Here is a 111,349-nt window from a genome sequence, read left to right as displayed (position 1 = left end):
GGGGATCCATATGTTCAGGTCGCGGCGGGTACGCAAGAGCGAAGCATGGGAAGGCGTTGTCAGCGGCAAATCCAGAAGAATGCCGGACGGATCGAATCTCTACCACTATCTCGACGTCACTTTCACCGACGGCACGTCCAAGAAGATCCGGGTCAACGGTTCCTTCTGGGACTCACTTCGCCCCGGCGATCAGATCATCAAGCAGGCCGGATCCGATCCGGTCAAGAAATAGACCGGGTCGAAACGTCTGCGCAAAGCCGTGCCCTGCGGAACGGATGGAGGTACTCGCTCGATGGCTACAGCAGCGACGCGAGAGAGGGACGCCTAGCTCGGTGCGGGGTCGGTGACCTCTGGGGCTCCCGTCGGGTAACCGGCCCTTGCATCGCATGAGTGATGCATGCCACAGTGTTGGCACGTAGTGGCACTAACAGGGCGCGATTATGACACTGAGTGCCACTCTCGAAGGAGTCGGTGCCCATGTCCGCCATGCCGTCCAGGGCCGTCATTAGCCAGCCGGCCGGGCGTCGTCGCACGACGTCGTCTCTACTCCGTTCGGTCGTCCGCATCGTTCTCGTCACTGCGGTCCTGACCGTTGCGCCGCTCACCTCTGCGTCCGCCGGCGCCGTCCATCCCGGGAATGGAGCGCGGAAACCGACCCTCGTCCGAACGACGCTGGGTCCGATCATCGGCCGGAACGAGGGCCGGTCGAGTGGGACGTACTCGTGGCTGGGCATCCCCTACGCCGAGCCGCCGGTGGGCGATCTCCGATGGCGGCCACCGAAGGCCCACCGGTCCTGGGAGGCACTCCGCCCCGCCGAGCAGTACGGGTCGGGGTGTACGCAGCCGGGGCGCTTCTTCAGTCCGTCCCCGAACGGGCCGTTCTACGACCTGGCAGTGCGCGATGGGCTGCAAAAGCCCGTCGGCGAGGAAGACTGCCTGACGCTGAACGTCTTCCGTCCGTCGACGTCGAAGCGCAACCTGCCCGTCGTGTTCTTCATCCACGGCGGGAGCAATGTCGTCGGCTATTCGGCGGATCCGATGTACGACGGGCGAGAGCTGGCCAAGCGTGCCCAGGCCGTGGTCGTCACCGTGAACTATCGGGTGGGAGTCTTCGGCTGGCTGAACGCCGGAGGCCTGGGGGACAGCGACGCGCTGTCGACGTCCGGTAACTTCGGCACTCTTGACCTCATCGAAGCGCTCCGGTTCGTGGACCGGAATGCCCGGCAGTTCGGTGGCGACTCCGACAACATCAGCGTGATGGGCCAGTCGGCGGGTGCGGTGAACGTCTGGTCCCTGCTCGTCTCCCCATTGGCACGCGGAATGGTCGACAAGGCAATCCCGCTCAGCGGCGGTCTCAGCACCGCAAGTGTGGCCAACGCCAGGGCCTACGCTGACCGCGTCATCCAGGCTGCGGAGAGCGACTACCCCTCTTCGGGCATGAGCGGTGTCGATTTGCTTCGTTCGCTCTCCGCCGACGACCTGGTGCGCGTGCTCGTCAAGCACCAACTCGACGCGACGCCGGCGGTCATCGCCGACGGCACGGTGATCCCATCGGACCCGTACGCCGTGCTGGAGTCCGGGGTCGATCGCGAGGTGGCCGTTCTCGCCGGGAACACCCGCGAGGAGGGGAAACTGTTCGGCAGTGCGATCGGGGCGCACAAGCCGAGCGACTACGACCGGTTCACACTGCAGTACTTGTTCAATCCCGACAGGCCCGGCACGCTGACCCCTTCCGATCTGCTCAAGGACCAATATCTCCCGGTGGACAAGCCCGGTGGCTGGAACGATGCTGCTGCGGCTCTGACCGAGTCGGTCTTCACGGGCATCAACCGGAATTCACTGAATGCACTGGCCCGCAGCGGGAACCGATCGCTTTATCACTACAGGTTCGACTGGAACCAGGAGCCCGCACCGTTCGACCAGGTGTACGGCGCCGTACATGCGATCGATCTGCCCTTCGTGTTCCACAACTTCGGGCACAACGTGTTCTCGTACGCCTTCAGCCGGCAGAACCAGCCCGGACGCCTCAGGTTGTCAGACCTGATGACCGCCAGCATCCGGAACTTCATCAACACCGGATCGCCGCGGCACCACGGACTCGGTCGCGCCTGGAACCAGTGGCCGGCGAGTCTGGTGATCGACGCGGACGATCGGCACGTCCACCTGGGGTCAATGGACGACGGGTGAAGGCGGCCGGCCCTTAACCTCAACGGCCCGGCGTCGACCGTGATCCGAAGCCGTTGATCGTGCAGGGGGCGGTCATGCCGGCAACGCGCCGTTCTCCTTTGGCAGAGACGCGTGGCCGGCAGCGGTGACCATTCCCAGGGCGAGTTCAGCGTAGAAGTGCCCGAGCTGCTCGGGCGTGTCCGGTCCGTCAAGCCGGTACCAGCGAACGAGGTCGACACCCAGGGAAAGGATGGCGCGCACGACACGGTGGGCGTCGACCACGCCGAAGGCCTCTCCGTCCCGCATGCCCCAGCGGATGGCCTCGTGGAACACCGCGGTGGTCTGCTGTCGCAGCCCGACGATCACTTCGTAATGCTCTGCCGTCAGGGCTGACAGCTCGTACTGGCTGACTCGGCCGACCACGTGGTGACGGGCGTGCCAGGTGACGAACCTCGCGACGAGTGCCTTCAGATATGCCGTCGGATCACTTGTGGCTTCCGTCTCGCGCACGACCTCGAGTGAGCTCTCGTGCCCGGTGCGGATGATCTCGAAGAGCACTTCCTCCTTCGAGGCGAAATGTACGTACAGAGCGGCGGGGGACAGGCCCGCGGTCTTGGTGATGTCCCTGGTCGTCGTCGCATGAAAGCCGTTCGAGGCGAAGCATCGCACGCCCGCCGTCAACAGCCGCCGGGTGACCTCCGCGTACCCGGTGTCCCACAGTTCCGGCGCCTCATCCACCAGCTCTGGGAGCGGGGAGTGCTTGGTTCCCATCAACATGTCCTTCCGTCCAACCCTCTGAGGCGGTAACGCTCTCATGAATCCGCGCAGGCCTTGATCGACGAGGTTGGCGTGTGTACCGTGCCACACATATACGAGAGGTGACTAAGCGCTTAGTCATCTTAGCTGGTCGACAGGCATGTCGAGCGATCAGGCGCTCCGATCAGAGGAGGGCACATGGATGTGTCTTGCGCTTTTCCCACCGCCCTGGACTCGCCGGACAACATCGCACTGGCCGAACGGCTCGGCTATCACCGCGCATGGGTCTACGACACGCCCCAGCAGAGCCCTGACGTATGGATGACCTTGGCGCTCGCCGCGGAACGCACGGAGCGCATCGGCCTCGGCCCGGGAGTCCTCGTGCCCAGCCTGCGTCACCCGATGGTCAATGCGGCGGCGACCGCCACGCTCGCCGCCCTCGCGCCAGGGCGGGTGGCGGTCGCCTTCGGGACCGGATTCTCGGGACGTCGGGCCATGGGTTATGGCGCGGTCCGCTGGTCGTTCATGGAGTCCTACATTCGCGCGTACCGGGGACTGCTACGTGGTGAGGTCATCGAGTGGGAAGGCGCCGAGATGCGGATGCTGCATCCGGGCGGTCACGCTCCCGATCGCCCCATCGACGTACCGATTCTGATCGGTGCTCTCGGGCCGAAGGGAAACAAGGTCGCGCGGGAACTCGGTGACGGGCTCTTCGCCACACTGCAGCAGCCGGAGTTCATGACCGAGCATCCCTGGGTCGCCTACCTCGAGTGGGGCACCGTGCTGGACGAAGACGAGAAAAACGATTCAGAGCACGCCCGTTTGGCCGGAGGCCCAGGCTGGGCCTTGTCATTTCACGGCGCCTACGAATTCGGTGGGCCCGAGGCCGTACGCGCGCTGCCCGGTGGTGAGAACTGGCTCGCGACCGTTGAACAGTCACCGCAGGAACGTCGTCACCTCGCCGTCCACTCCGGGCACTGCGTCGCGTTGAACGCCGCGGATCGAGCGGCCTGGGACGCCGGCGGCAGCAGCACGCTCCAGGACGTCACGTTGAGCGGGACCCGTGAACAGATCCGGCGCAGACTCGATGACTATCGGTCCCGCGGTATCACGGAAATCGTCTTCCAGCCCTGCGGGCCGAATGTTCAACGTGAACTGGAACGCTTTCTGGACGCTTGTGTCGGTTAAGCGAACGGCGCCTGACCTCGCTCTCCGGGAGAACCCGAATCACGAAACAACCCGATGTGGGTGACCGCATACCTAGGGGGAGACCATGAGTCGTGAGATAAACACTGCTGTCGAAGGACTCGCTTACCTTGAGTGTCCTCGCTGGCACGATCAACGGATATGGTTCGTCGACTTTTACACCTATCGCGTCTATTCGGCGGCTGAAGACGGCAGCGATCTCCGGGTCGAGGCCGAAGTCCCCCAGCAGCCCTCCGGGCTGGGATGGCTGCCGGACGGCCGGCTCCTGGTGGTCTCGATGCGTGACGCCCGTGTGCTGCGTCGCGAGCCCGACGGTGCGCTGGTGACCCATGCCGACCTTTCCGCCCACGTCAAGGGTTATCCCAACGATATGGTCGTCGACGCCCGGGGTAGGGCATTCGTCGGCGAGTTCGGCTTTGACTTGATGGACGGACAGCCGCTGGAGACCGCTGTCCTGCTACGCGTGGACCCTGACGGCACCGTCGCCACGGTCGCGGAAGACCTGTGGTTCCCCAACGGCAGCGTGATCACCGACGACGGCGTGCTCCTGGTCGGGGAGACGTTCGGCAACCGCGTCACCGCGTTCGACATCGCCGACGACGGCGCCCTCGTCAACCGCCGTACCTGGGCGAAGTTCGGCGAGTTGCCCACCGACAAGAACCTCGAAGGCCTGTTCGCCCAGGTCGTCGTCGCTCCGGACGGGTGCTGCCTCGACGCTGACAGGGCTCTGTGGGTCGCCGACGCCGTGGGCAGCCGGGTCCTGCACGTCCACGAGGGTGGTGAGATCAGCGAGGAGGTATCCGTCGGAACCGGTGTTTTCGCCTGCATGCTCGGCGGTACCGACAACCGCACGCTGTTCATGTGCGCCGCACCGGACTTCCAGGAGGAAGCCCGCAAGAACGCGCGCGAAGGAATGCTGCTGACGGCCCGTGTCGATGTCCCCCACGCCGGCCGGCCCTGACGGCTGTCCCGGCCACCTACGCACTGAACAAGGAGCTCAACGATGTTGAGCACAATGCAAGAAGGTGAGCTGTCAGTAGCCCGGCTGCTGCGTTACGGCAGCACCGTGCACGGCGACAGGACCGTGATGACCTGGGGAGGGTCTCAGTCCCGTACCGCGACCTATTGCGCATTGGGAAAGCGTGCCGCTCAGCTCGCACACGCCCTGCGGGCTCTGGGAGTGACCGGTGACGAGCGTGTCGGCACATTCATGTGGAACAACAGTGAGCACATCGAGGCGTACCTGGCGGTGCCCGCCATGGGTGCGGTGCTTCACACACTGAACATCCGGCTGTCTCCCGAACAACTGGCCTACATCGCCAATCATGCCGCCGACCGGGTGGTCATCGTCGATGGTCACCTGATGCCGGAGTTCAGCCGGGTGCTCCCGCTACTGGAGACGGTACGGCACGTGGTCGTCGCCAACGGTGACGTGGCGACGCTCGAGGCGCCTCCCGGGGTGGAGGTGCATTCCTACGATCAGTTGCTCGGCGCTCAACCCGAGGACTTCGGCTGGCCTGTCGTCGACGAGCGCTGTGCGGCCGCGATGTGCTACACGTCAGGTACGACGGGCGCCCCCAAAGGCGTGGTGTACTCACACCGCTCGATCTGGTTGCATTCCATGCAACTGTGCATGACCGACGGCATACGGCTGGCCCAGCAGGACTCCGCCCTGACGATCGTGCCGATGTTCCACGCCATGGCCTGGGGCCTTCCGTATGCGGCGATGATGGTCGGTGCATCGCTGGTCATGCCGGACCGCTTTTTGCAGCCCGCATCGATCGCGGCGATTCTCGCTGCGGAAAAGCCGACCTTCGCGGCGGCGGTGCCGACGATCTGGCAAGGCCTGCTCCAGCAACTGGAGACCACGCCGCAGGACATATCGCACCTGAGAGAGGTTGTGGTCGGAGGGGCGGCGTGCCCGCCATCGCTGATGCGAATCTTCTCCGAGCGGTACGGAGTCCAGCTCCTGCACACGTGGGGCATGACCGAGATGTCCCCGCTCGGTTCTGTGGCGCGCCCACCCGCGTCGGCAACCGGTGACGAGGCAATGGCGTATCGGATCACGCAGGGCCGGTTCCCGGCCTCCGTGATGGCCCGGGTGGTGGACGCGGCCGGCGTCGAGGTGCCGTGGGATGGCAAGGGCGTCGGCGAGGTCGAGGTATCCGGCCCATGGATTACGGCGTCGTACTACACACCGGAAGGCCCGGCCGCGGAGCCGGGCAGTTTCCGCCATGGCTGGCTGAGGACCGGCGACGTCGGCCGCATCTCGTCCGACGGTTTTCTCACTCTCACCGATCGGACAAAGGACGTCATCAAGTCAGGTGGCGAATGGATTTCCTCGGTCGAGCTGGAGAATGCCATCATGGGGCATCCGGCGGTCACCGAGGCAGCCGTCATCGCGGTGCCCGACAAAAAATGGCAAGAGCGCCCGCTGGCCGCAGTGGTGGTCAAGGAAGGAGCGAAAGTCACCGCCGGGCAGCTGCGTGAATTCCTCGTTGGTAAAGTCGCTAGCTGGCAGCTGCCTGAGAACTGGTCGTTTGTCGACGAAATCCCGAAAACCAGCGTCGGGAAATTCGACAAGAAACGGCTACGAGCCCGTTATCATGAGCACGAGCTTGACGTTTTGCGAGTCGACGGGCGTTAGCCGACTGAGTTGGTTGAGTGCTCAGCTAAGGCCGAGTGTGGCGCTGGTCCAGCCGAGTGTCTCTTGTGTGAGCCATCGGGGCCGACTTCGGATCCCATCCTCGGCGAGCCGGCGTCCCTCGTCGAAGGCTGCTCGCTGTTCCGGCTCAATCGCCATCACCTGGTCGATGAGCAGCCGGGCCTGCTCAGGCTCATTGTGGACGATCAGGAACTCGACCAAATCCGTCGCGTACGCGAACGGCCCTAGCAATGCCTCCGGGACGGTTTGTACCAGCGGCCCGGATGACAGCGACGGCAGCCACCACCGGTAACCGTAGACACGCGTGGACCACCGTCTGACCTAGGTACGGGGACGGCGGACGCGGAAGGTCGGCGGTTCGGCCCCGCCCCTGCCCACTCCCTGAAACTAGTGAAAACGGCGTCCGACCTGCATGAACGAGGTTGGACGCTGGCTGCTTTCTGTCCTGCTGTGTTGGGCCGTCAACGGGCGGCGGGTGGCTGTGCCAAATATGTCGCGCGGCGCGTAGGACGCAGCCCAAAGCGCCACGTACTCATGACGGACCCGGCGACGCCTCCGCGACTACTTGCCTATCTGGAAACCAGTTAGTAGTTTCCAGATAGGCAAGTAGTCAAAGGAGACGGTGATGGACGAGCATGACGAGCGGCGACAGGCGGCGGACGCGCTGGCGATGATCGACGCACACCAGGAGCGGACTCGACGGGCGGCGCGCCTCCCATGGTGGGTCTACGCGGCGATGTTCGTGCTGACCGTCGGGTTTACGGCGGCCAACGACTTCGTCGGCCTCAGCGGTGCCAAGCTGATCGCCACTCTGGTGCTGGTCGCGCTGGTCGTCGTGCTCATAACCACCTTCACCAGCCGGTCGGCGCCGCTGAGTAGGCTGCGTGGAGTGCAGCGTCAGCAGTCGTTCGTGCCCTCGGTCTTCTTCGTCGTGGCGATCGTCGCCGGCCTCGGCGCATGGTTGCTCCCCCGCTACGGCACCGGTTTCGCGGATGACGTCGCCGATGCGGTCGGCCTGCGTGACTACCCCAACACTGTGACCGGGGTACTCCTCGGTGGCGCGGTCACTGCGCTGTTCGCCCTGACCCAGCTGCTACTTGGGGTCTCGCAGAGGCGAACGAACCAATGACATCCCCGTCGGGCCGGACACCAGAATTGGACCGCCTGCTGTCGGATCCGACGCGGTTGGTCATCATGTCGGTGCTGTGCGTGACGGAATGGTGCGGCTTCGCTTTTTTGCGGGACGCGGTGTCGCTGTCGGACTCCGCCCTGTCCAAGCAGTTGGCCACGCTGAGGAGGGACGGGTACGTCGAGCAGCAACGGACGTACATCGGCCGGGTGCCCAAGACCACGGTACGAGCCACCGTCGAAGGACGACAGCGGTTTATCGGGCACGTCGAGGCACTACAGATGATCGTCGAGCGCACCTCCCGCCCGCAGCCCGAGGCATCTCCTCACCCACGTCCGGCAAGCGACCCCCCGTCCGACAACGCCCATCGACGGGGTGTGAATCTGAAGCCAGGCCTGTCGGAGGGGTGACTCCGGCGGGCTTGGTGCAGGCGTCTGCGGCCCTGTGCCGCGGCTCAACCTGGATCCGGTCGCCGAGGAACAGATCAAGGCGGTCCCCGAGCGAGCTCTACGCCCGCCCGAGTCTTAACCCCTGCCCGGCGGTTCAGCGCCCTTGACCGACTGAGGGGTCGGCAGTCTCCCTGGTGTGAAGACGCCACGCATACCAACTGAACTGTGCTCCAGTCACCGCGAACGTGGCCCACAAACAGTACGGAGCCGCCCCCAAGAAGATGAGCGCGACTGCTATCAGATAGGGGGAGAGGATCGTCGCAAAGATGAGGCCCGCGATCTTCACCAGTGGCAGGTGGGCCGGGGCTTTCTTGTAAGCGAAGTACCAGGTCACCCCCGAGCCATAGGCGATCGCGAAGAAAACCAGCGCAGTCGCCCACCACTGCGGGTGTACGTCTCCTCGCGCCTCAACGCACGTGGACGTCAGAGACAGCAGCACCACCCACATCACGAGCGATCCCGTGTTCGGGTGGCGAATTACTAGCGCCCACATATCTAGAAGATGCTTCAACCTCCCATGCGGTTTACTGCTCCGGCCATCGATCCCGTACGCCGGATCAGTGCGCCAGTCTGCGCACGTCGATGGCTTCCGGATGTCACTTCTGAAAAGGGAAGGTCGGCGGTTCGACCCCGTCCCTGCCCGCTGGCCCCTGAACAGCCAAAAAGACCCCGAGCGCATCGCGCCGGGGTCTTTTTACGGCGACGTCCTCGGCCGGGCGGGTTCAAGCAATCCCGTCTGGAACGCTATGCGTTGTCGACGGGCACGAGCAGCCCGAAGATCCGCACCGCGACCCTCCCGTCGGGCAGCGGTGCCTGGCTGTCCGCGACCACCGCCTCGCCGCCGGACCACTGCTCGCCGTCCAGCAGCACCTCGTTGGTCTGCAGCTGGCCGTCGTGGTACGCGATGAACAGGCGTAGCCCGTGCACTTTCCGGGTGAGCGGCTCCGCCCGCAGCGCCTCCATCAGCCGGTCGAGCAGGGGCCCGGCAGATGGCACCGACCGGTCGGTGAACAAGTTGATCTGGGCGCCCAGCACCAGTTCGAACGCGCCGCTCGGGTGCTCGTAGCGCTCCCGCTCGACCTGGTCGGGGGCGGCGCCGGGGTGCAGGAGGCCCTCGACGATCGGGTGCAGCGCGCCGAGCTTGAACCTGTTCACCGCCCCGCCGATCGCGTCGCGCCAGGTGGCGCCATGCGCGGCGAAGCTCTCCACCAGCCATGGCGTGGCCAGCGCGGGGTGCGACACGGCGAAGTCGACCTGGGCCATCACCACGCCGGCCGGGGCGGGGTGGACGAGCAGCTTCGCGTCGACCCTCGTCTCGCCGTCGAGCCGCACGCCGTGCCCGCGAAGGAAGTCCTCGAACACGGCGCGCGGCGAGGGTATGCCGCCGTCGCCTTGCTCGACCGGTTCCAGGTCTTTCGCCAGCGCGGTCTCGCTGAGCATCAGGTCCGACAGCTCCGAACCGGCGTTCAGCGCGTTATTGATCGCATTGAACTCGCTGCTGCGCACCGCGATTCGCCCCACCTCGCCGCGGTCGGCGCTCTGCGCGCGGCCCAACGCGGCCACGAACACCGGTTCGGCTGAGAGGTTCACCCGCCCGCTGGGAACCACCAGTCCGTCCGGGTACTGGACGTCCGGCAACAATCGGCGCGTGTACGCCATCGGCAGGAAGATCAGCAGCCGCTCGGCCAGCCACGGCTCGACGCCGGCCCCGGTCAGCCGGCCCCATACCTCCTCGTCACTCGGTGGCTCCTCACCGGCGCAGAACGCGGCGATCCCCACCTCGACGGCGGCGTCAAATCCCATTGATTCGATCACCGCGCAACCCTACTTCCGGCATCAGGTCTTCGATGCCGCTGTGGCCGACGATGTACGGCGGGACGCCGAGGTCGCGACCGAGCACCGTTACTGCTCCGGAGTGCCCGAACCACCCCCTGGCGTGCATTGAAGGTGCAAGGCGTAGCGTCGACCGTACAAGCAGATTTCGTTTCGAAAGCAAGACCGGTCGGCGGCGTTGCCCCGTGGCAGACGCCGAGAGCGGAGCGCCCAACGGACGCTCCTGTCGATCCCGGTCCCGCCCATGGAGCGGGGGCGCCGGACCCGGCCCCGCACTGGTGAAGGGGGGATCACCATGACGGCCTGCGAGTCGCCGCGGAGAACGCGCCCCACGGGTTCACTTTCTCCTTCGACCAGCGGAGTGCGGGATACCAGAACGAGGTCTAGCTGAAGCCTGTGCCCTTCGCCGCCGGAGCCCGACGAACCCGCATGGATGCTTGTTCAGATGGAAGCAGAACATGAAGCAGACCCACACGACTCCGGAGAAGTTCGTCGGCGTCGGTTACACAAGGGACCGAGCTGGGCTGCCGCTTGAGGCCGTACGAATTCCCGTCCCACAGCCGACGGCCAATCAGGTTTTGATCCGCGTCGCCTCTTCGTCGCTCAACCCGCTGGAGTACAAGCTGGCCGAGCTCAATTTCATGGGACGGACGCCCCCCGTCGTTCTCGGGTTCGACCTCGCCGGCGTAGTGGTCGACGTGGGCCATGACGTCTCTCACGTGGCCGTCGGCGATGCGGTGGTCGCCATGGCCGACCTGAACGGTGACGGGGGCTGGTCGGCAACGGGCGGTAGCGGCGGCGCGTACGCCGTCGCGCGTCAATTCCTCACCGTCCGCAAGCCGCCATCTCTGAGCTTCCGTGATGCGGCAGCGCTCCCCATGTGCTTTCTCTCTGCTTTCGCGGGCCTAAACGGGGCCATCCAGGCCGGTGACACGATCTACATCCCTGGAGGCGGGGGCGGTGTGGGACATCTGGCCGTGCAGATGGCGGCACGCGCCTTCGAGGCCCGAACGGTCATCAGCAGTGGCAGCCGGCCCCAGTCGATCGCGCTGGCTCAGCAGTCCGGCGCCCATTTCGTCTTCGACTACAAACGTGACGACATTGCCACTGAGATCGCGGAGCTGACGAACGGCCGGGGCGTCGACCTCGTTTTCGACGCCACCTACAGCGAGCAGGGCTTTGCCGAGACCGCGAAGACCGTCCGGCGGGGTGGCAGTTGGATCGTGCTCGGTGTCGGCCCCGGCAAGACATCACGTTTGGCCGAATCGCCCAGCCCGGTGGATGCGATCTTGGCCGAACGCGGAGCCAGGCATGTCAACATCAACCTGCTGCGTTACTTCGCCGAGCCCGCCACGTTGGACAGCCAGGCGCGTGGCTTTTTCGAGCGAGGAATGGACCTGGCGATGGAGTGGGCGACGCGGGGACTCGTGATCCCGTACGTCAGCCAGACCGTCGACAGCACCGTTGAGGCGATCAACACAGGACTGCGGTCGCTGAAGGCGGGCAGTGGCGTACTGGGCAAGGTGGTGGTGACCGTGGACCGCAACCTGGCTGCGGGAAGTGAGGGGAACCGTCCCATCGCTCGTACGTGACGATGGTGCGTGTCGGTATCCGGTGATTGGAGTGACGCCCAAGGTGTCTGAAATGAGCTTTCGAGAACCTGAATCTCTGATTCAGAGTGTGGCTCAAGCGGGCGCGGTGCGATCGACCATTTACCCGTTGAAGCCCAACAGGCGCGGCTGGGCGGGAATCGCGGCGTTCTGGCTTGTTCTGCCTGTCACGGTCCTCGTGATCTCGCTCGCCGCATCGGTGCACGGGGCGCTGGACCCCTTCTTCATCATGCTGGGTATCGCGACTCTGGGCGTGCTCTATCCCGTGCTCGCTCTGGTGCGGACGCGGATCCGGATATGCGAGCACGGCCTGATCGTCGATTCGGTGCCTGGGCGGTCGCGCCGCTTCCTCATCCCTTACTTGACCATCGACAGCGGCAGCGTAATGGTGCATCCGACCCCGAGCCGGGGAGGTGCCTACCGGTACAAGCCGCTGACCGCGGCCACGAAGCGATATCCCTGGCCCGGGTTGGACCGCTTCGTACTCGCCGCCTGTCCGCTGCGGCCGAAGATCTCTCTTGGCCCACCGTATGGCCAGCCGCTCAACATCTGGGGCGCTCCGTACAGCCGTCATGGAATATCGTTCCGTGCACTGCACCCGGTTTTCGCGAGCCCATGGTGGCGTGCGCGGCCGGCCGTTCGGGATCACCCACCGCGCGCGCAGTGGGTGCTGGGGACTCTGCGGATGCTGCTCGACCGGCCTGAACTGCGACCGGTACTCGTGTTCAACGACCAGCCGGTGATGCGCTGGATGTTCGGCACGGACCGGCCGGAGGATCTGTTGCGGGAGATCGAAACGGCGATGGTCGCGAGTGGCGTCGCCGAGGCCGCCGGATTCGCCGCCCACGCCATGGCCAATCCCTACGACCGCCCACCCAGGGATATCCCGGACGACCCGCAGTTGTGGTGAGATCCGCGCCTGATAGAAGAGGAGCGTCAGCCCTGGGTCAGCCCGGCGCGCCGGGCGATGTCGAGTGCGGCGGTGAGGTCGATGGAGGCGTGCAGTTCGGTGGTCAGCCGCTCGACGTCCAGCGCGTCGAACAGGCGACCGAGTGCGGCTTCGTCCACTGTGTGTGAACGGGCGGCGCTGAGCAGGGCGTCGTAGGCCGCGCCGGCCTCGTCGGTGTCCGATGCGCAGTCCAGGAGGTCGTTCGCCGCCGCCGTTGGAGGTATCGAGTCGGGCCCGCGGTCCACCCGACGAGCCGACATCACCGTGCCCGGATGCCGTCGAGGATGAGTGAGATGACATCCGCGGACTCCGCTTCGACCTCGGGGGTGTGCCACTCCGCGGCGTGCGCCGGATCGTGGAAGCGGCTGGTCGCGTTGAGGATGGCTCGCGCGACCACCTCTGGCTCACAGGCCGCGAAGTCGCCGTCGGCGATGCCGTCGGCGACGATCGCCCGAATCTGGGTGAGCAAGAAGGCGACATGGGCGGAGGACACGGTGCTGTGCTCCGCCGCCAGCACCCGGAAGGTGGCGAACAACTCCGGGTCCTCCGCCACCTTCGCCCGTTTCACGGCGAACATGGTGGTGAGCAGGCCACGTAGCCGGTCGGACGGGGTCGCTTCGCGATCCTGGACCGTCGCCGCGAGATCCTCTTGCACCCGGTCGAGCCAGCGCCGTATGACGGCCTCGCGCAGCGCTGCCTTGGACGGAAAATGCCGGTACACGCTCCCGTGGCTCACGCCCAGCAGCCGTGCGACGTCGAGCACCGTGGTTTTCTCTGGGCCGTGGCGGCGCAGCACTTCCTCAGTGGCCGACACGATCGTCTCCGCGTCGAGTGGCTCCCCGCGCAATCAGGTCTCCTTGTCGAGCCGGTACGAGGCCGCGGGTTCGAGGCTGTTGTGCCAGCCCATCAGGCCTCCGCAGCGGAGAACGTACGTCAGCGGCTGACGGACGTCAAAGTCTGTCAGTCCATCTGCCGTCGTGAGTTGGAGTGACAGATATTGACATCTGTCATCTTATATTCGTACGGTGTCGGCCCGACCGTTGCACGCCGATGTGATCGCTGACCGAGGAGACATCATCAGCACCCCCACTGCTTCGTTCGCCGACCGCACCGTGTTCCGGGTGGGCTACGGTGCGGCCCAGCTCGACCGCCTCCGTGACCGCCGCCGCGAGGCCGTCGCCCTGTTGCGCCGCGCCGTCGAGCTGGGCGTTGATCACGTGGACACCGCCGAGTTCTACGGATTCGGCTTCGCCAACTCCGTGATACGTGAAGCCCTGGGCTCAGAAGACGGCGTTCTGGTCGTCACCAAGGTCGGCGCCGACCCCAACCCAGGCGGGCGTCTGCCGCTGCGGATCGCGCAGCGGCCCGAACAACTGCGGGCCAGCGTCGAGGACAACCTGCGCGGCCTCGGCGTCGACCGGCTCCCCGTGGTCAACCTCCGGCGCCTCGATTCCGGCCCCGGTCTGCGTCCCGAGGGTGACCAGGTGGTCGATCTCGACGATCAGCTCGCGGTCATGACCGCCCTCCGCGACGAGGGCAAGATCGGCGCGATCGGCCTGAGCAGCGTCACCCTCGAAGGCCTGCGTCGCGCCCTGCCGGTCGGCATCGTCTGCGTGCAGAACGCGTACAGCCTCGTTTCCCGTGCCGACGAGGACATGCTGCGGCTGTGCGCGGCCGAGGGCATCGCGTGGGTGCCGTTCTTCCCACTCGGCGGGGCCTTTCCGGGCCTGCCCAAGGTCACCGAGGAGCCCGCCGTCCATGCCGTGGCCGAGTCGCTGGGTGTCACGCCCTCCCAAGTCGGTCTCGCCTGGCTGCTGCACCACGCGCCGAACGCGCTGCTCATACCCGGCACCGCCGACCCCGCCCATCTGGAGGCCAACATGGCGGTCAGCGAGCTCACCCTCGACGAGGCCGGCCGCGCCGCCCTCGACGCCGTCGAGTCTCGCTCCAACGAAGTCCCGATCGGCTAGGAGGGGGAGGGACACGGGGATGAACGCCCGTTTTCGCCGCGGCACGAAAATCAAGGAACGTAAGGACGGATCATGAAGGCGATCATCTATCGCGACAACGGCGGCCCCGACGTTCTTCAGCTCGTCGACCGTGACCCACCCGTGCCCGGCCCCGGCGAGGTTCGCGTCCGGGTCGCCGTGTCCGGCGTCAACCCGACCGACGGGCAGGCCCGCTCCGGCTCCACCAGTCCCATGGGGTTCCCCGAGGTCACTCCGCACCTGGACGGGGCCGGCGTGATCGACACCATCGGTGAGGGGGGCGACCAGAGCCGGATCGGTCAACGGGTCTGGCTTTTCATGGCCACCGCCGGGCGGCCCACCGGTACCGCCGCCGAGTTCACCGTCGTGCCCGCCGAGCAGGCCGTGCCACTGCCCGACGAGGTCGGGTTCGACGTCGGCGCCGCACTCGGCGTACCCGCGCTCACCGCGCATCGCGCGCTCACCGTTGCCGAGGACGGGCCTCGCCGCCTGCGGCCCGGCGCGCTCGCCGGCAGGGTGGTGCTCGCCGCGGGTGGGGCTGGGGCGGTCGGGCACGCGGTGATCCAGCTCGCCCGATGGGCCGGCGCCACCGTGATCAGCACGGTCAGCGGTCCGGAGAAGGCCCGGCTGGCCACCGCGGCCGGCGCCCACCACGTGATCAACTATCGCGAGGGCGAGCCGGCCGCCGCGATCCGCGAGATCGCCCCGGACGGCGTCGACATCGTCGCCGAGGTGGCGCTCGGCGCGAACCTCGCACTGGACCTGGCCGTACTGCGGACACGCGGCACGATCTCCACCTACGCCAACGACGGCGGCAGGCCGGTCGAACTGAACGTGCTGCGGAACATGGTGCTGAACACACGCCTGCAGTTCCTGGTGCTCTACACCGCCGGTTCCGAGGCGCGCGCCGCGGCCGCCGAGGACGTCGCCGCCGCGGTCGGCGACGGCGCCCTGCCGGTCGGCGAGGAGCACGGCCTTCCGCTGGTCCGCTTTCCGCTCGACGGCACCGTCGACGCACACCGGGCGGTGGAGAGTGGCGCGGTCGGCAAGGTCCTGGTGGACGTCACGGGGACGGATCCAGCTACGTAGCGCTGGGGTGTTACCGATCCGCTGATGCTCGCACTTTGCGGGTACGCCTGGCGGCCAGGCCGAACATGGCGAGGAGCCCGGTGGCGGTACCGACGACGGTGGCGGTCATGAGATCAGGGTGGGCGAGTTCGAAGCCGATGTTGCGGATCGCGGACAGCTCCACGGTCGCGAGGTAGACGGCGGTGGCCAGCGCCCAGCGCAGGTCGCCGGTGACCTTGGTCGCCCAGATCGTGAGCAGGAACATCGCGGCCTGGATGACCAGGATGATCCCCCGCATTGGGGAGCTCATGGTGGTGATCTGAGGCCACCACAACGTCTGGATCGGGCTGTTGTCGGCCCACCAGTGAAAGACCGGCTGGCCGAGCACCACGAGTAGCACCGGTGACCACCAGAGCCAGGATCGGTGGCGGAGCGGCCGTCTGCCCCGTGCCGCCAGGACCAGCAGCCCGGCGACGATCAGCAGTGGTGGAAGCGCGTCAGTGCCGTTGAAGAGGTCCGGGCCGTAGTCGGGGAGCGAGGGCAACAGCGATCGGCCGTGGAAGTACCGTCCATATTGAACGGCCATCACCACCGCAGGCGGCAACGCGACCCACACCCAGCCGCGCATCAGCGCCACCGAGATCACCAGCGGGAGCAGCGGGAACCAGGCGGCAGGGTAGAAGGGGGCCGTTGCACCTGGAAGGTTCTCGTTGAAGGAGTGGAGGAGTTGCACGGTGTTGGGGGCAAAGGCCAGAAGCGCGAGCACGAACACGCCCAGGTGGATTCCGTCGGCCCACCACGACACCGCCCCGTCCGCCGTGGCGCGTACCCGGGCCAGTGCCCCGGCCGACAGCAGTCCGCCGATCTCGCGCAATGGCGGTACCCGGCGGTCGGGGCCGGTGGCCTCCGCGAGGGTGGCCAGGATCTCCTGGCCGTGCTCGGCCCGATAGGAGCGCGGGTAGAGCGCCAGCACCCACCCGTACCGGAGGTTCGCGGTGCCGGTCATGCGGGCGCCGCCCCGGTCCGGCGCATCCCACGTGCGATCACGATCTGTGCGGCCTGTTGCATGCGTTCAGCCTCCTGGGTCACAGCCCTGGTCCCGTCCTGAGTGATACGGAAGTAGCGGCGAGGCCGGCCGTCGACGACCTCCTCGCGGTCCACCACGATCAGACCGTCCGACGCCAGCCGGTCCAGCGCGCCGTACAGCGTCCCGACAGCCAGCCGGACCCGCCCGCCGGACTGTTCCCCGGCCCGCTTGATGATCCCGTAGCCGTGCGACGGGCCGTCCAGCAACGCCGCGAGGGTGAAGTACGTCGGCTCGGTCATGACCTGCTGCCGTCTCGCCACGATCGGAACCATATATATCGGCACTCGAAGTATGCAAGGGTGTGCTGACAGATCGAGGAATGCTCGCCTCGCCCAAAGTGCTTGCAAACCACTACCGCTTGGCGCTAGCGTCGCGTCAAGCGATTGCAAACCGCAAGCAGAAGGAGTGTCGCCGGTGCTGAGGCAGGTCACGGAGGGCGTGCTCGTCCACGAGAGCGAGTTCTGCCAAAGCAACGCCGTTGTCGTGCAGGGCAGCGCGGGCGTGTTGCTGATCGACGCCGGGGTGCAGGACCACGAAATGGTCTGCCTCGCGAACGACCTGTCCGAATCGGGCCGGCCCGTTGTGGCCGGGTTCTCCACGCATCCTCATTGGGATCACCTGCTCTGGCACGCCATGCTCGGCACGGCGCCCCGGTACGGCACGGCCCGCGCCGCGGCCACTGTTCGAGATCGGCTGTCGGGCGCGGATGCGAAGGCTCGCGTCGCCGCGCTGCTACCGCCGGACATCGCCGAGGAGATACCGCTGGACCTGCTCGGCCTCATCACCGGCCTGCCCGCCGGGACGACGCACATTCCCTGGGACGGCCCTCAGGTCCGGATCATCGAGCATCAGGCACATGCCCCGGGCCACGCGTCGCTGTTGGTCGAGGAAAGCGGCGTTCTCGTCGCCGGCGACATGCTTTCCGACGTCCTGATTCCGATACTCGACCTGAACGGCACCACGGACGCGATCGAGGACTACCTCGCCGCGCTGCGGCTGCTCGAGAGCGTGGCGGGTGATGTCGACGTCCTCGTCCCCGGCCACGGGTCCATCGGCGGAGCTGATCAGGTACACGCACGGATCGACCAGGACCGCGCGTACGTACACGCCTTGCGTGACGCCCAAGTTCCCGACGACCCGCGGGTCGGCCCATCGGCCAAGGACGGCTGGGACTGGGTGGCCGGCGTGCACGAGCGGCAACTACAGCACCTGGCCCGAAAAAGATAACGCGACGGCAGGCCCGGCCAGCGACTCGCGGGACTGCGAGGCAACGTCCCGTCCTATCGCGGGTGGTCGGGTGACGTCCGCTTTGTAGGGTTGGTGCCCCGGTGACCGAACGCCTATCGGCTGATCACCTCTACTCTTCGTGATCATGACCACAGGGCCCCAGCCACCCGTGGAGCAGTACCAGCAAACCGCTGGCAGTTCGCGACGCCGCAATCGGCTAGCGATCACAGCGGCGGTCTTTGGGGTGCTCGCTCTTTTCTTTACCCTCTCCTCGCTCAGGTACAAGCCAGGTGCAGATGTCGACACCAGCTATGCCGCCGGTCGCTTCGGTACGCCGCTGATTTTCGCGGTCATCGCCCTGGCGTGCGGCATTCCCGCTCTGCTCAGAATCAGGAGGCCGCCCGACCAGTACGGCCGCTCATGGGATGGCAAGGAGCCCGCGACCTTTTCCGTCGTGGCGGGGTATTTCGCCGCCGCCGTTGCGATCGTTCGAATCGCCCTGCTCGTCGCCTCACGGTAGCGGCGAATCCCACGAGTCGGGTCACGTGGCACTGGCCGGGTGAACAGCGCGCCGGCTCGCCACCGTCACGCGGACTGTGCTCGCTCCTCCAAGATGGGGTTCATGCTTCCACGGGACAGATGGGGCCAGATGTGGCCGGTGATGTCGTGGTGAGTCCTGGTCTGCCTACGGTCTTGGGTGTGGACGGTTGCGCGGGCAGGGAGCGAGACCTACGTCGGGCGGCCGGGCGATGGCCGACCGAGCGGGTACTCGCGGTCCTGAAGTCGTTCGTGACCGTGGTGACCTGGCCCGGTCGGTGATGAGCGACCGCGAACGGCGTGCCGCCGGGGCTGGAGGCGTACGGGAGCAGCGCGACGACCGGAAGCGGGTGTTCGACCGGAGGTTCGCCAGGGCGGTCGGGCGGCTCGGACACGCCGAGGCCGCGGTACGGCTGGCCGGGGTGTACGCGATGGCGGGCCTGGCCGACGAGTGGCGGGACGGCCGGCAGAGCTGCATCGACGAGCTGTGCGCCTACCTACGGACGCCCTACCAACCTTCCCCGCAGGGGGGACCGGCGGCCGAACAGTTGACATTCGGCGGCAGGCAAGAGGTCCACCACACCATCATCTCGATCATCACCGCACATCTGCGCGACAACGCCCGTGTCTCCTGGCGAGGCCATGACTTCGACTTCAGCGGCGTTCGCTTCGACGGAGGCGACTTCAGCGGCGCGATGTTCTCCGGCGGCACGGTCGACTTCCAGAACGCGACGTTCTCCGGTGCTGCCGTCGACTTCAGCGGCGCGACGTTCGCCGGCGCCGCCGTCGACTTCACCCGCGCGGAGTTCTCCGGCGCTGTCATCGACTTCACCGGGGCCACCTTCTCCGGCGGCACCCTCCTTTTCGTCGCAGCGGTGTTCTCCGGCGGCGCCGTCCTCTTCACCGGCGCGGAGTTCTCCGGCGCCACCGTCCACGTCGTCGCCGCGGTGTTCTCCGGCGCCGCCGTCGACTTGAGCGACGCGACCTTCTCCGCCGGCACCGTCGACTTCGCGGGCGCGGAGTTCTCCGGCGGCACCGTCCATTTCGCGGGCGCGGAGTTCGCCGGTGCCACCATCGACTTCCGTGGCGCGGAGTTCTCCGGCGCCATGTTCCACTTCACCGGCGCGGCGCTCTCGGGCGGCACCATCGACTTCGCCGGCGCGGAGTTCTCCGGCGGCACCGTCCACTTCACCGACGCGACGTTCTCCGGCGCGGCGGTCCACTTCACCCACGCGACGTTCTCCGGGGCCACCATCGACTTCACCGACGCGACGTTCTCCGGTGGCCGCGCCGCCCTCGCCGCGGGCATCGCCGCGAACCCGCCCGCAGGACTACTGCTGCCTCCCGCGTAGCCCCGCGAACTCAACGACCAGACCGTCCAGGGTCGTGACGCTGCGGGTACAGGGCGCTGGGGTCAAGGGCGAGAGCGGCCTTGACCTGCCGGCTGGCGTCGTCCACCAGGATCTCCAGCGCTCCCGCCTGGACGCCGTCGAGGGCGGCTCGTACGACGTCGGCGGGGTCCAGCTTGTCCACGTCGTAGGCGGCCATCATGTCGGTGTCGACCGAACCCATGTGCAAGCCGGTGACCAAGGTGCGCTGACGGGCCAGTTCCAGGCGTACGCCGTTGGTCAGCGCCCATTGTGCGGCCTTGGCCGACGAGTACGAGTTCGCGCCGTCGTAGGAGAACCACGACATGGCCGACAGTACGTTGAGGATCGCGCCGCCGCCGTTCCGTTCCAGCACGGGGGCGAACGCCCGGATGGTGCTCAACGACCCCCAGAAGAGCGTCTCCATTTCCAGCCGGAGCCTGTCCAGGTCCCCGTCGAGGTAATTCTGGTGTGCCGAGAAACCGGCGTTGTTGACCAGCAGCGTGACGTCTGTGGCGGTGCTCGCGGCGGCCGCGACGGACGCCGGGTCGGTGACGTCCAGCGACAGAACCTGCGCGCCGGCCACGTCGACGCGTTCCGGGTCGCGGGCCGTGGCGTACACCTTGGTGGCGCCGCGCTCGAGCAGCTGCTGCGCGAAGTGGCGGCCGATGCCACGGTTGGCGCCGGTCACCAGCGCGATCGCACCCTTGATGTCCATGGGTTCTTCCCCTGTTCCTTGCCGTTGGGTGAACGGCGCCCACGGTAGGAGCTGACGCTAGTGTCAAGGGCAAGCGACAATCGGCGTGGATCAGAGGGAAGGACCGAAGTCGTGCGTATCGGTGACGTGGCGACGGCGGCCGGCGTGAGCACGCGGGCGTTGCGCTACTACGAGGAGCAAGGGCTGTTGACCTCGGAGCGAAGCCCCAGCGGGCAACGGCACTACGGCGACGACGCCGTGGAACGGGTCCGGTGGATCCAGACCCTGTATTCCGCCGGTCTCAGCAGCAAGGTCATCACCGGCCTGCTGCCCTGCGTGCACACGGGCGTCGCCACTGAGGACATGCTCGCTCGCCTTGCCGCCGAACGCGACCACCTCGACGCGCAGATCCGGGACCTCACCGGCACCCGGGAGCGCCTCGACGGCATCATCACCGCGGCGGGCGACCCGGAAGAGGAATGCGTCCTTTCCGAGAACGGCGCAAGGTGACCTGACGCCCTTCTACGAAGACCGGTACGACTTTCTCATTGCGCGTCAGCGCGACTGCCGTAAAGCGTCGGAAGCGTCACCTAACTGATCGGTACTTCCGCCGGCGGCCGGGTGCGCACAAGGCTTACGGCACCGTGACGTCGGAATCCCAGGGATTCGTACAGCTGTACGGCGTTCGTGTTGGACGCGAGCACATGCAGAAATGGTGTCTCGCCACGCTCCAGGATGCCGGCCGCGACAGCCAGCACCAGCCGGGTCCCCAATCCCCGTCCGCGCCAGTCTGCGTCGGTGCAGACTCCGCTGATCTCCGTCCAACCCGGAAGGTGCAGTCGTTCACCGGCCATCGCGATCAGACGCCCGCCAATGCGGATGCCCAGATAGGTACCCATCTCGATCGTGCGTGGCAGGAACGGGCCGGGCTTGGCGCTCTCGGCCAGAGCGAGCATCTCCGGAACATCGGCCTGGGTGAGCCGAACGGCCTCCTCGTCCGGCGCGGCGGCGATCCGGTCGCCGATGAGCCGGAGCACGATGCCTCGCGTCACGATCTCCCAGCCATCCGGCGGCTCGACCGCAGGGCCGGTCAGCGTGACCTCCCTGCCCTGGCCGGCGAGTGCCGCGATGTCCCTCCAGTCGGCGTCACCGGGGGAGTCCGGCAGCGCCATGAAGGGTGACACGTCCAACGGGTAGCGCAATGCGTTCCCACGTCGCTTCGCGAAGTGCGCGTGCGGCCCGGTCAGCGCCGAGTGGACGCAATTGTCCAGTGGATGTGACTGTCCCATTGGAAACCAATCGAAATCGAGTTGTCAGCGGCGGGTTCGCGTCGGGCGGGCCGGTGCAGGGCCCCGTAGCCAGCCCAGTTCACTGACCGAACTGCTCCGGGTGGATAACGTAACACGCCCCAGTTCACTGAGTGAACTGGGGCGGTACGGTGGAGACATGACACTCCCCAGTACCTACGCGGACCGCAACTGCTCGCTGGCGCGAGCGTTGGAGGTCGTCGGAGAGCGGTGGACGCTCCTCATAGTCCGCGATGCGTTCTTCGGGGTTCGTCGGTTCGGAGACTTCGTCGCTCAGCTGAAGATCCCTCGCGCCGTCCTGACCAGCCGGCTGAAGCTCCTCGTGCGAGAGGGCGTGCTCGTACGTGACGGTGACGCGGCCGGAGGTGTCGAGTACCGGCTGACGGCCAAGGGCGTCGCACTGTGGCCGGTCGTGCGGACTCTCATGAACTGGGGGGACGCCTTCTACTCTCCGTCCGGTGTGAGGCGCGCCGTCCGCCACGATCAGGACGGAGGTCTCCTTGACCGTGACGGACGCTGCCCAGCGTGCGGTTCGGTCGTCCCGGTCCCAGAGATCCGGATCGAGCCCGGACCTGGGTTCGATCCGACGGACACCGATCGCGACCCGGTGTCCAACGCGATCAACACACCACGACGGCTCCTCGAGCCGATCCTGCCACCACGCACACTCCCGGCCGGCGAAGGCGAACTCAACACCACGTACGGAGCCGCGGGCTCATCCGCCTCGAAGTCCGCCTAAGGGCCTGCCGCCGCCACGCATCCCTCCGTACACGACACGGTGGCATCACCGAAGTGCTCTGACCGGCCGGAAGGCTCAGCAGTCGGTCTCGGGGGCCAGGGCCTCGCGTTGGGCGGTTCGGGCGACGCGCGTCAGGAGAAGGCGTAGTTGCCGGCTGTCGGCTTCGTCGAGGTCGGCGAGCAGGTGCCTTTCGGCGATGGCGAGGCGGTGCTGGGCGCGTTCTAGGTGGGCGCGGCCCTCTTCGGTGATCAGGACCTGGCGTGCCCGGCGGTCGCGGGGGTCGGGTCTGCGGGTGATCAGCTGACGCGCCTCGAGGTCGTCGAGCAGGTACGTCGTTACGGTGCGGTCGAGGTTCACCCGCTGGGCGAGGGCAAGCTGGGAGGGCGGCTCGCCGGAGGCCAGGGCGACCAGGACCAGGTAGCCCCGTGGCCCACCGGGCAGGTCCTCCACGGAACTCGTGGCCACTCGGCCGAAGGCCGAGGAGACCATGCGGATGGCCCACCCCAGATCCAGCTCGAGTCCGGTTTCGCCGGTGGTGACCCGCGCGTCGGCGCCGTCGGCAGCGGAAGGTGAAGCGCTCACGCCGTCAATGTAGCGCATCTATGCGGTACGACAGATGCTCTTGCGAGCAGAACATCTGCCGGGCATAGTTCCTTTACGGGGGCCGGCAGGCCGGCAGCAGAGGTGCCCGGCCGTGCGCAAGCCCTCTGGCCACGTCGACTGGAAGTGAGGTCGTTATGAGTGCCACCCCGCTGGAGGGCAGTACCGCCCTGGTGACCGGAGCAACCTCGGGTATCGGCCGTGCCGTGGCCCGGCGTCTGGCCGAACAGGGTGCGGAGGTCGTCCTGCACGGCAGGGACCGCGCCCGCGGCGAGGCCCTCGTCAAGGAGATCGCGGAGGCGGGCGGATCCGCGCGGTTCGTCGCCGCGGACCTTGCCGACGCCGAGGACACGCTGCGGCTGGCCTCGGAGGCGGGGGAGGTGGACATCCTGGTGAACGCCGCGGGGGTCTACGTCTTCACGCCCACCGCGCAGACCGACGCCGCCGGCTTCGATCGGCACATCGCGGTCAACACCCGAGCCCCGTTCCTGCTTGTCGGCGCTCTCGCCCCGGCCATGGCCGGGCGAGGACATGGCATGGTCATCACGATCGGATCCAGCGCTGCCAGGACACCCGCGGCGATCGGCGCCGCCCACGGAGCCTCCAAGGCCGGCGTCGAGATCCTCACCCGCTACTGGGCCACCGAGTTCGGCGGCAGTGGGGTGCGGGTCAACACCGTCTCACCCGGTCCGGTGAGGACCGAAGGGACCGTCGCCATGCTCGGAGATCACATCGCCGCACTGGACCAGGTCAACGCACGGGGCCGGGCGGGCGAGCCCCGCGAGATCGCCGAGATCGTGGCCTTCCTCGCCGGTCCCGCGAGCAGCTACATCAACGGCGCGATCCTCTTCGCCGACGGCGGCGAGGTCAGCACGCTGCCCGGCTGAAGGAGATCCTCATGAACGCGCGTCCGTGCCTGCCTCCGTGGGGAATTCCTCGATGCCGAGGACCCGCAGCAGTTCCACCCGTTCTCGGGTCTCGGGGTCCGCCGGGGTGAGCACGACCAGTTGCTGTCCCTGGTCGGGAGTGACCAGGGTCTCGCAGTCCATCACCAGGCGGCCCACCCGCGGGTGCAGCATGGTCTTGCGGTCGGCGCGCCGGACCGCCACCTCGTGTTCGCTCCAGAGCCGGAGGAAGTCGGCACTCTCGGCCTGCAGGCGTTCGATGAGTCCGGCGACGGTGGGGTCGCCGGACCGGCGGCCGGCGGTCGCGCGCAGGTCGGCCACGAGCCGGCGGGTGTGGTGCTCCTGCTCCTCGGGCGGGTTGACGTCGCGGGTGGCCGGGTCGGTGAACCAGCGGTATACGGCGTAGCGCCGGTCGCCGGAGAAACCGGTGTGGTCGCCCGTCAGCAGGACGGCCGCCCGGTTCTGGGCGAGGACCTCTCCCAGGTCGGACAGCACCATGGCCGGGGTGTCGCCGAGCAGGTCGAGCATGCGTATCAGGCCCGCGCGGGCCAGGCGTGCCACCCCCTCGGCGGGCGTGGGCTGGTGGCCGGCCAGGTGGAACAGGTGGTCGCGCTCGTCGTCGGAGAGGCGCAACGCCCGGGCCAGCGCGCCGAGCAGCTGGGTCGAGGGCTGACTGCTGCGGCCTTGTTCGAGGCGTACGACGTAGTCCACCGACATGCCGGCGAGCATGGCCACCTCTTCGCGGCGCAGGCCGGTGGTGCGGCGCCGGGGGCCGTCGGCGAGGCCGACCTCGGCCGGCCGGATCGCCTCGCGCCGGCGGCGCAGGAAGTCGGCGAGCTCGTCACGTCGCATGAACCCATGGTCCCTCACGGCGGGCGAACCATCCAGGGAGCGGCGCTCCCATGATGAACGCTCCGCTTTCGCGAGTCCCGGCCCGGCCGCAAGGTGGGGGCGACACCGACGACGAGGGAGAACACCATGCGGCTACGAACCCTGGGCAGGACCGGCCCGGCCGTCTCCACGCTGGGTCTGGGTGCGATGGGCATGTCGGGCGCCTACGGCGAGGCCGACCGCCCGGAGAGTATCGCCACCGTGCACGCCGCGCTGGAGGCCGGCGTCACACTGTTCGACACCGCCGACTTCTACGCCATGGGCCACAACGAGTTGCTGCTCGCCGAGGCCCTGCGCGGCCAGGACCGGGACGGCTACCAGCTGAGCGTCAAGTTCGGCATGCTGCGGGAGCCGGGCCCGGGGTTCGGCGGGTTCGACGGCCGTCCCCAGGCGGTGAAGAACTTCCTGGCCTACTCGCTGAGCCGGCTGGGCACCGACCACATCGACATCTACCGGCCCGGCCGGCTGGACCCGGCGGTACCGATCGAGGAGACGGTCGGCGCGATCAAGGAAATGATCGACGCCGGGTACGTACGCCACCTCGGCCTCTCCGAGGTCGACGCGGCGACGATCCGCCGGGCGCACGCCGTGCATCCGGTCTCGGACCTGCAGATCGAGTACTCGCTGATCTCTCGTGCGGTGGAGGCGGAGGTTCTGCCCACGCTGCGGGAGCTCGGCATCGGCCTGACCGCGTACGGCGTCCTCAGCCGCGGTCTCATCTCCGGGCACTGGTCCGCCGGCCGTACTCCCGCTCCCGGCGACAGCCGCGGCTTCAACCCGCGATTCTCCGGGGAGAACGTGGAACACAACCTGTCCCTCGTGGAAGCCCTGCGCCGGATCGCCGAGACCAAGGGATGCACCGTCGCCCAGCTGGCCATCGCCTGGGTCGCCGCACAGGGCCAGGACATCGTGCCGCTGGTCGGCGCCCGCACCCGTCAGCGACTGGCCGAGGCACTGCCCGCGACGGAACTGGACCTCACCACCGCCGACCTCGCCGAGATCGAAAAAGCAGTGCCGCCGGGTGCGGCGCGGGGCGACCGGTACCCCTCTGCGTTCATGTCCGGCCTCGGCGTGGGGAACTGAGCCGCAGGCCCGAGGCTCGGCGAGCCGGCGTCAGGACTGCTCCGGCGTATCGGGGGTGAGCAGTCCGCGGTTGAACGCCTCGGCGACCGCCGCGGCGCGGTCGCTGACCCCGAGCTTGGCGTAGATGTTCAGCAGGTGGGTCTTGACGGTGGCCTCGCTGATGAGCAGCTTGGCCGCCGCGTCCCGGTTGATGGTCCCGGCCGCGACCAGTTTCAGGATCTCGAGCTCTCGCCGGCTGAGCGGCTTGGTCTCGGGCTCACGGACGCGGCTCATCAGCCGGGTCGCCACCGACGGCGAGAGCACCGCCTGGCCGTGGGCCGCCGCGCGTACCGCTCGCAGGAGCTCGGCGCGGGGAGCGTCCTTGAGCAGGTAGCCGGTGGCACCCGCCTCGATCGCCGGCAGGACGTAGCTGTCGGTGTCGTAGGTGGTCAGCACCAGGACGCGGGCGGTGATGCCCTGCCTGGCCAGCTCGGTGATCGCGGTCAGGCCGTCCATGCCGGGCATCCGCAGGTCCATCAGGATCACGTCGGGCTTGAGTGCCTTGGCGAGCCGTACCGCCTCGGCGCCGTCATCCGCCTCACCGAGCACCTCGAAACCCGGGTCGCGCGCGAACATGCCGCTCAGCCCGTCCCTGACCACGGGGTGGTCATCCGCGATCAGCAGCCTGATCGGGGCGCCGGTCGCGTGGCTCATGCGCCGGCTCCGGCGGGCGCGGCCGGGATGCAGGCCGAGATGGCCGTGCCGGCACCGGGTTCCGACTCGACCTGGAGCGTCCCGGACAGGCTCTCGATGCGCTGCCGCATCGCGACCAGACCGAACCCGCCACCCGGCACGTGCGCGTCCGTACGCCGCGGGCCGTCATCTCCCATCTCCGGCGGATCGCCGCCGTCGCCGAACCGGTCCGGCTCGAAGCCCCTGCCGTCGTCACGTACGTCCAACGCGACCTCGTTCTCCATGTAGGACAGTGTCAGCCCGACCTTGGTCGCCCGCGCGTGCCTGGCGACGTTCGCCAGTGCCTCCTGTGCCGTACGCAACAGCGCGACGTCGGCCTCCGGCGGCATCGGCCGTACGGTGCCGGTGGTGGTGGCCTGGACCACGATGCCGTGCAGCGCCGACCAGCGTTCGGCGACGGCGGCCAGCGCCTCGCTCAGCCGCGCCGTCTCCAGCGGCTCGGGCCGCAGCGCGTGGACCGACCGGCGCGCCTCGGACAGACTCTCCCTGGCCAGCCCGGTCGCGGCCCGAACATGCCGGCGCCACAGCGCCGGATCATCGCCGAACTGTTCGGCCGCCTGCAGCTGGGTGACGACCCCCGTGAGTCCCTGCGCCAGCGTGTCGTGGATCTCGCGCGCCATCCGCTGCCGCTCGTCGGAGACCCCGGCCTCCCGTGCCTGGGTCAGGAGCTGCTCGTGCAGACCGGCGTTCTCGGCGAGTGACGCCTCGAGCCGCCGGTTGGCCTCGTTCACTTCCGCGAGGGCCTGCTCACGGAGTTCGTCGTGCTCCTCGCCTTTTCGGCCGAGCCAGGCCAGGCCGCACATCGGAACGATGTTCACGACGAGGATGGCCAGGTAGGCGAGTACGCCGAAGGCGCTCGCCTTGGGTATGGGCGAGGCCTGCGCGGTGCCCGCCACGATCGCCACCCCACTGACGGCGGCCAGCTCCGACGGCCAGGACAAGAACCTGTAGGAGTAGAAGTAGCCGGCGGGCGTGAACAGCCCGAACCAGGGATCCCTGATCACCAGGATCGCCATGAGCACGATCAGCACGCCGATGAACAGACCCATCGCCCGCGGGCGTTCCCGCCAGGCCGGATGCAGCGTGAACATCCACAGCATCCAGGCCGCCGTCAGCCCGCACAGCGCGAGATCGATGACGAAGGGGTCACCGTCGGACCGCCTGATCGTCACCGTGACGCCGGTCAGGATCGCCAGCAGTACGTAGGGCACGACGGTCACGAGCGGAAGCAGTCGCCGGTTCCATTCGTCGTGCCCGGAGTGCCGCATCGGATTGCTCATCTGCATCCTTCCCGTTGCGACCTATTCCCAGCGGAACAATTTAGCGGCGGCCAGCCCGAACACCACCGCGTACGCCGCCGTGACCAGCAGTTGCTGCGCGTGCGGCCAGTGCCCCCCGGACGCCCTCTGCAGTGCCTGGACCGCCGGGCCGAGCGGGGTGCCGTGGCTGATGTAGCGCAGGACCTTGGGCATCTGGGCGATGGGCACCCACAGGCCGGCGAAGAACATCATCGGGAAGAACAGGATCGTGCCGATCGCCTGCGCGGCCCGCCCGCTCCCGGCCGTCGCGGCGACGAACAGGCCGACCGCCATCAGCGCGGCGGCGGCGAGCAGTGCGGCGACGACGAACCCCACCGGCTGCTTGGGCAGGGGCACGTCGTACGCGACCCTGCCCACCACGAGGATCGCGATCACGGTGACCACGGTGACGGCGAAGTTGACCGCGAGCTGGGCGGTGAGCAGCCGGACCGGGCCCATCGGCGTCGTCTGCAGGCGGCGCAGGATGCCCTTCTCCCGGTAGCCGGCCAGCACCATCGGCAGCGCGCTGAGCGCGAGGATCGCGATCGTGAACGCGATCAGGACAGGCACGTAGATCTCGAGCGTGGTGGCGCCGCCGAAGTCCTTCTGCGGCTTCCTGAAGGAATGGATGCTGCCGAAGATGATCAGCAGGAGGAGCGGGAACCCGACGCCCCAGATGGGCCCGACCCGCTCGCGGATGAAGAGCCTCAGCTCGGTGGCGGTGAGCCGTCCGAGCCCGGAACGCGACGCCGCCGCCGGCGGTGCTGCGGTGGTGGTAGTCATGATCATTCCTCCTAGTTCTGGGTGGGGCGGCTCTGGCTCGGGTGCTGCCCGGTCTCCGGCTGCCGGCCGGTCAACGCGACGAAGGCGTCCTCCAGGCTGGCCTGCTCCACGCGCAGTTGCCGCGCCACGACGTTGTTGCGGGCCAGCACGGAGGTGACCGCGTTCAGCGCGTTGTCGTTGCCCGTGACCATGACGACATCGCCCTTGTGTACGACCCCGGTGACGTCGGGCAGGCTGGTCAGCAGGCTGTCGTCGAACGGCACGGACGGCCGGAAGCGGATCCGCTGTTCGATCTGGACCCGCTCGGTCAGCCCGGCCGGGGTGTCCACCACGGCGACGCGGCCGGTGTCGATCAGTGCGATCCGGTCGCACAGCCGCTCGGCCTCCTCCATGAAGTGGGTGACGAGCACGATCGTGACGCCGCGGGAACGCACGTCCTCGATCAGCTGCCAGGTGTCGCGCCTGGCCTGCGGGTCCAGGCCGGTGGTCAGCTCGTCGAGCACCGCCACCCGCGGGTTCCCGATCAGTGCGAGCGCGATCGAGAGCCGCTGCTTCTGGCCGCCGGACAGCTTCCCGTACCTGGTCGAGCTCTTGCTCCCGAGCCCGAGCGAGTCCATCAGCGCACGCCAGTCCGCCGGGGCCCGGTAGAAGGAGCTGTAGAGCGCGAGCGCTTCCCCGACCCTCAGCCGGTCGGGCAGCTCGCCGTCCTGGAGCTGCACGCCGAGCCTCTCGGTCAGTTCGGCCCGGTCCCGCCGCGGGTCGAGGCCGAGCACGCTGATCTCGCCCCGGTCCGGCCTGCGCAGCCCCTCGACGCATTCCACCGTCGTGGTCTTGCCCGCGCCGTTGGGTCCGAGGATCCCGAAGATCTCCCCCTCCTCGACGGTGAAGGAGACATCGTCGACCGCCACCGTGTCCCCGTAGCTCTTGTGCAGGTTCTGCACCTCGATCACTGCTGGCATGCGGTAGCCCTCCCGGCATTCCGGTCCATCGCGGTCATCTGCCTTCAGCCTCGCGGAATCCGCCATGGCGCGGTATCGGTCGCGCGGTGAGACGCCGCAGGTCAGGGACTGAAACAGCGGATGGTCCGTACGGTTGAGGCGATCCACCGATCGGTTGACCCGCGAGCGGCGGCGTACGCGATCGGCCGCCCGCTATGTGTCAGTGCCAGATGATCGGTCCGAGGTCGTAGTAGCGCTCGAAGCTCGGTGCCCGGTCGCTGGGGTGCTGCGCGTTCTGGCCGTACGGCGGGTTCATGTAGTGGATCTCTCGGAGCGGGTAGGCCGACACCCAGAACTCGCACGTCACCCATCGGGCGTCCTCATGGTCGAACGCGTCAGGGGAGTGGGTCTCCTCGCAGCCGGGCAGTGTGCCGCCGCTCAGGAGGACGTTGGCCGGCCCGCCCCCGCTGCGCCGGGCCTCGAAACGGGGGACGGGCAGTTGCATCGGGTTGCCGCTCTCGTTCGTCATGACGATCTCGGCGGAGTACGCGGTGCTCCTCTTCAGCACGGCCCAGCCGGCGGGGTCGAAGGCTCCCTCGACTCTGGAACCGGGGGCGTGCCGGATCCGCCGCACCACGATGCCCAGCACGCCGTCGGTGTAGCTCTTGCGCAAGGCGTTGTAGTCGCGGACCGGCACGATCGCCTTCTGCCCGAACCGGAGTCGTGTGCCCGGCCGGGTCATCTTCCCGGTCACCCGTAGCGGCTGGGTCGGCACTGTCGTCGTCGAACCGCGCGGCGGTGTCAGAGTAGGGGCGGGGGGCGGTCCCGTGATGGTGGACGTGGTACTCGGCTCCGCGGTGCCGTCTCCGCCGGAACAGGCCGCCAGCAGCAGACCGGGGACCAGAGCGGCGGCCACCGCTTCGATCCGCCGGCGCGACATGCGCGGCGGCCGGTCACCCGCACGCCGGGAGAGGCTGCTCATGCATGCATTGTCCCGGCGCCCGCCGGAAACGCGCCCGAAAACCCGAACCCGATCGCGACGCAACGGGATCAAGGCACAATTCCTCGGGCGCGCGACGGCGGTCACTCCCCGGCTTCGGCCTCGTCCGCGTCCAGGAGGCGTGTGAGGAGCTCGGTGAGTCGCCCGAGGTCGTCGGCCGGGAGGGTCTCGATGGCCGAGGGCGGGCGCAGCAGGATGGCGTCGGCGGTCGCGATGGCGTCCCGCCCGGCGGCCGTCAGGGTGACCAGCTTGCGGCGCCGGTCGTCGGGGTGCGGGCGGCGTTCGACAAGGCCGTGAGCCTCCAGCTTGTCGACGATCAGGGTCGCGTAGGGGGCGTCGACGCCGTTGGCCTCCGCGAGCCGGCCAAGGGTCGCCGGTCCGTCGCGGAGCTGGAAGAGGATTTTTCCCCGGCCGCCGCCGAGACGGAATCCGAGCGCCTCGGCGAGCTCGCCCCGGCGGTTGTGAGCCTCGACGAAACGGTGCATGAGGGCCCATGCCTGCTGGACGGGATCGGCTGATCGTCCCGAGGAGCCTGCCATCGGTCGCTTCTCCCGTGCCCTTCAGTACCTCGGCGGCCCAAGCCGCCGAGTCGTGTGCCCGGCCTGCCGTAAGGCCGCGTTCACCACGCTACCGTCCGGCCGAGGTAGTCGACGTAGTGCAGACCTGGCCTGCCCTGGAGGGCGTCGAGTGTCTTGACGACGTTCGGGATGCTCTCGTCGATGCCGAACCGGGCGTTCGGGCCGCCGAGTTCGGTGCGTACCCAGCCCGGGGCCATGAGGACCAGGGTCCGGCGCTCCCCGCTGTGCCGTGCCGCGTAGCTGCGCATGAACGTGTTGAGCGCGGCCTTGCTGCCGCGGTACACCTCGTGGCCGCCGCGCTCGTTGTTGGCCACGCTGCCCTGGCCGGAGGACATCACCGCGATCATGCCCGCGGGTTCGACAAGGTCCTGGAGCGTCTCGACGACGCGCAGCGGGCCCAGCGCGTTGGTGACCATGACGCGGTTGAACTCCTCGGTGGAGGTCTGCGCCACAGTGCCTTCCGGCTGGTTGGTGACACCGGCGTTCACGAAGAGCAGGTCGAACCTCCGGTCCGCCAGGCGAGTGCGCAGCGCCGTGATCTCAGCGGGTTCGGTGATGTCGACGGTCTCGATCTCGACCTGCCCCGCGTGGGCGTCGGCGAGGTCGTGCAGACCGGTACGGCCCGAGCCGCGCACGGTGCCCATGACGTACCGGCCGTCCTGGGCCCACTCCTGGGCCAGCGCGAGGCCCAGACCACGAGACGCACCGATCAGCAGCACTCGCCTGTCCGGGGATGATTCAGAGTTAGTTATAGACATAACAATGATTATGTGTTGTATAACTAATCTCGTCAAGCCGGAGGCGCGTTCCTAGGTCGGCGCTCCGCGTACGTGAGTCCGCCGGTGATCAGGCCTGACCTGCGAGGGCCTGGCCATAGTTCTCGACCGCCATATAGGGCCGCAGGTGCGCGTGGCGGCTGCCGACCGCGATGTCCCGCCAGTACCGCTGCAGCGGGTTCGCCGCGGCGAACCCGCTCGCCCCGTGCAGGTCGAGCATCAGCTCCACGGCGGACCTGCAGTCCTGTGCGGCGTCCGCGAGGTCGAGGTGCAGCCGTGCGCTGTCGGCCCCCGTGACCCCGGCCGCATCGACGGCCCGTGCGGCGGCGAACATGGTGCGGTCGGCGCGGTCCACAAGAAGAGTCGCCTCGGCCAGCCACTGCCGCGCCGCCGGTGAGTCGCCCATCCGCGCGTACGCCGTCATGGACGGCTTGCGGTCCGATGCGAACATCGCATTGGTCACGTCGAGCGCACCGCGGGCCGCGCCGGCCACCGGGGCGAGCACCGCGATTCCGTAGAACACGAGCGTGGCGGGCACGGGCGGCCGCACCGCGGCCGTCAGCCCGGCCGGGACCAGCACGTCCCGCGCCACGAGGGTGTGACTGCCGGTGCCACGCATCCCGGCGACGCGCCAGGTCCGCTCGACGGTCAGCTCGGCCGTGGGAATCACCGCGTACGTGTACGTCCCGTCGATCAGCACCGCGAGTCCGGCCCAGGTCGCGTCCTCGCAACCGGAGACGTACGGCCAGCGGCCGTTCACCCGGACACCGTCCGGCGTGCGCTCCCCGGAGCCGGAAGGTATGCCGGATCCGCAGGCGAGCGCGTCCGGGTCGGCGAAGAGGTCGCGTGGCACCGCGTCGCCGAAGGCCTCGGCGGCGAAGGTCTTGGCGGTCAGGCAAGTACCGGCGATCCATGCCGTGGATGGGCAGTACCGGCCCAGTTCCGCCAGGCGGCCGGCGACGGTCGTGGCGTTCGCCCAAGCCCCGCCGAACCGCTCGGGTGTCCTGAGGGCGAACGCGCCGTGCCGGCGCACCACCTCGAGGTTCTCGGCGGTCGGGCGGTTGTGCCGCTCGGTCTCCTCGGCGGACGCGAGGAGGGTACGGGCCTGGTCGTTCTCGATGGTTTCGGTGGTCACGTCCAGTTACTGAACCAGCCGAAGGGCATGCGGACCATGCACGATCGGTCCACCTTCATGCGCGTTCGTCCCAGGTGAGGCGGGTGCGGCCTACCATTTGGGCGTGGACATGATCAGCGAGGTGATCGGCACCATCCATGCCGGCAGCGCCCATGCCCGCCGGATCACCGAGTCCGGCGCGTGGGGCGCCCGTTACCCCGCCTTCGTCGGCGTCGGCTTCCACGTCGTCCTGGGCGGTTCCGGCTGGCTGATCACCAGAGACGGCGAGACGACCGCGCTGAGGGCGGGCGACATCGTGCTCGCGCCGTACGGGTCCGAACACGGGCTGAGCCACGCGCCGGGCGCGCTCGCCACGCTGCCTGTGGCGCCCATGGGCGCCGAGCCGCCGAGCCGCGGCCCGTACGACTTCGACTTCCTTTGCGGGTGCTACCGCGTCGACCACGGCCAGATCCACCGGTTCCTGCGGGAGCTCCCGGACGTCGTGGCGATCTCGCCCGACTACGAACGTCACCCGGAGCTGCGGGCGCTGACGGACCTGCTCGGCGACGATGTGTCCCAGGCCAGGCCGGGCGCCGGGGCGACCCGGCCCGCGCTCGTCGACCTCATACTCGTCCACGCCCTGCGCCAGTGGCAGGAACAGTCCGGCGACGAGGCATGGCCGACGATCACCGATCCGGGAGTCGCCGCCGCACTGCGAGCGATCCACGGTGGGCTGGACGAGCAGTGGACGGTACGGCGGCTGAGCGAGATCGCCGGCATGTCGCGCACGACGTTCACCCGGCGGTTCACCGCCCTGGTCGGCAAGCCACCGATGACGTACCTGATCGGCCGGCGACTCATGTACGGCGCGGGGCTGCTGCGCGCGACCCCCGTGCCACTGGCGACGATCGCCCGGCAGGTCGGCTACTCGAGCGGATTCGCCTTCGCGAGCGCGTTCCGCCGTGAGTACGGCGTCTCGCCGGGGCGGTTCCGGCAGGACATGCGGTCCGCCCGTTACGCGTGACGGCCGAGCGCGTCGTCGCCCGTGGTCTTTCTGACCGATGGGCCGCTCAGCCGAGAACGAGCGGGAGCTTCGCGGCGAGATCGCCCAGCGCGGACTTGTCCGCGTCGGTCGGCGTACGGCGTCCGGTGCCGATCAGCAGCGCGTCCTGGTCGGAGAACGAGGTGGGGAACGGGGTCGCGGCGATCTTCTCCAGGGACGCGCGTGCCGCGGCGAGGGTCTCGGCGGGCGGATCGGCGGCCGACGGCAGGTACGCGATCAGGTCGAGGTGGTGCAAGGTCCATTCGAGCACGTACGCGGACAGGTAGTCGCCGGCGGTCAGTACCTCGTCGCGGGTGCCGACGCGGACGGAGGGATCGGCGAGCTCCGCGGCGCGGCCCGCGGCGGAACCGACGTCGTCGAGGTGGAACTTGAGCAGACGCGGCTCGCCGTACGCGGCGGCCAGCCGGGGGATCAGCGCGTCGAGCGGGTCCTCGCCGGTCGGGGGTTCGACGAGGTTCCAGTAGGTGACCGCGTCCACGGTCGGTTCGGCCTCGTCGGGCGTGACCAGGGTGATCAGAACGTCCTGGGCGTCGATGACCAGGTGGCACACCAGGTCCCGCACGAGCCAGCCGGTACAGCCGGACGGCCGCTCGAAGTCCTCGTCGGCGAGCTCGGCGACCGCCGTGCGCAACGCCGACCAGGAGCGTGAGAAGAGGTCCACGGCGGCACCGTAATGGCGGCCGGAGCGGCGGACAAGCGCATGCCGGCTCGGGTACCTCGGTGTACGGCCCAGGCTCAGTCGAGAAACCTTCCCAGTTCGCGGTTGAGCCGCTCGGGGTGCTCTGTCGGCATCGAATGGTGTGACACGTCGGGCAGGACCGTGCTGACCACGTGGGGCACGAGCTTGCGGGCGTTGGCGGACACCTTGTGAATGTCGTGCGCCCGGCTCTTCTCGGCGAGTAGGAGCAGTGTCGGGACTTTCGAGGCACGCAGACGGTCAGGGTCAGGCCGGCGCGGCAGGACGATTTTCGCGCTGGGGAACCGGCGGCCGGCGCATACCAGCTTCAGCCAGTCCGGATCGACTCGCATTCCTGCGGTCTCCCACGTGATGAAGGCGCGCATCCGTTCGGGGCTCGGCCTGACGAATATCGGCACGGAACGCAGGCGGTAGCTCATGCTCAACCCGGCGAAGCAGTCGGTCGGGTCGAGCAGCGCGAGTTTGCGCACCCGCTGCGGCGCGTGAAGGGCGAAATTGAGCGCGAGCCAACCGCCGTAGGAGTGGCCGCACAGGGACGCATCGTCGAGGTTCAACGCGTCGAACAGGCCGTCCAGCCAGTCCATGAAAGCGGCCCGGCCGTCCACCGGGCGTCCGTCGTCGACGCTGCGGCCGGCGTCCCCGATGAGATCGACCGCGTACACGCGATGGGTGCGGCTCAGCTCGCCCACAATGGCGAACCATACGGTCGACGTGGCGCCACGCCCATGCAGGAGCACCAGAGGCTCGCCGTCGCGCGGTCCGCAGACGTTGACGTGAGTCGTGCCGAACGGCGACCGCAGGCCGACCGGCTCGACGGCGACCGGCCACCGGGCCAGAACGGCGTCGTATGCCGCGAGGTACTCGGCTTGCCCCGGCCACGTCTTCGCGGCCGACTCGGTGCGGCGCGTCGGTGTCCGGTCCCCAGCCATTTGATCACCTAGCTCGTCGAGTTATCCGCTCATCGGCATTTTAAATGACACGTGCGGAAAGCCGCCGACGGCCCACCCGTTGCGGTTCGCGCGACAATGCGGAGCGCCTTTGCCGCCACGAACCACACGTTCATCTCCGTCGCGCTGCGGCCTCACGCCGAAGGCGAATGGAGGACGAATGCGCAAAGAGCGATCAGGCAGACCGCGGCGGAGACCAGCAACGACCACCCCATGTCCACGGTGACGAAGGCGCCCATGATGGCGACGCCGAGGGTGGCGCCCATTTGACGGACGGCGTTGAGTACGCCGCCGACCGAACCGGCCGTACCGTTCGGGGCGGCGTTGACAATGGCCGCGACCAGGGCCGGCAGAGCGCAGGAGACGCCGAATCCGGTCAACAGCAAGCCCAACGCCAGCAAGGGATAGCCACCCGCGGCAAGGATCGTGATGCCGAGCGTGGCGCCTCCGGCGGACAGCAGGGTCAGGCCGGCCATGATCGGCAGGCGAGGTCCGACGCGGGCCACGATCCTGCCGGTGAAAGGAGGATTGGCGGCGAAGGGAATCGTGAGCGGCAAGAACGCCAGTCCGGTCTCGAAAGGGCTCAGGTGCCGCTCCTGCTGGAGCAGCAGCGGGAGTACGAACAGACCCCCGGTGAGCGCGAAGTTCACCGCGGCCCCGGCCAGCAGCCCGGCGCGCACCCCGCCGGCCCGGAGTAGCGCCCGGTTCAGGACCGGGCTGGAGCTGCGCCGTTCCAGGACCCGGAACATGGCGGCCGACGTCAACGCTCCTGCCGAGGACAAGAGGGCGTGGATCCAGGAGCGGGAGCCGGCGGCGATCAGCGCGTCGGTGAGCAGGGCCAGCACCATGGCGGCCGCCAGCTGCGCGAGCCAGTCGATGCGGCGCTCATTCCGCGGGCCGGTCAGCGCCCGGCCCAAGGTCAGCGACAGCACCGCCACGCCGATGGGCACGTTGACGAGGAAGGCCGCTCGCCATCCACCGGCCTCGACCAGAGCGCCGCCTGCGAGCGGGCCCGCCGCCACCGCCGCGCCGCTGATCGCCGCCCAGATCGAGATGGCGCGAGCGCGCCGAGCCGGGTCGGGGTAGAGCTGCGCGATGATCGCCATCGAGGCCGGTACGCAGGCCGCCGCGGCGACGCCCAGGACCGCCCGCAGCGCGACCAGGGTCCACAGGTCCGGTGCGAACACGCTGAGCAGGGAGGCGAACGTGAACACCGCGATGCCGGATCGGAAGACCCGGTGAGCACCGTGGCGATCGGCCACCGCCCCCGCCGAGAGCAGAAGCGCGGCGAACGCCACGGTGTACCCGGTCGTCGCCCACTGCAGCCCCGCGACCGAGGTGTGCAGGGACGCGGCCAGATCCGGTTCGGCGACCGACAGGACCGTCGTGTCCAGCAGCACCATGAAATAGCCGAGGGAGACACCCAGCAGCGCACGGGCACTGACACCCGGCGGGCTCGGGGCCGCCCCGGTGGACGATCGCAACAGGGTCATGACAGCTCCCGAAGGGATGGGGGTTCGACGCGGCCTACTGTGCGTTCCGGCAGGCCGGGAGCTCCACCGGCATCACCGCACGACGCGTTCGGAATTTCCGAACGCCGAGGGTGGTTCGCCGCACTGTGGAACTCCGCCAGCTCAGAACCTTCGAGGCGGTCGTGCGGCATCGCACGGTCACCGACGCCGCCGCGGCCCTCGATCTCGCGCCATCGTCGGTCTCGCAGCAGATCCGGACACTCGAGGGCTCACTCGGCGTACCACTGTTCGTACGCGAGCCCAAAGGAATGCGGCTCACCGCCGCCGGAGAGCGCCTGCGGGTATGGGCACGGCGCCTGCTCGAACAGGCCGAGCGGGCCTACCACGACGTACGCGAAGAACGCCGCGTGCTGCGGCTGGGCGCGCTGGAGACACTCGCCGGCTTCTACGTGCCGCGGGTACTCACGCGGCTAGCCGAGCGACGGCCCGACATCGATGTCGAGATCCGTTCTGACCGCGCTCGCGACGGGCTGCTGGCCGACGTGGTCCACGGACGGCTCGAAGCAGCGCTGCTCCTGGACTCCGGCCAGGACGTCGGCGACCTCGGCTTCCCGGCCCCGGCCGAGCCACTGGCCTTCATCGACCTTGATCCGGTCCCACTCGCGCTCGTCGCCGCCCCTGGCCATCCCCTTTCCACTCGGACAGGCCTGACACCTGACGACCTCGAGCACGAACGACTGCTGGTCAACGTGCCCGAGTGCTCGTTCTGGATGGCCGGGAACAAGATCCTGGGCCCGGCCCCCGAACGAATCAGAGCGGGCGGAGTCGCGGTCATGCGTGCCTGGGCCGAGCACGGACTCGGGATCTCCTTGCTGCCCGGGTTCGCGGTGGCCGACAACCTGAGCTCCGGCACCCTGGTCCGGCTGGATCTCCCCGTCCCCGACCTCAGCCTGCGGCTGGTGTGGCGAGAGGACCAGGAGTCCCTGCCAGGCATGCGCGACATCCTGTACGCCGCCGCGCGGCCCTGAGCGGCCGTCGGTTACGGAACCGCGCGGAGCCGGCCGGTGTGCCCGCGGCGGAGCCGGTCGATGCTCCGTGCCGTCCCCTCGTCCGCGGGGAGGAGAACGACCAGTTGCTGTGCGTCGGAGGAGAGGTCGAGCGTCTCGCGTAGCAGCCGTAGCTCGTGCCCGGATGGGTGGTTGAGCCGGAGAGTTCCCCGTGGCGGGACGATGTGGCGGTTCACGCGTCGCGTGAAGTCGGGCCCGGGGATGGGCGCGAGATCCGCGGTGAGCCACTCGGAGTTCGCCAGGGAGGGCGCGAGCCACAGGTCGAGGCCTGCTCGTCGGCCACGTCGTCCCAGTCGGCGAAGAACGTCCGGGCGCCGGGGTCGGTGAAGACGTAGCGCGTGAGGTTCGGCTTGTCGGCATCGAGCAACCCGATGCCGTCCATCACCAGCCCGTAGCCGCTGGTGTAGGCGAGGACGTCGCCCAGCCGGTTCGTCACCACCGCGATCCCCGGCTCGAGGAGACGGAGTGTCTCCAGGACAGAGGGCCGGACGTCACGGCGCGATGGTGCGGGCCGGGTGTGGGCGGAACACTCACCACCGGTGATCTTCGTGAGATAGCGCAGGTGGTCGCGCTCTGAGGGGGTGAGGCTGAGCGCGTCGGCGAGCGCGTTCACGACCGCCACCGAGGGGTTGCGGTCGCGGCCCTGCTCGATGCGGGTCAGGTATTCGACACTGACGCCGGCCCGGCCGGCCAGATCCGAGCGTCGTAGACCAGGTGAGCGGCGGCGGCCACGCTCCGGCAGCCCCAGCGAGTCCGGCTGGATGCCGTCGCGCTTGGCTCGGATGAAGTCACCCAGCGGCGTACCCATGCCGTGAGCGTACGGCGCCGCGCTCGGATCGTGGAGTGCTGTGGGTGGCCTTGTGGGGGCCAGCCTGAGCACGGTCTGGCTGTGGCCGTACGCCGGGTCGATCGTGGGGGCATGGATGAAAAACACAAGTTGGCGATCATCATCGGAAGCGTCCGGGAAGGACGGTTCGGTCCATCGGTGGCCTCGTGGGTCGCCGATCGGTCCCGTACACACGGTGCGTTCGATGTGGACGTCGTCGATCTGGCGGAGGTCGAGGTCCCGCTGACCCTTCCTGCGGTATCACCGAAGTACGCCGGTGACGGCTACCCGCGTCCGGCCGGGATGGCGGCACTGACGTCGGCACTGGATCGCGCGGACGCGTTCATCGTGGTCACGCCCGAGTACAACCACAGCTATCCCGCCTCGTTGAAGGCGGCCATCGACTGGCACTTCACCCAGTGGACGGCCAAGCCTGTCGCCTTCGTCAGCTACGGCGGCGCGGCGGGCGGCCGCCACGCCGTGCTGCACCTGGAGAACGTGCTGACCGAACTGCACGCGGTGACGATCCGCGATGGTCTGGCCTTCCCGAACTACTTCACGGCGTGGCAGGACGGGCATCCGCTCGACCCTGAGACCTCCGGGTACGCCAAGACGTTGCTCGACCAGCTGGCCTGGTGGGCGGGCGCGCTCCGGTCGGCGCGCGAGGCCGCTCCTTACCCGGCGTGAAGAAGGCCGTGCCGGTCAGGCGAGGCCCGCGTCATGGGCGAGGAGCGCGATCTGGGTGCGGTTCTCCAGGCCGAGCTTGGTGAGGATGCTGGAGACGTGCGCCTTCACCGTCGTGATGCCCATGGCGAGCTCAGTGGCGATGTCCGCGTTCGTACGGCCGTGGGCGATGCTGACGGCCACCTCGTGCTCGCGTGGGGTGAGGGCGGCCAGCGCGGTGCGGGCCCGTTCGTACGCGCCGGCGTGGGTGATGGTGCGCTCCATGAGCCGCCGGGTGATGCGCGGGGACAGGATGGGTTCCCCCGCGGCCACCCGGGTGACCGCCTCCACGATCTGCGGGGGTGAGGCGTCCTTGAGCAGGAATCCGCTGGCGCCGGCGCGCAGCGCGTGCAGGATGTTCTCGTCGGCGTCGAAGGTGGTCAGGACGATCACCTCCGGTGGGTGGGCGCGGGCGCGCAGCCTCCGGGTCGCGGTGATGCCGTCCACGTGCGGCATGCGCAGGTCCATGAGGACGACGTCGGGCGCATGGGCGTCGGTGGCGGTGATGGCCTCGTTGCCATCGGCGGCCTCGCCGACCACGGAGATCTCCGCGGCGCCGTCCAGCATCATGGACAGCCCGGCGCGGACCATGGCGTCATCGTCGACGAGAAGCACGCGGATCACGCGGCCATGGTAGCGATGCGTGCAGCCGGAACTGCCCATCGATGATCTCGTGATCCAGCTGCCCGCCGGCCAGCCGTACCCGCTCGGTGAGCCCGACCAGGCCGAGACCGCTGCCCGGCACGAGGGGGGCCGACTCCGTAGCGGGCAGCGGATTGCGAATATCGATCAGCAGGTCCGTGCCCGGGACGCCGCCGACCAGCACGTCGACCGGCAGGCCGGGCGCGTGTTTGCGCGCGTTGGTCAGCCCCTCCTGGGTGACGCGGTACGCGGTACGGGCGACGGTCGGCAGGAGGGTGGCGACGTCGCCGGCCTCTTCGGACAGGCGTACCGTCTGGCCTGCCCCGCGTGCCTCGGCGACCAGGTCGGGCAGGTCGGCCAGCGTGGGCTGGGGGCGCAGGTCGTCGTCCTCGTTGTCCTCCTCGCGCAACAAGACGATGACCTGGCGCAGCTCTTCCAGCGCCTGGTGCACCCCGCCGCGGACCACCCCGGCGGCGCGAGCGAGCTGTTCGGGGGAGGAGTCCGGGCGGTATTCCAGCGCCCCGGCGTAGGTGGCCAGCAGCGACAGCCGGTGGGCCAGCACGTCGTGCATCTCCCGCGCGAGCGTGTGGCGTTCGGCCATGCGGGCCTCGGCGACCCGCCTGCCCTGTTCGGCTTCGGCTCGGCGGGCACGTTCGTGCAGGGAGATGAGCAGTGCGCGGCGGGAGCGGGCCAGCGCACCCCAGCCGACCAGCGCACCGTACGTGACGCTGACCAGCAGCAGCCACCAGCCGAGAGAGATGCCGGAAGGCCGTCGCCACAGTCCCCGGACCACGTGGGCCGCGATGCCCACCGCCGCCACGGCCACCGCGACGGGGAGCCGCCTGCGCTGGGCCACCTGGAGAGCCCCCACCGTCGCCGCCGGCGTGGCCGCCGGAGAGACCGCGGCGAGAACGACGGCGGCGAGGGCCCCGGAGACCGGCCACCACAGCTGGGCGACCGCGACGAGCACGCTCACCACGGCGACCGCGACATCCATCCCCAGCAGGGATCCGCCGCCCCGCCCCACCAGAGACACGGCGCTCAGCGCGCCCATCACGAGGACCACGCTTGCCACCGTGACCGGACGCGGGGATCGGATCTCACTCATCGGCCCAAGCTAGCTCCCTGTACGGCAGTGCCGTCACCTACCAAAGTCGGACCCCGGTCCCACCGGGGCAGGACACGGCGCGACCGCGCGCCCGATGTGGCGGGCCGGCCGTACGGGTGAAGCTGTGCGGCATGAACACCTCGAGCAAGAGAATCCTCACCGTGATCGGCGCCCCCGCAGCAGCCTTGGCCACCTGGGTCCTGGCGGTGCCCCTGGCCGGAATCACACTCACCGCACGTACGGGCACCGGCACGCAAGCGGTCGGACCGGTGGCGATCGTGGTGACGAGCCTGCTGGCCGGGCTCGCGGCCTGGGCGCTCGTGGCCATCCTGGAGCGATTCGTGGCCCGGCCCGGCCGCATCTGGATGTTCAGTGCTCCGGCCGTGTTCGCCGCGTCCCTCAGCGGCCCGCTCGGCAGCGGCGTCGGAGCCGCCGCGGTGCTGGCGCTGGTCCTGCTGCACCTGGTCGTCGCCTCCGTGCTCCTCCTCGGGCTGATGCGCCGAGGAACCCGCCCTGCGAACATCTGACCACCCTGATCCTCACCGAGCTCTGGACGCCGGCCGCGCTGGTCCCCCCGGCGCGGCCCCGGCCGTGCTTCCGCCTCGGCCTGACCATGAACGAGCTGCCCTTCGTGGCGTTCGCCCGGCTCACGGCCGCCACGGTCCTGCTCTCTGCGCCCATGGCACCCCTTCGCCACCCACTAGTCTTCTCGGGTCATTCGGGAGGGTACGGAGTGGTCTGGCACAGAACCGAGGTCGACGGAGTCCCGGCGTACTGGGCGGAGGGCGACGAGGACCAGCGTCGCGTCTACCTCGCGTTCCGGGTCGGCCTCGCCGACGAGCAGCTCGCATGGCGGGGGATCACCCACCTCGTCGAGCATCTCGCGATGCACGCCGTCGGCGGGCCCATTCACGACTCGAACGGGCAGGTCGGCGCGGTCACGACGGTGTTCGCCGCCCATGGAGCCGACACGGGGACCGCCGACTTCGTGACCGGGGTGTGCCGGGCGCTGCGCGCGTTGCCGTTCGACCGGCTCGAGCGGGAGAACCAGGTTCTCCGTACCGAGGCCGGCACTCGCGGGGCCGCGCTGACGGACCCGCTCGTGATCTGGCGGTATGGCGCCGCCACCTACGGACTGCCGGCGTACGACGAGCTCGGTGTCGGGCGGCACACACCGGACCGGATCGCGGCGTGGGCCGGTCGATGGTTCACCCGGCGGAACCTCGTCCTCGTCTTCGCCGGCGGCCCCCCTCCGGCGGATCTCACGATCGACCTGCCCGAGGGCGAGCGCATGCCCCCGCCCGAGCCGTCGTCGGCGCTGCCGGGAACGCCCGCCTACTTTCGGCAGCCGGGCGGCAGCGTCGCCATGACCTCGGTGGTGCGGCGATCCACGGCCGCCCAGGTGTACTCCGTGCTCCTCCGCAACCGGCTCCACCGGAGCCTGCGCCAGGAGGCCGCGCTCAGCTACACCCCGGGCACGTCCTACGACGCGCGTGACGGGCGGTATGCGCATCTCACCGCGTACACGGACGGTCTCGCGGAGAACCACGACCGGCTGCTGTCCGCCTTCCTGCACGAGATCGAGCTTCTCGCCGACCACCTGACCGCGCCCAAGGAGGTCTCCGACGTCGTCACGCGCGTGCGCGCGGGCCGCCGCAAGGCATCGGCCACGAGCCGGGCGTACGGCAACGCGCTGCGCGAACTCCTCGGCGCCGAGCCGTACACGGACGCACACCTGGAGAGCGACCTGGACACCGTGGACACGGAGGTGGTCCAGCGTACGGCCGTCGAGGTCCTCGACTCAGCGGTCGTGATGGTGCCGGGATCCCGCGCACCGTCGGCGAGATACCGCCCGGCGCCCAGGTTCTCCAGCGGTGGCGTGGACGGCGAGGCGCTGCGCAGCACCAACGCCCCGGTCGACTCGTCCCGCCTCATCGTCGGCGCCGATGGCGTGAGCCTGTTCCGCGGACCGCGGCCCCTCACCGTCCGCTTCCGCGAATGCGAGGCGATGCTGGCCTGGCCCGACGGGGCACGGCGACTGATCGGCCGAGACGGCTTCCTCCTGACGGTCGAACCCACGCTCTGGACGCGCGGGGCGTCGCTCACCGCCCGGCTCGACGCCGGGGTCCCCGCCGACCGGGTCGTGCCCATGCCGCGGCGGCCCGCCGGGGAGATCCCGGTCGCCCGGACGAGCCGGTACGAGCGGGTCCGCGCCCGGTTCAAGCACTGAGAACCCGGCGAGACCGTGCGGCTTGGCGGCGCCGCGTGGGTCTTCGATATCCAGCCGGCTCCTTCGGCAGGCTTCACCTCACCGCGGGCGCCGGGCCGCCGGGTCGCGTTCCCGGCGGACCGTCGCCTTCCGTCCCTTGATCGTGGTGCGTCGCAGGGCCTTGATCACCTCGTCGGCCGCGGACTCCGGTACCTCGACCAGCGAGAACCGGTCGGCGATCTCGATCGCTCCGATGTCGCGCCCGGCCAGGCCCGACTCACCGGCGATGGCGCCGACCAGGTCCTGTGGCCGGATCGCCGCGCTGCGCCCGACGCCGACGAACAGGCGTGTCATGCCCTGGGCTGGGGCGCCCCCGCCCCCGCGCCGGTCACGCCGCCCGGTGCCGCCCCGGCGGTCCCGTTCGTCCCGCTCCGTCTTCTGCGCGACCTGCGGGATCTCCTCCTCGTCGGCCGCCGCCCCGCTGGACTCGTACGCGAGCTTCACCGCGGCGAGCGCCACCTCCATGACGTCGAACTCCTCGGCGAGTGGCTCGACCACGGCCAGGAAGTGCGTCAGGTCGTCCTCCAGGAGGCTCTCCTGCAGCGCGGCCCGGGTCAGCTCGAAGCGCCGCGCGCGTAGGTCGGCGACGGTCGGGAGCTTCTCCACCTTTATCCGCTGCTTGGTCGCCCGCTCGATCGTCTTGAGCATCCGGTGCTCACGCGGCTCCGCCAGGGTGATGGCCACGCCTTCGCGGCCGGCCCGGCCCACCCGGCCGATGCGGTGCACGTACGAGTCGGGCGCGGACGGAACGTTGTAGTTGACGACGTGGGTGAGCTGGTCGATGTCGAGCCCGCGCGCGGCCACGTCGGTGGCGATGAGGAGTTCGGCCGTCCCGCTGCGCAGCCGGCCCATGACGCGGTCGCGTTGGTCCTGGCTCATGCCACCGTGCAGCGCCTCGGCCCGGTAGCCGCGTCCGTTGAGGGTCTCCGCCAGCTGGTCGACCTCCTCGCGGGTGCGGCAGAAGACGATCGCGGCCGTCGGTGCCTCCACGTCGAGCAGGCGTCCGAGCGCCGTCGGCTTGTGCGCCCGTGCCACCACGTACGCGCTCTGGCGTACCAGCGGGGCCTCACCCGCAGGCGCCTCCTCGCGGCCGATCTGAATCTGGACCGGGTCACGGAGGTAGCGGCCCGTGAGCCCCTTGATACGAGGGGGCAACGTCGCGGAGAACAGCACCGTACGGCGTTCGTCGGGGGTCGCCCGCAGGATCTCCTCGATGTCCTCGGCGAATCCCATGTCGAGCATCTCGTCCGCCTCGTCCAGGACGACCGTCTCCACCTCCTGCGGACGGAGCGTGCCACGCCCGATGTGGTCCAGCGCCCGTCCTGGCGTGGCGACGACGACGTCGACGCCGCGCTCGAGCGCCTTCATCTGCCAGCCGATCGGCTGACCGCCGTAGATGGGCAGGACGCGTACGCCCAGCCCGCGGCCGTAGCGGTGGAACGCCTGGGAGACCTGCACGGCCAGCTCCCGCGTGGGCACCAGGACCAGGGCCGACAGTCCGGTACGCCGGCCGTCCCCGGACAGCTGCTGCATGATCGGCAGCGCGAACGCGGCGGTCTTCCCCGTCCCCGTGGCGGCCTGCCCGACCAGATCTCTTCCCTCCAGCAACGGCGGGATCGCCTCACGCTGGATGGGAGTGGGCTCCTCGTAGCCCAGATCGGACAGCGCTTTCAGGAGTTCCGGCCGCAACCCCAGGTCTGCGAAGCTCGTCACGCCATCGGACACGTTCTCACTCACCGTCGACTCGTCCCTTCGGAAGGCTTTCCCCTAGGCCTACACCCTCCAGCCGCGTGGATTCGCCGCGGCCCGACCCGGCGCCGGCAAAACGCCGGGTGGATCGCGTCTGCCCGGTTCGCTGCTTTACCTGGTGCTCTAACCGGTAGTGGCCAACCCTGTTGATCCGATTTGACCGCGAAGTTACCTTTCGCTCGAATCGATCTTGAGGAGGCCTGGGTGTCGACCACGAAACACGTGAAGACGGCGCTGACGTCGATGGTGGTGGCGCTGGGCGTGGTCGTGCCGCCGGCGATGGCGCAGTCGCCCGAGCCACCGCCGATCACGTCCTACGGGGGAGACCCCGGCAGACTCGGCGACCCCGCGAGTTGGCGCACCCCCGAATTCAACCGGGACACCGGCCTGGTGTCGATCGGAGCGGAGTTCGCGTACACCGCAGGCTACGCCGGCGCCGGGATGAACATCGGCATCGTCGACTCGGGTTTCTTCGCCGGGCATGTGCGGGAGCACGGCAGCCTCGACACGGACTACGCGACCGGAGACCGCTTCTTCTCGGTGAGGGCCCAGGGCGGCGAGACCGGCCTCACCCCGGGTTTCTACGATCCGGCGTTCAACGACAGTCACGGCACGCACGTCAGCGGGACCGTGGCCGCGAGCCGCGACGGTGTCGGCGAGACGCAGCCGGACGGGCCCGAGGCCAACATGCACGGCGTCGCGTTCAACAGCGACGTCTACCTCGGCAACACCCACAAGACCGACGGCGTCTTCTACGGCCTGCTGCCGCCGAACGCGACCACCGTGCAGACGCCGGACAACGCCTATCTCGCCAACGTGTACCGGGCCGTGAACACCGCGAAGACGGCGAACCACCGGCCGATCCGGCTCATCACCAGCAGCTGGGGCAGCCAGCCCCCCACGGAGAACTACAACACCCTCGAGCCGACGCCGGGCAGCCCGGACGGCTTCGGCCTGAACGCCGCGTGGCGTTTCCTGTCGACTCCCGATGGCGTGGCCGATCCGAACGGCAGGACCGAGCACTGGCTGAACGGCGCCATCCAGGTCGCACGGACCGGCACGATCCTCCAGTTCACCGCAGGCAACAGCGGCTACGCGAACCCGACGCCGCGAGGCGCCGCGCCCTACTACCTGCCCGACCTCGAAGGCCGCTGGTACACCACGTCGGGGATCAATCCCACGGTCGGCAGCACGTTCAACGCCGACGGTTCGGTGCTGGTCCCGGGGCAGCAGGAGTTCAACCAGTGCGGTGTCGCGAAGTGGTCCTGCGTGACCGCGCCGAGCAGGTCGATCAACAGCACGTGGGTGGACCTCGTCGACGGCGTACCCCAGCCGCGTTACAAAGCCGCGTCGGGGACGTCGATGGCCGGGCCCCACTCGGCGGCCGCGCTGGCACTGATCATGCAGCGCTTTCCGTACCTGACCAACCAGCAGGCGCTCTACACGATGTTCACCACCGGCCGGCAGAACAGCACGATCAGTGACGCGGCGGGCAACGCCGTCCCGAACCCCGACGCGGGCCGGATCGTACAGGTTCCCGACTCACGCAACGGCTGGCACACGCCCAGCCTGCGGGAGGCCATGAAGGGCCCGGGCCAGCTGCTGGGGCCGTTCCGCGCCGACACGCGGGGATACAGCGACGTGTGGTCGAACGACATCTCCGACGTCGCCATCCGGGCACGCGGGCAGGAAGACGCCGCCGAGGCGGCCGCCTGGAAGGCGACCAAGGCCGCGAAGGGATGGACGCACGGCCTGCCGGCCGGCGCGAGCGACATCGACAAGTCGGACTACGCCACCGGTACCCGGCGCGAGAAGGCACGCAACGCGCGCGACCACGAGGGCAGCCTCACCAAGAGCGGCAGCGGGACCCTGTTCCTCGCCGGCAACGACACCTGGCACGGGACCAGCACGGTTCTCGGTGGCACGCTCTCGATCGTCGGCTCGCACGCCGGCCCGATCGACGTGCGCGGCGGGACGCTCGGTGGCAGCGGCAGCGTGGCCGACGGCGTCGACGTCGCCGCGGGCGTACTCCAGCCTGGTGTAGCGCCCCTCGAAGCGGCCCATGAGCACGTCGCTCCTGGCAACGTCCTGAACGTCGGCGGTGACGTGCGCATCGGCAGGGAGGGGCGCCTCGCGGTGGCCATCTCCGGTGACAGCGCCTACACGAGCGTTCGCGCCGCCGGTGATCTGGTGTTGCACGGGAACCTGCACGTGGACGCGGGCGGAACCCTCACCCGGGGCGCGGTGCTGACGATCATGAGCGGCAGGTCGGTCAGCGGGACATTCCACGGGCTGGCCGAAGGCGGCGTCGTGCGCGCGGACGGCCATCAGTTCAGGGTGTCCTACAGGAACAACAGGGTGACGCTCACCGTCACGCGCTGACGTCCTCGGCCAGGTCCTGGGGGACGTGAACCTCCTCGCGGAGCCTGGTCTTCCGGCGGCGGCGCCGGAAGACCAGGCCCGCGACGAGGAGCACGCAGAGGACGGCGGGGATTAGCAGCGACGCCCAGGGGGCCGTCCAGGCGCGCGCCGTCGTCCTGACAGCGGCGAGCGGGGCGATCGAGCCCGCCGCGTCGCGAGCATCGGCAGGGCGATCGACCTGGCGCCCCACCTCGTCGTCAGTGCCGGCAATGACCTGATCGACCCCTTGGCCATGGTCACCCCCGACCACCTCGACCGAGCGCGCCGGGCGTGCCGTCCGTGCCGGCGCCGCCGTCGTACTCGGCGGCGTGACCGGCATCGTGGTCCGGCTCGACTGAACGTGAGACCCCGGGCTTGCTCGACGCCGATCGCTGCCGGGGAGTGGCGATGCGGTTCCACCGGCTGTCACGGGATGGAACGCCCTCAGGGCAGACACGTGCCTGCGTGTCACGAGGTCTTCCAACGGTTTCACAGGAGCCGACATGTCCCGACTACTGGCCACGGCCCTCACCGGGTTAACACTGCTGACGTCCCTGGTGCTGACATCGGCGGCCGCTCATGCCGCCGACTTTCCCTTCACACTGATCCGCGCCAACGTCTCCGGTGCCGCCAAGTGCATCGGCCCGAGGAACGGCGACACGACCGACGGCACTCCGATAGTGCTGATGGACTGCAACCAGCCCTGGCACGGCACCGGCCGCGACGGCTCGGTCCGCGGCTTCGGCGGCAAGTGCTTCAGCCTCGCCGCGAACCACCCTGTCCCGACTCCGCTCGGTACCCCGCTGGTGCTGCGGGACTGCACCAGCCCGGTGTCCGGTGACCAGCAATGGACCTTCGCCGCGGTGCACCCCGGCGGCCTGGACGGCCTCTGGAGCCTCCGCAACGCGGCGTCCTTCAGGTGCGCGAACCTGGCCAACGGCAGCACCGCGACCGGCACCCCCCTGGTCATGCAGGACTGCGGCTTCCACCTCGACCAGCAGTGGTTCTTGCCGGACCTGCCACCGACGTACGGCTTCAACTGGGACGACGGAACGACCTGACCGGGCGGGCACGGACACTTCCGTCATCTGCCCGCGGGTACCGAGGAGTACGAGAGCGCCGCCGCGCGGCCGAACCTGTCGCGGCGGCGCTCGGCGTAGTTCATCTCTGCCTCACCCAGGTGAAAGGTCCGGCTCGTCGGCCGTTCCCTCGAGGTTGCCAGCGTGCGAGACGTCATCCGGGCCGGTCAGCCGCCTGGGCCTGCTGCAGAGAGATCCACCATGAAACGCATCGTCACCTCCGGCGCCGCATTGACCGCGGCTCTGGTGGCCGCGGTCGTCGCCCTCCCCGGCGGTACCGCCTCGGCGCGGGTTCCGTCCCACCCCGGCCCGCACTTCTCGACGACGAAGACGCCGTACGCCCCGCAGGAACGGCTGGGCGACTACCAGTCCCCGCCCAGGGACTTCGCCCCCGTCTTCGCCGAGAACGTCGTCCGGCACGGCTCACGTGCCATGACCGACAGCGACGACGGCGACGCCGTACTCGCGGTACTGCGGAGCGCGCAGGCCCAGGACGCCCTGACCCGGCTGGGTACGCGGCTCGGGCCGCAGGTGCAGACGCTGCTGGCCGGCGCCTCCTCGGTCGGGTACGGCGACCTCGCCGGGCGCGGCGAGCAGGAGCAGCAGGGGATCGCGCTGCGCATGGAGCGCCGCATGCCCGCGCTCTTCTCCGCGATCGTCGCCGAGAAGGCGCCGATCGAGGTCGTGACCTCCGGTGTGGACCGCGCCGTGGCGAGCGCCAACGCCTTCACGGGCGGCCTGACCTCCGGCGACCCGGCGCTGGCCGGTCTGATCCAGGCTCCCGTGACGGACAAGGACCTGTTGTACTTCCACAAGCAACCCCAGAACGCCGACTACCAGGCGTACCTGGACAGTGATCCGGACCTGGCCGCGGTTCTCGCCAAGATCGATGATGAGCCCCGTACCGCGAAGGCGGCCCGGCACGTCGTCTCACGCCTGTTCGGCACCGGCTTCGCCGCCGCGATGTCCGCCGACGACCAGATCGCCTTCTCCCGCTCGCTGTTCGAGCTCTACAGCTCGGCGCCGGACCTGAGCGTCGAGGCCCCGAACGTGGACCTCGACGCCTTCCTCCCGGCCGAGGACGCCCGCTGGTTCGCCTACCTCGACGATGCCGAGGAGTTCTACCAGAGCGGCCCCGCCTTCAGCGGGCGCACGATCACGTACGGGATGGCCGGCGTCCTGCTCGACGACCTGTTCGCCAGGGTCGAGGCCAGGGCCGGCGGCACCAGTGCGACCGGGGCGGTGCTCCGCTTCACCCACGCCGAGGAGATCGAGCCGCTCGCCGTCCTGCTCGGCCTGCCCGGCAGCACCAGAGCCGCGGCGCTGAACCAGCCGTACAGCTACCAGAACAACCCATGGCGAGGCGCGAACGTCGCCCCGATGGCCGCGAACGTGGAGTGGGACCTGTACGCCGGAACCCCTCGCGGCGGCAACGGAAAGCCGGCCACCGCGAGGGGCACCGAATACCTGGTGCGGATGCTCTACAACGAGAAGGAGACCGCTTTCAAGAGCACCTGCCGGCCGGTCGCCAAGGGCGGTTACTTCTACGACCTGAACGAGCTGAAGCGCTGCTTCAACAGGCCCTGACGGCCGGTTCGTGTCGTTCTTGGCGGGCTCAGTCGTGCGGGTGGAGAAGTCGCTTGAGCGCGTCTGGATTCATGACGTCCTGGTCGCCTGGGAAGACACCCGTGTCGGCCCATTGCCAAACGAAGTAGTTCTTCCAGCCGGCGGGGAGCGGGCCGGGGGAGTCGCCGTGGTTGTTGATCCATAGTGCGTCGCGTTCTTGACATATCAAGTAATGGCTGGATGCCTTACCAGTGAGGGTGCCAAGGGCGCCCAGGGTGTGGCCGACCACACCAAGACGCTCGCCCGGGGGCTCCGTGGCATGTCCGGCCCGGGCCCCGGGGACGTGTGGTCCGGTGCCCGTTGCCCGGCGCGGCGGTGTGACGGGGTTTCGGCCGGGTCGTCGGCGGGTCAAGGGGCGTGGTCGGTTCGGTGGTCGGGGTCGGCTCGGCCGGGGTCGCCGAGGCCGAGCCGCCGGCCGGGTCGGTGCTGCTCGGGGACGGCGCGGCGCTACCGGCAGGCGTCGCGGGGGAGGACTGGTCGCCCGAGGGCGCCGGCTGGGCCGGACGGCTCGGCGGCGCACTCTGGTGTACGAGCGAGCCGGTCTCCCTCACGTGGTGGGAGCCGGGCCACGCCAGGGCCGTGCCCGTCGCCGCCGCGGCGCAGGCCACCAGGGCCACGACCGGGAGGATCCGGCGGCGGAGCGGCCTTCGCTGCCTGGCGTGCGTGCCGCCGGCGAACGCCGGCTGCTCGCCGGTGTTCGCGTTCGGGTCCCCATCGGATCCCTGGTCCATGGACTCCCAGCCGACCGATCCCAGGCCGACGCCCGCGGCCCCGGCGAACCCAGCCTCGCCGGACCCGGACCCGGACTGGTCCGGTCTCGGGCTCGCGGGGATCCAGTCGATCTTGCGCAGCGGCTCGGTGGCCGGTTCGTCCGAGGAGATCTTCGGGAACTGGTGGGTGGCGTCGTCGGCCTGGGCGGAGAACGCGTCCAGGGGGAGCGGCGTCCCGTCGGCGTCGAACGCCGCCGCCGTCGCACGGCCGGGCGTGCGTCCGGCCGCCGCGCACGAGGACAACACCCACTCCCGTTGCCCGGCAGGAGGCTCGTGCCCGAGTGTCACCAGCCGGTGCAGCGCCTCCCCGCTCAGCGCGACGAGCATGGCCGAGTCCGGCGCCTCCCGGCCGCTCACCGAGGCGGCGGCCTGCTCCAGACGCTGCTGCGCCTCCCGTACGAGGGTCTCGGCGGTGTCCCGCGTGATGCCGAGGACCTGGGCGGTCTGCTCCGGATCGAGAGCGTTCGACAGCGCCAGGACCTCACGGTGTTCGGGGGTCAGGAGGGCCAGTGCGCGCCGCAGCGGGTCGGCCGAGCCGGTCGTCACGACGCCGCGTACGAGGGCGCCGCGCCGTACGCACTCGGCACGGGCGAGGGAGTACAGCCACACCGGCAACTCCGCGTCGTCGCCCGGGGCGGCGTCCGGATGACGGGCGACCGCGACGAAGGCGTCACGCAGCGTATCGCCCGCCTCGTCGCCGACCATCACGTGGCAGAAGGCGTAGAGCGCTCCGGCGTACTCGTCGTAGAGCGCGCCGAACGCCTGCGGAGCACCCGTCCGTAGGGCCTCGGTCAAGGACACCGGTACCTCCGTTCCGCCCAAAACCTGGACAACCGCGTACAGCGATAGGGAACGGATACTATCCGGGAAATGGGCCAAACGTGGCGTTGAGCAGGCAAGACGTCCATGGGAGTGCGGTCGCCGTGGGGTCCCGCCACGCGTCCGGCCGCCTGCCGGGCCATGGTTCGGGCTTCCTTGAAACGAGGGGCTCCGGCTGCGCACGGCTGGGTAATGTGACTGCCGGATCGCGACATCGCTCAACGGGGAAGAAGGGTGGCCGCATGGTCGGCGGAGGCACCGATCGGGTCGCTTATCGTTCGGGAGCCCCCACCGAGGCTTCGGGCCGGTTCGACCTGACCGTTGGAGCGGACGGTGGCCTGCGGCTGGACCATCGGGACCCCGTGGGGTCCCGTGCCTGGAGCGGACGGCTCGAGCAGGCCGCTTGGCGGCGGCTCGTCGACGCGCTGGACCGGTCGGGGTTCGCGGAGGTCGAGCCGCGGCCGATCCCGCCGGGGGCCGCTCGCCGGGAGCTCGTCGTCGAGCCCGGCGGGTCGCTCGTGGTCGGCTGGAACGACACCGCCCAGCCGGCGCTCCGCGAGATCTTCCGGATTCTCGACGCGCTCGTACGCCAGGTCAGCGGTGGAGCCCTGCGGTCCACCGTGGACGAGCTCCCGCCGGTCGTCCACGGGCGCGTGCAGGAGATCGGGCGGCCCGAGGCGGCGTCCGCCGCGGCGGCGTTCGGCACCGTCGGCGGGGAACCCGCGTACGCGGTCGTCCACGGCGACATCAAGATCTTCTTCCGCCACGGCGGAACCCCCCTGTCCTTTCCCGGCCGGACGGCGGTACGGGCCGCGGCCCTCGCCGACGATGAGAGCGACCTTCTCGCCACGGCCGGTGACGACCGGGTGATCAGGGTGCACGACGCGCGTACGGGCCGGCTGCTGCACGCACGGGCCGGGCATCGCGGGCCGGTGACCGCGGTGGCGGCGGGCATGGCCTCGGACCGCCAGGTCGTGCTGACGGCGGGAGACGACGGCGACATCCGGATCTGGGCCGCCGGGACCTCCGGCGATCTCGGGACCATCCCGGTCGGCGAAGGCGGGGTCACGAGCGTGTGCCACGTCCGGGTCAGGGGACGCGACCTCATCTGCGCGGGCACCGGCGACGGCACCGTCGAGGTGCGGGACGCCGCCGGCCACGACGTCATCGGCGCGCTGCGCGGTCACACCGGCCGGGTCGGCGCGCTCGCGGCCGACGGGCCCCGAGGGTCGCTGGCCTCGGGCGGGCAGGACGGTGTCGTACGGCTGTGGGAACTGCCCGGCGGGAAAGAGCTCCACGCGCTGGAGGGGCACACGGGGACGGTCACCGGTGTGGCGCTGACCACGACCCGCGGCCGTCCGGTCGTCGGCTCGTGCTCGCTCGACGGGACCGTCCGCACCTGGGACGCGAGCACCGGTGAGCCGCTGGCGGCCTGGTCCGCGGACAGCGACTGGCTCACCGCCATCGGCTTCTCCGAGGCGGACGGCGAGCCGGTCGTCGTCACCGCCGGAATGGACGGCAGCGTACGGCTCTGGGCGGCCCTGACCGGCGCCCCGGTCGCCGTGCTCGCGCGCGGGCCGGTCCCGAGCAGTGTGGCCACGACCTCGGCCGATGGCCGGAGCCTGGTCGCCGCCGGTTACAAGGACGGCTCGCTGCGGGTCTGGAGCGACGGGACGCTCGCCCGTACGATCCCCGCGGCGGAAGGAGCGGTCACCTCGGTCGCGTTCGGGCCCGGTGGTCTCATCTCCGGGACCGACGACGGCACGGTGCGGATCCACGACACCGGTACCGGCGACGAGATCCAGGTTCCGACACCGCACACCGCGCCGGTTCTCGCGCTGACGTTCGCCGGCGACCTCCTGGTCTCCGGTGGCGCGGACGCCACCGTACGGACCTGGGACGCGCGGTCCGGTGTTCCCCGGGCCCGGCTGCTGGGCCACACCGCCGGAGTCGCGGCCCTGGCGACGGGCACGGTCGGCGGCCGCAGCGTGATCGCTTCAGGGGGATATGACCGGGTCGTACGGACGTGGGACGCCGTATCCGGCCGGCCGTTGCTGGCGATCCATGGCCACATGTACCCCGTGTACGCGCTGGCGTTCGGCCGCGATCGACTCGCCTCGGCGAGTTACGACGGCGTCGTGCGGGTGTGGGACGCCGTCACCGGCGCGCAGGTCGCACTGCTGCCCGGCAACGACGGGCCGGTCCGTGGGTTGTGCTTCGAGGAGAACGATCTCGCGGTCGCCGCCGAGGACGGAGCCGTACGACTCTGGCGCCTGCCCGCGGGCGAGCTCGCCGGCGAGGTCAAGGTTCCGCAGACTCCATTGGCGGTGGCCTTCGTCGACGGTCGCCTCCAGGTCGCGGGTGAAGACGGCCTGACCACGGTCGACGGGCGGTGACGCCGGGCGGGAGCCCGCTGGTGGTCTCTGGTCAGTGGTTCAGCGGTGGGCGCCGCGGGTCGTGGAAGTCCACGTCCTCGGTGGAAAGAAACTCGGCGGCACCCTTTTCCTGGAGTAGCGCGAGCTCCGACTCGTACATCGGGTAAAGCTGGACGAGGTTGACGACGCCGCCAGGAAGCTCGATGCGGGTGAATTCCGGTTCCAGGTCGGTGACCAGAAAGAGGAGCAGCACCGACATCTCGGACTCGTCCGGACTGATCGGGTCGCCGAGGTCGAACACGTCCCCGGCGCTGTACCGTTCTTTGCCTCGCCAGGCGCTGGCGACATAGCCGGCGGCGAGGACCCAGTCCGAGTTGTCGGAGTCCATGCTGATGAAGAGCTCGGGGCTGCCCAGGTGCCATTCCGGGTGCGGCACGAGGGAAAGGCCGTAGGTGAAGCCCGAGATCGTGTTCATGCCGAACCGTCCCGGGCAGGTGAATGCGAATACCGGCGGTTCGGTGCCATCGGCCGTTATCAGGTGGCTTTCCGGCTCTCTGCCCGCCCAGTCGCTTAGATGGTCAAGATAGAGCCTCATGGGTGACGCGCTCATTGCCACCATTTCTTCCTGGCATTATCGATCTTTTCCTTGGCTGCCTGCTCCGCCGCTGCGGCCTTCTTTTCTGCATCTTCCCTAGAAGATTTGAAGACAAAGCTCCCGTTGGCCTTATCTCGCAGTGCGTTCGCCTTCTTTACTTGCTCGAGCGCATCCTTCTCCTTTCGTGTCAGGTTCGACTTGTCCTGTACCTCTTCGAGCCAGTCCTGTCGCTGTCCAGCCTGCTTCGTCTCCTCTCGCTCTGCTCTTTTCAGCTCTGCCGGGGTCGGCATTTTCCATGCCGTGGGGAGTTCTCTCTGTTTGATCGGCTTCTTGGTCTGTGCGTCAACCGTCCTTCCGTCAGGGTATACCCTGACGCCATTCACGACGACACTGCCGTCCGGGAGCTTCTTGGCATTCTGGAGAAGTTCGCTTGGACTTTTGGTTTTATCCTCATGTCTGTGGCTGCTGTTGCCGTCCTTGCCACTCCCCTTTTCTGTCTGGTAGATGCTGGGATTCTGTACCACCGTATTAATCTGCTGTGTGGTAAGGTCCAGTCTTTTTGCGTCGGCCCTGATCTTCCTCCATTCGTTCTTGGGTGTGTGCCCGATGTGTAGATCGCCTTTTTGGATGGGCTTGCCGCTGTTCGCGTCGAGGATGTTTCCATCCTTGTCTCGCTTCGCCTGCCCAATGATCAGCCTTCTGGTCTCCTGGCGGTATTTCGGTCGGCGCGGCTCGTCATCTCTCTCTTGCGCACTGAGATGTTCGTTGATCCGTTGACGTAGTTCATGCTTGTCCTGCGGGCTCAGGCGGCCGTGTTTCTGCTCGTATTCCCTCATTGCGGCGTTCGCCGCGTCTATTCGTTCTCTCTTCTTGCGCACGTAGTCGTCCACGGGCGGTACCGGGTGTTCGCCGCCCGGGTCGGGGGCGTACGACCGCTCCTCGGCGAGGCGCTCGACCGCCCGGCGGGTGGTCTCGGCGCCCGGTGCGGCACCGAGGTGGTCTGCCGCGGCACGGTGGAGGGCGTCGGAGGGGAGTTCGAACGGGCGCCGGCCGCCCATCTGGTCATGCAGGTGTTCGGCGAGCCTGGTCAGGGCCTCGACATCGCGCGGAGCGGGGTCTCGGCCGAGGGTCTGCTGGGCGACCTCGTGAAGGAGGTCGGCGTGCGGCAACGCCCCGTCCGGAGTCGCGCCGACGGTGTCGGCGAGACGACGCAGCCCGCGCAGATCGGTCTCACGGAAGGAATAGTCGTGCGCGGTTTCGTAGAGCCGGTGCGCCGCGTCGTTCAGCGCCTCGGTGTACCGCACGTGGTCGTTGGTCAACCGGTCCGGCGGGACCTCATCACGGAACACCGCGTGCGTCCGGTCGAGCAGCATGGCGTGCTCCAGCGGATCGCGGCCCTCCGGCGGGAACACCGGCCGGCCGGCCTCGTCGCGTCGGCCGAGAAGGTCGCGGACGTGGTCGGGCAGTTCGAGCGCCGCGCCGTCATGACGTGGTGTCCAGTGTTCGCCCGGCACGCGCGGGCCCGCGTCTCCGTGGGCGTCCGGAGCGGCATGCTCGGCGCGCCCGTACAGCTCGTCCAGATGGCGGTCGCGGAGACCGGCCGTACCGGGGACGGTATGCCCGTTGTGATCCACGACCGGCGTGTGGTCCGCCCAGAAGCGCCGGCCACTGCCCATCACGCTGGGGTCCCGCGTCACACCCGGCGCGGTGAGCGTCCCGGCACCGGCGCGCCGCGGGTCGACGTACTCATCGTGCAGGTCGAGGTGGTGGCCGACCTCGTGGGCGACGGCGACGGGGTCCATGTCGGCGTACCAGGTCAGCATGTCGGGCCGTTCACCCGGCCGCGCGCCATCGCCCTGCCGCAACTGGACGACGTCGCTCGCGGCGGACGCCGGCGCCTCCTCGAACTCCATGCGTACGTGCAGCTGGGAACCGTCCTGGAGTCGGTGCTGGTGGTTGTAGTAGAGGTCCACGGCGTCGAGGACGTGCGACTGGGCCCGTACGACGTCATGCGGGGCCATGGCCGGGTCGGCCTGGTACCGCACCTTGACCGTGAACTCGCTGACCGTTCTGTCCGGAGCGGTGACGCCCAGCCTCCGCAGTTCGACCTGGGAGGCGTCCTGGAACGGGTGCCGTACGCGGGGGACCGCCACGGCCGTGGCGGACTCGCGAATGGCGTCCCACTCGGACGCGTGCAGGGCCTCGCTCTCGGTGAGGGTGTTCGCGTGCTCTCCGCGAAGCGTCGCGAGGGCGTGCTCGCCGTGTGTGGGCACGAGGGGCGGCCGCGTGCCGGGGTTCAGGTCGGCGCTGCGGAGCGCGTGCACCTCCCGCGCCGTACGTGCCGTGCCGCCCGGGTCGAACCCGGGCCGTACGTCCGCCGGGACCGTACCGTCCAGTTGGCCGGGCCGCGGTGTCACCGGTGCCGGTGCGTCGCCGGCGTGCGACTCCGCCGGGTGGAGGGCGGCACCGCCGTCGGCCGGTGATGCGACGGCGGCGAGCCCGGCCGGCGATCCGGCCTGGTCCGGCGTGTGCGAGGGCGCGACGGGGCCTGCCCGGCCGCCCCCGTCGAGAGGTACGTCCCCGGCGGCGACCTGCCCCGGCGCGGGTGCGCCGGCCGGCCGGGCCGTGTCCCCGGCCGCGAGCGTCGAACCATCACCCGGCCGCGCGGACGCGGCGTGCTCCGGCGGCGCCGCCGGAGACGGTCCGTCCTCGGCCGCGGGCCTCGCGCGGGCCGCACCGTCGGGCACGGGCCTCGTGGCGGGAGGCGGCGAATCGGACGAGGCGACCCGCCCTTCGACCGGCGCGCCGGTGCGTACGGACGTGGGCACGGCCGGGCGTGGGGTGGCGTCCACGACGGCCATGGGGACACCGGGTGCGCCCTCGGCGACGACGTGGTCGGCAGGGGTCCGGCCGGGAGGTTGGTTGATGATGGTCCCGATACGGCTTTGGCCGCCACCCTGATCCGCCGGAGACGGGCCGGCGCCCTGACCGTCGGCCCGCGGGACCGGGTTCTCGTGCCCGGCCAGGGTGGTGGACCCGGCGTCCGCCGGACCGGTCTCACCGGGCAGGCCGCCGCCGTCGTGCGGGAGAGCCGGCGCGGAGGGGGGCTCGGTACGGATCTCGGTCACGGCGGGAGGCGTGCTCGGCGGCGCGTGCCCGGTCGCCGGGGCGGGAGCGGAGCCGTCGGCGAGTGCGGGGACATCGGAGTGAGGGCCCGCCGGAGCCCCGCCGAAGTGGCGTTTCCCCAGCTCGCCCACGGCCCCGAGACCGGCCATGCCGAACCCGAACTGGGCGGCCTGGGCGAGATCGAGATGGTGTTCGACCAGCCCCTGCGCCGCGAGGTTGCCCACAGTTCCGGTCGTCCCGGCGAACGCCAGCCTGGATACGACACCTTTGGCGCCGTCGGCCCCCATCCAGTCGGTGAGCGCGGTGGTCAGCCGGGTACGGGCCGCGAGCCCGGCGCCGATTCCGCCCATCACCGCCCCGGCGATGGCCCCCTCACCGAGCGCGCTGAGGAACTCCCCGCCGTCGAAGCCCTTCTGGAGACCTTGCTGGATGCGGGCGAGCTGTGCGGCACCGTCCATGCCGCCGGCGAACCACACTCCCACCCCGACCGCCTTGGCGATCTGCAGGAAGAACGTCTTGACCGCGAAGCCTTCGGCCGCGGTCACCGCCTCGGCCGCCGCGATCGAGGTACCTCCCGTGAGCCACGAGATGGCCCACGCGGCCGCCCAGGTCAGAACCAGAAACCCGCACGAGAGCTCGAGCTGCGACCGCGCCGCGTTCTTCTGCCTGATCAGGAAGTCGACTGAGTCGGCAAGCGCCGCGCACATCCCGGCGAGCCAGAGCAACCCGCCCTCTTCCCCGCCTCCTCGCAACGCGGCGGCGAACGAGCCGAATTTGTCCACCGCCTCGCCGGCGTTGTTCGCCGTCACCGTCCGTGCGTGGTCGTCCAGGTTCTGCGCGGCACCGAGGACCGACTTGGCGGCCTCGTCGAACGCGGCCTTCACCGAGGCGAGTCCCGCCATGTCGCCGTCCGGCCACTCACAACCCCCGACCAGCTTCGCCAGAAGGTTGGCCATCTGCCGTACGACCGACGGCGGAGGATCCGAATGCGCCAGCCCCGCGGTCACCGCGGGCAGGTGGTAGGGACGCTGTTCGGCCAAGGCGTCCTTGTCCGCGCCTTGGGGCAACGAGCCGCCCACCGTGCTCGCCTCCTCGGCGAGCCGGTAGTTCTGGCCGGTCACGACCAGGGTGCCGCCCGTGGCGCGCAGCAGGTTGACCGTGTCCGCCAGGCCGGACAGCACCGAATCCCGGACCACGCCGAAACCCGCCGCGCCCTCGGCGCCGTTGAAGAACGCCTGGCCGATCTCGTCGCTTCCCCACGGCTGGCCGGCGGCGGCCAGCGAATGACACAGCGAGTCGACCGCGAGCGACAAGGTGTCGGCCGCGCCCGATATCCCGTGTCCGGCCTTCGACCACGTGTCGAACGTGACGTCATAACCCGGTGCGCCCACGGCTCAGTCCTGGCCGAATTCCGGAACGCGGGGAGGGGGTGGAAGAAAGGCCATGAGGTCCGTCTCGCCATCGCGCAGGCGCTCCGCCATGTCCTCCGGGAGGAACGCGGCGGTCATCTCCTTCGCCCGGCCGGCCGCGTCCTCACGTGCCTCGGTGACCAGCGTCATGATCGTCTGGGCCAGCCGCTGGGCGCTCAGCTGCTTCAGTGCCTGCGGGCCGAACCGGATGGCGCGCAGCTCGCCGCTCGCGCCGACCTCCAGCCACACGTCGCCGTTGCGGGATCTGGCAGTGGCGGTCACGTCGTCGACGTCGCTCCGCAACCGCCGTAGCTCTTCCAGCCGTCGCCCGTAGTCCGCCGGCATGCCGCCTTGAGGCGCGCTCACCTTGTCCCCCTCGCCAGTCCCGTCCACTCAGGCTGATCGCCCGGCCGATGCCACCCGGCTCGGGTGCATCGCGGCCGACCGGCCTCATACGGAACCGGCGGGCGTGGTCATCCTCAGATTCGGCTCGCTCGCGGTCCAGGCTTTTCAGGTGCTTTGAAAACGACCGGGGTACCTTTTCAGGTCCCTTTGAAATGACGGGGTGAATGGGCGGCGTTGCCGTACGCTCGCGACTGCCAGGACTTCACAAATCTGTCTCTGGTGCCGTGATCGAGCCGCGAGCTCGCGTGGCTCCGGCCGTGGCCGGGCGCGCGGACGGACCCTTACGGGCCGGGGTCAGAATTCCAAGAGGTCGCCGGCGAGGATGGCCTCAAGCTCGGCAACCGGTTCACAGAGGTACACCGGCAGAGGGCGTCCAGGCCGGCCGGTGTGGGCCGGCCTGGACGTCATGATCAGACCAGGTCGTACCGGTCGAGGTTCATCACCTTGTCCCACGCCGCGACGAAGTCGCGGGTGAACTTGTCCTTCGCGTCGTCACTCGCGTAGACCTCCGCGACTGCGCGCAGCTCGGAGTTCGACCCGAAGACGAGGTCGGAGCGGCTGCCGGTCCACCTGACCTCGCCCGTGGCGCGGTCGCGGCCCTCGAAGGTCTCCGCGTCCTCCGACACCGCCGTCCACTCCGTACCCATGTCCAGCAGGTTCGCGAAGAAGTCGTTGGTCAGCGTCCCGGGCGTCGAGGTGAGGACGCCCAGCGGGGACTGACCGGTGTTCGCACCCAGGACACGCAGGCCGCCCACGAGGACGGTCATCTCGGGTGCGCTCAGGGTCAGCAGGTTCGCGCGGTCGACCAGGAGGAACTCGGACGGCAGCCGGTCGCCCTTTCCGCGGTAGTTGCGGAACCCGTCGGCGGTCGGCTCGAGCGGGGCGAAGGACTCCCCGTCGGTCTGCTCCTGCGACGCGTCCGTACGTCCCGGCGTGAAGGGGACCTGGATGTCGTGGCCGGCGTTCTTGGCGGCCTGCTCGACGGCGGCACACCCGCCGAGCACGATGAGGTCGGCGAGCGAGATCTTCTTCCCGCCGGTCTGGGAGCTGTTGAAGGCCTCCTGGACGCCCTCGAGCGTGCGCAGCACCGTCGCCAGGGTGTCGGGGTCGTTGACCTCCCACCCGTTCTGCGGCTCGAGGCGGATGCGCGCGCCGTTCGCCCCGCCGCGCTTGTCGCTGCCGCGGAACGTCGAGGCCGACGCCCATGCGGTGGAGACGAGCTGGGAGACCGACAGCCCGGAGCCGAGGATCTTGTCCTTGAGCGCCGCGACGTCCTCGTCCCCGACGAGCTCGTGGTCGAGGGCGGGGACGGGGTCCTGCCAGATCAGCGTCTCCTGCGGGACCAGCGGGCCGAGGTAGCGCTGGATCGGGCCCATGTCGCGGTGCGTCAGCTTGAACCACGCACGGGCGAACGCGTCGGCGAACTCCTGGGGGTTCTCGTGGAAGCGGCGCGAGATCGGTTCGTAGATCGGGTCGAAGCGCAGCGCGAGGTCGGTCGTCAGCATCGTCGGCGGCCGCGACAGCGAACCGTCCTCGGGGTCCGGTACGGTGCCGGCCCCGGCGCCGTCCTTCGGCTGCCACTGGTTGGCCCCGGCGGGGCTCTTGGTCAGCTCCCACTCGTAACCGAAGAGGTTGTCGAAGAAGCTGTTGCTCCACGTCGTCGGCGTGGCCGTCCAGGTGACCTCGATGCCGCTGGTGATCGCGTCACGGCCCTTGCCGGTCCCGAAGGTGTTCTTCCAGCCGAGGCCCTGCTCCTCCAGAGCGGCGCCCTCGGGCTCGGCGCCGACGTACTGGTCCGGGTCGGCCGCGCCGTGGGTCTTGCCGAACGTGTGCCCACCCGCGATCAGCGCGATGGTCTCCTCGTCGTTCATGGCCATCCGCGCGAACGTCTCGCGGATGTCACGGGCCGCGGCGAGCGGGTCCGGGTTGCCGTTCGGGCCCTCGGGGTTGACGTAGATGAGGCCCATCTGGACCGCGGCCAGCGGGTTCTCCAGCTCGCGGTCACCGGTGTACCGGTCGTCGCCCAGCCAGGTGCGCTCGGGCCCCCAGTAGACGTCCTCGTCGGGCTCCCAGACGTCCTCCCGGCCACCGGCGAAGCCGAAGGTCGTGAAGCCCATCGTCTCCAGGGCGCGGTTGCCCGTAAAGATCATCAGGTCGGCCCACGAGATCTTGCGGCCGTACTTCTTCTTCACCGGCCAGAGCAGCCGGCGTGCCTTGTCGAGGTTGCCGTTGTCGGGCCAGCTGTTGAGCGGCGCGAAACGCTGCATGCCGGCGCCCGCACCCCCGCGGCCGTCGTCGATGCGGTACGTGCCGGCGCTGTGCCACGCCATCCGGATCATGAACGGGCCGTAGTGGCCGAAGTCGGCGGGCCACCACTCCTGCGACGTCGTCAGCACCTCGTCGACGTCCCTCGCCAGGGCGTCGAGGTCGACGGTCTTGAACTCCGCGGCGTAGTCGAAGTCCTCGCCCATGGGGTTGGCCACGGCGGGGTGCTTGCGCAGAATCGTCAGGTTGAGCCGGTTCGGCCACCAGTCACGGTTGCTCCCGCCCTCAGTGGGGTGATTGAAGCGTCCGGCCGAGACCGGGCATCCGCCCGCGCTCTCCTCGTTCATGTCGCCGACAACGGCGTCAGGCTTGTCAGACACTGAAATCCTTCCGGGTGTGCTCAGGGACTGGTTGCGGTGGAGCAGTCGGGGCAAAGGCCCCAGTAGATGACCTCGGCCTCGTCGATCACGAAGCCGCGGTCGTTGGACGCGGTCAGGCAGGGCACCTCACCGACGGCGCAGTCGACGTCGGCGACGACACCGCACGACCGGCACACGACGTGATGGTGGTTGTCCCCGACGCGGCCCTCGAACCGGGCCGGGCTGCCGGCCGGCTCGATGCGGCGTACGAGTCCCGCCGCGGTGAGCGCGTGAAGGGCCTCGTACACGGCTTGGAGGGAGACATGGCCCACGCGATCACGCACCCCGGAGGCGATCGCCTCCACGCCGAGGTGGTCACCGTCCCGGACGGTCTTGAGCAGAGCGACGCGGGCGGCCGTCACCCGCAGGCCGGCACCGCGAAGCTCCTCGGCGATGGTCGGCGTCTGGGATGCGGTCATAGCGCCAGAACCTATCGCTATAAACACGACTGGTTCAAGACAACAAATAGTGCAAGTCTGATGTCGCGTTCGGCAACGTTCGCCCGCCACGGGGTGACGCGAGTGCCCGTCTCCACCGGCTACCGGTCAGACGCAGCGGCCGGACCTTCGCTCTTCGCGACGTGCACCCGGCTCACCCGCCCTGCCCGTCAGCCCCGAGGATCTGATCGGGTGAGGCGCATGCGGGGCAGCTTAGAGCTCGCGGCCATGGCGGGCGGAGGGCTTTCGCGTCAGTCGGTGCCGGACTCCATCGCGGCGTGGTCGAGGAGTTCGTCGTCGCCGGGGATGTTGCCCCGAGAGGCGATCGCCTCGGCGCCGCCCTCGGGCATCGCGCCGATCAGGCCGGTCGAGGCGGCCTGTGCGGCGCCGATCAGTGTCGGATGCGCGCTGCCGACCATGCCGAGTCCGGCGTACTGCTCGAGCTTGGCGCGGGAGTCGGCGATGTCGAGGTTGCGCATGGTCAGCTGGCCGATGCGGTCGACCGGCCCGAAGGCGGAGTCCGCGGTGCGTTCCATGGAGAGCTTGTCCGGGTGGTAGCTGAACGCCGGTCCGGACGTGTCCAGGATGGAGTAGTCCTCACCGCGCCGCAGCCGCAGGGTCACCTCGCCGGTGACGGCCGTACCGACCCAGCGCTGCAGTGACTCACGCAGCATCAGCGCCTGCGGGTCCAGCCAGCGGCCTTCGTACATCAGCCGGCCCAGCCGCCGTCCCTCGTTGTGGTAGCTGGCGATGGTGTCCTCGTTGTGGATCGCGTTGACCAGTCGTTCGTACGACGCGTGCAGCAGCGCCATCCCCGGTGCCTCGTAGATGCCGCGGCTCTTGGCCTCGATGACGCGGTTCTCGATCTGGTCGGACATGCCCATGCCGTGCCGGCCGCCGATGGCGTTGGCCTCCAGCACCAGGTCGACGGCGGACGAGAACTCCTTGCCGTTGATCGTCGCCGGCCGCCCCTGCTCGAAGCCGATCGTGACGTCCTCGGCGGGGATGTCGGCGGCGGGGTCCCAGAACCGTACGCCCATGATGGGCTCGACGAGCTCGATGCCCGCGTCGAGGTGCTCCAGCGACTTGGCCTCGTGGGTCGCGCCCCAGATGTTCGCGTCGGTGGAGTAGGCCTTCTCCGTGCTGTCCCGATAGGGCAGGTCGCGGGCGAGCAGCCACTCCGACATCTCCGTGCGGCCGCCGAGCTCGCTGACGAAGTCGGCGTCCAGCCATGGCTTGTAGACCCGCAGGGAGGGGTTGGCGAGCAGACCGTAGCGGTAGAACCGCTCGATGTCGTTGCCCTTGAAGGTGGAGCCGTCCCCCCAGATCTGCACGTCGTCATCGAGCATCGCGCGCACCAGCAGGGTGCCCGTGACGGCCCGCCCGAGCGGGGTGGTGTTGAAGTAGCTGCGGCCGCCGGACCGGATATGGAAGGCCCCGCAGGCCAGGGCCGCGAGCCCCTCCTCCACGAGGGCCGACCGGCAGTCGACCAGCCGGGCGACCTCGGCGCCGTACGCCGTGGCGCGCCCGGGCACCGAGGCGATGTCGGGTTCGTCGTACTGGCCGATGTCGGCGGTGTAGGTGCAGGGCACCGCACCCTTGTCGCGCATCCACGCGACCGCTACCGAGGTGTCGAGGCCGCCGGAGAAGGCGATCCCGACACGTTCGCCGACAGGCAGAGAGGTGAGCACCTTGGACATGAGTAGAAGTATGCACGCTAATGCATGAACATGCAAAGGGGTGTGCGCCACCCAGTACATCGGTGGGTGGCGCACACCGGGGCGGGGCCCTCGTCAGGCCCGGCGTTCGTAGCGCAGGAGGACGGTCTGGGAGTCGAAGGTCCGTGAGTCGACGAGCCTCATCTCGAGGCGGTCCTTCGGTTCGAGGAACAGCGGCCGTCCGCCGCCGAGGACGACCGGGTGGACGACGATGCGGTAGTCGTCGAGGAGGCCGAGCTCGGAGAGGGAGGCCGCGACCTCCGCGCCGCCGGTCAGCAGGATGTCCTTGCCCGGCCGCCGTTTCAGCTCCTCGACCTCCTCGGCGAGGTTCCTCCCGATCACGCGGGCGCCCAAGCCGGCCTTGTCCAGCGTGCGGGAGACCACGACCTTCGGGGTCTCGCGAAAGAAGGGGGCGAACGCGCGGGCGTGATCGTCGGTCGTCGCGGGATCGGCATCGGCCGTCGGCCAGTAAGCGGCCATCATGTCCCACACCACCCGGCCGTACATGAGGGTGTCGACCTGCTCGTTCATCGCCTCGGAGTACCCGAACAGCTCCGGCCCCAGGGACGCCCAGTCGAACGCTCCGCCCGGCCCCGCGACATAGCCGTCGATCGACGTGTGGACCCAGTAAATGATCTTTCGCATGGTGAGCTCCTCTGCTGACGCGAGCGCCTCTCCGGACGCTTCAGGGGAAAGTCGGAGTCGCGAGGGTGTTCTCGACACCCATCGCGAGATCAATTGGCTCTGAGGCCCGGTCCGGCCTGCCGGGCCAGAGGGTTGGAGCCGATCGAGTTGTGGATGCCGAAGTTGATGGCGTCGGATCGATAGCGGTCATCCGACCACTCGACCGGGCGGCCGGTCTGGTCGGTGGTGACCCGCCGCGCGCGCAGCAAGGGGCTGGTACGGCGGACGCCCAGCAGCCTGGCGTCAGTGGTGCCGGCCGCCACGGCGTCGATCAGGTGCTCTCCATAGGCGAAGACCAGCCCTGTGTCGTCGTACAGCCGCTGGGTGACGGATTCGCAGTCCGGTTCGATGCGCTCGACCGCCGGCGCGATCCAGTCCGCGTAGACGGTGCGCTCGACGAGCACGCGCGCGCCGTCCAGTTCGCGTACCCGCAGCACGTACAGCACCTCGGTGCCGGCGCGCAGGTACAGCCGTGACGCGTCCTCCGCCGTCGCGGGCCGGCGCTCGGACGACACCACCGAGCCCGTCGCGGTGCGGCCCATCGCGCGTGCCCACTGGGCGAAGCTGCGGAGTTCGGCGAAGCTCTGGCTGCGCCGGCTGGTCAGCACCACCCGCCGGGCGCCCTGACGGGACCCGATGAGCCCTTCGGCGGTCAGTGCCGCGACCGCCTGCCGTACCGTGCCGCGGGAGACCTCGTACCGGGCGGCGAGCTCCGCCTCGGAGGGCATGAGCGCGCCGACCGGGTACTCCTCACGGTCGATCGCCCGCCTGAGCTCCTCGGCTATCTCCTCATGTCGAGCAGCCACCGGCCTTCCTCCCACTCAGGCGATGCGCACAAAGTCCACGCGGCGCGAACAGCGTACGTGAACCGGTGCCGGTCGTCGCCCGCACCACCCGCGCAGGGGCGCCCGCCCGGCCAACCAGGTACGGAGTGTCCACTGATGGCGTGGCGGGGTTCCGTCGTTATTCACGGTCAGGACATGAGAGTCCGGCTTACTGGCGTCAACTTGTTCAAACAAGTTGATCAACACAGCCCAGGAGAGACAGTGACCGCATCCTTCTTGAGGCCTGCCGTGTTCGCCGGTGGCCTCGTACTCACCGCATTCGCCGTCGGCGCCTGCGGTGCCGCCCCGGCCGCGGAGACCGGAGGCTCGGCAGGCGGCAAGAGCGCCGCCACCGCGACCTCGGCGGCCGACCTCGGCGGCACGCAGGGCCTGATCACCGCGGCGAAGAAGGAGGGCACGCTCAACGCGATCGCCCTCCCGAGAGACTGGGCCAACTACGGCGCGGTGATCGACGGTTTCACCAAGAAGTACGGAATCAAGATCAACGACGAGAACCCGGACGGCAGCAGCCAGGACGAGATCAACGCGATCACTTCGCGTAAGGGCCAGGGTCGCGCGCCCGACGTCGTCGACCTCGGCAGCTCCTTCGCGCTGAGCGCCGCCCAGCAGGGCCTGCTCGCCCCGTACAAGGTCGCCGCGTTCGACCAGATCCCCACCGGGCAGAAGGACACGCAGGCCCGCTGGTACAACGACTACGGCGGCTACATCTCGATCGGCTGTGACGCCAAGCGGGTCCAGCAGTGCCCGAAGACCTTCGCCGACCTGCTCAAGCCCCAGTACAAGGGCCAGGTCGCACTCAACGGCGACCCGAACAAGTCCGGTTCGGCCTTCGGCGGCGTCTACGCGGCGGCCCTGGCGAACGGCGGCTCATTCGACGACATCAAGCCGGGCCTGGATTTCTTCGGCAAGCTGAAGAAGGCCGGCAACTACAACCCGGTGGAGTCCACCCCGGCCACGGTCGAGAAGGGTGAGACCCCGATCAGCATCGACTGGGACTACCTCAACGCGAGCTACAGCGATGAGTTCAAGGCCAAGAAGGTCGACTGGCAGGTCGCCGTGCCCACCGACGGCCAGTTCGCCCAGTACTACTCCCAGGGCATCAACAAGGACGCCCCGCACCCGGCCGCGGCCCGGCTGTGGCAGGAGTACCTCTACAGCGCCGAAGGCCAGAACTTCTTCCTCCAGGGCTACGCCCGCCCGGCCGAGATGACCGGCATGCAGCAGGCCGGCACGCTGGACCAGGCGGCCGCGGCCAAACTGCCGGCGGTCTCCGGCGCGCCGACGTTCCCGACCGACGCGCAGCAGACCAAGGCCAAGCAGGTGCTGGCCCAGGGTTGGAGCCACGCCGTCTCCGGCTGAGCTCCCATGACGACGACCACTCTCACCCCTGCCACGGAAGCGGCCGCCACCCCTGCGCGGCGCTCGGTGAGCTGGCTCGCGGTGGCCCCGTTGCTCGTGTTCGTCGCACTGAGCTTCGGGGTCCCCGTCCTGGCCATGCTGAACGGCTCGCTCACCGTCAAGAACCCGGCGACGGGCTCCACGGCCTACACCGCCGCCAACTTCACCGCGTCTCTCAAGGGCGCCTACCTCACGGCCCTGTGGGGCAGCATCAAGCTGTCCGCCGTCTCCGCGGTGATCGCCACCGTGCTCGGGCTGCTCCTCGCCCAGGCGGTGGTGACCTCCCGGTTCAGCGCGCTGCGTGAAGGCGTGCTCACGGCCTCCGGGGTTCTCGCCAACTTCGGCGGGGTCCCGCTGGCGTTCGCCTTCGTCGCCACCCTCGGCAACTCGGGAGTGCTTACCCGCCATCTGGGCCTGGCCGGCGCGGGCTGGAGCCTGTACAGCTTCTGGGGCCTGACCATCACGTACCTGTACTTCCTCATCCCCCTGATGGTGCTCACGATCACGCCCGCCCTCGACGGGCTGCGCTCACAGTGGCGGGAGGCGGCGCAGAACAACGGCGCGACCGGCACGCAGTACTGGCGGCACGTCGCGCTGCCGGTACTCGCCCCGTCGCTGCTCGGCGGATTCGTCCTGCTCTTCGGCAGCGCGTTCGCCGCGTACGCCACCGCCGCGGCCATCGTCGGCAGCTCGGTTCCCCTGGTCACGCTGCAGATCGCCAACGCCATCTCCGGCAACGTCCTGGTCGACCAGCAGAACGTGGCGCTGGCGCTCAGCATCGACATGATCGTGGTCGCGGGCCTGGTGATGGCCGTGTACCTGCCCCTGCAACGACGGAGCTCACGATGGCTCGCCTGACCTCGCCCACGGCCGGCGCCCGCCCGTGGCGCGCGGTCGTCCTCGGCTGCGCCGCGATCTACTTCCTGCTACCCCTGGCCTCGTCGGTGCTCTTCACCGTCGACGTACCCGGCCAGGGGGTGAACGCGGACGCCTACACGAAGATCTTCAGTACCGATGGGTTCACCCGCAGTCTGCTCCTGTCCCTGGGGCTGGCCGCCGTCACCATCGCCGTGGTGCTGGCTCTGATGGTGCCGGCCATGGTCACCCTGCGGTTGCGCGCGCCCCGGCTGCGGCCGGTCGTGGAGGTGATCTGCTCGCTGCCGCTCGTGGTCCCGCCGATCGCGTTCGTGGCGGGCATCGGCACGGTGCTCCGCTGGGGCCCCGACCACCTGGCCAGAACGCCGTTCTTCGAGACCTTCGTGCAGATCCAGAACCCGTCCTTCCCGATCGTGCTCGTCCTCGCGTACACGGTGATGGCACTGCCGTTCGTCCACCGGGCGTTGGACGCCGGGCTGCGCGCGATCGACGTGCGCACTCTCGTCGAGGCCGCCCGCAGCTGCGGCGCCGGCTGGCCGCAGGCCCTCGTACGGGTGGTGCTGCCCAACCTGCGCAGGTCGCTGCTCAACGCGTCGTTCCTCACGCTCGCCCTCGTCCTCGGCGAGTTCACCGTGGCCCAGCTGCTCGGCTTCCAGCCCTTCGCCGTGTGGATCGTCAGCGTCAGCGGAGAGCAGGCCCAGCTGTCCGTCGCCGTCTCCGTCCTCAGCCTGCTGCTCACCTGGGCGCTGCTGCTGACGCTGGCCTCCTTCAGCGGGGGACGCGCCGCCTCTCATGCGACCACCAAGGAGTGACATGACCGACACCATCACCGCCCCCGCCCTGAGTGACGTCTCCGCGGCGACCGTGGAGTTCCGTGCGCTCCGCCGGGCCTTCGGCGCCACCGTCGCCCTGGACGGGCTGGACCTCACCGTCCGCTCCGGCGAGCTTCTGGCGCTCCTGGGGCCCTCCGGCTGCGGCAAGACCACGGCCCTGCGGATGCTGGCCGGGTTCGAGCATCCGGACTCCGGCCAAGTGCTCGTGGACGGCCGCGACGTCATCCCGGTCCCGGCCCATCGCCGCGACGCGGGCATGGTCTTCCAGTCCTACAGCCTCTTCCCGCACCTCAGCGCCCTGGACAACGTGGCGTTCGGGCTCCGCATGCGCAAGGTGGGTACGGCCGAGCGCCGCTCCCGCGCCGCCGAGCTGCTCGAGCTCGTCGGCCTGCCCGACCACGGCGACCGCTATCCCCACCAGATGTCGGGCGGCCAGCAGCAGCGCATCGCGCTCGCCCGCGCCCTCGCGCTGCGCCCACGGGTGCTCCTGCTCGACGAGCCGCTGTCGGCCCTGGACGCCAAGGTACGGCTCACGCTCCGCGAGGAGATCCGGCGCCTTCAGCAGGAGCTGGGCATCACCACCCTGTTCGTGACGCACGACCAGGAAGAGGCACTGTCCATCGCGGACCGCGTCGCGGTGATGCGCGGCGGCCGGCTGGAGCAGTGCGCGCCCCCGTCCGAGCTGTACGGACGTCCCGCGACGGCGTTCGTCGCCGAGTTCGTCGGGACCATGAACCGCATCCCCGGCCGTACCGAGGACGGCCGTACCGTCGAGGTGCTGGGCCGGCGCCTGCCGGTCGACGGCGACGCGCCGTCAGGCGCCGACGTGGACGTGCTCGTACGCCCCGAGGCGGTCCGGGTCGGCGCGGAACCCGGTGGCGACGCGCGGGTCGTCGCCACCGCGTTCCTGGGCGCCGTCACCCGGCTGACCGTACGGCTGCCCGGCGAGATCCTGGTCAAGGCCGACCTGGCCACCCACGAGGCCGCGGAGCTGGGTCCGGGCGCCGCGGTGTCCCTGACCCTGGCCGACCGCCCGGTCCTGGTCGCCACCCGGTCCTGATCCCCGTTCCCCCAGCCCGAAAGAGCGTCACGTGCCCGGCTCCCACCCGCTCAAGGCCGTCCTGTTCGACATGGACGGCACCCTCGTCGACACCGAGGAACTGTGGTGGGAGGCGGTCGGGCAGGTGGCCTCCACGCTCGGGTACGAGCTCTCCGACGCCGATCTGCCCGACGTCCTCGGCCGTCCGGTGGAGCATGTCGCCGCCCTGCTGCGCCGTGCCACCGGATCCTCCTCCGTCTCACTGGCGGCGGACCTGCACCGGGAGTTCGCGACCCGGGTGGAGGGCCGGATCGTGGTACGGCCCGGAGCAGCGGGGCTGCTCGACCTCCTGCCGTCACACGGCATCGCCGTCGGCCTGGTCTCCGCGTCGCCGCGCTCCATCGTGAACACCGTGCTCCGCGCGCTCGGCGCCGACCGTTTCGCGGTCACCGTGACCGCCGACGACACCGAACGCACCAAGCCCGCGCCGGACCCCTACCTCCTGGCCGCTCGTATGCTCGGCGTACCGCCCGTGGCGTGCGTGGCCGTCGAGGACAGCCCGGTCGGGGTACGTTCCGCGGAGAGCGCGGGCTGCGCGGTGCTCGCCGTACCGTCCGTCACTCCGATCCCGCCCGCGCCCGGACGGGCCGTACTGGACAGCCTGGAGCAGGCCGATGTCCCGTTGCTTCAGGCCCTCACCAGGGCCGGGCCCTAGGAAGGGGCGGAGTCTGTTCCGGTAGGCGACGACCGATGAGTTCCGCCGGTGTGGTGAGTCTGCACCGGTGGAGATCGAGCATTCTCGAAAAGGGGCATCCATGACCGAGCCGAAGACTCATACGCTCGACGTTCCGGGCGCCGTTCTGCACTACGACGTCCGGAGCGACGATTCGAGTGCCCAGCCGGTCCTGTTGCTCATCGGGTCGCCGATGGGCGCTCGTGGATTCGCCACGCTGGCCGGACATTTCACGGATCGTACGGTCGTGACCTACGATCCGCGCGGGGCGGAGCGCAGCAGGCGTACCGACGCCGCCGCCGAGTCCACGCCCGACGAGCACGCGGACGACCTGCACCGTTTGATCTCCGCGCTGGACGCCGGGCCGGTGGACGTCTTCGCCAGCAGTGGGGGTGCCGTCAACGGCCTGGTGCTGGTGGCCCGGCACTCGGAGCAGGTACGGACGCTCGTGGCGCACGAGCCGCCGGCCTCCCAGGAACTCCCGGACCGCGAGCCGGTGCTGGCCGCATGCGACGACATCCACCAGACCTACCAGCGCAGTGGCCTCGGCCCGGCGATGGCGAAATTCATCGCACTCGTCAGCCACGAGGGCCCGATCCCGGCGGGGTTCGCCGATCGGCCGGCCCCGAGTCCCGCCGACTTCGGTCTGCCGGCCGAGGACGACGGCTCTCGCGACAACCCGTTGGTCGGGCAGAACATCATCTCGTGCAACTACTACCGGCATGATTTCGACGCACTCCGCGCGGCGTCGAGCCGTGTCGTCATGGCCGTGGGAGCCGAATCCACCAAGATGATCGCCGGACGGGCGGCGCTCGTCGTGGCCGAACGGCTCGGAACGAGGCCCGTCACCTTTGCCGGTGGCCACGACGGGTTCCTTGGCGGCGAATACGGCAGTACGGGCGAGCCGGACGCCTTCGCCGCCACCCTGCGCGAAATTCTCACCGACTGACGGTCACTTCCGGGCTATCGGTCCGAGCCTTGACGAGGTGTCATGATCCTGCCCGAGACCACTCCCTCGCATGCGCGGGTACGGGCCGCGGCGCGCGCCACCTACATCGCCTTCATCGGCTCGGGGTTCGCGTTCGCCAGCTGGGCCTCGCGGATCCCCCAGGTACGGGACCGGCTGCACCTCCAGCCCTCCGAGCTCGGGCTGGTGCTGCTCGCGATCGCGGCCGGTTCGGTCGTCGCGTTGCCACTCTCCGGGCCGGTACTCCACCGTCTCGGGTCGCGGCGCACCGTGACCGTCATGTCGCTTCTCCTCGTGACCGGGCTCGGCGTCGCTGCCCTCGGCTACCTGGCCGGCGTCCTGCCCCTCGTCGCCGGGCTGTTCCTGGTCGGCCTCGGCAACGGTGCGTGGGACGTCGCCATGAACGTCCAGGGTGCCCGCGTCGAACAGCGGCTGGGACGCTCGATCATGTCCCGGTTCCACGCCGGATTCAGCCTGGGCACGGTCGCCGGTGCGCTGATCGGCGCCGCGATGGTCGCGTTGCGCGTACCCGTCACCGCGCACCTGATCGGGGTGGCCGTCGTCGTCGGGGTGGTGGTGCCCACAGCGGTACGGCGGTTCATCGCCGATCACGACGACGCCGCCGGCGACGAGGCGGGTTCGACCGGCTCTTGGACGGCCTGGACCGAGCCCCGCACGCTCCTGATCGGCCTTTTCGTCCTCGCGTTCGCCTTCGCCGAGGGGACCGGCAATGACTGGATCAGCGTGGCCCTCATCGACGGGTACCACGTTCCGGCCACCGTCGGCACGCTCGGGTTCGCCGTGTTCCTCGCCGCGATGACCGCCGGCAGGTGGGCCGGGCCCGGCCTCCTCGACCGGTACGGCCGGGTCGCCGTGATCCGGGTCATCTCCATCCTGGCCGTCGTCGGTCTGGTCGTTTTCGTGTTCGGCCCGTCCACCCCGGTCGCCTTCGCCGGGGCCGTCCTGTGGGGCGCCGGCACCTCGCTCGGGTTCCCGGTCGGGATGAGCGCCGGCGCCGACGACCCGTACAGAGCGGCCCCGCGCGTCAGCGTGATCGCCTCGATCGGCTACTGCGCCTTCCTCGGTGGCCCGCCGCTCATCGGGTTCCTCGGCCAGCGGTTCACCGTCCTGCGCGCGCTCACCGCGGTGGCCGCCCTTCTCGCGCTCGCCGCCTTGATCACCGGCAACATCAGGCCTCTCGGCGACAAGACACGGCCGGCGGATTAGGGTCGGCCGCATGAAGGCCGAGCGACTCTTCTGCGACACCGCACTGGCCGAGCGCATCGAGCGGGCCGAGACGCAGCTCATCGCCAAGGGCAGCGAGGCGGCCCAACGTCGCACGACGGATACCGGGGGCTTCGTCCTTCCCGTCGCCGGCGGTGTGGCGAGCTTCGCCGAACACGACTCGCCGCTCAACAAGGTCGCGGGCCTGGGCTTCGGCGGTGTGCCGAGCGCGGCGACCCTGGAGGAGATCGAGCGGGCCTTCGCCGCCAACGGCGCCCCCGTGCAGATCGAGCTCGCCCACCTGGCCGACCCCGCGATCGGCGTCCTGCTGACCGAACGCGGTTACCGGCTCGTGTCGTTCGAGAACGTGCTCGGCCTCGCCCTCGACGGCGAGATCGAGCCCGTCGCGCCGCCCGGAGTTGAGGTCAGGCCGAGCGGCGAGGACGAGTTCGAACCCTGGCTCGACGTCGTGGTGGAAGGCGTCGCCCACCCCGACACGCAAGGGGTGCCCTCGCACGAGGAGTTTCCGCGCGAGGTCGTCACGCGGGCCATGCGTGATCTCACGGCGGCCGGTGTCATGCGCTACATCGCGCTGCGGGACGGGATCATCGCGGGCGGTGCCGGCTATCGCATCGCCGAGGGCGTCGCGCAGCTCACCGGCGCGGCGACCGCCCCCGAACACCGCAGGCGAGGGATCCAGACGGCGCTGTTCTCGGCCCGGCTCGCCGCCGCGGCGAGCGCCGGTTGCGACGTCGCCGTCGTCACCACGCAGCCGGGGTCCAAGTCCCAGCAGAACGCCCAGCGCCGCGGCTTCGATCTCCTCTACACCCGGGCCATCCTGGTCAAACGGCCCTGAGCCTCAGGCCGGCGTACGGCGCCGGGCATACGACTCGACGTGGGCGATCGCCTCGTACAGGGCCTCGCGGAGCGGGGTGACGTCGCGTGCGGCCTGGGTGAGGAGCATGCCGCCCTGGAAGGCCGCCATGAGGACGGAGGCGAGACGGTCGGGGTCGGCGCCGCGACGCAGGTCGTGACGGTCGCGCATGGCCTGCAGGCCGGAGCGGAACACCTCTCTCCAGCGATCGAAGCCGGCGGCGATCTCGTCGTGGACGTCGAGGTCGGTCTTCATGATCTCGCTGGCCAGCGAGCCGAAACTGCACCCGCCCTCGAGGACCTTCGCATTCTGGACGTAGGAGTCGGCCCACGCCCGCAACGCCTCGAAGCTGTCCAGGGGGCCCCGCGGAGGGGAGTCGCGTAGTCCCATCATCGAGTCGGCCCGCCAGGAGATGACCGCGCGTACGAGGCTCTCCTTGTCGGGAAAGTAGTGGCTGAGCTGTGAGCCACTGACCCCGGCGGCCTTGCGAACGAGCTCGTTGTTCGTCGCGTGCACGCCGTGGGCGTAGATCAGGTCGGCCGCCGCCTCGAGGATCCGCTCCCTGGTCGCCAACCCCCGTGGCGTCAGCCTGCCGGGTCGTCCATCCGCGATCGCCATGTCTCCAGCGTACCTCAGAAGTGGGCTTGACGGCCCAATCTGGGAGGTGTTTAGTGGGCTATGAAGCCCAGTTACGGAAGGTCTCATGACTCGGATCTCGATCGAGGCGCGCGACGTGAACCGGCGGCGCACGACGGTTACGAGGACGAAGTCCTCCGCGCGAGCGGCCGGTGACGCCGCGGCGCAGGACGGCGGTCGCCGCTGGTCGATCATGGCGGTGCTGGGAGCGGTCGCGTTCATGGCGCAGCTCGACTTCTTCATCGTCAACGTCGCGCTGCTGGCGTTCTTCACCGGGTTCGCGATCTTCCTGCTCGGCAGCGCGCTGTTCATGCAGAACGTATGGGGCTTCAGCCCGCTCAAGGCCGGCGTCGCGCTTGCTCCGGCGCCGATCGTGTCCATCGGGTTCGCCGTCAGCGCAGGCCCGATCCAGCGTCGCTTCGGCCGTACGCTGCCCGGCCGTGGCGGGAAACCTCATCATGGCGCTGGCCGCGGCGTACTGGCTGCTGATGGTCACCGACCGGCCCTCGTACGGGACGGCGATGCTTCCGGCACTGGTCCTCATGGGGATCTCCGGCGGCCTGTCACAGGCCCCGATGCTCGCCGCCGCGGGCTCGCTCGACCCGAACCGCGCCACCACCGGGAGTGCCGTGCTGAACATGTCCCGTCAGGTCGGCAGCGCCCTGGGCGTCGCCCTGCTGGTCGCCCTCACCGCCGGCGACTCCGTGAGCGGGTTCGACCACGCCTGGTGGGTCCAGGCCGGCGCCGGTGTGCTCGCCGCCACGAGCCTGCTCCTCCTGCGCCGGCGGGCCGCCGCCCGATGACCAACGCAGAAACCGAGAAGACCGAGAAGAAAGAAGGCATTCGAATGCCCGAGCTCCTGGTGATCGCCCGCCACACCATGACCGCAGGCAAGGAAGAGGAAGTGCTCGCTCTGCTGCCGAAACTCGTCGCGGCCGCCCGCACCGAACCCGGAAACGTCTCCTTCACCGCCTACCGGCAGCTCGACGCCCCGAGGACCTACGTCCTGCTGGAGCGTTACGCCTCACGCGAGGCGTTCGCGGCCCACCGGGAGACGGCCCACTTCAAGGAACTGGTCCTCGGGGAGATCGTCCCCCGGCTGGACGACCGCGTGATCGAGATGTTCGACGTCCCGGAGTAGAACGGTCCTGAACGTACGGAGGTAACAGATCATGACGTTTCACGAGCTCCATGACGCGGCGGCCGAGCCGCTGCTGCTGCCCAACGCCTGGGACGTACCGTCCGCCCTGGCGTTCGTCGACGCCGGTTTCGCAGCGATCGGCACGACCAGCTTCGGGGTCGCCTCGAGCCTTGGCCGCCCGGACGGCGAACGCGTGACCAGGGACGCGAACCTCGCACTGGTCCGCGCGCTGTCCTCCCTGCCGGTCTACGTCAGCGTCGACATCGAGGACGGCTACGACGACGATCCGGAGCAGGTCGCGGCCTACGTCGCCGAGCTCGAGGCCGCCGGCGCGGCCGGGATCAACATCGAGGACAGCTCCGCCGAGAAGCTGATCGCCCCCGGCGGGCACGCCGCGAAGGTGGCAGCGATCAAGGAGCGCTGCCCGGGTCTGTTCGTCAACGCCCGTGTCGACACCTACTGGCTCGGCCAGGACGCCACACCGCGGGAAACGCTCGCCCGTGCCGCTGGTTACGTACGGGCCGGTGCGGATGGGGTGTTCATCCCCGGCGCGTCGGAACCCGCCGTCCTGCGCGAGATCTGCGAGGCCGTCCCGGTGCCGGTGAACACGCTCGTCATCCCCGGACTGTCGCTGAGCGAGCTGGCCGAGCTCGGCGTACGCCGGGTGAGCACGGGCTCTCTGCCCTACCGGGCCGCCATCCGTGCGGCGGTCGATGTGGCCGGCGCGGTACGCGAAGGGCGCGCGACGCCGGCGGCGGTGCCCTATCCGGAGCTTCAGGCCAGGCTCGTCGAGTACGCGAAGGCGGGCCGCTGACCTCCACCTGAGGTGAGACGGCGTCCGACCCCTACGTACGGGGATCGGGCGCCGTTTCGCCGGTCATGGGCGCCGGCTTCACCCAAGGTCCGGTAGTAATCATCACCGGACCTGGCAAAAGGCCCCTTCGGGCATCCGTCCAGCGTCGCGACCGTGATGACGTCCTCTCTGAGACAGAACTCCAAGGAGCTCAGATGACTACGTCGTTCGGCAAATACGCCGTGACCGCTTCCGCGGTCTTCGCGCTCGGCGGCCTCAGCGCCATCACGGCCCAGGCACCCGCGCAGGCCTCCGGCTTCTCGGCCGCCTACACGTGCAACATCTCGAATCTGGGACAGGTACCTGCCGTCCTCAACGGATGGCTGTCCTCGCCGGGGACGGCCTTCAACGGGCCGGCCAGCTTCCGGCTGCACATCTCGAGCCTGAACCTGCAGTCCCCGATCCCCATCGACTCCTGGAGCGCAACCGCGTGGATCAACGTCGGCGGCGCGGAGAACACGACCTTCCAGGTGGCGGGTGGCGGGGGATCCGTACCGGCACAGGGAGCGCTCGCCGGTGACCTGGTCGGCGACTGGGCGCCGGTCATGGGCGGAACCGACTTCCTGCGGGTCGGCGGCCTGGAGATCACCGCGAACAGCGCGGAGGCGGGCAGCGTTCCGGTGCAGTGCGTACCGAACGGCGCCCCGGTGGCCGAGGTCCTCAGGGTCGCCTCGCCCTACCACGGCCGATGGATCCGCCCCGCGGTCCCGATCTTCCACATCGGCGGGTGGTATCGGCCGGGGATGACGCTGCACCGTCCGGTGTGGATCCACCCGGGCCGGCCGGGCGGCTGGAACCGTCCAGGAGGCCCGGGCTATCCGGGTGGATGGAACCGTCCAGGCGCCCCGGGCCACCCCGGTGGCTGGAACCGGCCCGGCATCCCGATCCATCCGGGTCATCCCATCGTCCCGGTGCATCCGGGCGGCTGGAACCGGCCGGGTATCCCGGTCCACCCCGGTCATCCCGTCATCCCGGTGCATCCGGGCGGCTGGAACCGGCCGGGTATCCCGGTCCACCCCGGTCATCCCGTCATCCCGGTGCATCCGGGCGGCTGGAACCGGCCTGGCATTCCGGTCCACCCCGGTCATCCCGTCATCCCGGTCCATCCGGGCGGCTGGAACCGGCCCGGCATCCCGATCCACCACGGCGGTCCGATCGGCGGGCTGCCGCACCACCACTAGCACGTCAGAGCCTCAAGGCTCGGATCCAGCATGAAGAGGGGCGAGCGCGGTCACCGCGCTCGCCCCTTCGGTTACGCGAACCAGGACCGGGCTCAGCCGGGCCGGGGGACGATGCCCTCCAGCAGGAAACCGAGGAAGTGGCCCGCCTGGGCAGGGTTCCCGGCGCGGGCCACGGCGGTGGTGAGGGCGAGCAGCTCGACCACGTCGAGGTCGGGCCGTACGGCTCCGGCCGCCTGGGCCGCGCCCAGCAGCGGGGCGGCGACCTCGCGTAGAGCCCGGTGCCAGGCGATGATCTGCGGCGGTTCGACGTCGGCAGGGCCCTCGTAGGCGGCCATGAACGCGTCACCGAGCACCTGGCTCTGGGTGATGTGGCAGACGACGGCGCGTAGCCAGTCGACCAGCGCCTCGCCGGCCTCGCCCGATGCCGCCAGCTCTCCGGCAGCGTCGCAGAGCGCGCGGATCCGGTGATCGTAGACGGCCTCGATCAGCTTCTCGCGGGTCGGGAAGTGCCGGTAGAGCGTGGCGTTTCCGACTCCGGCCGCCTTGGCGATGTCGTCCAGCGAGGCGTTGACGCCGTCGGCGTTGAGCGCGGCCTCAGCGGCCGCCAGCAGGCGCTCGCGGTTGCGCTGCGCGTCGGCCCGCCGTCGTGATGGTTGAGAAGCCATTTCGGGATCATCCTACTTGCGAACCGGGGACGAGTCCCCGTATTGTCCTGAGCGACAAGCGGGGACTTGTCCCCGTTTAACTATCGGATTCACACGAGGAGAGCAGATGGCCGAAGAGATGGGAGCGGCGGCGGTCGTCAGGGCGATCATCGCGGCCCGCGAGGACAGCGATCTGGAGACCGGCCTGAAGTACATCGCCCCCGAGTCCCTGGACCAAGGCCGGCGCGTCGGCCGCGAGGACTGGCGGCGCAAATGGGAGCACATGAGAGCGGGCTGCCCCGACATGGAGGTCATCACCGAGCACAGCGTGGAGAACGGCGAGTGGGTCGCCAACCGCTACACCATCCGCGGCACGCACACCGGGGACTTCTTCGGACAGCCGCCGACCGGCGAACGCTTCGAGATCAAGGGGATGGACATGGTCCGGGTGCAAGACGGCCGGCTCGTCGAACACTGGGCGATCGCCGACCACCTGTAATGACCCCCCGGCGGGGGGCTGCGTCGACTTCGGCGGGGATGGACACCCGGCACCAGATCGCCTCGCCGGTGAACCGACCTTCCTGCAGCACCTTCGCCCATGGCCGGCCGTGATGATCAGTGACGGCCGAGGCAGCGGTGTCTCCCCAGGGTCGATCCCGCCGCCCGGTAGTTCCCACTGCCGGCGGAAGGACGTCCACGGCACGTCATCCGGTGAGATCGGGGCCGGCGGCCCAGCTCACGGTCAGGTGGTCGCGGCGGCCGAACCTGGCGAGGTCGGCGGCGATGATGTCCTGAAGCCGCCGCAGGCCGTCCTCGCCGGTGGCCTCGACACGAAGCAGCAGCGCGGCCGAGGTGGCGTCCAGCGTGCACCGGCCCCATGGCTCGAAGCGGATGACGCCGTGAGTGTCGGACCATTCCGCCTGGACCTGCACCTGGTGGTGTCGGCGTCCGGGGTGCATGCGGCCGCGGGAGCCGCCCATGGCGTTCGCGTGCTCGCAGAGCTGGACCAGGTAGCGGCTCGGACGGTCGGTCTCGATCCGGGCTTCGGCGGTCAGCGTCATTCCTCCGCCCTCAGATCCGGGTGAGCGCGACGAGCCATGCCCGTGCGCCGTCCGGTGAGGTGGTGACCTCGATCGTGGCCGGTTCGACGGAGTCGGCCCGCCATCCCTCGGCGAACGCGCCGGTGATGTCCTCGCGAGTCAGCTGGTGCGGTCCCGAGCCGCCGGGTTGCCGGTCGCTGAAGCCGAGCATGAAGTAGCGGCCGCCCGGCCGTACCGCGGACCGCAGGCCGTCCACGTAGGCGTCCCGGTCCTCGCCGCCGAAGATGTGGAACAGTCCGCAGTCGAGCACGGTGTCGAAGGACTCACCGAGATCGGCCAGCCGCCGGGCGTCCTGGTGGAGGAAGCGCGCCGTCAGCTCCCGGTCCCGTGCCTTCCGTTCCGCGGTCCGCAGCGCGGTGACGGCGAGGTCGACGCCGGTGACGTCCAGGCCGAGCCCGGCGGCCATGAGCGCGTGCTCGCCCGTCCCGCAGCCGGCGTCCAGTACGCGGCCCCGTATGGCTCCGGCGTCGGCGAGCGCGCGAAACGCCGCCTGGGGACGGCCGATGTCCCACGGCGGCGGGCCGGTGTACAGGTCCTCCGGGTCGTGCGGCGACGGCGAACCGGGCGAAGGATGGAGCGAACGCTCAGCCATGTGCGACTCCTCTGTTCCAGGCGCGGTCGTCCGGGCCCTGGTGTGAAGCGTCGCCGAATTTATCGATACACTCTGTCTGCGGTCAAGTCTATGTGTCTCGTACGTTCTCGCGCAGGAACCGCGTCAGCAGGTCGGTCACCACTTCGGGGCGTTCCAGGCTGGGCAGATGGCCCGCCCAGGGCAGCTCGTGGTGGCGGGCGCCTGAGAGCCGCTCCGGCAGCCCGATGGCGATCTCGCGGAAGTCCGGCAGGTCCTTGCCTCCGGACACGGCGAGACACGGAGCCGTGATCCGTGACAGATCCACCTCCACCCGCACCTGCGCGAACTCCTCGACCGCGGCCAGCTGGACGTCGAACGTGTGCCGCTGCATCAGGCGGACCTGCTCCCGCACCGCGTCGTCGGCTTCAGGCCCCAGGAAGGTGTCCACGTTCAGGTCGACGGCCCCGTCGACGTCGCCCGCCTCGAGCAGTTCGTCCTCGCGAGCGCCGAAGGCCCGCAGCGTGTCGCTGGGCACATGATCGGGCGAGCCGGCACACAGGAGGACGAGGGAGGTGATCATGTCGGGCCGGCGTGCGGCCGTCTCCAGGGCGATCCGGCCGCCGTAGGAGGATCCGATCAGCGTCGCGCGCTCGATGCCGAGGGTCCCCATCAGCTCGGTGACGTCATCGGCGTTGTTGTACGGGCCGCCCGGCATCGGAGACTCGCCGAATCCCTGGAAGTCGCAGCGGACGACCCGGTATCCGGCGTCGATCAGAGCCTGCCACTGCGGATCCCACATGCGTCGATCACATACCGCGGAATGGAGGAGCAGGAGCGCCGGCCCATCGCCGGCCACGTCGTGAGAGAGCGTCATGCGGCGAACGGTAGCCAGTGGCCCCGCATATGTCGCATCAATTTCCTGCCCTCCACCAGTACGGAATCGGCCGAGTCCAAGGCGGCGGGAGGCCACTTCGGGACCAGGCACGGGACCTTTCCCTAAGGATCACTGCCGTGGCTTCCCGCCCCACGCGGCCGGGCTTTCCCAGCCGGAGAGATGCCGTATGGCGGTCTCCGAGGCGGAGCCGGGCTCGGTCGTGTACACGATCAGCTCCTGGTCGTCCGCACCCGTGATCATCAGCGCCTGGTACGTGACGGTGAGGTCGCCGACCACGGGGTGGCGGTAGCGCTTGGGGCCCTCGGTATGGGCATGGACCTGGTGTGCCGCCCAGTAGCGGCGGAACGGCTCACTCGCGGCCGACAGATCCTCCACCAGCTTGCCGAGCCACGGGTCGCCCGGGTTGCGTCCCGCGTCCAGGCGGAGCATGGCCGCGACGTTGGCGACGACCTCGTCCCAGTCCGGGTAGAGCTTGCGGGCGTACGGGTCGAGGAACACGAAGCGCCCGTAGTTGCGCTCCGGGGCCGGGCGGGCGTCGAAGTCGGTGATCAAAGCCGCGGCGAGCCGGTTGGTGAACAGGACATCGGTACGGCGCCCGAGCACGAACGCGGGACATCGCGCGCCGTCCAGGACCTCCAGCAGCCGGACGGTGACCGGGCGTACCCGTTGGGCGCATGGAAGATCGCGCCGTGGCTGGGCCAGAGCGGGCCCCGCCAGATCGAACAGGTGGGAGCGCGCGGTGTCATCCAGGCGCAGGGCCCTGGCCAGCGCGTCGAGCACGGCGGGGGAGGCCGTACGGTTGCGGCCCTGCTCCAGCCGCGTGTAGTAGTCGGCGCTGACGCCCGCGAGCTGCGCGAGCTCCTCGCGGCGCAGACCGGTCACGCGCCGCCGTGAGGTGGGCTGTGGCAGTCCGACGTCGGCCGGGCGCAGCCGCCCGCGGCACGCGCGGAGGAACTCCCCCAGCTCCACGTCCATACATTCAGTGTTCACCGCCGGTCGCGGGCGGCGCGATCGAGGGGGTCATCGGCCCTGTTCCGGTATGAGGGGGAGATCGACGCGGAGCGAGGCGCCACCGCCGGCCGGTCCGGAGATCGCGATGGTGCCGCCGGTGCTCTCGACCCGGTCCACCAGCCCGATGAGGCCGGAGCCGGCACGAGGATCCAGGCCCCCGATGCCGTCGTCCCGTACCGACAGCCGCAAGTGGCCGGCCCGGATCTCGGCACGGACCCATGCAACGGTCGCGTTCGCGTGTTTCGCGGTGTTGGCGAGAGCCTCCGCCACCACGTAGTACGCGGTGACCTCCGTGATCTCGGGCAGCCGCTCCGGCACCCGTACATCGAGCTCCACGGGCACGGGGGAGCGGCAGGCCAGCGTCCTGATCGCCGGCTCCAGTCCACCCTGGGTGAGGATCGGCGGGTGAATGCCGCGCACGGTCTCCTGCAGGTCGGTCATCGCCTCCTCCAGCTCGCCGGCCACCTCGGACAACCGAGACCGCGCCCGGTGGGACCCGGCCGGAAGGTCCTCCCTCACGGTCCGACGCAACCTGAGCCCGATGGAGATCAGGCGCTGCTGGATGCCGTCGTGCAGGTCGCGTTCGATGCGCCGCCGGGCCTGGTCCGAGGCCGCCACGATGCGCGTACGTGAGGCGGCCAGTTCGGCGTTGGTGTTGGCGCAGGCGATGGCCGCCGCCGCGAGCTCGGTGAAGCCGGACAGGCGGAGTTCGGCGTCCGGGGGCAGCGGGCCGTCCGCGATCGAGACAGCGACCATCACGCCCCACAGGCGTCCCTTGACCATGATCGGCGCACCGACGGCACTGAGGACTCCGTTGTCGCGCAGGAAGGCGGCGAGCCGCCCGGACGCGTGCGTGAAGCCGTCCATCCGGGCCGGGCGCCCGCCTCGCCATACGCGGCTGGGGACGTTGTCCCCTTCAAGCGTCCAGCGGGGCACGCGGGGCAGTCGTGTCCCGGGGGCGTCGCTGCAGGCCACGAGGGTCGCCGAGCCGTCGGGTTCGTAGCGGAGCATCCGTGCGCCGGCCGCGCCGAGCAGCCGGCGTACCTCCTCGGTCACCGCGGTGAAGACCGCCGACGCCACCGGCCTTCCGGCGGCCAGAGTCGCCACCCGCCGGAGCCCGGCCTGCTCGCTGCGCAGCCGGTCCACCGCGGCCGGCGCGCCGCCGAGAACGCATCCTGTCTCCCCCGCGTGATGGTGGGTCAAGACGCGCGACGCGTCATCGGCCGTCATGGCGGGCCCTTCTCCCGTGGCCGATCGTCTCCTGGGCACGTCGGCATCTGCTCCCCGAGTCTGCGCGGCCCGGCGCGGGGGAGGAAGGCCAGAAACATCCTGGGACCACGCGACCCACCCTCAGCCTGATGACACGCCTCACTCGGACGACGCGAACGGCGTACGGCCGGCCCGTCAGCCTCCGCGGGGAACCGGTGTGGTCACTTCCTCCGCCGCTCGGACGCGGCGTCGGCCAGCAGGCCCAGCCCGATACCGAGCATCCAGACGTCCTTGCTGACCGCGACGCCTCCCTGACTCGGCCAGATGCTGCCCGGCCGGCGCATGGCCGGGGTCCGCATGTACATCGCGAGCAGGCTGCCGGAGAACCCGGTGAGCGCGGCGCCCGCGAGCGCCGCCGGCACGACCGGCGCGAGCAGTGCCGTACCCGTCGCGATCTCGGCTATGGCGAGCGCGCGCAGGAACCGGCGCGGCGGGACCGCCTCCAGGAACGGGAAGGCGTTGGCGGCCGTCCTGTGCACGCCGGTGGCGCGTTCGTCGCCGCCGTTCAGTTTCTCGAGCCCGGTGTGGAGGATGTACGCACCGGTGGCCACCCGGCCGGGAGCGGTGCGCGGCTTCATGGACAGTCTCATCTGACCTCCTGATCATGTCGGGCATACCCCTGCAGATCAAAGACATCCGGATCATCGTTCGGGGGAGGAACGGCCGGCGGGCTCCGTCCAGGGGTGTCCCGATCGCCTCGATTCTGCCCTGCCCCGCCGAAGAGAGCCGATCACGTCCCCCTCTCGCCCGCCGGTCGCCGCCGCGAGCGGACGGGCGGCGGTCCCGGCCAGCTGTTCGCCTCGGCGAGGATGGCGGAGGCGAGCCTCGCGGACCTGTCGGCGATCTCGTGGGGCGGCGACGGCCGGTCGTTCTCCAGCCACCAGGTGATGGTCTGCACGAACATCCCCGAGATGACGGTGGGCACCAGCCCGGTGGAGACGCCGGCGGTGCTGGGCACGTGCCGCTCGGCCAACTCGGCCAGGGTGGTCCGCATCCTGTTGGCGAACCACGGGCTGCCGGTCCTGCCGAGCAGGGCGCCGTAGAGCCGGTGGTAGGTGGAGATGTGCTCGAAGAAGGAGGTCCAGCGCTCCCGTACCGGCCGGTCGTCATCGGACATCGTGCCGACGAGCGCGACGACCGCCTCGTCGAAGATCTGCTCCACCAGGTGAAACTTGTCGTTGTAGTTCCGGTAGAAGGCGGCGCGGCTCACCATGGCCCGCTGGGTGATCTCGCCGACGGTCAGCCGGTCGAAGCCGCGTTCTTCGATGAGCTCGACCAGCGCCGTGCGGAGCAGGGTGCGGGTGCGCCGTACGCGGAGGTTCTCGGTCGGCTGAGACAGTTCGCGCTCCTTGTCTCGGATGGGACGGTGCGGCCGGACTGACGCTTGCCGCGGTGGGCGGGCCGTGGCGAGACTCGTTCTCGGACGGTTCGCCCCAGATGAGACATCGTGTCTCGATCGGTGCGTGCCGTCAATCGACAGGGAGACGGTTGATGCGCGTCATTCGAGTGCGTGAGTTCGGGCCGCCGCAGGTGCTGCGGATCGAGGAGGCGGAGGCGCCGCGCCCGTCGGCCGGGCAGGTGGTCGTGGCCGTCGAGGTGGCCGGAGTGATCTTTGGGGAGACGATCGTCCGTTCGGGGCGGCATCCGGTCCCGCTGCCGTACGAGCCGGGCATGGAGGTCGGCGGCCGGGTCGTGGAGGTCGGGCCGGACGCCGACCCGTCGCTGGAGGGACGCCTCGTCGTCGCGACCACGCTCGGCAACGCCGGCGGGTACGCGGAGGCGGCCCTGGCCGAGGCCGGAAACGTCTATCCGGTGCCGGACGGGCTGCCGCTGGAGCGGGCGGTCCCGGTGTTCCAGGCCGGCGCCGTCGCCGCGGGCATCCTGTCGGTGATGGGGGTACGGGCCGGCGAGACCGTGCTGGTCACCGCCGCGGCGGGCCGCGTCGGCTCGTTGCTCGTGCAGCTGGCCCGGGCGGCGGGAGCCCGCGTGATCGGCGCGGTCGGCGGCCCCGGAAAGATCGCCGCGGCGGCCGGGGCCGGCGCCGATGTCACCGTCGACTACGGCGGGCCCGGCTGGGTCGCCGAGGTCAGGGCGGCCACGGATGGGCGGGGCGCCGACGTCGTCCTCGACGCGATCGGTGGCACCGTCGGCGAGCAGGCGCTGGAGGCCACCGCGGAGGGCGGCGGGAGGTTCGGCGTGTACGGCCTCGCGTCCGGCAGCTGGGTCGGGCTCGACACCGGCCGGCTCGTACGGCGCGGGCTGTCGGTGGTCGCACCGCTGGCCATCGCCTTCGCCAAGCCCGCCGCGGAGCAGCGTGCGGATGCCGAGCGGGCGCTCGACGCCGCCGCCGCGGGCGACCTCGTCCCGCGCGTCCACGCGGCGTACCCGCTGGAGCAGGCGCCCGAGGCCCACGCCGACCTGGAGGAACGCCGCTCCATCGGCGCCGTCCTCCTCAGACCCTAGGGCCCGGGCGGGCAGGGCGAGGACGCCGGCCACGGCCCGGTCGAACCGCGCGGTGTCGTCGGCCGCCCTGCCGGACGGCCACGATCGTCGACGCCGTCTCGGCCGGGTCAGCGCGGCGTCCAGCTCGCCGCGGGACCGGCAGGGCGTACGTATCAGCGGTCAGAGAAGGTTCTTGTAGTAGAAGCTGCAGTCCTCGAGGGAACCCGCCGGATCGGCGGCGTACCCCGGGACGATGCCGTACCGCGTCCAGCCTGTGGCGCCGTAGAGATGGTCCGCGGCGCTGCCGGTGGCGGTGTCCAGGAGCAGGAGGGTCACGCCCGCCCGTAGCGCCGCGTCTTCGGCGGTGGCCAGCAGAGCGCGTGCCAGCCCTCTGCCACGGGCGTCGCTCCGGACCATGAGCTTGACGATCTCGCCGCGGTGCCGGCCGTTGGGCTTGCTCTCCAGCGCGAGGCTCACCGTGCCGGTGACACCGCCGGGCCCGCCCGCGGCCCAGACGAGGAGGCCGCCGTCGGCCATGGCGGCCTGCCGGGTGCGCCACCAGGCCGCCGCCGCGTCGTGGTCGAAGGGCATCAGGAAACCGAGTGACGAGCCGCCGGCGACGCTCTCGGCGAGCAGGGCGGCCAGCCCCTCGATGTGGTCGCGAAGCGCGTCGGCGGACAGCCGGGTGATGGTGACCCCGCCGGACGTTACGGCGCTCACGGCAGCACGATCATCAGCGCGTACCGGACCCGGCCGGGGCCAGGAGAGTGGAACCGGGAGGGACCCCACAGCCGGAAACGCAGGCAGTCACCGGTGCGGATCTCGTGGACGGCGCCATCCGTGGTGACCTCCAGCGTGCCCTCCAGCACCCAGATGTGCTGCTCCAGACCGGGCACGGGTGGCTCGTCGTAGGAGATGTCGGCCCCCGGCCGCAGCACGCCCTCGACGAGTTCGCCGCGCAACCCGGCATGGGGCGGAGACACCGATCGCCGGGTGAACCCCGAATGGTCGTCCCGCCACACCGGCTGACGCTCGGCGCGTACGAGCGGCGGGGGCTCCGGCTCGACCTCGGCGAGCAGCCGCGACAGCGTCCGCCCGTACGTCGCGCACAGGGTGTTCAGCAGTGACGCCGTCGGGCTGATCTCGACCCGCTCCAGCCGGGACAACGTCGAGCGGCTGATCCCCGTACGCCCCGCGAGCTCGTCCAGCGACCAGCCACGCTCGACCCGCAGCTCCGCGAGCCGCTCCGCCAGCCGGGTCTCCATCTGCTCGACCTCTCCCATATATGAGAGGCTATCCCACATCTGGGAATCCGGGTCAGCTCGTGGTGAGGAGAGACTCGGCCATCGCCGTACGGGCGTACAGGACCGAGCGGCCGGCGCGGTGGGCGCTGACCATTCCGGCGTCGCGCAGGGCGGTCAGGTGCTGGGAGACGCCGGCCGCCGAGATGCCGGTACGGCGGGCGAGGTCGGTCGTGGAGGCCGGAGCCGCCAGCTCGATCAGGAGCGTGGTCCGCGAGCGGCCGATCACGGCGGCGATCGCGTCGGCGCGTCGCACCCGGCCGGTCTCCCACAGTGTTCCGATACCGCGTACGGGATAGGCGAGCTGGGGCGGCGCCGGCGGGCGGGACCAGGTGAAGACGTGGACGGCGAACACGGACGGCACCAGCAACAGGCCCGGCCCGGTGCTGGCGCGGGAGATACCGCATCGCCTGCGTACGAGGTGGAGAGTGTTGTCGTCCCAGCGCAGCGTGGAGTGAAGGTCGTTGAAGAGGTGACCGCTGCCGTGCTCGGCCACCTGACGGGAGCGGCGGAAGAGCTCCGCGTCGAGCAGCGCGTGGATCTTGGCCCAGTACGGCGCGAGCGCCACCTCCCAGTAGGCCTCGATCTCCTCGGTGACGCGGGTCAGCTGCGTCCCGGGATCCGTGTGCAGGGCACGGCGGCGCGCACCGCCGCGGCTCTTGCCGTCGAGGGTGCCGAGGTCGGCCCGTACCTGGTCGGCCGGGGTCGCGCGTATGGCGGCCAGCTCCGCGGCGAGGGCGGGTGCCGGCTCGCCGGGGGGCGGCGTAAGGAAATCGGGGAGGTAGTTGGAGGACGGGACGAGATCGGCCAGCCAGCCCGAGTCCAGCCCTGCGGCGGCCACCCGCGGGCGTACCTGGTCGAGCCAGGGCCGGTGCACCGGATGCGCCGAGCCCGACGCGAGCAACCGGAAGCTGGTGACGACCTCCCACATCTGCGAGACCGCGAAGCGGGTCAGCGCCAGGTCATCGGCCGTGAAGGCCAGCTCGGACAGCATGCGGCCTCCGTGGATTCGGTCTGGGCTTAATCAATGGCTCTGAGCCTAGCCACGCCGCAGTCTTTCGACCATGCTCTCCACCTTCAGCGGGCTGCCTCGCGCCGTCTGGATCATCTTCGCGGGCACCGTCGTGAACCGGCTCGGTTACGTGGTCACGCCGTTCCTGGTCTTCTACCTGGGCTCGCGCGGCGTCCGCACCGAACAGGTCCCGTACGTCCTGGGCGCGCTCGGCGCGGGCAACCTGGTCGGGCCGATGGCCGGCGGGCTGCTCGCCGACCGTACGGGCCGGCGTCCCACGATGCTCATCGGCCTGATCGGTACGGCCACCGCGCAGGGGCTGCTCTTCGCCGCGCCGAACGTGGTCACGCTGGCGCTCGCGGCCGTACTCCTCAGCGCGGCGGGCAGCATGGTCAGCCCGGCCGCCGGCGCCCTGCTGACCGACACCGTGAGGGCCGAGCGGCGGCGTACGGCGTTCTCGCTGTTCCACTGGGCGGTCAACATCGGCACGGCGATGGCCGGGATACTCGGCGGGTTCCTGGCGGCCCACGGTTACTGGTCGCTGTTCGCGGTGGACGCGGCGACCTCGCTGGCGTACGCCGTCATCGTGGTCGCGCTGCTGCCGGCCGGGCGCGGCGGTGGGGCCGCGGCGGGAGTCAGCGGGCGGGGGTACGCGGTGGTGTTCCGCGATCCGCTGATGCGAGCGTTGCTGCCGTTGTTCGGCATCGCGCTGGTGATCTACTCGCTCACGGAGGTCTGCCTGCCGCTGGCCATCCGCGACCACGGGCTGTCCCCGGCCACGCTCGGGCTGATGGCCACGCTCAACGCGGTCCTCGTCGTGGTGTTGCAGCCGATCGCGACCAACGTCCTGGCCCGCGTCCCGCAGATCCCGGTGCTGGTCGGGGCCAGCATGCTCATCGCGGTCGGCGTCGCGTCCACCGGGATGGCCCACGACGTGTGGTCCTACGGCGGGACGGTCGCGCTGTGGTCGGTCGGCGAGGCGGCGACCGGCGGAATCGCGGGCGCGATCGTCGCGGGCCTCGCCCCCGAGGACGCCCGTGGCCGGTACCAGGGGACCTACCAGTGGACCTGGGGGATCGCCCGGTTCATCGCGCTCGGGGCGGGCACCGCGGTGTACGCCACCGCCGGTCCCGCCGTCGTCTGGTGGTTCAGCGCCGTCGCGGGGGTCGGCGCCGCCCTCGGCGTCGGAGCCCTGGGCCCGGCGATCGCCCGGCGTACGGCCGTTCCCGGCCCTCAGGACCGGGTGGTGCCGCCGGCGGCCGAGCCCGGGCAGGACGCGGACCTCGCGCGGACGGCCGCCGGGTAGGCGATCCGTGCCAGGTGCCCACCGGTGACGGATCGGTGGGCACCCCGGCGGGTGCCGCCCTTCAGGCCGGGACGGACTCGGTGGACCACAGCCGGTCGATCGCCTCTTCGGCGGCGGCGAGGCTTTCCCTGGCCAGCGGGATCAGCTCGGCCATCGCGGGCTGCACCTCGGCGAGCGTGAGCTCGGCCGTGATGAAGCGCGGCTCCAGGCCCATCGCCGACACACCGTGCGGCAGCCACGCCTCCGCGTGGTCCCACCCGTCGCGCGGCGTGCCCTCGCCGTACCCGCCGCCACGGGACGCGAGGACGAGGAACTCACGGCCGCCGAGGAGACCGGTGCCGGTCTCCGGGTCGAGCGAAAGACCCGGGGCGACGAGGTGGTCGACCCAGGCCTTGACGCTGCTGGGCGCGCCGTAGTTGTAGAGCGGGAGGCCGAGCATGACCGTGTCCGCCTGCCGCACCTCCTCGACCAGCCGGCGGGTGAGCTCCCACGAGGCGGCCTGGGCCGCGGTGTGCCGGTCGGGCGGCGTGATCCGCGCCAGGCCGCCGGCCTCGTCGAGGTGCGGGAGGGGGTCGCGTCCCAGGTCGCGATGCGTGACGGTGCCCCCGGGATGCGCGGCGCGCCATGCGTCGGCGGCACGGGCGGTGAGCCTGCGGCTGATGGAGTGCTCGCCCCGGATGCTCGAGTCGATGTGCAGCAGGTGCGACATATTGATGATCTCCCATGGATGATTTGTGTAGGACAAATCATTTGTATCACATGGATCCAGGGTGCTCTGGGATACACTTCGTTCGTGGCTCCTCCGCCCGTCAACCAGCAAACGCACCGGTCGGGCGCGCTGCTCGACCACCTGGCGCGACGCATACGCCTGCGCGCCGAGTCGGTGCTCGCGCCGCTCGGTCTCCGACCGCGGCATCTGGTCGCCCTTACCGTGTTGCGCGGGAACGAAGGCTGCACCCAGCAGGCGCTCGCGAGCATGCTGGAGATGGACGGGACCAACATCGTCGGACTGCTCAACGAGCTCGAGGCCGAAGCGCTGATCGAGCGCCGGCGCTCACCCGAGGACCGGCGCCGTCACGTCGTCGACCTCACCGACGCCGGCGTGGACCGCCTGTGCAAGGCGGAGTGCGCGCTCGCGGCGGTCGAGAACGAGGTGCTGGGCGCGCTCGACGAGACCCAGCGGGAGACGCTCTACCGCCTGCTCGAGCAGGCGGCGTCCAACGGCGGGCCGCCGGTCTGCACCGAGGCGGTCAACGAGCGGTAGAGGTCACCGAGAGCTTGGGCGACGTGGTGAGGGTCTGCAGGACCACGCAGTAGCGCTCGGTCAGCCGGATCAGCGTTTCGAGCTCGTCCGGTGAGGCGTCGGTGTCGAGGTCGAACGCCAGGCGGATCGCGGTGAGGCCGACCGGGGTCACCTTGTCCACCGCGAGCGTGTCACGAAAGTCCAGGTCTCCTTCGGCGCGCACGGTCCCGTCGCGTACGTCGAGCCCGAGTGAGGTCGCGACCGCGCGGAGGGTGACTCCCGCACAGGCGACCAGGGCCTCGAGGAGCATGTCGCCGGAGCACAGGGAAGTGCCGTCGCCCCCGCTCGCGGGGTGCAGCCCGGCCTCGGCGAGTGCCCGGCCGGTGTCGACCTTGCAGGTCACACCCTCACCGAGAGTGCCCTCGGCCTTCAGGGTCACCAGCGCGGAGGACGGGTCCTCCCGATAGCGGACCTTCAGCGGTGCCTGGCGGTCACGTAGTGACTGACGATCCACGGTGGCTCCGATCCGCGGGCGAGGACGATCATCGTCTTCGTACGGTACTCCGGGCCGCCCCTCAGCCGCCCCGGGGCCGATGGCGTGGGAAACGGGAGACCCACCCGCGCTGCCAGGGTGTCTCCACGGCCCGCGGATGGTGGTTCGCCCGGGTCCAGGCGATGGCGTCGGCCGGGGGATAGCCGGTCAGGACCACGAGACAGGCGATCACCGTGCCGGTACGCCCGACGCCGCCACCGCACGCAACCTCGACTCGTGCCCCGGCCCGCGCGCGGTCGCGCAGACCGTGGATCTCCCGGACCGCCTGTGGCGTATCGCGCGGCAGCAGGAAGTCGGGCCACTCGACCCAGGAGTGCGGCCAGGACGGCTCACCGTCGTGACGGCGGCGGAGACGGCGCGAGCCGAGGTAGAGACCGAAGTCGGGTGCCGGCCCGCCGGGCGGCGGACGGCGCAGGCCACGGCCCCGTATCCAGGAGCCGTCGGGCAGTTGAACGGCGCCGGCGAGCCGAGAGGCGGTCATGTTCCCATTGTCGGCCGTCGAGAGGCTCGGAGTAAAGGGCGCACAGACGTCTTCTCGCCTCCTTGTGGGCGTCCAATTTTATTGCACGATGATATGTCGCGAAGGTGCGTCTCAGGATGGGCGATAATGACGATTCATTACGCGCGGCGCGACCCGGAACAATTAAATTCACCGCGCCTTTCGGGTGGGGGCTCCGGGTGCCGGGTGAGCAGCGACAGTGCGGCGGCCAGGCCGGCGCAGGCGAACAGCCCGGCCGCGGCGAAGGCGGCTCCCGGTCCGGCCGCGATGGCGACGCTGCCGCAGACCGCGACCCCCAGCGCGGTGCCGACGGCGAACGAGGTGTCGGCGAGACCGGCCGCGAGGCCGGAGTCCCGCTCGGCGACGCCGGTGAGCGCGGCGATCTGGCCGCAGACCGCAGCGGCGCCCATGCCCGCGCCGAAGACGGGCAGCGCGGTCAGGACCAGCACGGCCGAGCCGCCGTGCGACATCCGGGTGAGCAGCGCGCACGCGACGGCGAGCAGGACCGTCCCCGTGGCGGCCACCCGGCGTACGCCGAGCCGGGTCGCCGGCCGCTGACTCGCGAGGCCGCCGGCCACCGCGCTCACCGTCATCACCGCGGCCACCAGGCCGAACCGCGTCGCCGACCAGCCCAGCACCTGCTGCGCGTACGCCGTGAGGGTGACGAGCATGCCGTCGACGGTCATGCCGGCGGTGAGGACCACCAGGTTCCCGCCGATGAGCACCCGTGAGCGCAGCGCGCGGAAGGGTACGAGCGGCGCGGCGGAGCGCCTCTCGACAAGGACGAACACGGCGGCCATCGCGAGCCCGGCGGCCAGTGGGACGGTGGTGCGGATCGGGCCCGGGGGTTCGGCGACGGCGTACACGAGAAGGGCCATGGCCAGGGTCACCGTCACGGCTCCGGCCACGTCGAACGGCCGCCCGCGTACGGGGGCGCGGCTCTCCCGCAGCACGGCCGGGGCGGCGCAGAGGACGGTGAGGCCGACCGGCAGGTTGATCCAGAACACCCACGGCCAGCCGAGCGTCTCGGTGATGACCCCGCCGAGCAGCAGGCCGGCGGTGGCGCCGACCCCGCCGAGACCACCCCAGACGGCGAGTGCCCTGTTGCGTTCGGCGCCCTCGGCGAAGGTGTTCATCACCATGGACAGTGCGGCCGGGGCGATGATCGCGGCCGAGACGCCCTGCAGCGCGCGGCCGGCCACCAGGATCCCCGCCGACGGTGCGAGGCCGCACAGCAGGGAGGCGAGCAGACGGAGAGCCATGCCGGTCAGGAACATCCGGCGGCGGCCGAGCAGGTCGGCGGCGCGGCCGGACAGCAGCAGCGGCCCGCTGAACGCCAGCGCGTACGCCGTCACGGTCCACTGGATCGCCGGGCCACCGAGACGCAGGTCGTTCTCGATCGAGGGCAGGGCGGTGAGCAGGCTGGTGCCGTCCAGGATGGTCATGAAGAAGGCGGCCCCCAGCAGGGCGAGCACCCACCGGCGGCGCGCGGCGCTCACCGCCGCAGCTCGGTGTCCAGGGCGGCGAGCCAGCCGGCCGTGCCCTGCTCCCTCCAGGCCGGATCCTCGTGGCCGTCGAGGTAGGTGCCCTGCTCGGTGAGGACGAGACGGGTGCCGCCGTCGTCCTGGAAGAGCTCGACCGTCGTCAGCGACACCGTGGCCAGCGTCTGTTCGGAGTGGAGAGTGGCGGAGTAGACGATCCGCTCGTCCTGGACGATGTCCTGGTAGTGCGCCTCGAACTTCAGCAGCGGCCCGTCGCCATGGCGGCCGCGGTTGACCTCACGGCCGCCGACGCGGAAGTCGAGCTCGTGCTCGCCGCCGGCCGCGGCGAACCAGCGGGCCTTCGCGGCCGGGTCGGCCCACGCCGCGAAGACGCGGGCGGGCGGGGCCGGATAGAGGCGCTCGAGCGTGAACGTGGAGTGGGTCACGTGGTGGTCGGTCATGATCTTCCCTCTTCCGGTGAGTCGGTCAGGTGGTCGCCGAGACGGTCGAGCCGGGTCTCCCAGGCGGTGCGCTGCCGGGCGAGCCATGTCTCGGCGGCACGGAGCGCGGGGGGTTCGATGTGGCAGGTACGGACTCGGCCGACCTTCTCGGAGCGGACCAGCCCGCATGTCTCGAGGACCTGCAAGTGCTGCATGACCGCCGGCAGCGACATGGCCAGAGGCTCGGCGAGCGCGCTGACCGAGGCGGGTCCGCGCGTCAGCCGTTCGACGATGTCCCGTCGGGTGGGGTCCGCCAGAGCCTGGAACACCCGGTCCAGCGAGGCGTCATAGTTAAGCACCTGCCTAAGTGTAGGTGCCGCGACCGAATAGTCAAGTAGATGCTTAACCATGGGCCGCCGTCATGGCGCGGATGTTCAGCGCCTGGTCAACGGCTCCGGGCGGGATGCCGGCACGTTTCGGCCGTTGTTCGGTGCTGCGTCGCCGGGGGTTCGAGTCCCCTTCGGCCCGGGGCGGCCGGGGCGGATTACGGTCTGATGTCGAACGGCTGGAGGATCCGGTTCCGGACGGGGTTTTCGGAGGCGCCAGGCACCCTGTTGGCCGGATCCGGCCGTGGTCCATGACCCATACCGTTACGTGGCCAAACGCCCCGTCAGTAAACCTCCGGTAAGAAATATTCCTTCCTTGCCATTGCCAGGAAGGTCATTATCTGTCGAAATCAAGGTGCTGCCAGTCCTCATGGACCCGCCCCCTTGAAGGAGAACCCCCATGGCTGCATCCCCTCGCCGTCGCTTCGGCTGGCTGAGATCCGCCACGACCCTCGCCGCCGCGGTCGGCATCGCGACGGTCGGTCTCACCGTCCCCGCCGGTGCCGCGACCCCCAACCCCATGGCCCATCCCGAGCGTGACTGGATGGGCTCGACCATCGCCGCCCACGAAGGGCAGCGGGTCACCATCACGCCCAAGCTCGCCCCCGGTGGGCTGCCCGGGCTCGACGTGAGCCACTGGCAGGGCACGATCAACTGGACCACCGTCAAGAACCAGGGTGCGAAGTTCGCCTACATCAAGGCGACCGAGGGCACGACCTACCGTGACCCGAACTTCAGCGCCAACTACACCGACGCGTACTACGCGGGCCTGGTCCGCGGCGCGTACCACTTCGCGCAGCCCGCCAGCTCCAGCGGTGCCGCGCAGGCCGACTACTTCGCCGCTCACGGTGGCGCGTGGTCAAAGGACAACCAGACGCTGCCCGGCATGCTCGACATCGAGTACAACCCGAACGGTTCCACGTGCTACGGCATCAGCCAGGCGGCGATGCGTACGTGGATCACCGCCTTCCTGAACGAGTACCACGCCAAGACCACCCGCTGGGCCACGATCTACACGACGACCGACTGGTGGACCACCTGTACGGGGAACACCAGCGCCTACGCGGGCAACGACCCGCTCGACATCGCGCGCTACTCCAGCAGCGTCGGCACGCTCCCCGCGGGCTGGGGCTTCTACACCTTCTGGCAGTGGGCCGACGGTGGCACGTTCCCCGGTGACCAGGACGTGTTCAACGGCTCCGCGGCCCGGCTCCTCGCGCTGGCCAACAACACTCCCTGATCCGGTAGCAACGCCGATGGCGCCCAGCGGCCGCTGGGCGCCATCCGCATGTCAGCAGGTGCCGAGCATCGAGGTCAGCTGGGTCTTCTCGGCGCTCTGCAGCGTGAGGTCGTAGTAGTACTTGACCTGGATCCAGGCGCGGGCGTACGTGCACCAGAACGAGGTCAGCGAGGGCTTCCAGGTCGTGACGTCCTGGTCGCCCTTGGACTGGTTGACGTTGTCGGTGACGGCCCACAGCTCGGGTCCGCCGAGGTCGTTCGCGTACGCCTGCCGCTGCGCGGTGGTCCACCCCCACGCGCCCGAGCGCCAGGCCTCGGCGAGCGGGACCATGTGGTCGATGTCGACGTCGCTCGCGGCGGTCCAGGTGGCCCCGTCATACGGGCTGCGCCAGGTGCCGGACGTGGCGGAGCAGCTGGAGCTGGTCACGACACCCGTACCGTCGCGCTTCAGTACGGACTCGCGGGTGTCGCAGGACCCGCTGATGGTGATCCAGTGCGGGAACAGCGCGCGGTCGTAGGTGGACTGGTGACTCTCGGTGGCGACGGTGAGGGTGGCGAGCCGGCTGGCGGCGGTGCTCGCGGAGGGGATGTTGGGCGGGGTGGCGCTCGCCGGCTCGGAGACGAGCATCAGCGTGAGCGTCAGTGTGAGGACGACGGCCAGGACGGCGGAGAGGGCGGCGAAGGCTCGCTTCACGAGCTTCTCCTTCTGCCTGCTGCCCCGGCCAGGTCGGGGGCTCTGGACGCTAACGGAGCAGTCGGGCAAAACGGAGCGTTACTAAATACAACGGCCTATGAAATATCAAATCCTTATCGCGGGCTTTCTTCGTATTCGTCGGACATCGCCCATGACGTGACGGCGGATCCCGCTGATCTGCCGCAACGGTGAAGTGGCCTCGAATGGGTCGTCGGGCATCGCCTGGTACGGCGCCGGAACAGTGTGTTAACGCAGGTCCAACCGGATGCCTCGGTTCATCCAGTGATTGGCGAGGTCTGCCGAACGCGGGGGACGCCGGTACGGACGAGGGGCTCCGGCTACCGGAGAGGACACTTCCCGGTCGTCGAGCCGTGTCAGCCGACCAGCGCGGTCTGGATGAGGATGGTCTCGTCCCGCACGCGATAGCGGGCGCGGCCCGGCGGCAGGTCGCCAGGCTCGATGCCGGCGTCGCCCTCCTCGGGCGGGCAGGACAGCAGCAGGGTGCCCGCGCCCGCGTCGTGGAGACCGCGCAGCAGCGGATCAGTGGTCGCGGCGTCGCCCGACGAACACGCGACGATCAGGTGCGCGCCCAGCTCGTAGCCTCGCGAAAGGTATTCCACCAGGGGTCCGAGCGGGCTCCGCCCGTCGTGGCGTACCTGCTCGTAGTCGTCGACGAGGATGAACAGCCGCGGCCCGTGCCAGTCGCGTGCCGCCGGCCCCCCGGGTTCCGGCGACACCCGCTCGCCGATCGCCAGGGCGGTGCCGCTGATCAGCTCGCCGAGCACCCCGGCCGAGAAGGCATGGCCCAGCACGAACTCCTCCGGTATCGCGTGCAGCAGCCCGCCGCGGTAGTCGACCACGAGGATCCGGGCCTCGAGCGGAGTGTGTGACAGCGCGATCGACTCCGCGACGAGCCGGAGCAGGTTGGTTCTGCCACTTCCCGCCTCCCCGGTCACGATCAAGTGCGGCGCGGTGGCGAAGTCGTGCTCGACCGGGGCGAGCTCACCCCCGTCCACCCCGAGTACGGCACGCAGAGGGCCGCCGGGCTCGGGCAGCGAGCCGACCGGCACGACCGCCGGGAGCGCGCGTACGCCGGGCGCGCCGGGGCGTTCGCCCCAGTGTTCGGCGATCTCCGCCACCAGCGCGGAGAGTGCGGCGGGCAGACCGTGGGTGCTCTCCTCGCCGTCGATGCGCGGCAGCGCGATGAGGAACTCCGCGTCGCCGATCATGCCGTGCCCCGGCACGGGCGGGTCGCCGGCGGGATCACCGAGGCGGAGCTCCAGTCCCGTACCGGCCTGGAGGAAGGTGGGCGGCTCCGGACCGCGGTCGGCGGTGACGACCAGGTGGAGGCCGTGACGGGGGCCGTCGGCGGCGAGGCGTGCCAGATCGGCCTCGTAGGTGTCCGGCATCGCGGCGTCCACGAGGAGGAAGACGTCGCCGTACCGTTCGCCGGGGAACTCCTCGCGGCGGGACCGGTACCCGGGCATCCCGTCGAGACCGTGCTCGGAGAAGAATCGCTCGCGGTGGTCGAGCAGAGCGGTGAGCTTGGCGAGCGTCGCGCGGGCCGTCTCGGCATCGCCCGCCACGGCGCCGACGTGCGGCAGGCCGGACAGCGCGCCCAGCGACCCGCCCGGGTCGAGGCAGTAGACCTGGGCCTCGCGCGGGCTGTGCGTGAGCGCGAGCGCGACCGCGAGCGTCGTCAGCAGCGTGCTGCGGCCGCTGCCGGCCGGGCCGGAGACGAGCAGGTGGGAGGTCAGGTCCACCCGCAGGACGTCGGGGACGAGGGTGAAGGGCCGATCGACCATGCCGAGCGGGACCATGAGCGGTCCGCCCTCGGAAGCCGTGGTGGTGGTCAGGCCGCGGTCGTGGGTGGGGACGAGCGGCGGCAGCAGATGGTCGATCGTGGGCGGGGCGGTCAGCGGTCGCGACCACGCCTCGGGATGGTCCGGTCCGATGGCGTCGAGCGCCGCGGTGATCCGCCGGCTGCCGGGGCCGGCGTCCGCGGGCCGGGGGGCGAGGAGAGCCGCGGCGGCACCGGCGTCGGCGAGCGGCGCGGAGCGTTGCGCACGGTCCTGGCCGACCCACGTCCCGGTGACGCCGCCGGGCCCGGCGTCCAGGCGCAGTGTCGTACGGCCCGGCCGGTGGCGGCGGGCGTCGAGGTCGAGTACGACGGTGTTGCGCAGACCCTCGGCGGTGAGGCGGTCACCGGCCGGCCGGTCCGCGCCGTCGAGCACCACGACGACGAGCGGCTCCTCCGCGCTCGGCCGTACGTCCGGGGCGAAGGCCGGCCGGGACTCCGCATCGACGAGAAGCGCGGAGCTCTCTCCGGTGTGCGGGAGCCAGCGCGTCCATGCCCACTCGCCCCGGCTTAACGGCGAGGCGTCGACCGCGATCCGAAGCTCGTCGGCAGAGTGGGCGGCGGCGAGCCGGGCGAGGACCGCGTGGGCGAAGGCGCGTCTCGGCCCTTCCTCACCCAGGAAGAGGACGCGTGACCATCGGCCGGTGGGTGGGGGGCCCGTCGAGGTGCCGGGCAACACGGATGTCGCCGATCCCGCGTCCGCCGCGTCGTCTCCGAGCGGGCCCCGACGCCGATCTGGATCCAACGGAACCCTCCTTAACGCCGCGACGAGCGCCGGCGGATCTCCGGAGTCCCTCGGAACCGTTCGGACGGACGCTCCGTGAGGTGCCGGTGATCACATACGGCGCCGGCTCTTCGGAGCGTAGCGCGTGCCCCGCACCCGGCGAAGCCGGCGATCGCAATGAACCCCCGGCGGCTCGATGGACGTGCATTGAGTGAGATGACGTGGTGAAGGGAGGCACGGGTGGCGGCCGGTACGAATGGCAGCGCGATCGTGGTCGAACGGGCCGATCGGGCGCTCGTGGTCCGTACGACGGACGCCGATACGAGCGCGGTCGGCTTCGCCGCCGCGCTACCGCCTGAACCTTCGCGGACCACCGTCGTGGTGGACTCCTCCGCGGCGGAAGCGTTGCACGCCCTCGACGAACGGCTGCTGGGCCAGCTCAGGAGCCGGCTTTCCGCTCAGGCTCCGCCCGGCTGGGGAGTACGGCTCGTCGCCACGGGCGCCGGCCGCCCGGACCCCTCCGGCGCGCCGGCGGTCGCCGCACGCCTGGCCGACCGGCTCGGCGTCGGCGTGCTCGCTCCCGACGGCGAGTTGATCGCACTGCGCGGAGGAGAACTCTTCTCGGCCGGTCGCGGCGCGGGCTGGCTGGGCTTTCACCGCGACGGCCCTCCGGAATGGACCGGCCCCCGGTATCCCGCGCCTGCGTGGCAGGCCGCGCTGCCGCGCGAGCTCGGGTCGGCCAAGCCGCGAGGGCTCTCCCGGTTTCGCTCGCGGGAGCGCCGGGGGACCGCTGGGCCGGTGACGGTCACCGCGATCCCGGCGGGCCTGTGGGTACGTGCCGCGGGCACCGCGCCGCTGCCACTGGCCGACCTCGGCTTCGGGGTCCCGGTCGAACCGGCGCGTCCGATCGTGCTGGTGGGCGCGCCCGGAGAGCAGGTGCCGGGCGTCGCCGAACTCGCCACGTTCTTCGAGACGCTGCCGCGCGTGGTGCGGGAGAACGCCCTGCTCGTCCCGTACGCACAGTCTCCGGAGACGTGCGCCGCGCTCGCGCAGGGCATCGCCGACCGGCTAGACATCACGGTCCGGGCGTACCACGCCCTGCCGCACTACACGACGGGCGGGACGCGCAGGTTCGCCATCTTCGACGCGACCGGCTCGCCTCAGCGGCTGACCCAGACGCCGGAGAGCGTGTACGCGCCCGCTCGTGCGGGCCTGTCGCCGCACTCCGGTGAACGGGGCCACGGACCGGCGATCGAGGACCGGGCGCCGTCGCACGGGTTCGCGGTCCCCCGGCCGGACCGAAACGACCTGGAGGACGACTTCGACGACCTGGATCCGGTCGTCTTCGAGGCCGCACTCGCCTCCCCGGACGAGCCGGCGGCGTGGGATGGGAGCGCCTCAGCCGAAGCGGCAGGGGAACCAGCGATGGTGACCGTCGATGCCGAGGGCGTGATGCGCCCGGCCGGCCGATGGTCGGCCGTCACCTCGCCGTCCGCCCGTCCCGAGCCGTTCACAGGCCACCTCGAGCCGGATGTCTTCGCGTACGAGGCAACAAGCGCCGACCTCGATGAGGGTTTCGTAACCCGAGCCGACCCCGAGATCACACAGGACGAGGTGGCGGCCGGCGGGCCGGAGGGGCTCGGGCACAATGCCTCCGCCGACGTGTTCGCGGCCGCCGCACAGACGAGGCCGAGCGCCTTCCCGACCACCGCGTCGACGGTGCTTCCGCGGCCCCGATCGGCCACGCGGGCGGTGCCGGCGCGGAGCGGGCCGGCCTCCCCGGCCCCGCGGCCCGCGAGTCCGCCGCCACATGCGGCCGGGTCCGCCGTGCCTGCCGAGACGCCGGGCGAGACCGGCGACAGGCCGCCGGAAGAGGAGACGGGACCCACGCCACAGCGGCCCGTCCTGAATGCCTCGTCTGGAAACGGTCTGCTCCAGACGGCGGAGCTCCTGGCTCCGCGAGCAACGGAGGCAGCGCTCGTTCCGCGGTGGCCGGACGCCGTGCGCGAGGGAGAGACGGCCCGGCCTTCGGAGAGTGCCTTGAGCCTCGCCCCTTGGCCGGCGCCGGAACTCGTACCCGCGATGCCGTACCCGCCCGCCCCGAACACGGAACCGGAGCCGGGGCCCCGGGTGCATTCGCCGGCGGAGGCGCGGCGGACCGCACCTTCACGCGCGTCCTGGGCTCCGCCCCAGCTGGAGCCCGCGCCGTCGTTGCCGGATCGGCCTTCGCAGGATGAGCAGCCACCGGCCGGGCCCGTGGCACGGCCGCGTACGCCGCAGGGTGCGGATGGGCCATGGGGGGTGCGGCCGCACGCCCCGGGTTCGGAGCCCACCGGCCGCACCGCGCCCAGCGGAGCGATGCCCGACGCGCTTCCCGTACCCCCGCCCCGTCCGCGCCTCGACTACGACCGGCTCTGGCTGGCCGGCCGGGTCAGCACCCACGAGGAACGGCAGGCGTTCCGCGGGTCGCTCGGCTGGCGGTACGACGCCGCGGTGCGTTCGGTGGCCCGGCTGCTGGCCGAGCACCCCGGACTGCGCGGCGCACAGGCGGACGAGGCGTTGATGACCGAGCTCGCCGCCGTACGGGTCTTCGTCGCACGTGATGAGGCGGGGTTGGTCGAGTCGATCCGATCCGGCGGCCACGAGGCCGACCGCGCCCTGGCCGTCTGTGCCGCCGCCGGTCTGCGGCGGCTGCCGTCGCTGCAGGGCGTCGTCGTCCGCGGCGGCCCGGTGGACCCGAGTGCGGCGGACGCGTACCGGCCCGGGCAGGAGCTGGTCGAGGCGGCGCCGCTGGTCGCGCTCGACGACGTCGGCGCCACCGTACCCGGGCAGGTGGAGATCCTCATCTGGTCGGCCACCGCGCGACGGCTGAACGGGTTCGTCGAGGAGCGGGCCACACCAGAGGTGATATTCCTGCCCGGCACCGTCTTCCGCGTCCTCGCCGTCGACCCGCCCGGCGCGCCAGGGCGGAGGGTCCTGATCACCGAGGTACCGCCCACCAAGTCGGGACCCGGGAACGAAGCCTGGGCCACCCGCGTGACCACGCGCCTGGAAGAAGCGGCGGCCCTCCGGCCGGCCCCGGGCGGTGAGCCCGCGCCGGACGGGGAGTCCGACGGGCGTTTCACGCCCCTCCCCGGCGACCCCGCGAGGAGTGCGCTTTGACGGCGGCGGAGGCGGACGGCATCGCCACAGGAACCGGACCCGCGGACCTGCACGCGTTGCTGCTGGGGATGGCGGGACGGGTCCCCGACGAGGAACTGGCCGATATGCGGCTCAGCCTCGCCGACCATGAGGACGACCGGCTGGGCGCGCTGCTCGCGGCCGAGGTCGAGGCCGGGCGGCTCGCGCTCACCGGCGCCGAGGCCGCTCTCATTCGCGGCCTCGGCCCTGAGTGCGACCCCGGTACCGAACATCTGCCGGCCCCGCCGTACCGATTCGGCGACAGGCACGGCGTCGCGACGCTCGGCGGCGACGGTGTGTCCGGCCGGCGGGACGCCATGGACGCGGTCGCGGTCGAGGCCGGCCGGCGGGTCGGTGGCCCGATCGGGATCTGGCGGGTGTTCCGGCATTCCGGCGACGGCCACGCCCGCCGTGTCTACCTGATCGAGGCGGAGGCCGGCACGGACGTGGCCGAGCTGACCGCGGAGACGCAGTACGCGCTCGCCGAGGCGAGTGAGGACACGCCTCGGGTCGAGGCGTTCGCCGCAGGCGCGCTGCTGCCCGCCTACCACGGCGCGGCGCTCGGCGGCGCGACGCTCATCTGGGCCGCCGACGACGCGCCGGCACGCCTGGCGCGGGCGTTCGATGGCGCCGACCCGGCCGGCGGGCCGTACTTCCGCGACGACCACCCGCGGCTCGGCGGACCAGATCGTGAGCGGGTCCTGGCCTACCTTCACCGGGGCGAGCCCGTCCTGACGAGGGCCGGCGGGCTGGATGACGTGCTCGACCCCGGACGGCCGGGCGCGGTGCCGGCCGGATTCCGCTCCGACGGCCGGTGGATCTGGCCGGAGGCCGTCGCCTACTACCTGAGCCGGTACGACCTCGCGCCCGAACCGGACCTGACCGCGTACGTGCTGGACCGCGAGGCGCCGTACCCGCCACTCACCCGGCTCACCCGCCACCGAGTGCTCACGACGCTGTTCGCCCCGACCGGAGGAGAACCGGTATGGCAAGCAGGCTGACCCCGACCCGGTCGATCCTGAACGTCTCGGCGACCGCCGCGGACTCCTACCGTACGATCAGCGACGCCGTCGCCGCGGCCGGCCACGGCGACGTGATCTCCATCCAGCCCGGCACGTACACGGAGTCGGTCGTCCTGCAGCGGGAGATCACGCTTTCGGCGGCGGGCGCTCCCGGCGGGGTGCGGATCGAGTCCCGCGACGCACCGACGATCCGGATCACCGGCGAGTCGGCCACGCTCTCGGGAGTCGTCGTACGGCACAGCGGCGAACAGACCTCCGCCATCGAGGTGCCCACCGGCCGGCTCCGGATGGACGAGTGCAAGGTGGAGGCCGACTCGGCCGCCGCCCTGTACGCCCACGGCGCGGCCGAGGTCAACGCGCACGGCTGTGAGTTCACCAACCCGGCCGGCGCTGGTGTGATCTTCGTAGAGGGTGCCGAGGGGAACCTGAGCGAGTGCACGCTGCGGGACATCAAGGCCTCGGCGGTCGTCCTCCGCACCGGCGCGAACCCCCAGCTCACCGCCTGCACGATCACGGACGTGGAGGGCAGCGGGCTGCTGGCGGCCGAACAGGCGCGCGGCACCGTACGCGACTGCCGGATCGTACGGGCCGGGAACCCCGCCGTCGCCATCGAGGGCGACAGCTCGCCACAGCTGAGCGCGCTCGTGATCGAGGAGTGCGACGGGGTCGGTGTGCTCGTCGCGTCCGGCTCCACACCGCTGCTGGAGGACTGCGCGATCACCGGTGCCGGTGCTCAGGGCATCGCCCTGGTGGAGGGCGCGGCGCCGAACCTGCGGCGCGTGGAGATACGCGAGTCGGCCGGGTACGGCGTCCACGTCCTCGACGCCTCGGCCGGTACGTTCACCGAGTGTCTCGTGGCGGGCTCCGGCGATGCCGGGGTCCTGATCTCCGGCGGGGCGACCAGCTCGTTCGAGGCGCTGCGTATCGAGGGCGGTGGCGGCCCCGGTGTCTCGGTGAACGATGCGGCCACCCCGACCTTCGACGAGCTGCGGGTCGACCACCCCGCGGGCAACGGGCTCGAGGTGTGGTCCGGCGCCGACCCGCGCTTCCGGCGCGCGAGTGTCACCGCACCCGGGGGGGACGGGATTCTCGTGACCGAGCAGGGCCGGGGCCTGATGGAGGACGCGACCGTGACCGACGCGGGCGGCGCCGGCCTGCGCGTCTCCGAGAGCGGCCGGCCGGAGCTTCGCGGCTGCGGGTTCATCCGCAGCGGCGCGGCCGCCGTCCACGTGGAGGGCGGCGAGGTCGATCTGAAAGAGGGCGACATCTCCGACGCCCACGGCGAGGGCGTACTGGTCGCGCGGCGCGCGTCCGCCCGGTTGAGCCGTACGAGGATCAGCGGGTGCCGACGTGCCGGGATCGAGTGGAGCGCCGGCGCGACCGGGGAGGCGTCCGAGTGCGAGGTAGGCGCCGCCGGTGGCGACGGCATCCTCATCCACTCCACCGAACCGGTGACGCTTCGCGACTGCCTCGTCCACGACAACACCGGCGCCGGCCTGCGTGTCACGACGCCGACCGACCGGCTGGAGGTCACCCGCGTGACCAGCCGGGGCAACGGAGCCGAGGACACCTACGCGGACGTACGCGGGGAAGCCCGCCCGTGGGACGCCGCGGACCTGCGAGGCGACGAGGCGGAGGACGCCGAGCCCGCCGGCCCGGACCTCCCGAGGGACCGGCCGGCCCGCGAGCCGCGCGAGGACACCGCGACGGCGCGGAAGGCACAGTCGGGCCTCGACCTGCGCGCCGGCCGGGGCGCGCTCGGTGAGCTGCTGGAGGAGCTGAACGGCCTCGTCGGCCTGGGCGGGGTCAAACGCGAGGTGGCCACCCTCGTACGACTCCACCAGATGGCCGCACGGCGTGCCGCGGTCGGCCTGCCCGCGCCGCCGCTGTCACGGCACCTGGTCTTCACCGGCTCGCCGGGTACGGGCAAGACGACCGTGGCACGCCTCTACGGACGGATCCTGGCCGAGCTCGGCGTCATCGCCACCGGGCAGCTCGTCGAGGTCGGCCGGCCCGACCTGGTCGCGAGCGTCGTCGGAGGGACCGCGCTGAAGACCGCGGAGCGTTTCCAGCAGGCGCTGGGCGGCGTCCTGTTCATCGACGAGGCGTACACGCTGGCCGCGAGCGCCACCGGCGGCCCCGACTTCGGCCGTGAGGCGATCGACACGCTCGTGAAACTCATGGAGGACCATCGCGACGAGGTCGTCGTCATCGTGGCCGGCTACACCCACGAGATGCGCAGGTTCCTGGCCACCAACCCCGGCCTGGCGTCGCGGTTCTCCCGGACCATCGAGTTCGCCGACTACACGCCCACGGACCTGGTCACGATCGTCGAGGGGCAGTGCCGGGCGCACGACTACAAGCTGGAGTTCGAGACCCGTGCGGCTCTCGTCACGCATTTCGAGAACATGCCGCGCGACGACGCGTTCGGCAACGGCCGCAGCGCGCGCAAGGTGTTCGAGGAGATGGTGGGCCGCCAGGCGTACCGGCTCGCCGAGGTCGCCGACATCACCCCCGTGGAGATGATCCGGCTGCTGCCCGCCGATCTCGCGCCGCCGGCGACCGGGGGAATCGGCGCGGGCGTCGGCGCCTCCGACACCGACCGGGTGGACTCGCTCCTGTCCGAGCTGCAGCAGATGGTCGGCCTCGCGGACGTCAAACGCGAGGTCGGCAACATGGTCGACCTGCTCGCGTCGTCCCGGCAGCGGATCGCGGCCGGTCTGCCGGCCCCGCCGCTGTCGCGGCACCTGATCTTCGCCGGGCCCCCAGGCACGGGCAAGACGACCGTGGCCCGGCTGTACGGCTCGATCCTCGCGGCGATGGGCGTGCTCCAGCGGGGCCAGGTCATCGAGGTGGGCCGCGCCGACCTCGTGGGGGAGTACGTCGGCCACACCGCCCAGCGCACGAGCGCGGCCTTCGACCGGGCGCGCGGCGGCGTGCTGTTCATCGACGAGGCGTACACGCTGGCCTCGCAGTCGGGTGGCGGCGCCGACTTCGGCCGTGAGGCGATCGACACGCTGGTCAAGCTGATGGAGGACCACCGCGACGAGGTGGTGGTGATCGCGGCCGGCTACGAGGGCGAGATGGAGAAGTTCCTGGGCGCCAACCCGGGCCTGTCGTCGCGGTTCTCCCACCGGGTCCGGTTCGCCGACTACTCGACGGACGAGCTGGTCACGATCGTGAGCCAGCACGCGGGGACGGCCGGGTACGAGCTGGGCAGCGCGACGGTGGCGGCTCTGCGGTCGCACTTCGCCGGCGTCGCACGCGGGCCGTCCTTCGGCAACGGCCGGTACGCGCGGCAGGTCCTCGACGAGGCGGTCACGCGGCACGCCCGGCGCCTTCGGCATACCGAGTCCCCCACGGTCCAGGATCTGTGCCTGCTGCTCCGCGAGGACGTGATGGGCGCTCCAGCCGAGCCGGAGGCCCGCGTTGGTACTTGAGGAGGCGTGGCCGGCATCCGAGGACGAAGGCGGTCTGTCCGAGAGGCCGGCGGACGAGGGGTTCGAGGCCATCGCGTTCCACGGGACCGTGGAGGTGGCCTACGCGCAGTTCCACCTCCAGGACCACGCGTACCGGCCGACCATGACCATCGACGGCCTGGCGGGTCTGGTGACCGTTCGGCCGTGCGAGCTCGTGCTGGTCACCGGCCGGCAGTACGGCCCGGTCGGGTGCACGGTCGTGATCGCCGGGCAGGATCCCGGCGCGGAGCTCGGCTGGTACGAGGACGTCGAGGAGGTCGCGTTCGCCTCGCCGACGGGCGTGGTCGCGCTGGTCGGGCGAGGTGCGGCGGCCTCACCGGCGCGCGACATCGACCTGGTCGCCGGGCCGGGCGCCTATCGGGTGCGCTATCACGCCCGGCGCATGGACCAGGCCGTCGACGCGGACGAGGACCTGGTCGTCGACGACTACCTGCTGCAGATCTGGCCGGCGCCCGAGGCGCCGCGCGAGCGCCTCAAGGTGACCAGCGTCTGCGGACGGTACTGGGCCGAGCTCGGCGACGTACGGGCGGAGGCCGCGACGCCGCCGGTGCCGGCCGGCGTCGGCGGGGACGCGAGCGTGGCCGGTCGTGCGCATGTGAGTGAGGCGCTGGCCGCGGACGTCTCCTCCACCTTCTGGAGCCACCTGCTGCTACGGCCGGGCGACCACGTACGTTCGCGGCGCGCGTGGCTGGTCTTCCGCTCCGACGGGAACCTGGTCGTCTACGACGAGGAGGCGCGGGTGCGGTGGATGTCGGGTACGGCCGGGCGCGGCATGCACGCGTCGTTCCAGATCGACGGGAACCTCGTGGTCCGCAACGGCGACGGCGGCGTGGAGTGGGCTTCGGGAACGCACGGATACACGGGGAACTTTCTCGCCGTACAGGACGACGGAAACGTCGTCGTCTACCGCGCCGACGGAAATGCGCTATGGGCGACCGGCACGAATCACTGATCCTCGGAGCAGAGCATTTGCTCTTCGATGCAGATCTTCAGGCGGCGGAGCGCGTGATGGGTGCGCGACTTCACCGTGCCGACGGGCAGGCCCAGCAATTCCGCCGCCTGTACGGCGGTGTGGTCGGCGAAATAGATCACGCGCAGCACCTCGCGGTGCGCCGGACTCAGCTGGGCCAGCGCGCGGGCGAGGAACACCGAGTCCACCACCGCGGAGCTGTGGTCGCCGAACGACCGCGGCGCGGCGGCGCTCTCCTCGACCTCGTCCGGCCTGGCCATGCGGGCACGGATCTTGTCCACGGCGATGTTGTGCGCGACGCGCATCAGCCAGCCGCGCACCGATCCTCGCTCGGGCACCAGGATCTCCGCGTTGCGCCAGGCCCGGAGCATGGTCTCCTGGACGATGTCCTCGGCATGGTACGGGTCGGACAGCAACCGGGTGACGTACGCGCGCAGTGCCTTGGCGTGGTCGGCGTACAGCGTCCGGAGCAGCGCCTGCGGGTCCGCCGCCGGGGCCGGAGCGAGCCCGTGGTGCACCCGCGGCGGACGGCCGGCCCCGCCGACGCGCATCCGGCCGGTGAGGCGCGGCACCGCGCGGGCGGCACATATGGGTGCGGCCGGCGAGGCCGGGGGCAATTCACGTTCGAATACCAGGGAGCTCATATGTCCGGGCCTCTCCTTGTTCATTTCAGCATCGGGTGGTGCCGCGTTCGTCGATTTCCGTGCCGAGCCGGGATCCGGCAGCACATTCCACGATGCGCCGACGGCGGATCTGTTACATCGGTGAGCTCACGTATTCGGAACGTGCAACAGCGCTCGGCCGCCGGACCGTACGTACGTGTGCCCTTTCCCGGGCGGGTGAGATAGGCATGGCGAGGAGCGTCGTCCTGCACGGAAGCTGGCGCGTCACGGTCGTCCGCAAGGATTCGGACTGGGCCCAGCGCATCGTGGTCACGGGGGCGGTGAGCGGCGTCGTCCCCGGCGTGGTCGGAGCGTCGGAGACGATGAGCGGTGACCGCTGGTGCCTCGCCGTCGAGCACGACTTCGGCGGGGGCTGGCAGGCGAGCGAATACGTGCACGCCGACCCGGTGAAGGACCGCGACGGCCGTGCGTCGCGGATCGTGGCGTCGAAGGACCACTACTGGCCGGGCGACTCGCACCCGGACGACCTGGTGCTCCTGCTCGACCACGTCGGCGGGACGTTCGAGGTCGCCGGCCTGCCGCTGCTCGTCGGCGACGGCCTGCGCGAGGGAACGCAGGACGTCCGGTTCCTGGCCGTCACCGTGCGCAACTCCGGATGGCGCCCCTTCGGCTATGACGCGGTCCTCGACGTCAGCGACGCCGGCCGGGACACGCTCGCCCGGAGCGGTGTCGTGGTCGAGGAGACCTGGAAGCCGGAGGCGCTGCGGGAGACCGGACAGGAGGCGTACGGCCGCGCGGTCGGCGTGCCCCCGCTGGGCCCCGGTGAGCACGGAGTCGTCTACTTCCCGGTCCACGCCGACCCGGCCCTGCGGGCGGATGGAGCGGACGTGGAGTTCGTGCTGACCGGCGCGGGCGGCCGGGAGCGTCAGGTCGCGCGGATGGCCGGGGGGCCGCCGCCCGTACAGCGCCCGGCGGTCACCTCGAGTGGCTTGATCGTCTGCGGGGACGTCTCCGTGCACGCGAGCACCCGCCCGCCGGTCGCGTCGCCCCCGCCGGGCACGGCCGCGCGCCGAGAGGCACGCGCGAGCGACGCCTCGGTGGCTTCAGGTGGCCACATCCCGCACTGACCTGGGCGGACAGCGCTTACGGACCCGGCGGTGAGCGTGGCGGCATTTGACCGCCTCCCGCTAGGGCATGGATGATGGTTTCAACAGTGAATGGTGGTGAAACCACACCATGCAGGCCGAGGAGCGGCAGCAGGAGATCCTCAGACGCGCCCGTGCCGACGGGCGCGTCGACGTGATGAACCTCGCCGATGAGTTCGCGGTCACGAGCGAGACGATCCGGCGCGACCTGACCGTACTCGAACGCGCGGGCACCGTCCGGCGCGTCTACGGCGGAGCGGTCGCCGTGGGCAGGCCTCCGGTGGATCCGGTGCTGTCGGCGCGCGACTCCCTCATGACCACCGAGAAGGAGCGCATCGCCAAGGCCGCGCTCGCCGAGGTCCCGGACGAAGGTGCGATCATCATCGACGCCGGCTCGACCACGGGCCGGCTCGCCGAGATACTCCCGGCCGACCGCGAGCTCACCGTCATCGTGAACTCCCTGCCGCTGGCCGTACTCCTGGCCCCGAGCGCCAACCTCACCGTGATCCTGCTGGGCGGCCGGATCCGGCGCAGCACGTTCGCCACGGTCGACGACTGGCTGCTGCAGCCGCTGTCGCAGATGTACGTCGACGCCGCCTTCATGGGCGCCGGCGGGCTGTCGCTGGAGCGCGGCCTCACGACCCCCGACCCGGGTGAGGCCTCGGTGAAGGCCGCGATGATGGGCGCCGCCCGGCGTTCGATCCTGCTGGCCGACCACACGAAGGTGGGCAACGACTCGCTGGCCCGGTTCGGTTCGCTGGCCGACGTCGACCTGCTGGTCACCGACGCAGGGCTGGACGACGGCGCCGCCGCGGCGATCGGCCTCGCCGGCCCCCGCGTCCTGCGGGCCTGACCCGCCTCAGCCGGCCCACGCGGACACGGCCTTCAGCTCCGTGCCCGCGAACCTCCGCGCCGCCTCGCCGGCGATCTCCACGCGGGACCGTACGCCCAGCTTGGACAAGATGTGTGAGACATGCACCTCGACGGTGCGCCGGGACACGAACAGGTTCGCGGCGATGTCGGGGTTCGGCCGCCCCTCGGCGACGAGCCGGGCGACCGTGAGCTCGGCCGGAGTGAGGGCGTCCCAGCCGGTGGCCGCGCGGCGGCGCGGGCCACGGCGGCGCCGCAGGCCGTGCCGGCGCAGCCGCGTGTCGGCGCGCAAGAGGTCCCAGGTGGCACCCAGCCCGGTGTACACCTCCGACGCCTCCGCATGGGCGGTACGCGCCGCGCGCAGGTCGCCGCGTTCGGCGAGCACGACCGCGGTGTCCTCCAGCGTCTGCGCCAGCTGCAGCGGACGGCCCCCGGCCCGGTAGGCGTCGACGGCGAGGGTGAGCGTCGCGTGATCGCCCTCGAGCAGGCCCGCGCAGTGCTGAGCCACCGCGGCCAGGCTCGCCGCGGGCCACCGGCCTGCGTGCGGCGCCGCGCCGGAACCGGCCTTGGCGGCGGCACGCGCGAGGCGCGTGTCGCCTTCGCGCAGAGCCAGCCGGAGCAGTG

General features: G+C 70.4%; 110 protein-coding genes (1 of these 110 running past the window's edge). 50 read left to right on the top strand and 60 right to left on the bottom strand.

The features are described 5' to 3' along the window. Positions 1–10 precede the first annotated feature (10 nt). Positions 11–232, top strand: coding sequence for a DUF7489 domain-containing protein (locus FB559_RS10130; protein ID WP_141955378.1), 222 nt, complete (start codon positions 11–13; stop codon positions 230–232). 245 nt (positions 233–477) lie between these two features. Beyond that, positions 478–2,187 (top strand): carboxylesterase/lipase family protein, encoded by a 1,710-nt coding sequence (locus FB559_RS10125; RefSeq protein ID WP_221639944.1) that lies wholly within the window; start codon positions 478–480, stop codon positions 2,185–2,187. Positions 2,188–2,259: 72 nt separating this feature from the next. Here the strand turns inward: FB559_RS10125 and FB559_RS10120 are convergent, their stop codons facing one another. Next, positions 2,260–2,937: a TetR/AcrR family transcriptional regulator gene (locus FB559_RS10120; protein ID WP_141955377.1), complete on the bottom strand. Its 678-nt coding sequence runs from the start codon at positions 2,935–2,937 to the stop codon at positions 2,260–2,262. A 183-nt stretch (positions 2,938–3,120) separates the two neighbouring features. On the opposite strand from FB559_RS10120, the gene FB559_RS10115 reads away from it, so the two are divergent. The 3 genes from FB559_RS10115 (at position 3,121) to FB559_RS10105 (ending at position 6,775) form a co-directional block, all read left to right on the top strand. Then, entirely contained in the window at positions 3,121–4,110 is a 990-nt protein-coding gene (locus FB559_RS10115; protein WP_141955376.1) for an LLM class flavin-dependent oxidoreductase, read from the top strand. An 85-nt stretch (positions 4,111–4,195) separates the two neighbouring features. Beyond that, positions 4,196–5,089, top strand: a complete 894-nt coding sequence (locus tag FB559_RS10110; RefSeq protein ID WP_141955375.1) for an SMP-30/gluconolactonase/LRE family protein — start codon at positions 4,196–4,198, stop codon at positions 5,087–5,089. Positions 5,090–5,131: 42 nt separating this feature from the next. Next, entirely contained in the window at positions 5,132–6,775 is a 1,644-nt protein-coding gene (locus tag FB559_RS10105; protein ID WP_141955374.1) for a long-chain fatty acid--CoA ligase, read from the top strand. A 21-nt stretch (positions 6,776–6,796) separates the two neighbouring features. Here FB559_RS10105 and FB559_RS10100 read toward each other — a convergent pair whose 3' ends face one another. Continuing rightward, positions 6,797–6,994: a hypothetical protein gene (locus FB559_RS10100; RefSeq protein ID WP_141955373.1), complete on the bottom strand. Its 198-nt coding sequence runs from the start codon at positions 6,992–6,994 to the stop codon at positions 6,797–6,799. 424 nt (positions 6,995–7,418) lie between these two features. Here FB559_RS10100 and FB559_RS10095 point away from each other — a divergent pair, with 424 nt between their 5' ends. Further along, on the top strand, positions 7,419–7,922 hold the full coding sequence (locus FB559_RS10095) for a hypothetical protein (protein WP_141955372.1): 504 nt from the start codon (positions 7,419–7,421) through the stop codon (positions 7,920–7,922). Between the two features lie 26 nt (positions 7,923–7,948). Continuing rightward, positions 7,949–8,332, top strand: coding sequence for a winged helix-turn-helix domain-containing protein (locus FB559_RS10090; protein ID WP_221639943.1), 384 nt, complete (start codon positions 7,949–7,951; stop codon positions 8,330–8,332). A 783-nt stretch (positions 8,333–9,115) separates the two neighbouring features. Here the strand turns inward: FB559_RS10090 and FB559_RS10085 are convergent. Continuing rightward, the gene (locus FB559_RS10085; RefSeq protein WP_141955370.1) at positions 9,116–10,186 is read right to left on the bottom strand and encodes a DUF6348 family protein; all 1,071 of its coding nucleotides are present in this window, start codon (positions 10,184–10,186) and stop codon (positions 9,116–9,118) included. 476 nt (positions 10,187–10,662) lie between these two features. On the opposite strand from FB559_RS10085, the gene FB559_RS10080 reads away from it, so the two are divergent. After that, complete coding sequence (locus tag FB559_RS10080; RefSeq protein ID WP_141955369.1) at positions 10,663–11,796, top strand: quinone oxidoreductase family protein; 1,134 nt, start codon at positions 10,663–10,665, stop codon at positions 11,794–11,796. 31 nt (positions 11,797–11,827) lie between these two features. After that, positions 11,828–12,724: a hypothetical protein gene (locus FB559_RS10075; RefSeq protein WP_141955368.1), complete on the top strand. Its 897-nt coding sequence runs from the start codon at positions 11,828–11,830 to the stop codon at positions 12,722–12,724. A 26-nt stretch (positions 12,725–12,750) separates the two neighbouring features. Here FB559_RS10075 and FB559_RS10070 read toward each other — a convergent pair whose 3' ends face one another. Further along, positions 12,751–13,008, bottom strand: coding sequence for a hypothetical protein (locus tag FB559_RS10070; protein ID WP_141955367.1), 258 nt, complete (start codon positions 13,006–13,008; stop codon positions 12,751–12,753). Positions 13,009–13,022: 14 nt separating this feature from the next. Beyond that, positions 13,023–13,610 (bottom strand): TetR/AcrR family transcriptional regulator, encoded by a 588-nt coding sequence (locus tag FB559_RS10065; RefSeq protein ID WP_221639942.1) that lies wholly within the window; start codon positions 13,608–13,610, stop codon positions 13,023–13,025. Between the two features lie 178 nt (positions 13,611–13,788). Between FB559_RS10065 and FB559_RS10060 the strand changes: the two genes are divergently transcribed. Together FB559_RS10060 and FB559_RS10055 are read left to right on the top strand one after the other, a co-directional pair. Further along, complete coding sequence (locus FB559_RS10060) at positions 13,789–14,733, top strand: aldo/keto reductase (RefSeq protein WP_141955366.1); 945 nt, start codon at positions 13,789–13,791, stop codon at positions 14,731–14,733. Between the two features lie 72 nt (positions 14,734–14,805). Next, positions 14,806–15,840, top strand: coding sequence for an NADPH:quinone reductase (locus tag FB559_RS10055; protein ID WP_141955365.1), 1,035 nt, complete (start codon positions 14,806–14,808; stop codon positions 15,838–15,840). 10 nt (positions 15,841–15,850) lie between these two features. Here FB559_RS10055 and FB559_RS10050 read toward each other — a convergent pair whose 3' ends face one another. Both FB559_RS10050 and FB559_RS10045 read right to left on the bottom strand, forming a co-directional pair. Next, positions 15,851–16,825 (bottom strand): hypothetical protein, encoded by a 975-nt coding sequence (locus FB559_RS10050; protein WP_141955364.1) that lies wholly within the window; start codon positions 16,823–16,825, stop codon positions 15,851–15,853. Beyond that, positions 16,822–17,166, bottom strand: coding sequence for a PadR family transcriptional regulator (locus tag FB559_RS10045; RefSeq protein WP_246121492.1), 345 nt, complete (start codon positions 17,164–17,166; stop codon positions 16,822–16,824). Before FB559_RS10045 ends, FB559_RS10050 begins: the two co-directional genes overlap by 4 nt. A gap of 154 nt (positions 17,167–17,320) precedes the next feature. On the opposite strand from FB559_RS10045, the gene FB559_RS10040 reads away from it, so the two are divergent. From FB559_RS10040 to FB559_RS10030, 3 genes are all read left to right on the top strand, one after another. After that, the gene (locus tag FB559_RS10040) at positions 17,321–18,133 is read left to right on the top strand and encodes an MBL fold metallo-hydrolase (RefSeq protein ID WP_141955363.1); all 813 of its coding nucleotides are present in this window, start codon (positions 17,321–17,323) and stop codon (positions 18,131–18,133) included. A 145-nt stretch (positions 18,134–18,278) separates the two neighbouring features. Next, positions 18,279–18,653: a hypothetical protein gene (locus FB559_RS10035; RefSeq protein WP_141955362.1), complete on the top strand. Its 375-nt coding sequence runs from the start codon at positions 18,279–18,281 to the stop codon at positions 18,651–18,653. Positions 18,654–18,951: 298 nt separating this feature from the next. Next, positions 18,952–20,022, top strand: coding sequence for a pentapeptide repeat-containing protein (locus FB559_RS10030; protein WP_185792121.1), 1,071 nt, complete (start codon positions 18,952–18,954; stop codon positions 20,020–20,022). Positions 20,023–20,032: 10 nt separating this feature from the next. On the opposite strand, the gene FB559_RS10025 is transcribed toward FB559_RS10030, so the two are convergent. Next, positions 20,033–20,755 (bottom strand): SDR family oxidoreductase, encoded by a 723-nt coding sequence (locus FB559_RS10025; RefSeq protein WP_141955360.1) that lies wholly within the window; start codon positions 20,753–20,755, stop codon positions 20,033–20,035. A 111-nt stretch (positions 20,756–20,866) separates the two neighbouring features. Between FB559_RS10025 and FB559_RS10020 the strand changes: the two genes are divergently transcribed. Beyond that, positions 20,867–21,244, top strand: coding sequence for a MerR family transcriptional regulator (locus FB559_RS10020; RefSeq protein WP_141955359.1), 378 nt, complete (start codon positions 20,867–20,869; stop codon positions 21,242–21,244). A gap of 80 nt (positions 21,245–21,324) precedes the next feature. Here FB559_RS10020 and FB559_RS10015 read toward each other — a convergent pair whose 3' ends face one another. Then, positions 21,325–21,918: a GNAT family N-acetyltransferase gene (locus FB559_RS10015; RefSeq protein ID WP_246121491.1), complete on the bottom strand. Its 594-nt coding sequence runs from the start codon at positions 21,916–21,918 to the stop codon at positions 21,325–21,327. 262 nt (positions 21,919–22,180) lie between these two features. Here FB559_RS10015 and FB559_RS10010 point away from each other — a divergent pair, with 262 nt between their 5' ends. After that, positions 22,181–22,780, top strand: coding sequence for a winged helix-turn-helix transcriptional regulator (locus FB559_RS10010; protein ID WP_141955357.1), 600 nt, complete (start codon positions 22,181–22,183; stop codon positions 22,778–22,780). Between the two features lie 75 nt (positions 22,781–22,855). Here FB559_RS10010 and FB559_RS10005 read toward each other — a convergent pair whose 3' ends face one another. Continuing rightward, positions 22,856–23,362 carry a MarR family winged helix-turn-helix transcriptional regulator gene (locus FB559_RS10005; RefSeq protein ID WP_221639941.1) on the bottom strand — a complete coding sequence of 169 codons (507 nt, stop codon included), beginning with the start codon at positions 23,360–23,362 and terminating at the stop codon, positions 22,856–22,858. Between the two features lie 155 nt (positions 23,363–23,517). Here FB559_RS10005 and FB559_RS10000 point away from each other — a divergent pair, with 155 nt between their 5' ends. Beyond that, entirely contained in the window at positions 23,518–24,267 is a 750-nt protein-coding gene (locus FB559_RS10000) for an SDR family NAD(P)-dependent oxidoreductase (protein WP_141955355.1), read from the top strand. A gap of 9 nt (positions 24,268–24,276) precedes the next feature. On the opposite strand, the gene FB559_RS09995 is transcribed toward FB559_RS10000, so the two are convergent. Continuing rightward, positions 24,277–25,137, bottom strand: a complete 861-nt coding sequence (locus tag FB559_RS09995; RefSeq protein ID WP_141955354.1) for a helix-turn-helix transcriptional regulator — start codon at positions 25,135–25,137, stop codon at positions 24,277–24,279. A gap of 126 nt (positions 25,138–25,263) precedes the next feature. Between FB559_RS09995 and FB559_RS09990 the strand changes: the two genes are divergently transcribed. Continuing rightward, positions 25,264–26,259, top strand: coding sequence for an aldo/keto reductase (locus tag FB559_RS09990; protein WP_141955353.1), 996 nt, complete (start codon positions 25,264–25,266; stop codon positions 26,257–26,259). Between the two features lie 30 nt (positions 26,260–26,289). On the opposite strand, the gene FB559_RS09985 is transcribed toward FB559_RS09990, so the two are convergent. The 8 genes from FB559_RS09985 to FB559_RS09950 all read right to left on the bottom strand — a co-directional run bounded on the left by FB559_RS09985 (position 26,290) and on the right by FB559_RS09950 (position 33,499). After that, positions 26,290–26,952: a response regulator transcription factor gene (locus FB559_RS09985; RefSeq protein ID WP_141955352.1), complete on the bottom strand. Its 663-nt coding sequence runs from the start codon at positions 26,950–26,952 to the stop codon at positions 26,290–26,292. Next, complete coding sequence (locus FB559_RS09980) at positions 26,949–28,271, bottom strand: sensor histidine kinase (protein WP_246121489.1); 1,323 nt, start codon at positions 28,269–28,271, stop codon at positions 26,949–26,951. Before FB559_RS09980 ends, FB559_RS09985 begins: the two co-directional genes overlap by 4 nt. 21 nt (positions 28,272–28,292) lie before the next feature. Next, positions 28,293–29,072: an ABC transporter permease gene (locus FB559_RS09975; protein ID WP_141955351.1), complete on the bottom strand. Its 780-nt coding sequence runs from the start codon at positions 29,070–29,072 to the stop codon at positions 28,293–28,295. 11 nt (positions 29,073–29,083) lie between these two features. Then, positions 29,084–30,031 (bottom strand): ABC transporter ATP-binding protein, encoded by a 948-nt coding sequence (locus tag FB559_RS09970; RefSeq protein WP_141955350.1) that lies wholly within the window; start codon positions 30,029–30,031, stop codon positions 29,084–29,086. Between the two features lie 199 nt (positions 30,032–30,230). Continuing rightward, a complete protein-coding gene (locus FB559_RS09965) occupies positions 30,231–30,992 on the bottom strand; it encodes a hypothetical protein (RefSeq protein ID WP_141955349.1) in 762 nt (253 codons plus the stop codon). Between the two features lie 101 nt (positions 30,993–31,093). Continuing rightward, complete coding sequence (locus FB559_RS09960) at positions 31,094–31,549, bottom strand: MarR family winged helix-turn-helix transcriptional regulator (protein ID WP_221639940.1); 456 nt, start codon at positions 31,547–31,549, stop codon at positions 31,094–31,096. Positions 31,550–31,629: 80 nt separating this feature from the next. After that, the gene (locus FB559_RS09955; protein ID WP_221639939.1) at positions 31,630–32,307 is read right to left on the bottom strand and encodes an SDR family NAD(P)-dependent oxidoreductase; all 678 of its coding nucleotides are present in this window, start codon (positions 32,305–32,307) and stop codon (positions 31,630–31,632) included. A 127-nt stretch (positions 32,308–32,434) separates the two neighbouring features. Beyond that, on the bottom strand, positions 32,435–33,499 hold the full coding sequence (locus tag FB559_RS09950) for an acyl-CoA dehydrogenase family protein (protein WP_221639938.1): 1,065 nt from the start codon (positions 33,497–33,499) through the stop codon (positions 32,435–32,437). A gap of 109 nt (positions 33,500–33,608) precedes the next feature. On the opposite strand from FB559_RS09950, the gene FB559_RS09945 reads away from it, so the two are divergent. After that, positions 33,609–34,502, top strand: a complete 894-nt coding sequence (locus FB559_RS09945) for an AraC family transcriptional regulator (protein ID WP_246122409.1) — start codon at positions 33,609–33,611, stop codon at positions 34,500–34,502. Positions 34,503–34,548: 46 nt separating this feature from the next. On the opposite strand, the gene FB559_RS09940 is transcribed toward FB559_RS09945, so the two are convergent. The 3 genes from FB559_RS09940 to FB559_RS09930 all read right to left on the bottom strand — a co-directional run bounded on the left by FB559_RS09940 (position 34,549) and on the right by FB559_RS09930 (position 37,678). Next, a complete protein-coding gene (locus FB559_RS09940) occupies positions 34,549–35,202 on the bottom strand; it encodes a maleylpyruvate isomerase N-terminal domain-containing protein (protein ID WP_141955346.1) in 654 nt (217 codons plus the stop codon). Between the two features lie 74 nt (positions 35,203–35,276). After that, positions 35,277–36,167, bottom strand: coding sequence for an alpha/beta fold hydrolase (locus tag FB559_RS09935; protein ID WP_141955345.1), 891 nt, complete (start codon positions 36,165–36,167; stop codon positions 35,277–35,279). Between the two features lie 152 nt (positions 36,168–36,319). Next, complete coding sequence (locus tag FB559_RS09930; RefSeq protein WP_141955344.1) at positions 36,320–37,678, bottom strand: MFS transporter; 1,359 nt, start codon at positions 37,676–37,678, stop codon at positions 36,320–36,322. 125 nt (positions 37,679–37,803) lie between these two features. Here FB559_RS09930 and FB559_RS09925 point away from each other — a divergent pair, with 125 nt between their 5' ends. Continuing rightward, positions 37,804–38,685: a LysR family transcriptional regulator gene (locus FB559_RS09925; RefSeq protein ID WP_141955343.1), complete on the top strand. Its 882-nt coding sequence runs from the start codon at positions 37,804–37,806 to the stop codon at positions 38,683–38,685. Positions 38,686–38,696: 11 nt separating this feature from the next. Here FB559_RS09925 and FB559_RS46125 read toward each other — a convergent pair whose 3' ends face one another. After that, positions 38,697–38,900, bottom strand: a complete 204-nt coding sequence (locus FB559_RS46125) for a hypothetical protein (RefSeq protein WP_281286243.1) — start codon at positions 38,898–38,900, stop codon at positions 38,697–38,699. After that, on the bottom strand, positions 38,897–39,532 hold the full coding sequence (locus tag FB559_RS09920; RefSeq protein ID WP_281286242.1) for a helix-turn-helix domain-containing protein: 636 nt from the start codon (positions 39,530–39,532) through the stop codon (positions 38,897–38,899). The genes FB559_RS46125 and FB559_RS09920 overlap by 4 nt, the downstream gene beginning before the upstream one ends. A 111-nt stretch (positions 39,533–39,643) precedes the next feature. On the opposite strand from FB559_RS09920, the gene FB559_RS09915 reads away from it, so the two are divergent. Further along, entirely contained in the window at positions 39,644–40,237 is a 594-nt protein-coding gene (locus FB559_RS09915) for an NADPH-dependent FMN reductase (protein ID WP_141955342.1), read from the top strand. Positions 40,238–40,252: 15 nt separating this feature from the next. Here the strand turns inward: FB559_RS09915 and FB559_RS09910 are convergent, their stop codons facing one another. Both FB559_RS09910 and FB559_RS09905 read right to left on the bottom strand, forming a co-directional pair. After that, on the bottom strand, positions 40,253–40,936 hold the full coding sequence (locus tag FB559_RS09910) for a response regulator (RefSeq protein WP_141955341.1): 684 nt from the start codon (positions 40,934–40,936) through the stop codon (positions 40,253–40,255). Then, positions 40,869–42,023 carry a sensor histidine kinase gene (locus FB559_RS09905; RefSeq protein WP_141955340.1) on the bottom strand — a complete coding sequence of 385 codons (1,155 nt, stop codon included), beginning with the start codon at positions 42,021–42,023 and terminating at the stop codon, positions 40,869–40,871. The genes FB559_RS09910 and FB559_RS09905 overlap by 68 nt, the downstream gene beginning before the upstream one ends. Positions 42,024–42,154: 131 nt before the next feature. Here FB559_RS09905 and FB559_RS09900 point away from each other — a divergent pair, with 131 nt between their 5' ends. Together FB559_RS09900 and FB559_RS09895 are read left to right on the top strand one after the other, a co-directional pair. Then, positions 42,155–42,550 (top strand): DUF6069 family protein, encoded by a 396-nt coding sequence (locus FB559_RS09900; protein ID WP_141955339.1) that lies wholly within the window; start codon positions 42,155–42,157, stop codon positions 42,548–42,550. Between the two features lie 206 nt (positions 42,551–42,756). Continuing rightward, entirely contained in the window at positions 42,757–44,253 is a 1,497-nt protein-coding gene (locus FB559_RS09895) for a peptidase M16 family protein (protein ID WP_141955338.1), read from the top strand. Between the two features lie 78 nt (positions 44,254–44,331). Here the strand turns inward: FB559_RS09895 and FB559_RS09890 are convergent, their stop codons facing one another. Continuing rightward, positions 44,332–46,029, bottom strand: coding sequence for a DEAD/DEAH box helicase (locus tag FB559_RS09890; protein WP_141955337.1), 1,698 nt, complete (start codon positions 46,027–46,029; stop codon positions 44,332–44,334). Between the two features lie 216 nt (positions 46,030–46,245). Here FB559_RS09890 and FB559_RS09885 point away from each other — a divergent pair, with 216 nt between their 5' ends. Further along, on the top strand, positions 46,246–48,423 hold the full coding sequence (locus FB559_RS09885; protein ID WP_141955336.1) for a S8 family serine peptidase: 2,178 nt from the start codon (positions 46,246–46,248) through the stop codon (positions 48,421–48,423). Here the strand turns inward: FB559_RS09885 and FB559_RS09880 are convergent. Further along, the gene (locus tag FB559_RS09880) at positions 48,413–48,781 is read right to left on the bottom strand and encodes a hypothetical protein (protein ID WP_141955335.1); all 369 of its coding nucleotides are present in this window, start codon (positions 48,779–48,781) and stop codon (positions 48,413–48,415) included. The genes FB559_RS09885 and FB559_RS09880 overlap by 11 nt on opposite strands. A 163-nt stretch (positions 48,782–48,944) precedes the next feature. Here FB559_RS09880 and FB559_RS09875 point away from each other — a divergent pair, with 163 nt between their 5' ends. Beyond that, positions 48,945–49,502: an RICIN domain-containing protein gene (locus tag FB559_RS09875; protein ID WP_141955334.1), complete on the top strand. Its 558-nt coding sequence runs from the start codon at positions 48,945–48,947 to the stop codon at positions 49,500–49,502. A gap of 219 nt (positions 49,503–49,721) precedes the next feature. Beyond that, on the top strand, positions 49,722–51,107 hold the full coding sequence (locus FB559_RS09870) for a histidine-type phosphatase (protein ID WP_141955333.1): 1,386 nt from the start codon (positions 49,722–49,724) through the stop codon (positions 51,105–51,107). A gap of 224 nt (positions 51,108–51,331) precedes the next feature. On the opposite strand, the gene FB559_RS09865 is transcribed toward FB559_RS09870, so the two are convergent. Continuing rightward, entirely contained in the window at positions 51,332–52,717 is a 1,386-nt protein-coding gene (locus FB559_RS09865; RefSeq protein ID WP_141955332.1) for an RNA polymerase sigma factor, read from the bottom strand. A gap of 260 nt (positions 52,718–52,977) precedes the next feature. On the opposite strand from FB559_RS09865, the gene FB559_RS09860 reads away from it, so the two are divergent. Next, on the top strand, positions 52,978–55,131 hold the full coding sequence (locus FB559_RS09860) for a WD40 repeat domain-containing protein (RefSeq protein ID WP_141955331.1): 2,154 nt from the start codon (positions 52,978–52,980) through the stop codon (positions 55,129–55,131). A gap of 31 nt (positions 55,132–55,162) precedes the next feature. On the opposite strand, the gene FB559_RS09855 is transcribed toward FB559_RS09860, so the two are convergent. From FB559_RS09855 to FB559_RS09820, 8 genes are all read right to left on the bottom strand, one after another. Next, positions 55,163–55,729: a suppressor of fused domain protein gene (locus FB559_RS09855; protein WP_141955330.1), complete on the bottom strand. Its 567-nt coding sequence runs from the start codon at positions 55,727–55,729 to the stop codon at positions 55,163–55,165. Next, positions 55,717–60,222 carry a GH-E family nuclease gene (locus tag FB559_RS09850; RefSeq protein WP_141955329.1) on the bottom strand — a complete coding sequence of 1,502 codons (4,506 nt, stop codon included), beginning with the start codon at positions 60,220–60,222 and terminating at the stop codon, positions 55,717–55,719. The genes FB559_RS09855 and FB559_RS09850 overlap by 13 nt, the downstream gene beginning before the upstream one ends. A 3-nt stretch (positions 60,223–60,225) precedes the next feature. Next, complete coding sequence (locus tag FB559_RS09845; RefSeq protein ID WP_141955328.1) at positions 60,226–60,606, bottom strand: YbaB/EbfC family nucleoid-associated protein; 381 nt, start codon at positions 60,604–60,606, stop codon at positions 60,226–60,228. Positions 60,607–61,055: 449 nt separating this feature from the next. Next, positions 61,056–63,257 (bottom strand): catalase/peroxidase HPI, encoded by a 2,202-nt coding sequence (gene katG, locus FB559_RS09840; protein WP_185792582.1) that lies wholly within the window; start codon positions 63,255–63,257, stop codon positions 61,056–61,058. Positions 63,258–63,310: 53 nt separating this feature from the next. After that, positions 63,311–63,748 (bottom strand): Fur family transcriptional regulator, encoded by a 438-nt coding sequence (locus FB559_RS09835; RefSeq protein WP_141955326.1) that lies wholly within the window; start codon positions 63,746–63,748, stop codon positions 63,311–63,313. Between the two features lie 269 nt (positions 63,749–64,017). Continuing rightward, positions 64,018–65,466 (bottom strand): argininosuccinate synthase, encoded by a 1,449-nt coding sequence (gene argG / locus FB559_RS09830; RefSeq protein ID WP_141955325.1) that lies wholly within the window; start codon positions 65,464–65,466, stop codon positions 64,018–64,020. 93 nt (positions 65,467–65,559) lie between these two features. After that, on the bottom strand, positions 65,560–66,129 hold the full coding sequence (locus tag FB559_RS09825; RefSeq protein ID WP_141955324.1) for a dihydrofolate reductase family protein: 570 nt from the start codon (positions 66,127–66,129) through the stop codon (positions 65,560–65,562). Between the two features lie 89 nt (positions 66,130–66,218). After that, positions 66,219–66,974 carry a GntR family transcriptional regulator gene (locus FB559_RS09820; protein ID WP_141955323.1) on the bottom strand — a complete coding sequence of 252 codons (756 nt, stop codon included), beginning with the start codon at positions 66,972–66,974 and terminating at the stop codon, positions 66,219–66,221. A gap of 240 nt (positions 66,975–67,214) precedes the next feature. On the opposite strand from FB559_RS09820, the gene FB559_RS09815 reads away from it, so the two are divergent. From FB559_RS09815 to FB559_RS09780, 8 genes are all read left to right on the top strand, one after another. Beyond that, complete coding sequence (locus tag FB559_RS09815) at positions 67,215–68,372, top strand: ABC transporter substrate-binding protein (protein WP_141955322.1); 1,158 nt, start codon at positions 67,215–67,217, stop codon at positions 68,370–68,372. Between the two features lie 6 nt (positions 68,373–68,378). Beyond that, positions 68,379–69,269, top strand: coding sequence for an ABC transporter permease (locus FB559_RS09810; protein ID WP_141955321.1), 891 nt, complete (start codon positions 68,379–68,381; stop codon positions 69,267–69,269). Further along, positions 69,257–70,099: an ABC transporter permease gene (locus FB559_RS09805; RefSeq protein WP_141955320.1), complete on the top strand. Its 843-nt coding sequence runs from the start codon at positions 69,257–69,259 to the stop codon at positions 70,097–70,099. The genes FB559_RS09810 and FB559_RS09805 overlap by 13 nt, the downstream gene beginning before the upstream one ends. 1 nt (position 70,100) lies before the next feature. Beyond that, positions 70,101–71,180: an ABC transporter ATP-binding protein gene (locus tag FB559_RS09800; RefSeq protein WP_141955319.1), complete on the top strand. Its 1,080-nt coding sequence runs from the start codon at positions 70,101–70,103 to the stop codon at positions 71,178–71,180. 31 nt (positions 71,181–71,211) lie between these two features. Then, a complete protein-coding gene (locus tag FB559_RS09795; RefSeq protein ID WP_246121485.1) occupies positions 71,212–71,874 on the top strand; it encodes an HAD family hydrolase in 663 nt (220 codons plus the stop codon). A gap of 100 nt (positions 71,875–71,974) precedes the next feature. After that, complete coding sequence (locus tag FB559_RS09790; RefSeq protein WP_141955318.1) at positions 71,975–72,841, top strand: alpha/beta fold hydrolase; 867 nt, start codon at positions 71,975–71,977, stop codon at positions 72,839–72,841. Between the two features lie 42 nt (positions 72,842–72,883). Further along, positions 72,884–74,086 (top strand): MFS transporter, encoded by a 1,203-nt coding sequence (locus FB559_RS09785; protein WP_141955317.1) that lies wholly within the window; start codon positions 72,884–72,886, stop codon positions 74,084–74,086. 10 nt (positions 74,087–74,096) lie between these two features. Beyond that, on the top strand, positions 74,097–74,939 hold the full coding sequence (locus FB559_RS09780) for a GNAT family N-acetyltransferase (protein ID WP_141955316.1): 843 nt from the start codon (positions 74,097–74,099) through the stop codon (positions 74,937–74,939). A gap of 3 nt (positions 74,940–74,942) precedes the next feature. Here the strand turns inward: FB559_RS09780 and FB559_RS09775 are convergent, their stop codons facing one another. Next, positions 74,943–75,575, bottom strand: coding sequence for a TetR/AcrR family transcriptional regulator (locus FB559_RS09775; RefSeq protein WP_141955315.1), 633 nt, complete (start codon positions 75,573–75,575; stop codon positions 74,943–74,945). A gap of 58 nt (positions 75,576–75,633) precedes the next feature. Next, positions 75,634–76,089 carry a hypothetical protein gene (locus FB559_RS09770; protein WP_141955314.1) on the bottom strand — a complete coding sequence of 152 codons (456 nt, stop codon included), beginning with the start codon at positions 76,087–76,089 and terminating at the stop codon, positions 75,634–75,636. On the opposite strand from FB559_RS09770, the gene FB559_RS09765 reads away from it, so the two are divergent. The 4 genes from FB559_RS09765 (at position 76,052) to FB559_RS09750 (ending at position 78,768) form a co-directional block, all read left to right on the top strand. Then, on the top strand, positions 76,052–76,396 hold the full coding sequence (locus FB559_RS09765) for an MFS transporter (RefSeq protein WP_141955313.1): 345 nt from the start codon (positions 76,052–76,054) through the stop codon (positions 76,394–76,396). The two genes, FB559_RS09770 and FB559_RS09765, sit on opposite strands and share 38 nt — an antisense overlap. 44 nt (positions 76,397–76,440) lie before the next feature. Further along, complete coding sequence (locus FB559_RS09760; RefSeq protein WP_221639937.1) at positions 76,441–76,734, top strand: putative quinol monooxygenase; 294 nt, start codon at positions 76,441–76,443, stop codon at positions 76,732–76,734. Between the two features lie 31 nt (positions 76,735–76,765). After that, positions 76,766–77,548, top strand: a complete 783-nt coding sequence (locus tag FB559_RS09755) for an isocitrate lyase/PEP mutase family protein (RefSeq protein WP_141955312.1) — start codon at positions 76,766–76,768, stop codon at positions 77,546–77,548. A 194-nt stretch (positions 77,549–77,742) separates the two neighbouring features. Next, positions 77,743–78,768, top strand: a complete 1,026-nt coding sequence (locus FB559_RS09750; RefSeq protein ID WP_141955311.1) for a hypothetical protein — start codon at positions 77,743–77,745, stop codon at positions 78,766–78,768. Between the two features lie 92 nt (positions 78,769–78,860). Here the strand turns inward: FB559_RS09750 and FB559_RS09745 are convergent, their stop codons facing one another. After that, the gene (locus tag FB559_RS09745; protein ID WP_141955310.1) at positions 78,861–79,433 is read right to left on the bottom strand and encodes a TetR/AcrR family transcriptional regulator; all 573 of its coding nucleotides are present in this window, start codon (positions 79,431–79,433) and stop codon (positions 78,861–78,863) included. A 106-nt stretch (positions 79,434–79,539) separates the two neighbouring features. Here FB559_RS09745 and FB559_RS09740 point away from each other — a divergent pair, with 106 nt between their 5' ends. Next, positions 79,540–79,911 (top strand): ester cyclase, encoded by a 372-nt coding sequence (locus FB559_RS09740; protein WP_141955309.1) that lies wholly within the window; start codon positions 79,540–79,542, stop codon positions 79,909–79,911. A gap of 205 nt (positions 79,912–80,116) precedes the next feature. Here FB559_RS09740 and FB559_RS09735 read toward each other — a convergent pair whose 3' ends face one another. From FB559_RS09735 to FB559_RS09705, 7 genes are all read right to left on the bottom strand, one after another. Further along, the gene (locus tag FB559_RS09735) at positions 80,117–80,473 is read right to left on the bottom strand and encodes a DUF2218 domain-containing protein (RefSeq protein ID WP_141955308.1); all 357 of its coding nucleotides are present in this window, start codon (positions 80,471–80,473) and stop codon (positions 80,117–80,119) included. 10 nt (positions 80,474–80,483) lie between these two features. Further along, positions 80,484–81,104, bottom strand: a complete 621-nt coding sequence (locus FB559_RS09730) for an SAM-dependent methyltransferase (protein ID WP_141955307.1) — start codon at positions 81,102–81,104, stop codon at positions 80,484–80,486. An 88-nt stretch (positions 81,105–81,192) separates the two neighbouring features. Then, positions 81,193–81,957: an alpha/beta fold hydrolase gene (locus FB559_RS09725; protein ID WP_141955306.1), complete on the bottom strand. Its 765-nt coding sequence runs from the start codon at positions 81,955–81,957 to the stop codon at positions 81,193–81,195. A gap of 129 nt (positions 81,958–82,086) precedes the next feature. After that, positions 82,087–82,953 (bottom strand): helix-turn-helix transcriptional regulator, encoded by an 867-nt coding sequence (locus FB559_RS09720; protein ID WP_141955305.1) that lies wholly within the window; start codon positions 82,951–82,953, stop codon positions 82,087–82,089. A 45-nt stretch (positions 82,954–82,998) separates the two neighbouring features. After that, complete coding sequence (locus FB559_RS09715; RefSeq protein WP_141955304.1) at positions 82,999–84,219, bottom strand: GAF domain-containing sensor histidine kinase; 1,221 nt, start codon at positions 84,217–84,219, stop codon at positions 82,999–83,001. A 200-nt stretch (positions 84,220–84,419) separates the two neighbouring features. After that, positions 84,420–84,848, bottom strand: coding sequence for a hypothetical protein (locus tag FB559_RS09710; RefSeq protein ID WP_141955303.1), 429 nt, complete (start codon positions 84,846–84,848; stop codon positions 84,420–84,422). Between the two features lie 140 nt (positions 84,849–84,988). Further along, positions 84,989–85,537: a TetR/AcrR family transcriptional regulator gene (locus FB559_RS09705; RefSeq protein WP_281286325.1), complete on the bottom strand. Its 549-nt coding sequence runs from the start codon at positions 85,535–85,537 to the stop codon at positions 84,989–84,991. Positions 85,538–85,749: 212 nt separating this feature from the next. Here FB559_RS09705 and FB559_RS09700 point away from each other — a divergent pair, with 212 nt between their 5' ends. After that, positions 85,750–86,721, top strand: coding sequence for a zinc-binding dehydrogenase (locus tag FB559_RS09700; protein ID WP_141955301.1), 972 nt, complete (start codon positions 85,750–85,752; stop codon positions 86,719–86,721). A 159-nt stretch (positions 86,722–86,880) separates the two neighbouring features. Here the strand turns inward: FB559_RS09700 and FB559_RS09695 are convergent, their stop codons facing one another. The 3 genes from FB559_RS09695 to FB559_RS09685 are packed head-to-tail and all read right to left on the bottom strand — an operon-like array spanning position 86,881 to position 88,995. After that, on the bottom strand, positions 86,881–87,420 hold the full coding sequence (locus FB559_RS09695) for a GNAT family N-acetyltransferase (protein WP_141955300.1): 540 nt from the start codon (positions 87,418–87,420) through the stop codon (positions 86,881–86,883). Further along, entirely contained in the window at positions 87,417–87,983 is a 567-nt protein-coding gene (locus FB559_RS09690) for a helix-turn-helix domain-containing protein (RefSeq protein ID WP_141955299.1), read from the bottom strand. Before FB559_RS09690 ends, FB559_RS09695 begins: the two co-directional genes overlap by 4 nt. 34 nt (positions 87,984–88,017) lie before the next feature. Continuing rightward, a complete protein-coding gene (locus FB559_RS09685) occupies positions 88,018–88,995 on the bottom strand; it encodes an ArsR/SmtB family transcription factor (RefSeq protein ID WP_141955298.1) in 978 nt (325 codons plus the stop codon). Between the two features lie 70 nt (positions 88,996–89,065). Here FB559_RS09685 and FB559_RS09680 point away from each other — a divergent pair, with 70 nt between their 5' ends. Next, positions 89,066–90,319: an MFS transporter gene (locus tag FB559_RS09680; protein ID WP_141955297.1), complete on the top strand. Its 1,254-nt coding sequence runs from the start codon at positions 89,066–89,068 to the stop codon at positions 90,317–90,319. 61 nt (positions 90,320–90,380) lie between these two features. On the opposite strand, the gene FB559_RS09675 is transcribed toward FB559_RS09680, so the two are convergent. Beyond that, positions 90,381–91,028, bottom strand: coding sequence for an FMN-dependent NADH-azoreductase (locus FB559_RS09675; protein WP_141955296.1), 648 nt, complete (start codon positions 91,026–91,028; stop codon positions 90,381–90,383). An 84-nt stretch (positions 91,029–91,112) separates the two neighbouring features. Between FB559_RS09675 and FB559_RS09670 the strand changes: the two genes are divergently transcribed. Further along, entirely contained in the window at positions 91,113–91,583 is a 471-nt protein-coding gene (locus tag FB559_RS09670; RefSeq protein ID WP_221639936.1) for a MarR family winged helix-turn-helix transcriptional regulator, read from the top strand. On the opposite strand, the gene FB559_RS09665 is transcribed toward FB559_RS09670, so the two are convergent. The 5 genes from FB559_RS09665 to FB559_RS09645 form a co-directional block, all read right to left on the bottom strand. Further along, on the bottom strand, positions 91,570–92,076 hold the full coding sequence (locus FB559_RS09665) for an OsmC family protein (RefSeq protein ID WP_141955295.1): 507 nt from the start codon (positions 92,074–92,076) through the stop codon (positions 91,570–91,572). The genes FB559_RS09670 and FB559_RS09665 overlap by 14 nt on opposite strands. 61 nt (positions 92,077–92,137) lie before the next feature. Further along, the gene (locus FB559_RS09660; protein WP_141955294.1) at positions 92,138–92,596 is read right to left on the bottom strand and encodes a protein-tyrosine phosphatase family protein; all 459 of its coding nucleotides are present in this window, start codon (positions 92,594–92,596) and stop codon (positions 92,138–92,140) included. Between the two features lie 137 nt (positions 92,597–92,733). Beyond that, the gene (locus FB559_RS09655) at positions 92,734–94,113 is read right to left on the bottom strand and encodes an MFS transporter (protein ID WP_141955293.1); all 1,380 of its coding nucleotides are present in this window, start codon (positions 94,111–94,113) and stop codon (positions 92,734–92,736) included. Beyond that, a complete protein-coding gene (locus FB559_RS09650; protein WP_141955292.1) occupies positions 94,110–94,556 on the bottom strand; it encodes an SRPBCC family protein in 447 nt (148 codons plus the stop codon). The genes FB559_RS09655 and FB559_RS09650 overlap by 4 nt, the downstream gene beginning before the upstream one ends. Then, positions 94,553–94,894 (bottom strand): ArsR/SmtB family transcription factor, encoded by a 342-nt coding sequence (locus tag FB559_RS09645; RefSeq protein WP_246121481.1) that lies wholly within the window; start codon positions 94,892–94,894, stop codon positions 94,553–94,555. Before FB559_RS09645 ends, FB559_RS09650 begins: the two co-directional genes overlap by 4 nt. A 427-nt stretch (positions 94,895–95,321) precedes the next feature. Between FB559_RS09645 and FB559_RS09640 the strand changes: the two genes are divergently transcribed. Next, positions 95,322–96,161, top strand: coding sequence for a GH25 family lysozyme (locus FB559_RS09640; protein WP_221639935.1), 840 nt, complete (start codon positions 95,322–95,324; stop codon positions 96,159–96,161). Between the two features lie 51 nt (positions 96,162–96,212). Here FB559_RS09640 and FB559_RS09635 read toward each other — a convergent pair whose 3' ends face one another. Next, positions 96,213–96,854 carry an HNH endonuclease family protein gene (locus FB559_RS09635; protein ID WP_246121479.1) on the bottom strand — a complete coding sequence of 214 codons (642 nt, stop codon included), beginning with the start codon at positions 96,852–96,854 and terminating at the stop codon, positions 96,213–96,215. 374 nt (positions 96,855–97,228) lie between these two features. Further along, on the bottom strand, positions 97,229–99,457 hold the full coding sequence (gene eccCb / locus FB559_RS09630) for a type VII secretion protein EccCb (RefSeq protein ID WP_141955290.1): 2,229 nt from the start codon (positions 99,455–99,457) through the stop codon (positions 97,229–97,231). A 219-nt stretch (positions 99,458–99,676) separates the two neighbouring features. Here eccCb and FB559_RS09625 point away from each other — a divergent pair, with 219 nt between their 5' ends. The 4 genes from FB559_RS09625 to FB559_RS09610 are packed head-to-tail and all read left to right on the top strand — an operon-like array spanning position 99,677 to position 108,069. After that, positions 99,677–102,598 (top strand): hypothetical protein, encoded by a 2,922-nt coding sequence (locus FB559_RS09625; RefSeq protein WP_141955289.1) that lies wholly within the window; start codon positions 99,677–99,679, stop codon positions 102,596–102,598. Beyond that, positions 102,595–103,617: a hypothetical protein gene (locus tag FB559_RS09620; protein WP_141955288.1), complete on the top strand. Its 1,023-nt coding sequence runs from the start codon at positions 102,595–102,597 to the stop codon at positions 103,615–103,617. The genes FB559_RS09625 and FB559_RS09620 overlap by 4 nt, the downstream gene beginning before the upstream one ends. Beyond that, positions 103,602–107,078: a right-handed parallel beta-helix repeat-containing protein gene (locus FB559_RS09615; RefSeq protein ID WP_141955287.1), complete on the top strand. Its 3,477-nt coding sequence runs from the start codon at positions 103,602–103,604 to the stop codon at positions 107,076–107,078. The genes FB559_RS09620 and FB559_RS09615 overlap by 16 nt, the downstream gene beginning before the upstream one ends. Further along, positions 107,068–108,069, top strand: a complete 1,002-nt coding sequence (locus FB559_RS09610; RefSeq protein WP_141955286.1) for a hypothetical protein — start codon at positions 107,068–107,070, stop codon at positions 108,067–108,069. Before FB559_RS09615 ends, FB559_RS09610 begins: the two co-directional genes overlap by 11 nt. Here FB559_RS09610 and FB559_RS09605 read toward each other — a convergent pair. Continuing rightward, entirely contained in the window at positions 108,063–108,731 is a 669-nt protein-coding gene (locus FB559_RS09605) for a sigma-70 family RNA polymerase sigma factor (protein ID WP_246121477.1), read from the bottom strand. The two genes, FB559_RS09610 and FB559_RS09605, sit on opposite strands and share 7 nt — an antisense overlap. A 206-nt stretch (positions 108,732–108,937) precedes the next feature. Here FB559_RS09605 and FB559_RS09600 point away from each other — a divergent pair, with 206 nt between their 5' ends. Both FB559_RS09600 and FB559_RS09595 read left to right on the top strand, forming a co-directional pair. Next, positions 108,938–109,837, top strand: a complete 900-nt coding sequence (locus FB559_RS09600) for a hypothetical protein (protein WP_141955285.1) — start codon at positions 108,938–108,940, stop codon at positions 109,835–109,837. A 109-nt stretch (positions 109,838–109,946) separates the two neighbouring features. Continuing rightward, positions 109,947–110,708 carry a DeoR/GlpR family DNA-binding transcription regulator gene (locus tag FB559_RS09595; RefSeq protein WP_141955284.1) on the top strand — a complete coding sequence of 254 codons (762 nt, stop codon included), beginning with the start codon at positions 109,947–109,949 and terminating at the stop codon, positions 110,706–110,708. A gap of 6 nt (positions 110,709–110,714) precedes the next feature. On the opposite strand, the gene FB559_RS09590 is transcribed toward FB559_RS09595, so the two are convergent. Next, positions 110,715–111,349: the final stretch of an ATP-binding protein gene (locus FB559_RS09590; RefSeq protein WP_185792119.1), read on the bottom strand. The gene runs 2,269 nt beyond the window's last position; the window shows 635 of its 2,904 coding nt (coding positions 2,270–2,904); the start codon falls outside the window, past its right edge; it ends in the stop codon at positions 110,715–110,717.

Source organism: Actinoallomurus bryophytorum (genome assembly GCF_006716425.1).
Classification (GTDB): Bacteria; Actinomycetota; Actinomycetes; order Streptosporangiales; family Streptosporangiaceae; genus Actinoallomurus; species Actinoallomurus bryophytorum.
Note: the sequence above shows the minus strand (reverse complement) of the source record. Positions and strands in the feature narration are given on the sequence as shown.

What these genes read in the sequence shown, in the direction of transcription:
- FB559_RS10130 (WP_141955378.1), top strand. Translation starts at nt 11, where the DNA reads ATGTTCAGGTCGCGGCGGGTACGCAAGAGCGAAGCATGGGAAGGCGTT.
- FB559_RS10125 (WP_221639944.1), top strand. Translation starts at nt 478, where the DNA reads ATGTCCGCCATGCCGTCCAGGGCCGTCATTAGCCAGCCGGCCGGGCGT.
- FB559_RS10120 (WP_141955377.1), bottom strand. Translation starts at nt 2,937, where the DNA reads ATGGGAACCAAGCACTCCCCGCTCCCAGAGCTGGTGGATGAGGCGCCG.
- FB559_RS10115 (WP_141955376.1), top strand. Translation starts at nt 3,121, where the DNA reads ATGGATGTGTCTTGCGCTTTTCCCACCGCCCTGGACTCGCCGGACAAC.
- FB559_RS10110 (WP_141955375.1), top strand. Translation starts at nt 4,196, where the DNA reads ATGAGTCGTGAGATAAACACTGCTGTCGAAGGACTCGCTTACCTTGAG.
- FB559_RS10105 (WP_141955374.1), top strand. Translation starts at nt 5,132, where the DNA reads ATGTTGAGCACAATGCAAGAAGGTGAGCTGTCAGTAGCCCGGCTGCTG.
- FB559_RS10095 (WP_141955372.1), top strand. Translation starts at nt 7,419, where the DNA reads ATGGACGAGCATGACGAGCGGCGACAGGCGGCGGACGCGCTGGCGATG.
- FB559_RS10080 (WP_141955369.1), top strand. Translation starts at nt 10,663, where the DNA reads ATGAAGCAGACCCACACGACTCCGGAGAAGTTCGTCGGCGTCGGTTAC.
- FB559_RS10055 (WP_141955365.1), top strand. Translation starts at nt 14,806, where the DNA reads ATGAAGGCGATCATCTATCGCGACAACGGCGGCCCCGACGTTCTTCAG.
- FB559_RS10050 (WP_141955364.1), bottom strand. Translation starts at nt 16,825, where the DNA reads ATGACCGGCACCGCGAACCTCCGGTACGGGTGGGTGCTGGCGCTCTAC.
- FB559_RS10035 (WP_141955362.1), top strand. Translation starts at nt 18,279, where the DNA reads ATGACCACAGGGCCCCAGCCACCCGTGGAGCAGTACCAGCAAACCGCT.
- FB559_RS10030 (WP_185792121.1), top strand. Translation starts at nt 18,952, where the DNA reads ATGAGCGACCGCGAACGGCGTGCCGCCGGGGCTGGAGGCGTACGGGAG.
- FB559_RS10025 (WP_141955360.1), bottom strand. Translation starts at nt 20,755, where the DNA reads ATGGACATCAAGGGTGCGATCGCGCTGGTGACCGGCGCCAACCGTGGC.
- FB559_RS10010 (WP_141955357.1), top strand. Translation starts at nt 22,181, where the DNA reads ATGACACTCCCCAGTACCTACGCGGACCGCAACTGCTCGCTGGCGCGA.
- FB559_RS10000 (WP_141955355.1), top strand. Translation starts at nt 23,518, where the DNA reads ATGAGTGCCACCCCGCTGGAGGGCAGTACCGCCCTGGTGACCGGAGCA.
- FB559_RS09995 (WP_141955354.1), bottom strand. Translation starts at nt 25,137, where the DNA reads ATGCGACGTGACGAGCTCGCCGACTTCCTGCGCCGCCGGCGCGAGGCG.
- FB559_RS09990 (WP_141955353.1), top strand. Translation starts at nt 25,264, where the DNA reads ATGCGGCTACGAACCCTGGGCAGGACCGGCCCGGCCGTCTCCACGCTG.
- FB559_RS09985 (WP_141955352.1), bottom strand. Translation starts at nt 26,952, where the DNA reads ATGAGCCACGCGACCGGCGCCCCGATCAGGCTGCTGATCGCGGATGAC.
- FB559_RS09980 (WP_246121489.1), bottom strand. Translation starts at nt 28,271, where the DNA reads ATGAGCAATCCGATGCGGCACTCCGGGCACGACGAATGGAACCGGCGA.
- FB559_RS09975 (WP_141955351.1), bottom strand. Translation starts at nt 29,072, where the DNA reads ATGACTACCACCACCGCAGCACCGCCGGCGGCGGCGTCGCGTTCCGGG.
- FB559_RS09970 (WP_141955350.1), bottom strand. Translation starts at nt 30,031, where the DNA reads ATGCCAGCAGTGATCGAGGTGCAGAACCTGCACAAGAGCTACGGGGAC.
- FB559_RS09965 (WP_141955349.1), bottom strand. Translation starts at nt 30,992, where the DNA reads ATGAGCAGCCTCTCCCGGCGTGCGGGTGACCGGCCGCCGCGCATGTCG.
- FB559_RS09960 (WP_221639940.1), bottom strand. Translation starts at nt 31,549, where the DNA reads ATGGCAGGCTCCTCGGGACGATCAGCCGATCCCGTCCAGCAGGCATGG.
- FB559_RS09945 (WP_246122409.1), top strand. Translation starts at nt 33,609, where the DNA reads ATGATCAGCGAGGTGATCGGCACCATCCATGCCGGCAGCGCCCATGCC.
- FB559_RS09935 (WP_141955345.1), bottom strand. Translation starts at nt 36,167, where the DNA reads ATGGCTGGGGACCGGACACCGACGCGCCGCACCGAGTCGGCCGCGAAG.
- FB559_RS09930 (WP_141955344.1), bottom strand. Translation starts at nt 37,678, where the DNA reads ATGACCCTGTTGCGATCGTCCACCGGGGCGGCCCCGAGCCCGCCGGGT.
- FB559_RS09920 (WP_281286242.1), bottom strand. Translation starts at nt 39,532, where the DNA reads ATGGGTACGCCGCTGGGTGACTTCATCCGAGCCAAGCGCGACGGCATC.
- FB559_RS09915 (WP_141955342.1), top strand. Translation starts at nt 39,644, where the DNA reads ATGGATGAAAAACACAAGTTGGCGATCATCATCGGAAGCGTCCGGGAA.
- FB559_RS09910 (WP_141955341.1), bottom strand. Translation starts at nt 40,936, where the DNA reads ATGGGCAGTTCCGGCTGCACGCATCGCTACCATGGCCGCGTGATCCGC.
- FB559_RS09905 (WP_141955340.1), bottom strand. Translation starts at nt 42,023, where the DNA reads ATGAGTGAGATCCGATCCCCGCGTCCGGTCACGGTGGCAAGCGTGGTC.
- FB559_RS09900 (WP_141955339.1), top strand. Translation starts at nt 42,155, where the DNA reads ATGAACACCTCGAGCAAGAGAATCCTCACCGTGATCGGCGCCCCCGCA.
- FB559_RS09880 (WP_141955335.1), bottom strand. Translation starts at nt 48,781, where the DNA reads ATGCCGGTCACGCCGCCGAGTACGACGGCGGCGCCGGCACGGACGGCA.
- FB559_RS09875 (WP_141955334.1), top strand. Translation starts at nt 48,945, where the DNA reads ATGTCCCGACTACTGGCCACGGCCCTCACCGGGTTAACACTGCTGACG.
- FB559_RS09870 (WP_141955333.1), top strand. Translation starts at nt 49,722, where the DNA reads ATGAAACGCATCGTCACCTCCGGCGCCGCATTGACCGCGGCTCTGGTG.
- FB559_RS09860 (WP_141955331.1), top strand. Translation starts at nt 52,978, where the DNA reads ATGGTCGGCGGAGGCACCGATCGGGTCGCTTATCGTTCGGGAGCCCCC.
- FB559_RS09855 (WP_141955330.1), bottom strand. Translation starts at nt 55,729, where the DNA reads ATGGTGGCAATGAGCGCGTCACCCATGAGGCTCTATCTTGACCATCTA.
- katG (WP_185792582.1), bottom strand. Translation starts at nt 63,257, where the DNA reads ATGAACGAGGAGAGCGCGGGCGGATGCCCGGTCTCGGCCGGACGCTTC.
- FB559_RS09835 (WP_141955326.1), bottom strand. Translation starts at nt 63,748, where the DNA reads ATGACCGCATCCCAGACGCCGACCATCGCCGAGGAGCTTCGCGGTGCC.
- argG (WP_141955325.1), bottom strand. Translation starts at nt 65,466, where the DNA reads ATGTCCAAGGTGCTCACCTCTCTGCCTGTCGGCGAACGTGTCGGGATC.
- FB559_RS09825 (WP_141955324.1), bottom strand. Translation starts at nt 66,129, where the DNA reads ATGCGAAAGATCATTTACTGGGTCCACACGTCGATCGACGGCTATGTC.
- FB559_RS09810 (WP_141955321.1), top strand. Translation starts at nt 68,379, where the DNA reads ATGACGACGACCACTCTCACCCCTGCCACGGAAGCGGCCGCCACCCCT.
- FB559_RS09805 (WP_141955320.1), top strand. Translation starts at nt 69,257, where the DNA reads ATGGCTCGCCTGACCTCGCCCACGGCCGGCGCCCGCCCGTGGCGCGCG.
- FB559_RS09800 (WP_141955319.1), top strand. Translation starts at nt 70,101, where the DNA reads ATGACCGACACCATCACCGCCCCCGCCCTGAGTGACGTCTCCGCGGCG.
- FB559_RS09790 (WP_141955318.1), top strand. Translation starts at nt 71,975, where the DNA reads ATGACCGAGCCGAAGACTCATACGCTCGACGTTCCGGGCGCCGTTCTG.
- FB559_RS09785 (WP_141955317.1), top strand. Translation starts at nt 72,884, where the DNA reads ATGATCCTGCCCGAGACCACTCCCTCGCATGCGCGGGTACGGGCCGCG.
- FB559_RS09780 (WP_141955316.1), top strand. Translation starts at nt 74,097, where the DNA reads ATGAAGGCCGAGCGACTCTTCTGCGACACCGCACTGGCCGAGCGCATC.
- FB559_RS09775 (WP_141955315.1), bottom strand. Translation starts at nt 75,575, where the DNA reads ATGGCGATCGCGGATGGACGACCCGGCAGGCTGACGCCACGGGGGTTG.
- FB559_RS09765 (WP_141955313.1), top strand. Translation starts at nt 76,052, where the DNA reads ATGGCGCTGGCCGCGGCGTACTGGCTGCTGATGGTCACCGACCGGCCC.
- FB559_RS09760 (WP_221639937.1), top strand. Translation starts at nt 76,441, where the DNA reads ATGCCCGAGCTCCTGGTGATCGCCCGCCACACCATGACCGCAGGCAAG.
- FB559_RS09755 (WP_141955312.1), top strand. Translation starts at nt 76,766, where the DNA reads ATGACGTTTCACGAGCTCCATGACGCGGCGGCCGAGCCGCTGCTGCTG.
- FB559_RS09750 (WP_141955311.1), top strand. Translation starts at nt 77,743, where the DNA reads ATGACTACGTCGTTCGGCAAATACGCCGTGACCGCTTCCGCGGTCTTC.
- FB559_RS09745 (WP_141955310.1), bottom strand. Translation starts at nt 79,433, where the DNA reads ATGGCTTCTCAACCATCACGACGGCGGGCCGACGCGCAGCGCAACCGC.
- FB559_RS09740 (WP_141955309.1), top strand. Translation starts at nt 79,540, where the DNA reads ATGGCCGAAGAGATGGGAGCGGCGGCGGTCGTCAGGGCGATCATCGCG.
- FB559_RS09735 (WP_141955308.1), bottom strand. Translation starts at nt 80,473, where the DNA reads ATGACGCTGACCGCCGAAGCCCGGATCGAGACCGACCGTCCGAGCCGC.
- FB559_RS09730 (WP_141955307.1), bottom strand. Translation starts at nt 81,104, where the DNA reads ATGGCTGAGCGTTCGCTCCATCCTTCGCCCGGTTCGCCGTCGCCGCAC.
- FB559_RS09725 (WP_141955306.1), bottom strand. Translation starts at nt 81,957, where the DNA reads ATGACGCTCTCTCACGACGTGGCCGGCGATGGGCCGGCGCTCCTGCTC.
- FB559_RS09720 (WP_141955305.1), bottom strand. Translation starts at nt 82,953, where the DNA reads ATGGACGTGGAGCTGGGGGAGTTCCTCCGCGCGTGCCGCGGGCGGCTG.
- FB559_RS09715 (WP_141955304.1), bottom strand. Translation starts at nt 84,219, where the DNA reads ATGACGGCCGATGACGCGTCGCGCGTCTTGACCCACCATCACGCGGGG.
- FB559_RS09710 (WP_141955303.1), bottom strand. Translation starts at nt 84,848, where the DNA reads ATGAGACTGTCCATGAAGCCGCGCACCGCTCCCGGCCGGGTGGCCACC.
- FB559_RS09700 (WP_141955301.1), top strand. Translation starts at nt 85,750, where the DNA reads ATGCGCGTCATTCGAGTGCGTGAGTTCGGGCCGCCGCAGGTGCTGCGG.
- FB559_RS09690 (WP_141955299.1), bottom strand. Translation starts at nt 87,983, where the DNA reads ATGGGAGAGGTCGAGCAGATGGAGACCCGGCTGGCGGAGCGGCTCGCG.
- FB559_RS09685 (WP_141955298.1), bottom strand. Translation starts at nt 88,995, where the DNA reads ATGCTGTCCGAGCTGGCCTTCACGGCCGATGACCTGGCGCTGACCCGC.
- FB559_RS09680 (WP_141955297.1), top strand. Translation starts at nt 89,066, where the DNA reads ATGCTCTCCACCTTCAGCGGGCTGCCTCGCGCCGTCTGGATCATCTTC.
- FB559_RS09675 (WP_141955296.1), bottom strand. Translation starts at nt 91,028, where the DNA reads ATGTCGCACCTGCTGCACATCGACTCGAGCATCCGGGGCGAGCACTCC.
- FB559_RS09660 (WP_141955294.1), bottom strand. Translation starts at nt 92,596, where the DNA reads ATGACCGCCTCTCGGCTCGCCGGCGCCGTTCAACTGCCCGACGGCTCC.
- FB559_RS09650 (WP_141955292.1), bottom strand. Translation starts at nt 94,556, where the DNA reads ATGACCGACCACCACGTGACCCACTCCACGTTCACGCTCGAGCGCCTC.
- FB559_RS09640 (WP_221639935.1), top strand. Translation starts at nt 95,322, where the DNA reads ATGGCTGCATCCCCTCGCCGTCGCTTCGGCTGGCTGAGATCCGCCACG.
- FB559_RS09615 (WP_141955287.1), top strand. Translation starts at nt 103,602, where the DNA reads ATGGCAAGCAGGCTGACCCCGACCCGGTCGATCCTGAACGTCTCGGCG.
- FB559_RS09605 (WP_246121477.1), bottom strand. Translation starts at nt 108,731, where the DNA reads ATGAGCTCCCTGGTATTCGAACGTGAATTGCCCCCGGCCTCGCCGGCC.
- FB559_RS09600 (WP_141955285.1), top strand. Translation starts at nt 108,938, where the DNA reads ATGGCGAGGAGCGTCGTCCTGCACGGAAGCTGGCGCGTCACGGTCGTC.
- FB559_RS09595 (WP_141955284.1), top strand. Translation starts at nt 109,947, where the DNA reads ATGCAGGCCGAGGAGCGGCAGCAGGAGATCCTCAGACGCGCCCGTGCC.